A 112,049-nucleotide genomic window follows, 5' to 3' on the forward strand; every position below is an offset into this window, starting at 1 on the left:
AACCCACCCCCCCACCCCCCCCCCCCCCCCCCCCCCCCCCCCCCCCCCCCCCCCCCCCCCCCCCCCCCCCCCCCCCCCCCCCCCCCCCCCCCCCCCCCCCCGGTCGCGCATGGAGAGACGTAAGCGCCGCCTGCTCCGAGCGGAGAAGCGGGCGCCAGTCGCCACAGTCAACCGCGAGGAAGCCCAGACATGACCGTGCACTCCCAGGGAGCGGCGACCCACGCTCCACAGGACGCACCACACGAGTCCGCGGGGCCGGCCAAGACGCCGCCGCCCACCGGAGCCAAGGCAGCGTCCCAGTCTCCTCGCGGGGGCAGAAAGTCGCTCCCCTCAGGGTGGTTGCCGTACCTCCTGATCGGGCCCGCCGTGCTCAGCATGGCGACCCTGCTGCTCTACCCGCTGGTCAAGAACATCATCCTGTCGTTCCAGAAGGTCGACAAGATCGAGTTCATCCAGCGGAAGGCGCCGTTCAACGGCGTGGACAACTACACCGAGCTGCTGGGCGACTCGCAGTTCTGGACCGTGGTCGTCCGCAGCTTCCTCTTCACCGCGGGCAACGTCTTCCTGATCATGGTGCTCGGAAGCCTCATCGGGCTCCTGCTGAACCGGCTCGGCAAGTGGATGCGCCTGGTCCTGTCGATGGCGCTGGTGATGGCCTGGGCCATGCCGATCGTCGCCTCCGTGACCGTCTTCCAGTGGCTGTTCGACGAGCAGTACGGCGTCATGAACTGGCTGATGCGCACCGCCGGCTTCGCCGGCTACGACCAGCACAACTGGTTCGAGACCGGCATGTCCACGATGGTGATCATCACCGTCCTGCTGGCCTGGGGCTCGATCCCCTTCGTCGCCCTCAACATGTACGCCGGCCTGACCACGGTCAGCGGCGAGCTGTACGAGGCCGCGCGCATGGACGGGGCCAACGGCTGGCAGACCTTCTGGCAGGTCGTCTTCCCGAACCTCAAGTCGTTCTTCCTGGTCACGACCTTCCTCGAGGTCATCTGGATCTTCAAGGCCTTCACGCAGATCTACGCGATGAACAAGGGCGGCCCCGACCGCGCCTCGGAGACCCTCACGATCTACGCGTACGTCGAGGGCCAGAGCCAGGGCCACTACGGTCTGGCCGCGGCGATCTCCGTCCTGACGATCGTGATGCTCGTGGTCGTCATGTCCTTCTACTTCCGTCTGATCCTGAAGCAGGAGGAGGAGCAGTGAGCACCACCACCGCCCCGAAGCCCGCGCCGTCCGCGCCGTCCGCGAAGCCCCAGCAACTGCGCAAGCGCCGGCCGGTCCGTCCCGCGGCCGTCGCCAAGAACCTCGGCGCCCTGCTGCTGGCCGTCCTCTTCGTCTTCCCCGTCTACTGGATGTTCTCCTCGGCCCTGAAGCCGTCCAGCGAGATCCTCTCCAAGGACCCCGTCTTCGTCTTCACGCCGACGATGGAGAACTTCACCAAGGCCACCGGTGTCGACCTGTTCTGGACCTACGTCGCGAACAGCTTCATCGTCACCATCGGCGCCGTCACCCTGGCCCTGCTCGTGGCCCTCGCCGCGAGCTTCGCCATCGCCCGCATGAAGTTCAAGGGCCGCAAGGGCCTGGTCCTCGCGGTGATGATGGCCCAGATGGCGCCCTGGGAGGTCATGGTCATCGCGATGTACATGATCGCCCGCGACTCCGAGATGCTGAACAGCCTCCCGCTGCTCACCGCGATCTACTTCGTGATGGTCCTCCCCTTCACCATCTGGACCCTGCGCGGCTTCATCGCCGCCGTCCCGGTGACCCTGGAGGAAGCCGCCCAGATCGACGGCTGCACCCGGGGCCAGGCCTTCCGCAAGGTGATCTTCCCGCTGCTGGCCCCCGGCCTGATGTCCACCTCGCTCTTCGGCTTCATCACGGCCTGGAACGAGTTCGCGATGGTCCTGATCCTGAACAAGGACAAGACCGCGCAGACCCTGCCGCTGTGGCTGACCCAGTTCCAGACCGCCTTCGGCAACGACTGGGGCGCCACCATGGCCGCTTCCTCGCTCTTCGCGGTCCCGGTGCTGCTCATCTTCGTCTTCCTCCAGCGCAAGGCCGTCGGCGGCATGACCGCCGGCGCCGTGAAGGGATAACGGCCCATGACTGTCCTTGCGCACCGCACGGATACGGTGACCCGGGACGCCCTGGCGGTCCTCCAGCCCGGCTTCGAGGGCACCACCGCACCCGCCTGGCTGCTCCGTCAGGTCGCCGAAGGCCTCACCGCCGTCGGCCTCTTCGGCCGCAACATCACCTCGCCCGAGCAGCTCGCCGCGCTGACCGCGCAGCTTCGTACCGAGCGGGACGACGTCCTCGTTGCCATCGACGAGGAGGGCGGCGACGTCACCCGCCTGGAGGTCCGGGGCGGTTCCTCCTTCCCCGGCAACCTGGCCCTCGGCGCCGTGGACGACGTGGACCTGACCCGCGACGTCGCCCGCGAGCTGGGCCGCCGGCTCGCCGAGTGCGGGGTCAACCTCAACTGGGCCCCGTCCGCCGACGTCAACTCCAACCCGGACAACCCGGTCATCGGCGTACGGTCCTTCGGCGCCGACACCCACCTCACCGCCCGGCACACCGCCGCGTACGTCGAAGGCCTCCAGGCCGCCGGCGTCGCCGCCTGCACCAAGCACTTCCCGGGCCACGGCGACACCAACGTGGACTCGCACCACGCGCTGCCGCGCATCGACGTGGACCTCGACACCCTGGCCGCGCGGGAGCTCGTACCGTTCCGCGCCGCCATCGAGGCCGGCACCAAGGCCGTCATGAGCGCCCACATCCTGGTGCCGGCCCTGGACCCGACCCGCCCGGCCACCCTCAGCCCGCAGATCCTGACCGGTCTGCTGCGCAAGGAGCTCGGCTACGAGGGCCTCATCGTCACCGACGGCATGGAGATGAAGGCCATCGCCGGGACGTACGGCATCGAGCGCGGCTCGGTGCTGGCCATCGCGGCCGGCGCCGACGCCATCTGCGTCGGCGGCGGGCTCGCCGACGAGGGCACCGTGCTCGCCCTGCGCGACGCACTGGTCGCGGCCGTGCGCGACGGCTCGCTCCCGGAGGAGCGGCTCGCCGAGGCCGCGGCCCGGGTCCGCTCGCTGGCGGAATGGACCCGGCAGGTCCGGCTGGGCGCGCGGCAGGAGGGGAGCAGCGCGCCCGGCATCGGACTGGCGGCGGCCCGCCGTGCGGTGGTCGTGACGGGTTCGCCCAAGGCGGCGGCCCCGGTGAACGCCCCGTACATCGCCACGCTCAACCCGGTGGCGAACTTCGCGGTCGGCGACGAGACCCCGTGGGGGGTGGCCGCGGAAGTGTCCGCGCTGGTCCCGGGCACCGAATCGGGCGTGTACCCGGAGGGGGCGACGGCTGCCGACGTGCTGGCCGCCGCGGGGAACCGCACCGTCGTCGCGGTGGTCCGCGACGCGCACCGGCACCCGTGGATGACCGATGCCCTGGACGCGCTCGTCGCGGCCCGACCGGAGACGATCGTGGTCGAGATGGGCGTCCCGCAGGCCGAGCCGCGCGGCGCGCTGCACATCGCGACGCACGGCGCGGCCCGGGTCTGCGGGCGCGCCGCCGCGGAGATCATCGCGGGCGTCTGACCGCGGCCGTCCGGCGCAGGACACGGACCGGAGCCGGGCACCCGTCACGGGGGTGCCCGGCTCCGCCGCGTCCGGGGCCGCCTTGTGCGGCCCGCCGGGTGCGCGGATACGGCGAAGGCCGGGCCTTCCCCTGGGGGAGGACCCGGCCTTCGCCGTACCTGCTGCTTACAGACCCTGCCAGGCGGGCTTGTTGGCGTAGGTGTGGCGGAAGTAGTCCGCGAGCTTCAGCTTGGAGGCGGCGGCCTCGTCCACGATCACCGTGGCGTGGCGGTGCAGCTGGAGCGCGGAGGCCGGCACGAGGGCGGACAGCGGGCCCTCGACGGTCTGCGCGACGGCCTCGGCCTTGCCCTCGCCGGTGGCCAGCAGGACCAGGTGGCGGGCGTCGAGGATGGTGCCGATGCCCTGGGTGATGACGTGGTGGGGCACCTGCTCTATGTCGTTGTCGAAGAAGCGCGCGTTGTCCACGCGGGTCTGCTCCGTCAGCGTCTTGATGCGGGTGCGGGAGGCGAGCGAGGAGCAGGGCTCGTTGAAGCCGATGTGCCCGTCCGTGCCGATGCCGAGGAGCTGGAGGTCCACGCCGCCGGCCTCGGCGAGGGCGCGGTCGTAGGCGTCGCAGGCGCCGACGATGTCCTCGGCGGAGCCGTCCGGGCCCATGAAGGAGGCCTCGGACAGGCCCAGGGGCTCCACGACCTCGCGCAGGACGACGGCGCGGTAGGACTCCGGGTGCCCGGCCGGCAGGCCGACGTACTCGTCGAGCTGGCAGACGCGGGCCTTGGAGGCGTCGACCAGTCCGGCCTGGACCTTGGCGGCGAGCGCCTCGTAGATGGGCAGCGGGGTAGAGCCGGTCGCCACGCCGAGCAGGGCGTCGGGCTTGCGACGGACCAGGGCGGCCATGGCCTCCGCGATGAGCTCGCCGCCTGCCTTGGCGTCCGGGACGATGACAACTTCCACGCGGGGCCTGCCGATCTGGAGTGTGACGATTGTGGTATAGACCAATCTAGCAGAGGCGATGCCCCGTTGCCGGGTCTTCGCGCACACTCCATGGTGGGCCGGATCGCCCGCTCCGGCCTCCCGGCCGGGGGCCCGGCAAGATCCGAAGGAGACGGCCTAGGTCAGCGAGAGCTGGAGGCCGCCCGTCACGGCGAGGTGCTGGCCCGTGACCCAGCGGGAGTCCGGGGAGGCGAGGAAGGCGACCGCGTCCGCGACCTCCTGCGGGGTGCCGAGCCGGTCGAAGACGGAGCGGGAGGCGGCGTGTGCGCGGGCCGCCGGGTCCGCCAGCCAGGCGGCGTTCAGGTCGGTCTCCACGATCCCGGGACCGACCGAGTTCACCGTGATGTTCCGCGGGGCGAGTTCGGCGGCCAGTGAGACCGTCAGTGCGTTCACGGCGCCCTTGGCCATGATCGTGGCGAGGATCGCGGGCAGGGCGATGTCCGGGGTGCCGGTCACGTTCACGATCCGGCCGCCGTCCCGCAGCCGCTCCAGGCCGTGCCGGATCACGAAGAACGGCGCCTTCGCGTTGAGCGCGTGCACCCGGTCGTACGTCTCCTCGTCGGTGGAGCCGATGCCGGCGAAGGTGGCGGCGCCCGCGTTGTTCACCAGTACGTCCACCCCCTCGGTCGCCAGCGGATGGGCCGCGTACGCCGCCCAGAGGGCCTCCGCGCCGCCCGGGACGCCGAGCTCGGCCCCGATGGCGAAGGCGCGGCCCCCGGCCGCCCCGATGGCCCCCACGGTCTCCTCGGCCGCCGCCTCGTTGTGTCCGTAGGCCACCGCGACCAGCGCCCCGTCGCGGGCGAGGCGCTCCGCGACGGCCCGTCCGATGCCCCGGCTGCCGCCCGTGACCAGTGCCGTCTTGCCGTCGAGCACGCCCATGACGCGCCCCCCTTTCGATAACGGTCGCTACAGAAAGGACCGTATCAGATTTCGTAGCGACCGCTATAGAATGAGTTCATGGTGACCGGACAGCGCGGCAGGCCCCGCTCCTTCGACCGCGACGCGGCCCTCGACAAGGCGATGTTCGCCTTCTGGGAGCGCGGCTACGAGGCGACGTCGATCTCCGACCTGACCGCCTCGCTCGGGATCGGCGCCCCGAGCCTCTACGCGGCCTTCGGTGACAAGCGCAAGCTCTTCGACGAGGTCGTGGCGGTCTACGGCGGCCGCTACGGGGACTTCGCGGCCGTGGCCCTCGCCGAGGAGCCCACCGCCCGCGCGGCGGTGGCGCGCATCCTGCACGAGGCGGCGGAGGTCTACACCGACCCCGCGCACCCGCCGGGCTGCATGGTGATCAGCGCGGCGGTCAACACCACCTCGGACGAGGTGGCCCGGGCGCTGCGGGAGCGGCGCGAGGCCAATCTGGTGGCGTTCGAGAGCCGCATCCGTGCCGATGTCGCCGCGGGGGTCCTGCCGGCCGGCACGGACGCGCGGGCCCTGGCGCGCTACGCGGGGGCGGTGCTGCAGGGGATGTCCCAGCAGTCGCGCGACGGCGCGGGCCGGGAGGAGCTGGAGGCGGTGGCGGAGCTGGCCATGGGGGCCTGGCCGCAGTAAGGGCCGGTCTTTATCGTCCGGGGATTCGCGGCACCCGGGGATCCGCATCGCGATTCCTCTGGGCCACGGTGCCGAACGGGACCCTCAGCCCGCCCGGCACCGTAGCCCGGAGTACTTACGGCCGACGGGTGTGCGGTGCCCGACAGCCGGTGGGAGGTGACGCGCGGTCAGGGCAGATCGCGCGGCTTACCTCGATCCGTCCTCCTGTGCGGGGAGGGCGGAAGCTTGATGCAATTGTGGACTAGACCAATCTGTTCTGTCCATCCAATGACGGAACCCTGATTACCGTCACTTCCTCCAACCCTACGCGGAAGCGGGGTCTCCTGGATACTCCGGAGTATCCACGCTGAGGAAAGTCATGGCCCGTACCCGGGGTACGCTCGCCAGGTGCCCTCCATGAACGACCTCGTACGCCAGCACACCGCTCTCAGTGAAACCGACCTGGAGTGGCTGCATCTGCTGGTCTCCGAGTGGCAGCTGCTCTCCGACCTCTCCTTCGCCGACCTCGTGCTGTGGGTGCCCACCCTCGACGGCAGCCGGTACGTCTCGGTCGCGCAGATGCGCCCGAACACCGGCCCGACCTCGTACCAGGACGACATGGTCGGCCACCTGGTCCCGCGCGGCCGCCGCCCGCTGCTCGACGCCGCGCTCGACGAGGGCCGCATCGTGCGCGAGGGGGACCCGGAGTGGCGCGAGGAGGTGCCGGTCCGCGTCGAGTCGATCCCCGTGCGCCGCGAAGGCCGGGTGCTCGGCGTGATCGCGCGCAACACCAACCTGCTCACTGTGCGTACACCGAGCCGGCTGGAGCTCACCTACCTCCAGTCCGCCTCCGACCTGGCCCAGATGATCGCGGCGGGCGCCTTCCCGTTCCCCGGCCAGCAGGTCGACATGGACGCCTCCCCGCGCGTCGGCGACGGCCTGATCCGGCTCGACGCCGAGGGCGTGGTGACGTACGCGTCCCCGAACGCGCTCTCCGCCTACCACCGGCTCGGCCTCGCCTCCGACCTGGTCGGCCAGCACCTGGGCACCATCACCTCCGAACTCGCACCCTCCCGCGGCCCGGTGGACGAGGCCCTGGTCAAACTCGCCAGCGGCTGGGCCCCGCGCGAGACCGAGGCCGAGGGCAGCGGCGGGGTCATCCAGCTGCGGGCCATCCCGCTCAAGCCCAAGGGCACCCGGATCGGCTCGCTCGTCCTGTGCCGCGACGTCACGGAACTGCGCCGTCGCGAACGTGAATTGATCACCAAGGACGCGACCATCCGGGAGATCCACCACCGGGTCAAGAACAACCTCCAGACGGTGGCCGCGCTCTTGCGCCTGCAGGCCCGCCGCATGGATTCGCCGCAGGGCCGCGAGGCGCTGAACGAAGCCGTCCGCCGCGTCGGTTCGATCGCGATCGTGCACGAGACGCTCTCTCAGAACCTGGACGAGCGGGTCGAGTTCGACGAGATCGCCGACCGCGTGATCGCGATGGTCTCCGAGATCTCCCCGGGCAAGGTCGCCTGCCGGCGCACCGGCCGCTTCGGAATCCTGGACGCGGAGGTCGCCACCCCGCTGTCGATGGTGCTGACGGAGATCCTCCAGAACGCCCTGGAGCACGCCTTCACCCAGGGGGAGGGCGGCACCGTGGAGGTGTCCGCGGCCCGCTCGGGCAGCGGCCGCGACGACGCGCGGCTGCTGATCTCGGTGGTCGACGACGGCTGCGGTCTGCCCGAAGGGTTCGACCCGCAGCGGGCCGGCAACCTCGGGCTGCAGATCGTACGGACCCTCGTGGAGGGCGAGCTCGGCGGCACCTTCGACATGGTCGCCTCCGAGCCGCGCGGCACCAAGGTCGTCCTCGACATACCGGCCAGCCCGCAGAAGTAGCGCAGTGCGCCGGTCACTCAGGGTGATGCCCTGGGCAGCCGGCGGGCCCCGGACAGCACTGAACCCCGGACCGAATGGTTTTCGGTACGGGGTTCAAGAGCACGTTGCGAAGCGCTTATATGGGTACTACGCGCTGCGGCTCGAGGCTCGAAAGTCGATGTCAGGCGGTTGCGTTGCGCGCCCGATTGCGAGCGGCGCGGCGCTTCATTGCGCGGCGCTCGTCCTCGCTGAGACCGCCCCAGACACCGGAGTCCTGACCGGACTCGAGCGCCCACTGCAGGCACTGCTCCATGACGGGGCAACGGCGGCAGACGGCCTTGGCTTCCTCGATCTGCAGCAGCGCAGGACCGGTGTTGCCGATGGGGAAGAAGAGTTCCGGGTCTTCCTCGCGGCAAACGGCGTTGTGACGCCAGTCCATGGCTGCTCCATCTCCTTGTATTGCGGGCAGGTTGCTTGTGAATGTGAACGCTTTCACGAATCCCTTCGTGAGGGAAGGGAGACCGCCCAGTTTGGGGAAAAACTCGCCCTGGGCTGCCGGAGATTCGTGGAGGGGTTCTGGCGGTCTGTGTGGGTGCCGGGTTCTGCGGGCTGTCCCGATCGCCATGTAGAGATTCGCAAACCTCGGACGGGGATACAACCCCTTCCGGAAAGTTTTTTTTGATTCGTCGGTGTCTACTAGGTCACAGCCCTACTTCCTAGGGGTGGACCAGCGTGTAAACGTTCGAGTGGAAGGACTTTAGGCCCTTCCACTCACACAATCACACGCAGTGCACGGCGTACGCCTGTGAACCGAACGCTGGTGCGCAACCCGAGGTGGTCTCCGTCCATCTGGAACGGAAGCGGCACCTTCGAATGCAAGGTGAAGTCGGTCAGATCGTGCAGAGACACCGCGTGCTTGCCGTGCGGACCACGCTCAGGAGTCGAGGTCAGGAGCTGTGTCGCGTAGCGGGCGACCGCCGGAGTTGACAAACGGTCCAGTGCCAATACGTCAAGCGCAGTATCGAACGACGCCTCCGGGGAGGCGTAGAGCGGCCGGTTGCCCAGGTATGTCCAGGGCGAGGTGTTGCAGACTATCGACAGCACCAGGTCCGTCACGGGATCCGCGCCGGGCCGCTCCAGCGTCACCGTGCCGTGCCGACGGTTGGGCTCTTCCCAGAACTGGCGCATCAGCTGTCGCACGTACAGGGCATGGGTCGAACGTTTGCCCCTTTCCCGCTGCTGCTCGACCCGGCCCACCACGCCCGCGTCGAAGCCGAAGCCCGCGCAGAAGGTGAACCAGCGCGCCGGAACCGACTCGTCCTCCGTGCCCGGGGTGCCGGCGGCGAGCCCCAGACCGACCGTTCGTTCGCGCCGCTCGCGCAGGGCGTCCAGCAGGGCGCCGGTCGCCTCGACCGCGTCGTTGGGCAGACCGAGCGCACGGGCGAAGACGTTGGTGGAGCCGCCGGGGACCACCGCGAGTCCGGGCAGCCGATCCGGATCGGGTCCCTCGTGCAGCAGTCCGTTGACCACTTCGTTGACGGTGCCGTCACCGCCCAGGGCCACCACCAGGTCGATGCCGGTCTCGGCCGCCCTGCGGCCCAGGTCCCGGGCGTGGCCGCGGTACTCGGTGGTGACCGCTTCCAGCTTCATCTCGCTGGCGAGCGCGTGGGTCAGGACGTCGCGCGTGCGCGCACTGGTGGTCGTCGCTGCTGGGTTGGCCACGAGGAGTGCACGCATGAGCGCCAGCCTACCGACCCCTTCCGGCGCCGCCCATACTGGCCGTCCCCTCCGGGGACGGGAGGGGCGCGGCTACCCTGCTGGGGTGAGTACGAAGCCCACCCCCACCGAGTCCGCCGTCCCCGTCCCGCTGCCCCGCAGACTGACCGCGGCCGCCGCGCTGACCGCGCTGGAGGGGCTGGCCCTGGCCGGGCCCGGCGTCGCCGACCTGTACACGGCCGTCTTCGGCAGCGGCGACTCCCTGCAGGCCGCGACCGGCGGGGTCACCCTGCTCGTCCTGGCCGCACTGCCGCTGGTCGCGGCGCGCGGGCTGCTCCGGGGCCGCCGCTGGAGCCGCGGACCGGCGCTGATCACCCAGGTGATGTCGCTGCCGGTGGCGTGGATGCTGTGGACCGCGGGAGGGGCCATGAAGATCGCCGGCGTGGCGCTGGCCCTGGCCGCGGTGGCCGTCGCGGCCCTCCTGGTGAACCAGAAGGCCACGGGTGCGCTGGGCATCGGGCCTGCGGAACAGGCCCGATAGCCCCTACGGCCGGATCTCCCGCTCCTCTACTCCTCGACCAGGAGCTTCTCGCGGAGCTGGGCCAGGGTGCGGGCCAGCAGTCGGGAGACGTGCATCTGGGAGATGCCGACCTCCTGGGCGATCTGCGACTGGGTCATGTTGCCGAAGAACCGCAGGAGGAGGATCCGCTTCTCCCGCGGCGGCAGCCCTTCGAGCAGCGGCTTGAGGGACTCGCGGTACTCGACCCCCTCCAGGGCCTCGTCCTCCGAGCCCAGGGTGTCCGCGACCGCCGGCGACTCGTCGTCGGTGTCCGGGACGTCCAGCGAGAGCGTGCTGTAGGCGTTGGCCGATTCCAGGCCCTCCAGCACCTCCTCCTCGGAGATCCCCAGCCGTTCGGCCAGTTCGTGCACCGTGGGGGAGCGGCCGTGCTGCTGGGACAGTTCCGCCGTCGCCGTGGTCAGCGAGAGCCGCAGCTCCTGCAGGCGCCGGGGGACCCGTACGGCCCAACCCTTGTCACGGAAGTGGCGCTTGATCTCGCCGACCACCGTGGGTGTCGCGTACGTGGAGAACTCGACCCCGCGGTCCGGGTCGAAGCGGTCCACCGACTTGATCAGGCCGATGGTCGCCACCTGGGTCAGGTCGTCCAGCGGCTCGCCGCGGTTGCGGAAGCGCCGGGCCAGGTGCTCGACCAGCGGCAGGTGCATCCGTACGAGCCGGTTGCGCAGCTCCGCCTTCTCCGGCGAGCCGTCGGGCAGCGCCCGGAGCTCGATGAAGAGGGCCCGCGCGCCGCTGCGGTCGCGCGGATCCGGCAGGGGCACCGGCGCCGTGAACACCGGAGGCCGGAGGGCTCCGGCGGCGTCCGCGGCCGGAGCCGTTTCCGCGGCCGGAGCCGCCGGCGGGGCCGTGGCAGCGGCCCCCGGTGGCTGGGCCGGCAGTGTCTGGTCGTGCTGGTTCTCGCTCACAGGGCCCGCCCGTCGCTCCGCCGAGTCCAAAAAGCCGTCATCCGCATCCGTGTCAGCCGGGTGCGGCCGGGCGTGCTGCTGCTCCGGAATGCCGCCGTCGACCTCGTGTCCTACCCGGGGCCGATCCCCGCCCCGCACCGGGACCTCCCCGCCGCTCACGCCGGGCCTGGTCCCGCGCCGCGCTGTTTGTAGAGGCTGATGCTCACCGTCTTGTTCTCCTCGACCGTGGCCTCGACCTTCCCGGCGAGCGCCGAGAGGACCGTCCACGCGAACGTGTCGCGCTCCGGCGCCCGGCCGTCGGTGGTCGGGGCGGAGACGGTCACCTCCAGCGAATCGTCCACCAATCGGAAGACGCAGCTGAGGACGGAGCCGGGCACGGCCTGCTGGAGCAGGATCGCGCAGGCCTCGTCCACCGCGATGCGGAGGTCCTCGATCTCGTCGAGGGTGAAGTCCAAACGCGCCGCGAGGCCGGCCGTGGCCGTTCGCAGCACAGACAGGTAGGCACCCGCAGCGGGCAGCCGGACTTCCACGAAGTCCTGGGTCCCGGGCTCGCCTGCGATCTGGGACACCCTCACCTCCAAGGTGGTACGAGCTCTGTTCGCCGGTGACGCTATCGCGATCCGGGCGATCGTGTCGCGGCACCCCTGTCGGAGGGTGCAGAACCCCTGTGAACCAGAGCGCACACAGCCGGCCGTGAGGCCGCACCTGCGACCAGTGACTGATGGTAAGCCCACGGGGACGCACAGTGGCTAGGGGTCTGCGGGCCCAAATCAGGGGAACCGGCGGAGGGTTGATCTACCCCGGTTCAGACGATCGAACCGTCGACAAAACACCATCGCCAGGTCTCGCCCGGTTCGAAGCTGCGCATCACGGGATGCCCGGTCTCCCGGTGGTGCGCCGTGGCGTGCCGGTGGGGAGAGGAGTCGCAGCAGCCGACGTGCCCGCACCCCAGGCACAGCCGGAGCTGGACGGGATGGCTGCCGAGCGCCAGACATTCGGGGCAGGTCAGTGCAAGCGGGACCGGCTCGGGGCGCGGCAGTTCGGGAACGTGGGTGCACTCGCTCATGATGGCCAGCGTACTGAGGTGCGGGCGCACGGGATGCCATGACTCAAGCGAGGATGATCTTCGATGGAGGTATTGCCGCTGGTGGCTCTGGTCGCCGGCTGTGCGGTCGTCGCGGGCCTGGCCCGCCGCACCCCGGTGCCCGCGCCGCTGCTGCTGGTCGCCGCCGGACTGGCCGCGGCCTACGTGCCGGGCGTGCCCGAGTACGGCCTGGACCCGCACATCGTGCTGCCGCTGCTGCTCCCGCCGCTGCTCTACACGGCCGCGGTGGACAGCTCGTACCTGGACCTGCGGGCGAACATCCGGCCCGTGGCGCTGCTCTCGGTGGGGTACGTGCTCTTCGCGACCGTCGCCGTCGGGTACGTCGCGTACCTGCTGGTGCCGGGGCTCTCGCTGCCGGTGGCGCTGGTGCTGGGGGCGGTCATCGCCCCGCCCGACGCGGTCGCGGCGACGGCCATCGCACGCAAGCTCGGGCTGCCGAACCGGATCACGACCATCCTCCAGGGCGAGTCCCTCGTCAACGACGCCACCGCGATCACCGCGTTCAAGGTCGCGCTGGCGGCGGCGGTCGGGACGAGCGCCGGCTGGACGGACGGGATCCGGGAGTTCCTGCTGGCCTCGGTGGGCGGGGTCGCGGTCGGCCTGCTGCTGATGGTCCCGATCCACGTCCTGCGCAAGAAGATGCGCGAACCGCTCCTGCAGAACACCCTGTCGCTGCTGATCCCCTTCGTGGCCTACGCGGCCGCCGAGCGGGTGCACGCGTCCGGAGTGCTGGCGGTGGTGGTGGTCGCGCTGTACCTCGGGCACCGCAACTGGCAGGTCGACTTCGCGACCCGGCTCCAGGAGGAGGCCGTCTGGAAGATGGTCGCCTTCCTCCTCGAATCGGTGGTCTTCGCGCTGATCGGGCTCCAGCTGCCGGTCGTGCTGAAGGGGCTGGGGGAGTACGAGGGTGCGGCCGCGGCGGGCTACGCGGTGGTGGTGTTCCTCGTCGTGGTGGCGGCCCGCTTCGCCTGGGTCTTCCCGGCGACGTTCCTGCCGAGGCTCTCGCAGCGGATCCGGGCGCGGGAGCCGGAGACGAACTGGAAGGCCCCGGTCATCGTGGGCTGGGCGGGCATGCGGGGCGTGGTCTCGCTGGCGATCGCCTTCTCCGTGCCGATGAGCGTGCCGCACCGGAACCTGATCCTGTTCCTGACCTTCACGACGGTGATCGGCACGCTGGTGGTCCAGGGCCTGACCCTGCCGCCGCTGATCCGGCTGCTGCGGCTGCCCCCCAAGGACACCCACGCCGAGACCCTCGCGGAGGCCCAGGCCCAGAGCGAGGCCTCGCGGGCGGCGGAGGACCGCCTGACGGAGCTCCTGGCCTCCCCGGCGAACGCCCTCCCGGCCCCCCTGGCGGACCGGCTGCGCACGGTGCTGGAGCGGCGCCGCAACGCGGTGTGGGAGCGGCTGGGCGAGGTCAACGCGGTGACGGGCGAGTCCGCGGACGACGTCTACCGCCGCCTGGCGGGGGAGATGATCGAAGCGGAACGCGAGGTCTTCGTCTCCCTGCGCGACGCCCGCCGCATCGACGACGAAATGCTCCGCGCCCTGCTGCGCCGCCTGGACCTGGAGGAAGCGGCGGCCTACCGCGAGGAGTCGGGGTAACGCCCTGTCCGTCCGGGCGCAGCAAATCCAGCCGTCCGGCGTTTGAGGACCGGGGTCTGGGGCGGAGCCCCAGGGGGGTCCGGGCGCAGCCCGGTACCCCCCTCCAGCCCGTCCGGCGCTTGAGGACTGGGGTCCGGGCAGCGCCCGGGGCCGGCCTCATCCAGCCCCGCCGGCGTTTGAGGCGCGGGTCCGGGCGGCGCCCGGGGAACGGTGGAAGGGCGGGTAGGGGACTCCGCCCCGCAGGGCCGGGCCCCCAGGGCCCCACGGCGCGGGCTACGGGCGGCCCGTGATCACCGCCGCCAGGGTGGTGCCCCGGGCGAAGGCCCCGCCCCGGGTCAGCGCGAGCAGCGCCCAGAGCAGCTTCGCCACGTAGATCCGCTCCACCGGCAGCCCGTGCCGGGCCTCGAAGTCCGCCGCGAACTCCTCCAGCTCGGCCGGGACCCGGGCGTAGCCCCCGTGGGCGTACCCCTCGGCCAGCGACCAGTCCCCCGCGGGCCCGCCGAACGCGGCCGCCTGGAGGGAACGCATCTCCGCCTCCAGGAACCCGCCCCCGACCACCGGCACGCCCACCGCCCGCGCCCCCGCGCCGAGCCCCGCCGCCAGCCCGGCCAGGGTGCCCCCGGTCCCGCAGGCCACCGCGGCCACGTCGCAGGCGCCGCTCAGCTCGCGCCCCAGCTCGGCGCAGCCGTGCAGCGCGAGTGCGTTGCTGCCGCCCTCGGGGATCACGTAGGCCCCCTCGGCGCCCGCCAGTGCGGGCAGTCCGGCCTTGTCCCGGTAGGCCGACCGCGTCACGAAGTGCAGCCTCATGCCGTCCGCTGCGCACCGGGCCAGCGAGTCGTTCAGCGGCCGCCCCGCGAGCTCGTCCCCCCGTACGATCCCGACCGTCGCCAGCCCCAGCAGCCGGCCGGCCGCGGCGGTGGCCCGCAGGTGGTTGGAGTAGGCCCCGCCGAAGGTCACGAGCTCCCGGTGGCCGCCCGCGACGGCGGCCCGCAGGTTCGGCGCGAGCTTGCGCCACTTGTTGCCGGGCAGCTCCGGGTGGACCAGGTCGTCCCGCTTGAGCAGCAACCGCACCCCGTGCGCGGCGAACCGCTCGTCACGGACCTCCCGCAGCGGCGAGGCCGGACGGGGGCGCAGGACCGCTTCGGGGTCGACCGGATGTTCCATCCGCCCATTGTGTGCCGCGGCCGCGGCGGGCAGCGCGGGGGTCAGTGCCACCGGGTGACCGCGGCGGCGCCGGAGCGGGTCCGTGCGGCGAAGCGGATGAACTCCGCGAAGCGGTGGGCGGCGGGGGTCGGCTCCGGGCCCTCGAAGAAGGGCTCCCGGTCACCGCCCCCCGTCCACCAGGCCTCCGTATCCCGGCCGTACGCCGGAGGCCTGGACCATTCGTCGGGCCGGATGAGGTGCAGGTGGCGGCCGGGGATGGCCCGGGCCTCCTCGTCGGGGAGGGCGCCGACCACCCACACGGCTGTTGAACTCATCCCACCTGCGCCTTCCGTCCGGTGGACGACCCTATCCGTCCTCCGGCAGGCAAGCCGCGCGGCCGGTTGGAGGGCCACGGCTACTTCAGGCGCTCCTCCACGCGGGTGCGCATCGAGGGCATGGTGAAGCCCTTCGGGTCGATCTTGCCCGGGCGCCACTCCAGGTGGCCGATGACCGAGCGGGCGGTCCAGCCGTGGGCGCGGCACAGGGCGGCCGACGCACGGGCCATCGCATCGAGTTGGGCGGCCGGCCAGGGGTCCTCGCCGTCGCCGAGGTTCTCGCACTCGAACCCGTAGAAGTGGCGGTTGCCGTCGGTGTTCGCGTGCTGGTCGGGCGGGAGGCGCTTCTCCGCGATGACGGCCGCCAGGACGTCGGAGTCGCCCGCGCCGGCGTGGTTGGCGCGGCCGTGGCCGACCAGGTGGACCCGGCCGTCCTTGGTGATCACGCCGTGGCAGAGCGGGCCGGGGAGGTCCGCGTGGCCGTCACGGCAGAGCTGGACGGTGTACGCGGTCCCGCGGGTGACGGTGTGGTGGAGCATCACCCCGTGCACCGGCCCCCAGGGGCCCTTGTGGTTGCGGTTGTGGGTGCGCCAGTCGCCGACTTCGACGACCGTCAGGCCCTCGGCGCGCAGGACGCCGATGAACCGGTCTGCGGACAGGGGTGCGGACATGACCGCCTCCTTGGCTGTGAGTAGCCGTGTGGTTACTCAACGTTTAGTGGAGGCGGTCATTCCGTCACAAGGGCGCGCACCCGGCGCACGGATCACGCCGAGGCGAGCCACAGGTCGGGGCCGAAGACCTCGTAGGCGATGTCCGCGGGGGCCACGCCCTTGGCGATCAGCTGCTCGCGGGCCGCCCGCATGAAGGGGAGCGGGCCGCAGAGGTAGGCCTGGGTGCCCGGGGCGACCGGGACGGCGGTGAGGTCGAGGCGGCCCGCGTGGTCGCCGGGCTCGGCGTCGGCCTCGTACCAGAAGTGCGCTGAGGCGTCGGGAAGCTTGCCGGTGAGCTCCCGGTGGCCGGCGCGCAGGGCGTGGTCGGCGGGGGAGCGGTCGGCGTGCAGGACGGTGACCGGAGCGGAGTGCGCGGTGTCGGCCAGGTGCTCCAGCATCGAGAGCATCGGGGTGCAGCCGATGCCGGCCGAGGCCAGGACCACCGGCGCGGTGGAGTCCCGCAGGACCAGGTCGCCGTAGGGGGCCGAGACGCGCAGGGCGGTGCCGGTGCGGACTTCGGCGTGCAGGTGGTTGGAGACCTCGCCGTCGGGGCCGGAGGCGGCCGGGCCGTGGACCCGCTTGACGGTGATCGAGCGGATCGGGGAGCCGGGGGCGCTGGAGAGGCTGTACTGGCGGATCTGGCGGGCGCCGTCGGGCAGTTCGACCTGTACGGAGACGTACTGGCCGGGCTTGAACGAGGGTGCGGGGGACCCGTCGGCGGGGACCAGGTGGAAGGTGGTGCAGTCCGCGGTCTCCTCGATGCGGGCGGCGACCGTCCAGTCGCGCCAGACGTCGCCGGCGAGGACCTGCTGCTCGGCGTAGAGGCGCTCCTCGATGGTGATGAGGGCGTTCGCCATGAGCCAGTAGACCTCGTCCCAGGCCTCGGCGACCTCGGGGGTGACGGCTTCGCCGAGGATCTCCACGATCGCCTCGAACAGGTATGTGTGGACGATCGGGTACTGCTCGCGGGTGACGCCGAGGGAGGCGTGCTTGTGGGCTATGCGGTTCAGCATCACGTCGGGGCGGACGTCCGGGTGCTCGACCAGGTGGGTCGCGAAGGCGGCGATGGAGCCGGCGAGGGCCTGCTTCTGCAGCCCGGCGTTCTGGTTTCCGCGGTTGAAGAGGTCGCGGATCAGTTCGGGGTGGGCCGCGAAGAGCTTCCCGTAGAAGAGCTCCGTGATGTCGCCGATGGCCGCGCCCACGGCGGGCAGGGTGGCTCGTACGGTCGCGGTCGACTTCTCGGAAAGCATCGGGTGACTCCTCGGGTCGGGGGTGGATCGCAGAAGTGGAATGTGAGATGCGTATTTATGGGCAAGAGGGTGCGGACGTCTGTGGCGATACGGATCTCTGTTCGAAGTGTCTTCGGGCATCAGGCTATGCGGGGTGGGCGTCGGTGCGAATCAGCCATTCGACCCCCGCCGTTAGGGTCTTCCGGCCCCCGTCGATCCGCCCGAAATGCCCAGCAGGAGCGGGCCTGTCGGGGCTGCGACCAGGTCGTTCACCGTCAGCGGGTCCAGGGCGGCGAAAAAGGCCTCCTGGGCCCGGTGCAGGGCCCCGCGCAGGATGCACGCGCTCCGCAGCGGGCACGCGACGGCACCGTCGCAGTCCACGACGTCGCCGGCGCCCTCCAGTTCGCGGACCACCCCGCCCACCGAGGCGGCGCGCCCGGCGGGGGTCAGGGTGAGGCCGCCGCCGCGTCCGCGGCGGGCCTCGATCAGGCCGAGATGCTGCAGCTTGGCGACCACTTTGGCGGTGTGGGTGTACGGCACCTCCATCGTCGCCGCCACGTCGCGGGTGGTGGGCAGGTCCTCCTCCGCGACGGCCAGGCGCATCAGGACGCGCAGGGCGAGGTCGGTGAACCGGGTCAGACGCATGGATCCAGCGTAGAAAACTTGCATCCACCGTGCAAATTAAAGAAGGGTGATCACATGAGATGGCCGAAACGGATGGGGTCGGATGGGGTCCCCGTGGCCCATGGGGCGGGAGTTGAACTCAACAGGGTGCCCAGCCACGAACGGAGTAGTCCCACCCTTTTGTGTAATGGTCCCACCACGCTGCGCACTGACAGGCTCCTCCCGCAGATTCATGGAGTGATCGAAAGGGAAATTCATGTCGGTCCAGGCAGGTTCCGAATCCGAGACCCAGGCACCGCAGCGCAGTCTGGGAACATCGGCCGCACGGAACTTGGCAACCACGACCAAGTCCGCGCCGCAGATGCAGGAGATCACCTCGCGGTGGCTCCTGAAGATGCTCCCCTGGGTGCCCGTCCAGGGCGGCACGTACCGGGTCAACCGGCGGCTGAGCTACTCGGTCGGCAACGGCATCGTGGAGTTCATCAAGACCGGCACCCAGGTGCAGGTGATCCCGGCGGAGCTGGGTGAGCTCCCCGTGCTGCGGGACTACGACGATCCCGACGCCCTGGCCGAACTCGCCGCCCGCTGCCACCAGATCGACTTCGAGCCGGGCCAGGAGCTGACCTCCTTCGGCAGCCCCGCCGACAAGGTGTTCCTGCTCGCCCACGGACGCATCGACCAGATCGGCCCCGGCCCCTACGGTGACGACGCCGTCCTGCAGACCGTCGCCGACGGGGCCTTCTTCGGCGAGGACTCCCTCGTCGACGAGGAGGCCATCTGGGAGTACACGGCCCGCGCCGCCACCGCCGGCACCGTGCTCGCCCTCTCCCGCCAGGACTTCCAGATCCTCGCCGACCGCGTCGACTCGCTGCGGGCCCACCTGGACTCCGTACGGGACCTGCCCGAGCAGCGTACGAACAAGTACGGCGAGGCCGCGATCGACCTCTCCGCCGGCCACCAGGGCGAGGCCGTGCTGCCGGGCACCTTCGTGGACTACGAGGCCCGCCCGCGCGAGTACGAACTCTCCATCGCGCAAACGGTCCTGCGCGTGCACACCCGCGTCGCCGACCTGTACAACCAGCCGATGAACCAGACCGAGCAGCAGTTGCGGCTCACGGTCGAGGCGCTGCGCGAGCGCCAGGAGCACGAGATGCTCAACAACCGCGACTTCGGCCTCCTGCACAACGCCGACTACGACCAGCGCATCCAGCCCCACGACGGAGCGCCCAGCCCCGACGACATGGACCAGCTGCTCAGCATGCGGCGCGGATCCAAGTTCTTCCTGGCCCACCCCAAGGCCATCGCCGCGTTCGGGCGCGAGTGCAACAAGCGCGGGCTGTACCCGGAGTCGGTCGAGATCGGCGGGCACCGGGTGCCGTCCTGGCGCGGGGTCCCGATGTTCCCGTCCAACAAGATCCCGATCAGCGACGCCCGTACGACCTCCATCCTCTGCATGCGCACCGGCGAGGAGGAGTCGGGCGTGATCGGCCTGCACCAGCCCGGGATCCCGGACGAGATCGAGCCGAGCACCTCGGTGAGGTTCATGGGGATCAGCGAGCAGGCGATCATCTCGTACCTGGTCACCACCTACTTCTCCGCCGCGGTCCTGGTGCCGGACGCGCTCGGCGTCCTGGAGAACGTGGAGATCGCCCGCTGGCGCTGACCCGGCCGGTGCGGGAGCGAGGGCCACGAGGCAGGACGGGACCGGACGGGACGGAGCGCACACGCCATGTCGACCACTGAGGCGACGACCACCAGCGAGGGGCAGGAAGCCGCCGTCCTGCTGGAGCGGACGAGGGAGACGGTCAACCCCGAACTGCGGCGGACCCTGGAGAGCCTGCCCGGCCCGATGCGGCGGGTGGCGATGTACCACTTCGGCTGGGAGCACGAGGACGGCACCCCGGCGGCGGGCAGCACCGGCAAGGCCATCAGGCCCGCCCTGGTGCTCGCCGCCGCGCAGGCCCTGCGCGGGGACGGGGCGGCCGCGGAGGGGGCGGCCGCGGACGTCGTACGGGCGGCGGTGGCCGTGGAGCTGGCGCACAACTTCACGCTGCTGCACGACGACGTCATCGACAAGGACGTGCGCAGGCGCGGCCGGCGGACGGCCTGGACGGTCTTCGGCACGCCGGACGCGATCATCACGGGCGACGCCATGATGGCGCTCGCGCTGCGACTGCTCGCCGAGGACCCGCACCCGGCCTCGGCGGCTGCTTCGGCGCGGCTCACCGCCTGCATCGTCGAGCTGTGCGCGGGCCAGCAGGCGGACTGCGCCTTCGAGCAGCGCCCCGGCGTCTCCCTCGACGAGTGTCTGACCATGGCGACGGCCAAGACCGGGGCCCTGCTGGGCTGCGCGTGCGCGCTCGGCGCCCTGTACGCGGGGGCCGGACCGGACGAGGTCGACGCCATGGACGCCTTCGGCCGGGAGGCCGGGCTGGCCTTCCAGCTCATCGACGACCTGATCGGCATCTGGGGGGACCCCGGACACACGGGCAAGCCCGCCGGGGCCGATCTGCTGGCCCGCAAGAAGTCCCTCCCGGTCGTGGCCGCCCTCACCTCGGGCACCGAGGCGGGGGAGGAGCTGGCCGCGCTGTACGCGGGCCCCATGGACGGGGACGACGTGGCCAGGGCCGCCGCGGCGGTGGAGCGGGCCGGCGGGCGGGACTGGGCGCAGGCCCATGCCGCCGACCGGATGGGGCGGGCGGTGCAGCAGCTCTCGCGGGCCGTCCCGGACCTCGGGGCGGCGGGCGGGCTGCTGGCGCTGGCGGAGTTCGTGACGCGGCGTACGAAGTGACCGCGTAGGGGGGGCGAGGAGGACCGCGCGGGACCCGGAAGGGCCCCAGCGGGATCCGGCAGGACCCCCGGAGGCCCGTTCCGGCACCGCATGGTGCCGGAACGGGCCTTTCTGCGCCGGTGGGTCAACTCTAGGATCGCTCACGGTTGTTGACGCGTGAGTGATGCGAAGGGTGTGACCCATGGGGCTGGAGATACGTCAGGCCGGGCCGTCGGACCGGGATGCCGTGGCGCGGCTGCTCGACGAGGCCTTCCGCACGGATCCCGTGAGCAGCTGGGTGTTCCCGGACCCGGAGCACCGGGCCGCGGTGCACGGGAAGTTCCTCGGCGTCTTCGTGGACGTGGCGCTGGCCGAGGGCCGGATCGACTACGCGGTGGACGGGTCGGCGGCTGCGCTGTGGCTGCGGATCCCGGCGGCCGATCCGGAGGCCGACCACGTCGAGGACGAGATCCCGGCGAAGATGCGGGCCGTGGCCGACCCGGACAACGAGCGCTGCGAGCTGGTGGGCCGGCTCACGGGCGCCGTGCACCCGATGGCGGAGGAGCACGAGTACCTGCTGATGATCGCGGTCGCCCCCGGACGGCAGGGCCGGGGTCTGGGGACGGAGCTGATGCGGCCGGTGCTGGAGCGCTGCGACCGCGAGGGCGTGCCCGCGTACCTGGAGGCGAGCAGCGAGCGCAGCAAGGGGCTGTACGAGCGGCTGGGCTGGCAGTTCACGGGCGAGGCGGTGCGGCTGCCGGAGGGTCCGCTGATGTGGCCGATGTGGCGCAAGCCGCAGTGACCGGACCCTTCCCGGGCCCGTCCAGGGCCCTTTCGACGGCAATCCCTTGCCAGACCACTACGACTGAAGTACTTTGACCGACGTGCCTCGATGGGGGTGCACTGTCGAACGGAAGAGAATCGCTTGCGCAAGCTCACGTACTTCATCGCCACGACGGTCGACGGCTTCATCGGAGCCCCGGACGGCGAAGCCGATTTCATCTACAGCTACCTCGACCCGGAGTTCATCGAGCACCTCAAGGCCGAGTACCCGGAGACCGTCTCCACCCCGGGACGCGTCCACCTCGGGATCGAGGACGCCGAACCGAAGCACTTCGACACGGTGATCATGGGCCGCGGCACGTACGAGCCCGGCCTCAAGCAGGGTGTGACCAGCCCGTACGGGCACATGCGCGAGCAGTACGTGGTCTCGCGCTCGCTCGCCGAGGCGCCTGACCCGCAGGTCCGGCTGATCGAGGGCGACCTGGTGGCGAAGGTCCGTGAACTGAAGGCCCGGGACGGGCTCGGCATCTGGCTGTGCGGCGGAGCGGACCTCGCGGGACAGCTGATCGACGAGATCGACGCGTTCGTCGTCAAGACCTACCCGGTCTTCGTCGGCACCGGCATGCCGATGTCGCGCGCCGGGTTCGGGGTGCGCCCCCTGGAGCTGACCGGGGCCACGGTGCTCGGCGGCGGCCAGGTCGTCACCTCGTACGCCGTCAAGCGCTGACCCGCGGAAGCGGCGAAACCGGCCTACCGTGGAGGTATGGCCGGTCAGCAGCGGGAACACCAGGTGCACGGGACGGTCGCCCCGCGGGCCGGGCACGACCAGCAGTCGTGCCCGGCCTGCGGGAGCCCCGTCGACACGATGGTCGGACGGCGCAAATCGCTGGGGATCTTCGTCCCGGAGTGGACCCCCGGTCCCTGTCGGAACCGGGAGTGCACGGCGTACGAGCCGGGGTACGAAGAGCCGGGGGCCGAGGCGCCCGGGCCCGAGCGGCCCGGGGCCGGAGGGGCTTAGCCCTTCGCACCCAGGCCGGACGCGACGAGCCCGTTCGCCCACAGCTGGTTGACGCGCGAACGCTCGGCGGAGTTCGGGTTGGCGTTCGTGCAGGAGGTGCCGGGGCCGCCGCCGGACATCAGCTCGCTGCAGGGACCCGAGTAGTGGTCCGGCAGGCCGAGCACGTGGCCGGTCTCGTGCGCGGTCACGCGGGTGGAGTTGTACTGCTGGTTCTGCCGGTAGTCCAGGAAGATGTAGCCCCGGCCGTGGCCGTCCGTGCTCGCGTAGGAACCGCGCGAGTCGTTGCCCTCGTAGTACGAGAAGTTCCCGCCCGAGGACACCTCCTGCAGTTTGACGTTGGTCACCGAGCTGTTCCAGATCTGCGTGGAGCGGGATATCTGCGTGCGGAAGCTCGGCGCATTGCGGGTGTTGTAGGTGACGGTGACGGCCGCCGCGCCCGGGACCGCGGCGCGCTGCTGCGCCACCGCACGCTGCACGGCCTCGAAGAAGGCGCGGTTGGCGGCCTGGTTCTCCTTCGACTGCTCGTACGCGGCGTACGTGGCCGGGCTGCCGGCGCCCGGGGAGGCCGAGGCGGTGGCGCCCGGGACGACGGCGCCGAGGACGGCGGCGACGCCGAGGCCGACGGCGGACAGAGTGGTCTTGCGGGAGTGACGCATGTGGGGGACTCCTGCTCATCCGGTGCGGTGGGGGGTCGTTCGGTACCGGAGTCTGCGGGAGCGGGAGGGGTCGGCGGATGATGTCAGACCCCGATAGCGCCGAGCTATCGGGAGGGTTTCAGAAGCCCAACTCCCATGAGAATGGCGGGATTCGAGGGGATACCGGTTACTGGTGCGGTCGGCTCGGCCCGGCCTACTCTCGGGGCATGGAGCTTGAGGTCAGGCACCTGCGCGCCCTGTGCGCCATCGCCGACGCCGGCAGCCTGCACAAGGCCGCCCGGCAACTCGGCGTGAGCCAGCCCTCCCTGACGACCCAGTTGCGCCGCATCGAACGCGCCCTGGACGGAGAGCTGTTCCTGCGCGAGCGCACCGGATGCCGGCCGACTCCCTTCGGGCGCACCATCCTCGGGCGGGCGCGACCGCTGCTGGCCGAGATGGCCGCCCTCGTGGCGGAGGCCCGGGCACTGTCGCAGGGGCCCCGGCTGCGGATCGGTTCGACGGCCAGCCGCGCCCTGCCCGGCTGGCTGCGGCGGCTGCACCGGCGGCTGCCCGACACGGAGACCGACCTGATGGTCGACGTGTCCGCCAACGCGCTGCTGCGGATGACGGCTTCGGGCCGGCTCGACGTGGCGTTCGTGCACGAGGTGGAGGGCAGCCCGCTGCGCGTGCCGGCCGGGCTGGAGCTACGGGTGCTGGTGGAGCGGGAACCGCAGTTCGTGTCCATGTCCCGGGACCACCCCGCGGCGGCGCGGGCCGTGGTGGAGCTGGGCGACCTCGCCGCCGACCGGTGGACCGTGGACCCGTCGGTGGACGGCGAATGGGACGGCCTGCGCCGGGTCCTCGCGGGCGCCGGCCTCGACCCGCCCCTGCTGCACGCCGACTATCACACGGCCGCCTCGCTGATCGCCTCCGGCGAGGCCGTCGCCCCCTGCCAGCCCACCTCCGGACTGCGCGAGGACATGGCGATCCGGCCGCTCTCCGGTGATCCGCTCGCCGTACGCCTCCTCCTCGCGATGCGCCCCGGGGTGAACGCCCAGGTGTTCGACGGGGTGTACGAGGACCTCCGCGCGGCCTACCGCGAAGCCGCGCTGGAGACTCCGCCCTACCGGGCCTGGCTGCGCCGCAACGCGAGCCCGCTGCTGGCGGCGTAGGGGGAGGGCTCAGGCGCGGCGGCGTACCCGGTCGTAGGCCAGGGCGGCCGCGCCGTGGGTCACCAGGACGGCGCCCGTAGCCAGCCAGCCCGGGCTGCGGCGGCGGGCCGCCCACATCATCAGGGGCGCCCCCGCGGCCAGTTGGGCCGCACCCGCCAGGCGCGCCTTGGGGCCGCGGAGCCACGGGCCCAGGGGGCTGTCCTCGACCACCGCGAGCTCCGCCCGCACCGTGTCGCGCCAGCCCGCCCACTCCACGCGCTCCGCACCGGGTGCGACCCGGGCCGCCTCCCGCAGCCGGTCGGCCGGTTCGCCCGGGTTCAGGCCCGCGGGCAGCGCCAGCCCCGCGCGGGCCAGCAGCGCGATGACGCCGAGCAGCCGGGACGCGCCGTCCGCCGCCTCGTCGGGGCGGGTCAGGCGTTCCAGTTCCTCCAGGTCCAGCACCGGGTCCAGTCCGAGCCGCGCCGCCAGCACCCGCATGGCGTCCGGGTCCGGAGCGTCCCGCCCGCCGTGCGGACGGCCCGCCGCGTCCCACTCGTAGGCCGCGGACCGGCGGAAGCCGGAGGACAGGACGAAGCCGGTCCGGCCCTCCTCCCACCACAGGCTCAGCACCGGCCAGTTGGAGCTCAGCGCGACCGCGGCACCCCAGCCGGCCAGGACTTCGGCCACGGATTCCGCGCCGCCGAGCCAGGGCTTCGCCTCGGGCACCAGCGCGCTCCACTCGCCGGCGGGGGCGAGGAGCAGCCGTTCGCGCAGGATGTGCGCGGCCGGTCGGGCGTCGAGGGGGTCGGCGCGGCAGAGCAGCAGTCCGCCCGCCGTGGTCTGGGAGATCGACATGCCCACACGCTAAGCCAAAACGGCCCAAAATGATGATTTTGGATCATCCTGACGCGCTTGACTTCCCGCAACCGCGATATATCGTGTTAGCCAGAAGACGCGATATGTTGCGTGCAGGTACGCCGAGGAGGGCCAGCGCCATGGCAGAGGCAGCGCAGAATCCGCAGAGTCCGCAGGGTCCGCCGTCGGTATGGTCGGTCGCCGCACCGCAGAAGCTCGACTTCGAGGAGCCGGTGACCGAGGTCCGCGTCCGGATCGCCGGCGGCACGGTCAACGTCGTCGCCGACGACGCCGACGGGGGCCCGGCCCGTCTCGACGTGTCCGAGGTGGACGGGCCGCCCCTGCACGTGGTGCAGGAGGGCGGGACCCTCACCGTCTCCTACGAGGACCTTCCCTGGAACGGCTCCCAGGGGCTCAAGCAGTGGTTCGAGAGCAAGCCCTGGAAGGCCTGGTCCGCCTCCGACTCCGGCCGCAAGGCCTGGGAGCGCAGCGCGACCGTGACCCTCACGGTCCCGGCCGCCACCCGGGTGCAGCTGGCCACCGTCAGCGCCACCGCCTTCGTCTCCGGCATCGACGGCGGCACCGACGTCCACGGAGTCTCCGGCGACACCACGCTCGTCGGCCTGTCCGGCCGGGTCAAGGCGCACACGGTCTCCGGCGGGGTCGAGGCGCAGTCCGTGACCGGCGAACTCGGATTCCACTCCGTGTCCGGCGGCCTGACGCTGGTCGACGGCGCGGTGGGCAGCGTACGGGCCGACTCGGTCAGCGGCGACATGCTGATCGACCTGGCCCTCGAGGACCGGCCCGCGCCCCGGCCGGTCGACATCTCCCTCAACTCCGTGTCCGGGCAGGTGGCCATCCGCCTCCCGCACCCGGCCGACGCCCGGGTCGAGGCCAACACCGCCACCGGCGGCGTCTCCAACGCCTTCGAGGACCTGCGGGTCTCGGGCCAGATGGGCGCCAAGAGGATCACCGGCACTCTGGGCGCCGGCACCGGAACCCTGCGCGCCACCACCGTCTCCGGCTCCATCGCGCTGCTGCGCCGTCCGCCCGCAGACGCGGCCGGCGCCGCCCCGGCCGCCCCGCTCGCGCTCGACAAGAAGGTGCTCTGACATGCCGCCCGTCTTCGCCCACGGCCGCCTCCGCCTCTACCTCCTCAAGCTGCTCGACGAGGCCCCGCGCCACGGGTACGAGGTGATCCGGCTGCTGGAGGAGCGCTTCCAGGGGCTGTACGCGCCCTCCGCGGGCACGGTGTACCCGCGCCTGGCCAAGCTGGAGACCGAGGGCCTGGTCACGCACGCGACCGAAGGCGGGCGCAAGGTGTACTCGATCACCGACGCGGGCCGCGCCGAACTGGCCGACCGCGGCGGCGAACTGGCCGACCTGGAACTGGAGATCCGTGACTCGGTCTCCGAGCTGGCCGCCGAGATCCGCGCCGACGTGAGCGGAGCCGCGGGCGATCTGCGGCGCGAACTGCGGGCCGCGGCCAGCGCGTCGGCCACGCAGGTGGAGGACGACTCCTGGAAGGCCGCCAAGGAGGAGCTCCGCAAGGCGAAGGCCGAGTGGAAGGAACAGGCGCGCCGCGCGAAGGACGAGAGCCGCCGGGCCCGCGAGGAGGCCCAGCAGGCGCGCCGGCAGGCCAAGGAGGCGCAGGAGCGGGCCCGTGAGGAGGTCCAGCGCATCGCGGGCCAGCTGCAGGAGCAGTTCGCGAAGTCGGGCGGAGTCCTGGGCAGCCTGGCGGGAGCCTGGCTCGGCACCTCCGGCTCCGGCTCGACGACGGCGCCGTCGGCGCCTTCCGAGCCCTCGGAGCCCTACGAGCCGTCCGCCCGTCCGGCCGCCCCGGCACCGGCTCCCGACGCGGACTGGGCACGTGACGTGCCGTCCACGGGGGACCCGGCCCGTGACCTGGACCGGCTGCTGGACCGCTTCCGCGACGACATCCGCGACGCGGCCCGCGACCGCGGGATCAGCGACGACCAGCTCGCGCAGGCCCGTACCCACCTGGCGGCCGCGGCCGCCCGCATCGCCTCGGCCCTGGGTCCGCAGGCCTGAGCCGCTCCGTCCTCGCCGCTGCCGACCCCCGTACGGCTGCGGCGAGGACGTGGATCAGCGCCCGGAGCCGGCGCGGCGCATCCGCGCGGCGAGCAGGAGCCCCGCGCCGGCGACGAGCGCGGTGCCCGCGCCGCCCGCGATCAGGGCGGTGTCCCCGGCGCCGGTGGTGGCGAGGGGGCCGGTGCCGTTAGCGCCCTGCGGAGTGGCCGAGTTGTTCCCGGTGCCCGTGCCCGTGCCGGAGCCGGTGCCGGTGCCGGACCCGGTCCCGCCGGAGGGCGAGGTGGACGGGGCGGGAGTCGGGGTGGGAGTCGGGGTCGGGGTGGGCTTGTTCTTGTCCTTCTCCTTCTCCTCCTCGGCCTTCTTGTCCTTGGCGCGCGCCTCGTGCTGGCCCGTCTTCAGGAACTCCGCGCGGTCGGCGGGCGTGCCGTTGAGCGCTGCGATGCCCGCCTTGACCAGCTCCGGACCCCCACCGTCGATGATCTGTGCGATCTCGATCCGGTTGTCCTGGTCGCGCAGGTGGTGCTGGCCCGTCTTCAGGAACTCGATGCGGTCGGCGGGAGTGCCCTTGAGCGCCTTCTTGGCGCCTTCCTTCAGGTTGGGGCCGGCGTCGTTGATCAGCCTGGAGATCTCGACCTGGTTGTCCTGGTCGCGCAGTTCGTGCTGGGTGACCTCGTAGAAGTGGCGCAGCTCCTCCAGGGTCGCGTCGCTGCGCATGATCTGCTTGATCCCGTCCTTCAGGGCGGGGCCCGCGTCGTTCGCCAGACGGGCGATGAGCACCCGGTAGTCGTCCCGGCGGATCACGTGCTGGTCGGTCTCGATGAACTTGCGCATGGCCGCAGGGCCGTCGGCGATGGCCTTGCGGCCCGCTTCCTTCATGTGCTCGCTGGCCATCGGGTCGGCGATGATCGCGAGGATGGTCTTGCGGTCCTGCTCGGCCTGGTCTTCCTTGCCGGCCTCATCCGCGGCGCCCTGGTCAGGGGCGGTCGGGGCGGTCGGGGTGCCGATGGTGCCGGTGCCGGACTCCTGGCCGGTCGCGAAGGCCGGGGACGCGAGGAGGACGGCCGGAGCCAGAGCGGTGGCGGCGACCGCCGCCGCGATACGGGACAACTTCACTGTCAAAACCCCCAAGGGAACGTTCTTTCGCTCTGCGAGACCCGTGGGAGGTGCCGATGGTTGTACGCGACAGCAAAGAAAGAAAATCGGAGCGTCGCGCTCCGATGCCTCAGCCCGTCAGGGTGGCCTCGGCTCCCGCGTACGTCACCCCGTGGTCCGCGAGGACCTCGGCGGAGGTGCCGGGGCGGGAGAGGAGGGCGAGGAGCAGATGGAGGGTGGAGATGTGGCGGTCCTTGCGGCCCAGGGCGATGCGCAGGGACTGCTCCAGGACCTTCTTGGCGCCGGGGGTGAACCGGGTGCGGCCGGAGCGGCCGCGCGGGGCGGGGTCCGCCAGGGCGCCCTCGCCGTGGGTCTCCTCGATGCGGGAGACGATCTCCGTGAGGTCGATTCCGAGGCCCGCGAGGGCCTCCTCGTCCGCCTTGGACATGCCGCCCCGGCGGCGGGCCGCCGCCAGGTCGGCGCAGACCGCGGCGCGGTCCACGTCCAGGGGGTCGAGGGCGCCCAGGGCGAGCAGGGACAGGAGCAGGTGCTCCTCGCCGACCCGCTGCGCCCCGGTCCGCTCGGCTTCGGCGACCGCGCCCGTCACGGTGGAGCGGGCGTCCCGGGTGAACCGTTCGAACATCAGAGCCTCCCGTGCTTCTTGTGTACGGCCTGCCGGCTGACGCCCAGCTCGGCCGCGATCTCCTGCCAGGACCAGCCCTGTGCGCGGGCCCCGCGCACCTGTACGGCCTCCAGTTGCTCCAGCAGTCGCCGGAGGGCGGCCACGGCGCGCAGGCCCACCCGGGGGTCGCGGTCGCCGGCGCGCTCGGCCAGATCGGTGGCTTCCGTCATGGGTGTCAATGTAGGTTGACGCACGGGAGGGTGTCAACCCACATTGACAACCGGTGGGGGTCGGGTGCGGGGGCTAGACGGTGAGGACGATCTTGCCGAACACGTCGCCCGACTCCAGCTTCCCGAGGGCCTCGCGGGCCCGGTCCAGCGGCATGGCCTCGTCGACGAGCGGGCGGACGCCGGTCGCCGCGCAGAAGGACAGCAGGTCCTCCAGCTCGTCCTTCGAGCCCATCGTCGAGCCGACCACCTTGAGCTCCAGGAAGAAGATCCGGGTCAGCTCGGCGTGCGCCGGGCGGTCCCCGCTCGTGGCGCCCGAGATGACCAGGGTGCCGCCGGGGCGCAGCGATTTCACCGAGTGCGACCAGGTGGCGGCGCCGACCGTTTCGATGACCGCGTCGACCCGCTGGGGGAGCCGCGCGCCGGGCTCGTAGGCCTCGACGGCACCCAGCTCGACCGCGCGCTTGCGCTTGGCCTCGTCGCGGCTGGTCGCGAAGACCCGCAGACCGGCCGCCTTGCCGAGGGCGATGGCGGCGGTGGCGACCCCGCCGCCCGCGCCCTGGACCAGGACCGAGTCGCCCGGGCGGACGCCGGCGTTCGTGAAGAGCATGCGGTACGCGGTCAGCCATGCCGTGGGCAGGCAGGCGGCCTCCTCGAAGGAGAGCTCGGCGGGCTTGCGCAGGACGTTCCAGGCGGGGACGGTGACCTGCTCGGCGAAGGTGCCCTGGTAGCGCTCGGTCAGGATCGAGCGGGGCTCGTCGGGGCCGACCCCGTGGCCGGTCTGGCCGATGACGGAGTGCAGGACGACCTCGTTGCCGTCCTGGTCGATCCCGGCTGCGTCACAGCCGAGGATCATGGGGAGCTTGTCCCCGGACAGGCCGACCCCGCGCAGCGACCAGAGGTCGTGGTGGTTGAGGGAGGCGGCCTTGACGTTCACGGTCACCCAGCCGGGGCGGGCCTGCGGGGCTGGGCGTTCGCCCAGCTCGAGGCCGCTCAGCGGCTGGTCACGGTCGATTCGGGCGGCGTAGGCAGCGAACATGGCCGCGAGGCTACCGGTCGGTAGGCCCGGGATCCAGGGCCGCCCTGCCCGGCGGGCGGTGGAGAACGCGAAGCGGGGCCCGCCGGAAGGTTCCGGCGGGCCCCGCTTCACGTCTCTCGGCGCAGGGGTCAGGCGAGGCGGGCCACGCCGTCGGCCTTGGCCGCCGCGGCGACCGCGGCCGTGACGGCCTCGGCGACGCGCACGTCGAACGGCGAGGGGATCACGTAGTCGGCGGTGAGCTCGCTGTCGGCGACGACACCGGCGATGGCGTCGGCGGCCGCGATCTTCATGTTCTCGGTGATCCGCGAGGCGCGGACCTTGAAGGCACCCGCGAAGATGCCCGGGAACGCCAGCACGTTGTTGATCTGGTTCGGGAAGTCCGAGCGGCCCGTGGCCACGACCGCCGCGTACTTGTGCGCGACGTCGGGGTGGACCTCCGGGTTCGGGTTGGCCATGGCGAAGACGAAGCAGTCCTTCGCCATCGTCGCCACCGCGGCTTCGGGGACCGTACCGCCGGAGACGCCGATGAAGACGTCCGCGCCCGCGAGGGCGTCCTCCAGGGAACCGGTCTGGCCGGTCTTGTTCGTCAGGCCCGCGATCTCCGCCTTGACGTCCGTCAGGTCGGTGCGGTCGGCGGAGACGACGCCCTTGCGGTCGGTGACGCAGACGTCGCCGATGCCCGCGTCCACGAGGATCTTGGCGATGGCGATGCCCGCCGCGCCGGCGCCCGCGATCACGGCGCGCAGGTCGCCGAGGGTGCGACCGGTGAGCTTCGCGGCGTTGCGCATGGCGGCCAGCGTCACGATGGCCGTGCCGTGCTGGTCGTCGTGGAAGATCGGGATGTCCAGCGCCTCCTGGAGGCGGCGCTCGATCTCGAAGCAGCGGGGCGCCGAGATGTCCTCCAGGTTCACGCCGCCGAAGGAGGGCGCGAGGCGGATCACGGTCTCGATGATCTCGTCCGTGTCCTTGGTGGCGAGCGCGATCGGAACCGCGTCCACACCACCGAACTGCTTGAAGAGAATGGCCTTGCCCTCCATGACGGGGAGGGAGGCCTCGGGCCCGATGTCACCGAGTCCGAGCACGGCCGTACCGTCGGTGACGACGGCGACCACGTTGGACTTCCAGGTGTACTCGTTCACGAGCTCGGGCTGCTCGGCAATGGCGCTGCACACCTTCGCAACGCCGGGCGTGTACGCCAGGGACAGGTCGTCCTTGTCGTTGACGGGCACGGTGGCCACGATGGCCATCTTGCCGCCCCGGTGCAGTGCGAACACCGCATCGGGGTTGTTGTCCGTCACGCTGTCGCTGCGAGGATTGACGATCTCCGCTGCCACTGTCTTAACCCCTTAAGTCTTTGAATCGTTGAGGGTGGCCACTCCTGGTTAAGGGGTGGGCGGGCACCGCGTCCGTCTCCGCGTCGACGGGTTTCGGTCCGTCTCCGCGAAGGGGAGGTTCGTACGCGCGGGCGCGCCGCACGCGCGCCCTGAGCCCCGGATGAGGGGTGTAAGGATCTGTTCTACCCGAAGAACACTCACCCAGACGAGTCGATTCCCGCTCGATCGTAGGCTTCTTGCCCTGGTTTTGGCGAAAAGTCCAAACCTTGCCGTCCGATAGGCGAGACGCGCCGTAAAAACTGCGGCCAAAACGCCTGGTCACAGCGTTTAATCCGGCCTCTAGGGCCCCTGCCCGCAGGGCTGTTGGGCGCCGGGGGGTGTCCGTTATCTGATTTTGACCTGACGGGCACCCTGAATGTCTCAGTCCGAATGGCAAGATGCCGTAATCACACAAGGTCGCGACACTCGATGGTGCGTGCCGGACCGTTCTCGGATGCGTTTTTCCCCACCGCCGGAGGAATCAGCTCATGACCGCAAGCACCACCCGTCGTACCACCGCCGCACGGTCCCGGATCGCCGCGGTCGGCGCGATCGCGGTCGCCGGCGCCCTCGTCCTCACCGGCTGTGGAGACCAGACCGAGAAGAAGGGGTCCGGGGACGCCACGAAGTCCAACTCCGCCCCCCTCTTCTCCGCCCTGCCGAAGAAGATCCAGGACGCGGGCGTCATCAAGGTCGGCACGGACGCGGCGTACGCGCCGATGGAGTTCACCGAGGGCGGCAAGATCGTCGGTGTCGACCCCGACATCGCCGAGGCCCTGGGCAAGCAGCTCGGTGTGAAGTTCGAGTTCACCTCGGGCAGCTTCGACGGTCTGATCACCTCGATCTACTCCGGCCGCCAGGACGCGATCATGTCCTCGGTCACGGACAACGAGAAGCGCCAGAAGGGCCTCGACGACGAGGGCAAGCAGATCGGCAAGGGGATCGACTTCGTCGACTACTTCTCCTCCGGCGTCTCGCTCCTCGTCAAGAAGGGCAACCCGCAGAACATCAAGTCCCTGGACGACCTCTGCGGCAAGACCGTCGCCGTCCAGCGCGGCACGATCTACGAGGACACCTTCAAGGCGCAGGCCACGAAGTGCGGTGACAAGAAGCTCACCATCGAGGCCTTCGACACCGACGCCGAGGCCCAGACCCGCGTCAAGGCCGGCGGAGCCGTGGCCGACCTGAACGACTTCCCGGTCGCCGCGTACATCGCGAAGACCTCGGGCGGCGGCAACGACTTCGAGGTCGGCGGCGCCCAGGCCGACGTCGGCCTCTTCGGCATCGGCGTCAGCAAGGACAACACCCAGCTGCGCGACGCCCTGAAGCAGGCCCTCGACGCGATCATCAAGGACGGCTCCTACGCCAAGGTCCTGGAGAAGTGGAACGTCAAGGACAGCGCCGTTCAGTCCGCGACGGTCAACGCAGGCAAGTGACCCGTGCGGTCCGGGGGCGCCCGCGCCCCCGGACCCTGGTTCCTGAGCTCCACTGAAGGGCAGTCATTGTGACTGACAAGATCGACAAGGGTCCGGCGGCGACCCCGCCGGCCGGTCCCGGCGCCTCGGGTACCCCGTACGAGGCAATCAAGGCAATCCCCGTGCGGCACTACGGCCGCTGGGTCAGCGGCGTCGTGGTCGTCGTCCTGCTGGGCTGGCTGGTCTACGCCTTCTCGCAGGGCAACGTGATCTGGAAGACGGTCGGAGACAAGCTCTTCGACCCCTCGATCCTCTCGGGCCTCGGCAACACGGTGATCATCAGCGTGTCCGCGATGGCGCTGGGCCTCGTGCTCGGCATCCTCTTCGCGGTCATGCGGCTCTCGAAGAACCCGGTGACCAACACGGTCGCCTGGCTCTACATCTGGTTCTTCCGCGGGACCCCGGTCTACGTGCAGCTGCTGGTGTGGTTCAACCTGTCGCTGATCTTCCAGTACGTGAACCTCGGCCCGATCTACAAGCAAGAGACCGTCGAGCTGATGACCCCGTTCATGGTCGCCCTCCTGGGCCTGGGCCTGAACGAGGGCGCCTACATGGCGGAGATCGTCCGTGCGGGCATCCAGTCCGTCGACGAGGGCCAGACCGAGGCCTCGCACGCGCTGGGCATGACCCAGGTGCAGACGATGCGCCGCGTGGTCCTGCCGCAGGCGATGCGCGTGATCATCCCGCCGTCGGGCAACGAGTTCATCAACATGCTGAAGACCTCGTCCCTGGTGTCCGCGGTCCAGTACACCGAGCTCCTGCGGGCCTCGTCGAACATCGGGTCCACGGCCGGCGCGATCATGGAGATGCTGTTCGTCGCCTCCATCTGGTACTTGGCCCTGACCAGCGTGTTCAGCGTCGGCCAGTACTACCTGGAGCGTCGTTACGCACGCGGTTCGCTGCGCTCCCTGCCGCCCACGCCGTTCCAGCGGCTGAAGGCCAACCTGAACATGTTCCGCCGTACGGAGGTGGCGAAGTGACCGCCCAGCCGATGGTCAAGGCCGAGGCCGTCCACAAGTCGTACGGCCCCGCCCACATCCTGCGGGGCATCGACCTCGAAGTCGCCCCCCGCGAGGTGTTCTGCCTGGTCGGCCCGTCCGGCTCCGGCAAGTCCACCTTCCTGCGCTGCATCAACCACCTGGAGCGCATCAACTCCGGCCGCCTCTCGGTCGACGGCGAGCTGGTGGGCTACAAGGAGAAGGCCGGAAAGCTCTACGAGCTCAAGGACAGCGAGGTCGCGGCCCAGCGCCGGGACATCGGCATGGTCTTCCAGCGCTTCAACCTCTTCCCGCACATGACGGCCATAGAGAACGTCATGGAAGCCCCCGTCATGGTCAAGGGCGAGAGCAAGGCCGTCGCACGGGCCCGCGCGATCAAGCTCCTGGACCGGGTCGGCCTCGGCGACAAGGGCGGGAACTACCCCACCCAGCTCTCCGGCGGCCAGCAGCAGCGCGTGGCCATCGCCCGCGCGCTGGCCATGGAGCCGAAGCTGATGCTCTTCGACGAGCCCACCTCGGCGCTCGACCCGGAGCTCGTCGGCGACGTCCTCGACGTCATGCGGGACCTGGCCGAGTCGGGCATGACCATGATCGTGGTCACCCACGAGATGGGCTTCGCCCGCGAGGTCGGAGACAACCTCGTCTTCATGGACGGCGGCGTGGTCGTCGAGTCCGGCCACCCCCGCGACGTCCTGGGCAACCCCCAGCACGACCGCACGAAGGCCTTCCTCTCGAAGGTCCTCTAGCAGGCCGGCAGCACGCGTGAGGGGCGGTACGGACACCCGTACCGCCCCTCACGCGCACCCGGCCTACTTCAGGGCCAGCACCAGCCCGTCGGAGGGCGAGCGCCAGACCGTACGGGCCTCCGAGAAGCCGGCGCCGAGCAGCTTGGCGGTGTGCCAGGACTCCGGCGGGGTGTCGCCGTCGGCATGCTCCCCGTAGATCTCGAAGCGGGCCTTGGTGGGCTCGGCGAGCTCCGGGTCGGCGGCCGCGAGCTCCCACCACTCGCGCCAGTCCAGGGCCCCGGCCGCCTTCGCCCGGTCCATGCCGCCGTGCCGGTGGGCGCGCTCGGCGGCGTTGATCCGGGGGGTGGCGGGGTCGGGCATGTGGTCGGCGTTCATGAACACCCCGCCGGTGCGCAGCAGGGGAGCGAGCTGGTCGTAGAGGACGGCGAGGTCCTCGCTGGGCAGCCAGTGCAGGGCGGTGGCGGTCAGAATCGCGTCGTAGGAGCCCTGGGGGAGGGCCGCGCGCCAGTCGGGGTCCTTGAGGTCGGCGGTCACGAAGGTGACGCGGGGGTCGCCGGCGAAGTGGCCGCGGGCGATCGTCAACAGCGCGGGGTCGAGATCGACTCCCGTACTGGTGGATTCCGGGAACCTCTTGAAGACGCGGTCCGTGATACTTCCCGTACCGCACGCGAGATCGAGCACCCGGGGGGCGGTGCCGACCAGCGCCTCCACCATGTCCAGCATCACCCGGAACCGCTCCTCGCGGTCGGGCATGTACCACTCCTGCTGCCGGTCCCAGCTGTCCTGCCAGGCCTGCCAGTCGGACGGTGCTGCCGTATCGAAGCGTCCCGTATCCGCCACGAAATCCTCCACGCGTAATACCCTCGAACATGTCTCAGCCGTTACCGGAGACACTAATCTGCAGCCGTAAGGACTACAAGTGGAACTGGCCCATTACTCGGACTATGCCGTGCGCCTGGTCAACACCGAGGAGCCGGCCCGCAACAAGGACTCGCTGACCTCCGTGGACGCCGTCCGTGCGCTCTTCGGTGCCAGCGTCCAGATGGCCCGCCGGGTCACGGACGGTGACGTCACCCGATTCCGCAACGTCCGCGGCCGGCTGCGCACCGTCTTCGAGGCCGCCGACGGCGGGGACCACGTCCTCGCCGTCGACCTGCTGAACTCCCTGCTCATGGAGTTCCCGGTCAGCCCGCAGGTCTCCGGGCACGAGACGCTCGGGGACGACGGGGGCCCGGACTGGCACATCCACCTGGCCGACCACCCCTCCAACGCCTCCGCCGGCTACGCCGCGATCGCGTGCTTCGGGCTGGCCTTCCACCTCACCGCGCACGGCCCGGACCGGCTCGGCCTCTGCCAGGCCCCGCCCTGCCGCAACGCCTACCTCGACACCTCCACCAACCGCTCCCGGAGGTACTGCTCCGACCGGTGCGCCACCCGCGCCAACGTCGCCGCCTACCGCGCCCGCAAGCGGCTGGAGGCAGAGGAGTCCGCCCACAGCGGGCGCAGCGCCGAGGAAGCCCAGGAGAGCCACGCCCTCAGCGAGCGCTGACCCTCCGCCGCGTGTTCCGGCCGGGGGCGCGGCCGGAACCGGACCACCGCGGTCGCCAGCACCAGCTCGTCGGGGACCACCCCGTAGTCCGTGCTGTCGCCCGTCGCGTTGTACGGGTTGTCGCCCAGCACCCACCAGCCGCCCGGCCGCCGCTCCGCCGCCCGCTTCACGACCAGCAGGTCCTGCTGGAACGGGTGGCGCAGCACCACCACGTGGCCCGGCCGCACGGGGGCCCCGTAGCGGACCAGCACCTGGTCCCCGTTCTCCAGGGTCGGCGCCATCGAGGGGCCGCTCACCTCCACGGTCCCGATCCGTTTCAACGGCGACTCCCACTCCCGCGACCGGCCGCGCGAGCGCGTGCTCCCCGTCATCCGTGACCTCCGTAACCGCTCTGGTCCACTCTCCGTGCCCCCCGCATGCTGCCGCACTCTTCCGTACATTCGGTCACCGGCCCGGGCACACCCCTGGACTTTTGTCCCAACCGCACGGGGGCGGCCGCGAAATCGTCTTTCTCACGGAGTAATCTCCCCCTTGAGAAGACGATCACGAGGAGGACAAACTCCATGCTTTCCCGCCTCTTCGCCCCCAAGGCGAAGGTCTCCGCCCACTGCGATCTTCCGTGCGGCGTGTACGACCCTGCCCAGGCCCGCATCGAGGCCGAGTCCGTCAAGGCCGTGCAGGAGAAGTACCAGGCCAACGACGACGCCGACTTCCGCGCGCGCGCCATCACCATCAAGGAGCAGCGCGCCGAGCTCGCGAAGCACCACGTCTCCGTGCTGTGGAGCGACTACTTCAAGCCGCCGCACTTTGAGAAGTACCCGCAGCTGCACACCCTGGTCAACGACACCCTGAAGGCCCTCTCGGCCGCCAAGGCGTCGAACGACCCGGCGACCGGCGCCAAGGCGCTGGAGCTCATCGCCGAGATCGACCGCATCTTCTGGGAGACCAAGGCCGCCTGATCAGGCACCACGCCTGATCGGCCTTGTCCCGAGGACGATGACGAAGGGGCCCGACCGCACTGCGGCCGGGCCCCTTCGTCATGCCGTCCGCCGTGCCGGCGGCGGCGCGCTCACTCCTCGTCCTCGTCCTCGTCGTCCAGGCGGGCCAGCCAGGTGGCGAGGCGTTCCACCGGGACCTCGAAGTCCGGGTTCAGGTCGACGAAGGTGCGCAGCTGCTCGGCGAGCCACTCGAAGGTGACCTCCTCCTCGCCGCGCCGCTTCTCCAGCTCCTCGATGCCGCGATCGGTGAAGTACAAGTCGGGCTCCGTGCAGTGGTCGGGTGTTCGGGTGTCTCCCGTCAGGATAATCCGCCGCCCCGCCGGGCCCGGACCTGACCGCTTTCCGCCGTTCGCGAAGCCCCTCCCCAGGGCAGGGATGAAGGGTCCGCGGCGGGAGGCATGCATGGATCACCCCGAGCCGAGCGACGACGTACTGCGCGCACTCGGATCCACCGAGCCGTCCACCGACGGGACCGCGCTGGTGCGCGGCGTACGGCGGGCCCGGCGGCTGAGGCTGCTGCGCGAGCTCGGGGAACTCCCCGGAGCCCGCATAGGGGAGGCCGCCGAGCGCTGGGCCCTGCTGGCGGAGGCCGGGCGCCGCGACCCCGGCGCGGTGGCCGACGTGGTGCACTATCCGGCCACCGGGGTCTGGGCCGAGGAGACGCTGCGCCGGCTGCGCACGCGGCACGGGCCGCCCGCCGACCTCGGACACCTCGGGGCACTCGCCGCCGCCGCGGCGCTGCGCGCCGGAATCGGCTTCAAGATCACGCTGCGGCCCGCGCACGGACGCCTCGCCCTGCCCACCCTCGGACTGCTGCGCCCGGACCGGCCCGGCCCGCTCGCCCTCACCGAGGGCTCCTGGGACCCCGGCAACCCGGAGGCGCTGGCCCTGCACGCGCTGCCCGACGGGCGGACCGCCCTCGACGACCTGGACCCCTACCGCGCCCCCGGGACGGTGCCCGCCGCCCGGCGGCTCACCCCCAAGGGGCACAAGCGCTGGGACACCCAGTGGTCGGGGGCCATCAGCCTGCTGCGGCGCTACGACACCGCCCGCGCGGAGGAGGCGGGGACGCTGCTGCGCTGCCTGGTCCCGCTGTCCGGCATCTCCCGGTCCCACGGCGCGAGCCTGCCCGCCGCGGCGGGCTCCGTCCTGGCGCGGGCCCAGCCGCCGCCCGCGCTGGCCGCGACCCTCGTGTTCGAAGTCCAGCACGGGAAGCTGGCGGCCCTCGCGGAGGCGCTTCCGCTGCACACCGCCGACCGCACCGCACGGTACTGGGCCCCCTGGAGGGCCGATCCGCGGCCGCTGGAGGGGCTTCTGCGGGGCGCGTACGCACATCTCGGACTGGCGGGCTACTGGCAGCGCGCGGCGCTCTACGGGGCCAGGGGGGCGTGGGCGCAGCACGCGCGGGTGCGGGCGCAGGTGGCGGCGGTACTGCCTGTCCTGGAGGCCTGCCCGGAACTCACCGCCGGGGGGCGGGTGTTCGTCGGCTCCATGGCAGCGGCCGAGCGGGCCATGGACGGGGTGCCGGCGCCGGGTGCCCGGTACGCGGTGGCCCGCGGGGTGGTCGAGCGGGACCGGGCCGCATGGTGCGCGGCGCACCCGAACCTGGCCCCGTACGCACCCGGCTGACGGCGGGACAGCCGGAAGGCCCGGCTCCCCGAGGGGGGCCGGGCCTTCACTGTTCAGGCAAGCGCGGTGCCTAGGCCTCGAAGACCTCGTTCAGGAGGAGCTGCTGCTCCGCCTGGTGGCGCTTGGCCGAGCCGACCGCGGGGGACGAGCCGTGCGGGCGGGAGATGCGGCGCAGGCGCTCGCCGGCCGGGACGTCCGCGCCGACCGCCAGGTCGAGGTGGTCGATCAGGTTGAGCGCGATGAAGGGCCACGCGCCCTGGTTCGCCGGCTCCTCCTGGGCCCAGATGTACTTCGCCGCGTTCGGGAACTTGGCGATCTCCGCCTGGAGTTCGGCACCCGGGAGCGGGTAGAGGCGCTCGATGCGGATGATCGCCGTGTCGGTGATGCCCCGCTTCTCGCGCTCGGCCTCCAGGTCGTAGTAGACCTTGCCCGCGCAGAAGACGACCTTGCGGACCGCGTTGGGGTCGATCGTGGAGTCGCCGATGACCGGACGGAACGAACCGGTCGTGAACTCCTCCGCCTTCGACGCCGCAGCCTTCAGACGCAGCATCGACTTCGGGGTGAAGACGATGAGCGGCTTGTGGTGCGGGTTGTGGACCTGCCAGCGCAGCAGGTGGAAGTAGTTCGACGGGAGCGTGGGCATGGCCACCGTCATGTTGTCCTGCGCGCACATCTGCAGGAAGCGCTCCGGGCGGGCGGAGGAGTGGTCCGGGCCCTGGCCCTCGTAGCCGTGCGGCAGGAGGAGCGTGACGCCGGACGTCTGGCCCCACTTCTGCTCGGCGGAGGAGATGAACTCGTCGACGACGGTCTGCGCGCCGTTGACGAAGTCGCCGAACTGGGCCTCCCAGAGGACCAGCGCGTCAGGACGGGCCAGCGAGTAGCCGTACTCGAAGCCCATGGCCGCGTACTCGGAGAGCAACGAGTCGTAGACGTTGTAGCGGGCCTGGTCCTCGGACAGGTAGAGCAGCGGGGTGTAGTCCTCGCCCGTCTCCCGGTCGATGAGGACCGCGTGGCGCTGGCCGAAGGTGCCGCGGCGGGAGTCCTGGCCGGACAGCCGGACCGGGGTGCCCTCCATCAGCAGCGAGCCGAAGGCCAGGGTCTCGCCCATGCCCCAGTCGATGGTGCCGTCGTCGATCATCGCCGCGCGGCGCTGCAGCTGCGGCAGCAGGCGCGGGTGGACCGTGTGGCCGTCGGGGATGTTGACCTGGGCCTCGGCGATCCGCTTGACGACCTCCTGGGAGATCGCGGTGTTCACGGCGACCGGGAACTCCTGCGCGACCTGGGCGGGCGCCACCGTGGTGGCCGCGGGCTGCGTGGCGGCCTCGCGGACCTCCGCGAAGACCTTCTCCAGCTGGCCCTGGAAGTCCTGGAGCGCCTGCTCCGCCTCTTCCAGGGTGATGTCGCCGCGACCGATGAGGGACTCGGTGTACAGCTTGCGCACCGAGCGCTTCTTGTCGATCAGGTCGTACATCAGCGGCTGCGTGAACGCCGGGTTGTCCGACTCGTTGTGACCGCGGCGGCGGTAGCAGATGAGGTCGATGACCACGTCCTTGTTGAACGCCTGACGGAACTCGAAGGCGAGCCGCGCGATGCGGACCACGGCCTCCGGGTCGTCGCCGTTCACGTGGAAGATCGGCGCCTCGATCATGCGGGCCACGTCGGTCGCGTACATCGAGGAACGCGAGGACTCCGGGGCGGCGGTGAAGCCGACCTGGTTGTTGATGACCACGTGCACGGTGCCGCCGGTGCGGTAACCGCGCAGCTGCGACATGTTCAGCGTCTCGGCGACGACGCCCTGGCCCGCGAAGGCCGCGTCGCCGTGCAGGGCGACGGGCAGGACCGTGAAGTCCGTGCCGCCCTTGTTGATGATGTCCTGCTTGGCGCGGACCACGCCCTCCAGGACCGGGTCCACCGCCTCCAGGTGCGAGGGGTTGGCGACGAGCGAGACCTTGATCTGCTCCCCGTCCAGGCCCGTGAAGGTGCCGTTGGCACCCAGGTGGTACTTGACGTCGCCGGAGCCGTGCATGGACTTCGGGTCGAGGTTGCCCTCGAACTCGCGGAAGATCTGCGCGTACGACTTGCCGACGATGTTCGCGAGCACGTTCAGGCGGCCGCGGTGGGCCATGCCGATCGCGACCTCTTCGAGGCGGGCCTCGGCGGCCGAGTCGATGACGGCGTCGAGCAGCGGGATGACGGACTCGCCGCCCTCCAGGGAGAAGCGCTTCTGGCCGACGTACTTCGTCTGCAGGAAGGTCTCGAAGGCCTCCGCCGCGTTCAGCCGGCGCAGGATCCGCAGCTGCTCCTCGCGCTCCGGCTTGGAGTGCGGGCGCTCGATGCGGTCCTGGATCCAGCGGCGCTGCTTCGGGTCCTGGATGTGCATGAACTCGACGCCGGTGGTGCGGCAGTACGAGTCGCGCAGCACGCCGAGGATGTCGCGGAGCTTCATCATCGACTTGCCGGAGAAGCCGCCGACCGCGAACTCGCGCTCCAGGTCCCACAGGGTGAGGCCGTGCTCGGTGATGTCGAGGTCGGGGTGCTTGCGCTGCTTGTACTCCAGCGGGTCGGTGTCGGCCATGACGTGGCCGCGGACCCGGTAGGAGTGGATCAGCTCGAAGACGCGGGCGGCCTTCGTGACGTCGTCGTCGTGCGAGGCGTCGATGTCCCGGAGCCAGCGGACCGGCTCGTACGGGATGCGCAGCGCCTCGAAGACGTCGTCGTAGAAGCCGCTCTCGCCGAGCAGCATGTTCGCGACGATGCGCAGGAACTCGCCGGAGGCCGCACCCTGGATGACCCGGTGGTCGTAGGTCGAGGTCAGGGTCATGACCTTGGAGATGCCCAGCTTGTTCAGGGTGTCCTGCGAGGTGCCCTGGAACTCGGCGGGGTAGTCCATGGAGCCGACGCCCATGATGACCGACTGTCCGGGCATCAGGCGGGGCACGGAGTGGACGGTGCCCAGGCCGCCGGGGTTGGTGAGCGAGACGGTGACGCCGGTGAAGTCGTCCATCGTCAGCTTGCCGATGCGGGCCCGGCGGACGATGTCCTCGTAGGCCTGCCAGAACTCGAAGAAGTTGAGGGTCTCGGCCTTCTTGATGCCGGCGACGACGAGCTGGCGGTCGCCGTTGGGCTTCACCAGGTCGATCGCGAGGCCGAAGTTGACGTGCTCCGGCTTGACCAGGGTCGGCTTGCCGTCCTTCTCCGCGAAGGAGTAGTTCATCGACGGCATGGCCTTGATGGCCTGCACCATCGCGTAGCCGATGAGGTGGGTGAAGGAGATCTTCCCGCCCCGGGCGCGCTTCAGGTGGTTGTTGATGACGATGCGGTTGTCGAACAGCAGCTTCACCGGGACGGCGCGGACGGACGTGGCCGTCGGCACTTCCAGGGAGGCGTTCATGTTCTTGACCACGGCAGCCGCCGGGCCGCGGAGCGTCACCAGGTCGGGGCCGGCAGGGGCCTCGGTGGCGGGCGCGGCCTTCTGGGGGGCTACGGCGGGGGCGGCGGCCGGGGCCGGGGCCTGAGGGGCAGCGGCAGCCGGTGCGGCGGCGGCCGGGGCCTGGGAGGTGACAGTCACAGCAGGGGCACCAGAGGGGGTGGCAGGTACAGGGGCAGGTGCTGACACGGGCGTCGTCGGCGCGGCGACGGAGGCGGCGGGCGAGAGGCTCGCCGTCCCCGTGGCGGCGTCGGAAGCCTGCGGAGTCGCGGCGGTGACGGGGGCGGCGGCCTGTGCGGAGGCGCCGTCCGTCGTCGTCGCGACGGGGGGCTTATCCGCCTTCACCGGAGCGACAGCGCCCCCCGGCTTGTAGTCGGCGAAGAAGTCCCACCAGGCCCGGTCGACAGAGTTCGGGTCCTGGAGGTACTGCTGATAGATCTCGTCGACGAGCCACTCATTCGCGCCGAAGCCCGGGGCGGGGTTCTTCCCGCCTTCTCCTGCTTCGGTCGTGGTGCTCGAGTTACTGGGGGACTGTGGCGACACGGCGGCAACCGCCCTCTTCCGCTTCACAAGGTATGGACAGCGGGAATAAAGGCTACGCCTCCCGGGCCGTGAGATGCAGACCGGGCGGTGGATACGTCATGTAGGTCACATCGAACGGCGGGTTTCCCCACCAGGAATGGCGGGAAACAAGCGTGGTTCGGGCAGGAGGCACCGCGGTTGCGGCCCCCTGGCTTCGCACCCCTGACGGACCCCGGCTTGTGTGGCCGAGATCATGTCCTTCCCACTCGAACCCTACGTCAACTCGATGCCTGCGAGCTGCCCGGAAGCGTGACGAGGATCCGGCAGCCCCGTGACGATTCGGCCACTCCGATGTCGCCCCCGTGCAGGCCGACCGCCCAGCGGGCGATGGCCAGGCCCAGGCCCGTGCCGCCGTCGCCGCCCCTCGCGCTGCCCCGGTTGAACCGCTCGAAGACCCGGTGGCGCTCCGCCTCCGGAATGCCGGGCCCCTCGTCCCGGACTTCGAGCACCAGAGCCCCGGGCGCGTCGCCCGCCCGGGCGTGGACCGTGACCCGGCCGTGCGGCGGGCTGTGCTTGACCGCGTTGTCGATCAGGTTCGCCACCACCTGGTGCAGCCGCTCGGCGTCCGCGTACGCCGCCAGGTCCGGCGGGGACACGTCCAGGTGGAGGTGGACGTCGTTGCGGGTGTGCCCGCCCGAGCCGGAGGACAGCCCCGGCCGGCCCGCGGCCGCCAGACCCGACTCCTTCAGCACCCCCGACAGATAGGGCCACACCTCGAAGCGCCGGGCCCGCAGCGGCACCACCCCGTTGTCCACGCGGGAGAGGTCCAGCAGGGTCTCCACCAGCCGGCCGAGCCGTTCGGTCTGCTTCAGGGCCGTGCGCATGGTCTCCGGATCGGCGGCGGAGACACCGTCCACCACGTTCTCCAGGACCGCCCGCAGGGCCGCGATCGGGGTGCGCAGCTCGTGCGAGACGTTGGCGACGAGCTCCTTGCGGTGCCGGTCCACCGCCTCCAGGTCGTCCGCCATCAGATTGATGGTGGAGGCCAGGTCGCCCAGCTCGTCGCGGCGGCCCGCCCCGCGCACCCGGCGCGTGTAGTCCCCGTGGGATATCGCCCGGGCCACGGTGGTCATGTCGTCCAGCGGCGCCGTCAGGCTGTGCGCCACGAACTGGGTGATCAGCATCGAGGCGATCACCGAGAACACCGTGATGAAGCGCACCTCGGTGCTCGTGCGCACCGCCACCATCAGCAGGCCCGTGGTGATGAAGACCGACACCACCACGAGCGTGCCCAGCTTGGTCTTGATCGAGAACGGGGAGAAGGGCCGCAGCACCCCGGGCGGCCGCTGCCCCGGCGAGCGGTAGCCGCTCACGGCTGTGCCGGGGTCTCCAGGGCGTACCCGACGCCGTGGACCGTACGGATCCGCTCGGCGCCGATCTTCCGGCGCAGCGCCTTGATGTGGCTGTCGACCGTACGGGTCCCGGACGCGTCGGCCCAGTCCCACACCTCGGCGAGCAGCTGCTCCCGCGAGAGGACCGCGCGCGGGGTCCCGGCCAGGCACACCAGCAGGTCGAACTCCGTCGGCGTCAGGTGCACGTCCTCGGCGTGCACGCGGACCCGGCGCTGCGCGTGGTCGATCTCCAGATCGCCCAGGCGCAGCGTGGCTCCGCGCGGGGCGTGCGCGGCCACGTTCGCCCGCTCCACCCGCCGCAGCAGTACGTGGACCCGCGCGGCCAGCTCGCGCATGGAGAAGGGTTTCGTCATGTAGTCGTCGGCGCCGACCCCGAGGCCGACGAGCATGTCGGTCTCGTCGTCCCGGGCCGTGAGCATGAGCACCGGAACGGGCCGCTGGGCCTGGACCCGGCGGCAGACCTCCAGGCCGTCGAAGCCCGGCAGCATCACGTCCAGGACCAGCAGGTCGGGCAGCCAGCCCTCGGCGGCGGCCACGGCCGCCGGCCCGTCCGCGGCCGTCTGGACCTGGAAGCCCTCGGCACGGAGCCGGGCCGCGATGGCCTCCGCGATGGTGTGGTCGTCCTCGACGACGAGGACCCGGCGCTGCGCGCCGGGGGTGGCCGCGGCGCCGTTGTGGGTGGTGGTGTGCGTCTGTTCCATGTCCCGCCCCTGAAGATCCCGCGTGGTAGGGGTGCAGCGTAGAGGAGCGGCTGAGCTCCGGCTATGACGGGTTCGCTGCGCGGGTTCGTTCCCGGGCCCTCTGCCCCCGGACCTGCGGTTCAAACGCCCGGCGGGCCGGAAGATCCGGCCTCGCCGGCGTGCGGGGCGCGGGATCCGGGGCGGAGCCCCGGATCCCGGTGGGTCAGGACAGGGCCCCGGGAACGGTGGAAGGGCCGGCCGGGGACCGGCCCCGCGGGGCTACAGGGACAGACCGTGGCCGTGCGGGAACACCGGGTTCCCGGTGTCGTTCGGAACGTCGGGCCGGGAGGCCGCGACGGCCTCCATCGAGCGCGGGAGCTCGAAGGGCAGGCGGCCCTGCGCGGCGGCCCGGCCGAAGGCCACGTCCAGGAGGGCGGCGTCCGAAGCACCGTAGTCCGCGATCAGTGCGGCCGCCCGCTCCGCGATCTCGGGGATCACCGCGGCCCGCTCCAGGTTGATGCAGACCAGGGTGGGGACGGCGTCCAGGAGGGACAGGATCTCGGTGAGCTCCGGCTCGGGGAAGGCCAGCGAACCCGAGTGGAAGAAGGACTCGAAGATGTTCGTGCGGGGCTCGTGCGGGGTGCGCAGCCGCAGCACCGCCAGGTCCGCCTCGGCCGGGTCGGACACGAGTTCGCCGTACGCCGCCGCGACCTCCGCGTCCACGTCCTTGACGTACAGCTTCGGCCGGCCGGAGACCGGCAGGGTCGTCCCGGTGTTGGTGAGCACCGTCAGGGAGCGCCGCTGGGCCGCGGCGCCGGCCGCGGTGAAATCGGCGCGGCCGACGGTCTCGGCCGCCTCGTCCGGGTCCACGTACGGGTTCTCGAAGAGGCCGAGGACGAACTTCTCGCGCAGCAGCCGGCGCACGGACGCGTCGATGCGGGCCTCGGTGACCCGGCCCGAGCGGACCATCTCCACGATGACCGCGGGGCACTGCTCGCCGCCGAACTGGTCCGAGCCCGCCTCCAGCGCGCGGGCCGCCCGCTCGGAGACGCTGAGGTGCTCCAGACCCCAGGCGCGGGCCGGGTGCGGCTCGCCGAAGATCACCGACTCGGTGAGCAGGCCCCAGTCGGTGCAGACGATGCCCTGGAAGCCGAGTTCCTCGCGGAGGAGGCCGGTGACGACGCCCCTGTTGAAGCCGAAGCCGACCTCTTCCCAGTCGGTGCCCATCGGCTGGCCGTAGTACGGCATCATCTGCGAGCAGCCTGCGGCGATGGCCGCCTTGAACGGCTCCAGGTGGTGCTCGCGCATCCCGCCCGGGTAGATCTGCTCCTTGCCGTGCGCGAAGTGCGGGTCCTCGCCGTCCTTCTGCGGGCCGCCACCGGGGAAGTGCTTGACCATCGCGGACACCGAGCTCGCGCCGAGGGTCTCGCCCTGCAGGCCGCGTACGTAGGCCTGGACGAGCTCGCCCGTCAGCTTCGCGTCCGAGCCGAAGGTGCCCGACTGGCGGGCCCAGCGGGGCTCCGTGGCCAGGTCGATCTGCGGGTGCAGCGCGACGCGGAAGCCGACGGAGAGGTACTCGCGCCGCATGATGTCGGCGAACTCGAAGACCAGCTCCGGGTCCCCGATCGCGGCCAGCCCGATCGCCTCCGGCCAGGCGGAGAAGGCGCCGGCGTTGAAGGAGGCGCCGACGTTGTCGGTGAAGGAGTGCCGGGGGTCCGTCGACAGGGTCACCGGGATGCCGAGGCGGGTGCCGGCGGCCATCTCCTGGACGGCGTTCTGCCACATCGCCATCTCGCGGGCGCCGTAGCTGCCGAGGAGGTTGAAGTGGGTGAGGTGGCGGCCCTCGATCAGCTCGGGGGTGGTGAACGGGAGGATCGAGCCGTCGGTCTCGGTGACCGGGGTGCCGTCCGCGTTCATCATCAGCATCGAGTGGAAGAGCTGGCCGGCCTTCTCCTCCAGGGTCATGCGGGAGAGCAGGTCCTCGACGCGCCGGTCCACGGGGAGGGAGGCGTCGCGGTAGGGGAGGGGCGAGGCGGGGGCGGTCGGGGGCGTCGGGGTGGCGTTCATGGCGGGGCTCCTGAGGAGGTCGGTCGCGCGGGAGGTCGCGGGGTGCGGGGCCGGCGGGGCCGGACGGCTGGGCGGGGCCGGTGCCGGGGTCGGGGCGGGGCCGGGGGCGCGGGGGCCCGGGGTCGCCGGGGTCGCCGGGGCCGGTGCGTCGGCGGTGGCGGGTGCGGTCGGGCGGGCCGTCCCCCGAGGGCCGGGTCAGTCGGACGGGGGTGGCGCCGATGCCCGCCGTGATGCCGTCGGCGAGGAAGAGGGCGCGGCGACCGGGCCGGAGATCAGCCTGGTGGGGGCGCCGGCCGGTGCGTCGCGGGCCCGTCGGCCGGGGTGGCCGAAGCGTGGGCCGGGGTGGCCGGATCGGGGCGGTCGGTGGCGGCGCGTGCACGTCCGGGGTTCTGCGTGAGCGGCATGGGGGCTCCAACGTCTCCGCGTCGGGCCTCGTCGCCGACCGGGCGGTTTCACCGTAGGCGCGAAAACCATGCACCCACTAGGTTTTCGTGGAGTGACCTGGATCACCCCTTCGCGGTGGCCGGAAAGGGTCCGGATTAGGGTGGTCCGCATGGCACAGGACAAGGCCCCGAAGGCGGCGACCGCCCGGGGCGGCTACGCGGTGGGCGAGGCCCGGCGCCAGAAGATCCTCGACACCGCCGTCGAGCACTTCGCGCAGTGGGGTTTCAACGCCTCCTCGCTCGCCCGGATCGCCGGCGACTGCGGTATCACCCAGGGCGGCCTGCTCCACCACTTCCGCGGCAAGGAGGACCTGCTGCTGTCGGTGCTGGCGCAGAGCGAGCAGCACGACGCCGAACGGCTCTTCAGCGGGCCCGCGGAGGAGGTCCCCTCGGTCGCCGCGCACTTCGCCGCCGTGGTCGCCCTCGCCGAGGAGAACGCCCGCCGCCCCGGGCTCGTACGGATGTACAACACGCTGGTCGGCGAGTCCGGGAACCCGGGCCACCCCGCGCACGCCTACTTCAGGCAGCGCTACGACCGGGTCCTGGGCTACAGCGTCGACCTGCTCCGGGCGGGCGTCGCGCGCGGCGAGGTGCGGCCGGACACGGACTGCGAGGCCGTCGGCCGCGAGGTCATCGCGGTGATGGACGGGTTCCAGATCCAGTGGGTGCTGGACCCGGAGGGCGTGGACATGGCGGTCCTGCTCCGCGCCTACCTGGACCGGCGGCTCCGGGAGATCACGGTGGAGGGAACGGGCCTGTGACGGGCCGGCCGGCGGCGGCGCCCCGGCTGCCGTTCCCTCAGCGCGGCTCGAAGGGCGGCAGGGCGGCCAGGACCCCTTGCAGAGACCCGGGCAGCGTGGTCTGGGCGGCGGCGACCTCGTAGCCTCCGTGCCGGAAGGCGTACGTGAACGCGTCGGCGACCGGCTCCTTGGGCATCGAGATCCGGGGCAGGCGGGGGAAGTCCGCCTCCTGGAGCGCGGTGCGCAGTTTCGCGAGGGCGGCCGCCGAGAGCTTGTCCTGGTCGACCGTCTCGGCCTTCGCGTCGAGCCGGAGGAACGATCCGTCCCCCTTGATGACCAAGGTGCTGTTCTTTCCGCTGATGCCGCCGCTGCGGGTGACCGCGAGGAGCGTCTCGCCGGCGCCGGGCGGCGAGGCGCTGGGCGCGGGCGCGGAGGTGCTCGGCGCGGGCTGCGGGGAGGGAGCGGTCGTACCGGTGCCCGGGTCCGGGCTCTGGCCGGCGCTCTGACCGGGGGACGGCGTCCCCGGGGCGTCCGTCGCCGCCCCGGACGGGGTGCCGCCGGCGGTGCCCGTGCTCGCGCTCGGCCGTGGTGACGCCCCGTCGTCCGACCCGTCGGAGGAGCACCCGCCCAGGGCCGCCACCACGGCCAGCGCCCCGGCCGCCGTTGCCCAGCCCACTCGTCCACCACGTGCTCGCACGCCCCACCCCCGCAGGTATCCGGCTCGAACCCCGAGTATGGAGTCAGCACCACCCGCACGGAAAGCACTCGGAGGCCGACATCCGCCGCTTCGCCCCTTGGCGCTGGCTGCCGCCGCTCACCGCCGTCGCCCTCGGCCTCTGGGGCCTCCCGCGGGGCGGCTCCCTGTGGCGCGACGAGTCCGTCACGTGGCAGGTCGCCCACCGGCCGCTCGGCGAGCTCTGGGAACTGCTCGGTCAGGTCGACGCCGTCCACGGCCTCTACTACCTCCTGATGCACGCGGTCTTCGCGGTGACGGGCACCACCGCCTCCGACCCCGGCCTCTGGGCCCTGCGCCTCCCCTCGGTCGCCGCCACCGCCCTCGCCGCCTCCGGCGTGGCCGCGGTGGCCCACCGCCTGACGGGCCCCCCGCGCCCTGCGGGGCGGGTCGCGGTGCTGGCCGGGGTCGGGTACGCGCTGCTGCCGCCCGTGCAGATGTACGCCCAGGAAGGGCGCTCGTACGCGTTCGTCGCCGCGGCCGTCGTCTGGGCCACGTACCTGATGCTGCGCGAGCGCTGGGCCGCCTATGCGGTGGTGCTGGTGCTCGGGTGCTGGCTGCACGAGTTCGCCGTACTGGCGCTGCCCGCGCACGCGTTCGCCGCCCGGCGCTCGCGCGGCTGGCGGCTCGCCGCCGGGGCCGTGGTGGTCGCGCTGCTGCCGCTCGCGCTGGTCAGCGTGCGGCAGGCGCAGCAGCAGCTGGGCTGGCTCGGGCGGCCGAGCTGGCAGGACTGGGCGGCCTACGGGGTCCTCGCGGCCGCCTCCCTGCTCCTGGCCCGGGGAGCCGCGCGGGAACTCGTACGGGTCGCCCTGCCGCTGGCGCTGCTGCCGCCCGGAGTGCTGCTCGCGGTCTCGCTGGTGCACCCCTGGTACGTGGACCGGTACGTCCTCTACGCGCTCGCCGGCTTCGCCCTCCTCGCGGGGGCACGGCTCGCCACGGCGCGGGGGTGGTGGGTGTGGCCGCTGGTCGGGGCCCTGCTCGTCCCCGTCGGGCTCTGGTCCGCGTGGCTGCGTACTCCCGAGAGCCGCAAGGACGACGCGCGGGCCGTCGCGGCGGCCGTACGCGGACTCGCCCGCCCGGGCGACGCGGTGCTGTTCCTCCCCGCACGGCGGCGGGAATGGCTGCTGTCCTCGCCGGAGGCCTACGGCTCCCTGCGCGACCTCGCCCTGTCCCGCACCCCGGCGGCTTCGCGGAGCCTCCAGGGCGTGGAGCGGACTCCGGAGGAGATCCGGGCGGCCCTGCTGGACCCGGCGGTCGACCGGGTGGTGGCCCTGCTGGACCCGGTGGGGCAGCCGCTGGACGGCTACCCGGCCGAGGCGGTGAAACGCCAGACGCTCGTCTCCCACTTCGACCTGTGCTCCGTGACGGAGGTGCGCGGCGCCCGCGTGGCCCTCTTCGCCCGTCCGGGCACCTGCCCGTAACTCCCGGCCGCGCGCGGGCCGCCCGGAAGCGGGGGCGTGCGCAGGGGGCCGGAGGGGAGGAGGGAGGATGGGCCGCGGGGCGCCCACCTCGCGGGGGCCCGTCGGATTCTGCCGGAGGTGCCTCATGGACGCGGACGCAGCCCACCCCCTCTCCCTCGTGCCGCCCGGTCCGCTCGTCGGCGGGGACTGGCTCGCGGAGCGGCTCGGCGCGCCCGGACTCGTCGTCTTCGACGCCTCCGTCGGGGCCCACCGCGGCGCGGACCGGCGCATCCCCGGGGCCCGGCCCTTCGACCTCGACGGCGCATTGTCCGACCACACCGCCGCCGCCCCGCACACCATGCCCGGCCCCGCCGCCTTCGCCGAGGCGATGCGCACCCTGGGCGTAGACGACGACAGCACGGTCGTCGTGTACGACGGCGCCGGCGTCTACTCCAGCGCCCGCGCCTGGTGGATGCTGCGCAGCACGGGCTTCGACCGGGTCGCCGTCCTCGACGGCGGGCTGCCCGCGTGGATCGCCGCCGGGCGGCCGGTGGAGGAGCGCCGGCCGGGCTACGAGGGCCCGCGCGGCTCCTTCACCGCCCGGCCCCGTGCCGGACTGCTGGTGGACGCGGCCGCCGTCTCGGCGGCCCTGGCCGATCCGGCCGCCGCCGTGCTCGACGCCCGGACCCGCGAACGCTTCGCCGGGACCGCCCCCGAACCCCGCCCCGGCCTGCGCGGGGGCCACATGCCGGGCGCGGTCAGCCTCCCCTTCGGCGAACTGCAGCGCCCCGACGGCCTGATGCGCCCCGCCGCGGAGCTCCGCGCGGCCTTCGGGGCTGCGGCGGGCGAGCGGGAGCGGCTGTACTTCAGTTGCGGATCGGGGGTCACCGCCTGCGTGCTCGCCCTCGGCGCCGCCCTCGCCGGGTACGAGGACCTCGCGGTGTACGACGGCTCCTGGAGCGAGTGGGGCCTGCCGTCCCCGGACCGGCCCGTCGTGCAGGGGAGTTGAGGCAGCCGAGCCCCGGATCCGGGGGTTAACCCCACCCCGGATCCGGGCACGTGCACCATGCCCCCGCGTCCGCCGCGCGGGCACGATCGACACCATGACCACGAAGACGCGCCCGCGCGCCACCAAGGCCACCGTCACCCTCACCGCCACGGCAGTCGCCGCCGGACTGCTGCTCACCGGCTGCTCCTTCGGCTCGCTCGTCTCCCGAGGCGGACCGGAGAAGTCGGCGAACGCGGACGCCACGGTGGCCGAGGCCGTCACCGCGGTCGAGGTGGAGGACTCCGGGAGCGGATCCATCGAGGTGGTCGTCGGCTCCGGCCCCGGCGTCGTCGTCGGCCGCACCGTCCGCTACCACGGCGACACCGCGCCCGAGCCCGCCCAGCGGCTCTCCGGCGGAGTGCTGACCCTCACCAACGGGGACTGCTCCGGGCGCTGTTCCGTCGACTACCGGCTGGAGGTACCGGCCTCCGCCACGGTCCGGGCCAAGAGCAGCAGCGGCCGCGTCGCCGTGTCGGGGGTGGCCGCAGCCAAGGTCGTGACCTCCTCGGGCGGGGTGCGCGTGGAGCGGATCGGCGGCGCGCTGGAGGTCGGCACCGCCTCCGGCGCGGTCCGGGCGGACCGGATCGCCGGCCCGCTGAAGGTCCGTACGTCCTCGGGCTCGATCACCGCCGGGGAACTGTCCGGAACGGGCGCGGACGCCCGTTCCGACTCCGGCGACGTCCGCCTCGCCTTCACGACGGCCCCGGCTTCGATCGCCGTCCGGACCAGCTCGGGCGACGCCGGGGTGAAGGTCCCCGCGGCCCCGTACGCCCTCGACGTCGCCACCGACTCCGGCGCACGCAGGATCACCCTCCCCGCGGACCCCTCCGCCGCCGCCCGCGTCGCCGTACGGACCTCGTCGGGCGACATCACCGTCTCGGCGGCCTGAGCCGACCTCGCCCCCACCGGTGGTGAGCTGGGTATTCCCGGTGATGCCGCCGCCCGGACGGGGCTGCCCCCGACCCTGTTCGCCCCGGGCGAACGGGCGTTGGGGAACATCGGGACCCTCACGTGCATTGAGTCGGCATAGCTCAACTTCACTGCCGGAGGGAACATCATGGCTTCGACGTCCGTAACGCTCACCCTGCCCGTGCTGCCGCTCGACGACGAGGTCGTGCTGCCCGGGATGGTCGTTCCGCTGGACCTGTCCGACAACGAGGTGCGCGCCGCCGTCGAGGCCGCCCAGGCCGCCGCCGGGAGCGGGAAGCCGAAGGTGCTGCTCGTGCCCCGGGTCGACGGGAAGTACACCGGCACCGGAGTGCTCGGCACCGTGGAGCAGGTGGGACGGCTGTCCGACGGGGATCCCGGGGCGCTGATCCGCGGCCGCGGCCGGGTCCGCATCGGGGCCGGGACGACCGGGCCCGGGGCCGCGCTCTGGGTCGAGGGGGAGACCGTGGACGAGGCCGTCCCCGATCCGCTGCCCGGGGCCGTCGCCGAGCTCGTCAAGGAGTACAAGGCGCTCGCCACGAGCTGGCTCAAGAAGCGCGGGGCCTGGCAGGTCGTGGACCGGGTGCAGCAGATCGAGGGGGTCGGGGCCCTCGCGGACAACTCCGGCTACTCCCCGTTCCTGACCGTCGAGCAGAAGGTGGAGCTGCTGGAGACGGCCGACCCCGTCGCCCGGCTGCGGCTCGCCGTCAAGGCCCTCAGCGACCACCTCGCCGAGCAGGACGTCGCCGAGTCCATCGCCAAGGACGTCCAGGACGGCGTCGACAAGGTCCAGCGCGAGTTCCTGCTCAAGCGGCAGCTCGACGCCGTGCGCAAGGAACTGCGCGAGCTCAGCGGGGAGAAGGAGGGCGAGGAGTCCGACGACTACCGGGCCCGCGTCGAAGCCGCCGACCTGCCCGAGAAGGTACGGGAGGCCGCGCTCAAGGAAGTCGACAAGCTGGAGCGCTCCAGCGACCAGTCCCCGGAAGGGTCCTGGATCCGCACCTGGCTGGACACCGTGCTCGAACTCCCCTGGAACGAGCGGACCGAGGACGCGTACGACATCCGCGGAGCCCGCGCCGTCCTGGACGCGGAGCACGCCGGGCTGAGCGACGTGAAGGACCGGATCACCGAGTACCTGGCGGTGCGCAAGCGCCGCTCCGAGCGCGGGATGGGTGTCGTCGGCGGGCGCAGGGGCGGCGCCGTGCTGGCACTCGTAGGCCCTCCCGGCGTCGGCAAGACCTCCCTCGGCGAGTCCGTGGCCCACGCCATGGGCCGCACGTTCGTCCGCGTCGCCCTCGGCGGAGTCCGCGACGAGGCCGAGATCCGCGGGCACCGGCGTACGTACGTGGGCGCGCTGCCCGGCCGGATCGTACGGGCCATCAAGGAATCCGGTTCCATGAACCCGGTCGTCCTGCTCGACGAGATCGACAAGGTCGGCTCCGACTTCCGCGGAGACCCGGCGGCCGCGCTGCTCGAAGTCCTCGACCCCGCCCAGAACCACACCTTCCGGGACCACTACCTGGAGGTGGAACTGGACCTGAGCGACGTCGTGTTCCTGGCCACCGCCAACGTCCTGGAGGCCATTCCCGAGGCCCTCGCCGACCGCATGGAACTGGTCCGCCTCGACGGCTACACCGAGGACGAGAAGGTCGTCATCGCCCGCGACCACCTGCTGCCCCGGCAGCTGGAGCGGGCCGGCCTGGCCGCGGAGGAAGTGGTCCTGGAGGAGGACGCGCTGCGCAAGCTGGCGGGGGAGTACACCCGCGAGGCGGGCGTGCGCACCCTGGAGCGCTCCCTGGCCCGGCTGCTGCGCAAGGTGGCCTCCCAGCACGAACTGGGGGAGCGGGAACTGCCGCTGCGGATCGGCGCGGACGACCTGCGCGCACTCATCGGACGGCCGCACCACGTACCGGAGTCCGCGCAGGACCCGGCCGAGCGGCGCACCGCGGTACCGGGCGTGGCCACCGGCCTCGCCGTGACCGGGGCGGGCGGCGACGTCCTGTTCGTCGAGGCCTCGCTGGCCGATCCCGAGACGGGCGCGGCCGGGCTCACGCTGACGGGCCAGCTCGGAGACGTGATGAAGGAGTCGGCGCAGATCGCGCTCAGCTTCCTGCGCTCCCACGGCGCCGAGCTGGAACTCCCGGTCGCCGACCTGAAGGACCGGGGCGTGCACATCCACTTCCCGGCGGGCGCGGTGCCCAAGGACGGCCCGAGCGCGGGCATCACGATGACGACGGCGCTGGCCTCGCTGCTGTCGGGCCGCCAGGTCCGCACCGACGTGGCCATGACCGGCGAGGTCTCGCTGACCGGGCGGGTGCTGCCCATCGGCGGGGTCAAGCAGAAGCTGCTGGCCGCGCACCGGGCCGGGCTGACCACCGTCATCATCCCGAAGCGGAACGAGGCCGACCTGGACGACGTGCCCGCCGAGGTGCTGGCAGGGCTGTCGGTGCACCCGGTGACGGACGTGCGCCAGGTCCTGGAGCTGGCCCTGGCCGCGGACGAGGCCGCGGTGGCCGCGGTGGCGTGATCCGGGAGGCAGGCCGGGCCGGGGGCCCGGGGTTCCCCGCTCCGGCGGGGCCCCGGGCCCCCGGCACACCCGCTGCGAAATACTGGTGCCCCACACACCAGCGAAGGAGAGGGCCGTGCACGGGACCGAAGACCAGGAGTTCCTTGCCCTGGAGCGGGAGCTGTCCGTCTTCCTCCGACGGGCCCGCGCCTCCTCCGGGGAGATGGCGCGCGAGCTGCACCCCGAGCTGGAACCGGCCGCGTACGGGCTCCTCGTACGGCTGGAAGCCGCCGGGCGGCAGCGGGCGACCGAGCTCGCCGCCTACTTCGGGGTCGGCAAGGCCACCATGAGCCGGCAGCTGCGGGCCTTGGAGGTGCTGGGCCTGGTCGCCCGCGAGCCGGACCCGGCGGACGGGCGGGCCTTCCTGGTCGGGCTCACCGAGGAGGGCCGGGAGCGCTTCCTGCGGGTCCGGGGCGCCCGGCGCGAGCAGTACATGCGCAAGCTCGCGGACTGGGACCGGGGGGAAGTCGCGGAACTGGCCAGGCTCCTGAACCAGTTGAACGCGGGCGGGGAGTAACACCGGGCACCGGGCGCGGCCGCCCGGGGCACTGGGCGTCCCGGGCCACTGGGCCTCCCGGGCCGCCCGGCCCCCGGGTCTGCGGCCGTCCGTGCTTCCCGGCCCCCGCGCCCCTAAAGCTCCGCGTAAGCCGCCGACGCGTCGTCGTGGCGCTTGCCGCGGCGGTGCGCCCGGTCCGGGTCCGACTCCAGCGCGCGCACCCGGTCGATCAGCGACTGCGCGCCCTCCTTGCGGAGCACCGCCAGGCAATCGGCCCAGTCGCCCTCCCCGAACGTGTCCGTCCACCGGCTGGCCCCGTCCGTGAGCGCCGCCACCGCACATACCTCCGCGCGCGGCGTCCGCCCGGTCACCGCCCGGGCCGCCACCTCCGGGTCGGCGGCGGCGGTGAAGAAGCCGCCCTCCGCGTTGCGCAGCTCGTCGGCCGAGGCCTCCGTACGCAGCCGCTCGCGCGGGATCCGGTCCAGCCGGTCGTCGAGGACCGCGCGCACCTCTCCACCCGGCGCCTGGAGGAGGAGTACGGAATCCGAGAGCACCAGGTGTTCGACGCAGGACGCGTCCCAGCGGACCACGACCACCGTCGCCTGAGGCGTTCGGACGTGAGAAAGGTCACAGGTGTCGCGGTGGGCGTCCGCGGTGACGCGGATGGCCTCCGCCAGGACCTCGTCGAGGGGCATGTCCCGGCGCGATCCGGACAGTTCGGTCAATCGGCCGCCCAGCCTCGCCGCGAACCACGGCACGCCGTGCGCGCATCCGACCTCGCCCGGAGGCGGGGTGACCCCGTCGAGGGCCACCAGAACTCCGCCGCCCGAAGCGGGGATCGCGGCCGACAGCCAGTCCTCGTTGGGGCGTTCCGGGTTGCCGGGGACGGAGGAGAGATCGATGCGCATGGGGACATTCTGCCCGCGCGGGGCTCCGTACGGGCGGGAGGAGCCGGGGAAGGTCCGGACCAGAAGGACTCCCGGGGCCCACGGCGCGGCACGCTGCGATGTGGGCGGGCATCCTGCCAAAAGCCGCATCGATCTTTCAACCACCCGTCCACGGCGGGCCCCTGACAGCCGATCGCCGAGTTGGTCGCCAACTCCTCCGTGCTGTTCACTCCTTCGTGTGGCCGGGCGGGCGATGTGCGGTCCTCTTCCCCACTCACTGCGAGGGTCTGAGGCGGTACGGCGGCAGGCGCGCACAAGCGGCGCGCGCCGAGCAGCACGTACCGGGCACCAGACGACGAGCACGAGCAGTACACGTACACACGTAAACAGGATTGCGAGCACCGGTGCAGAAGAAGCGGCCTCGGAAGAACGGCACCGTCGCGAACGGCACCGCACCCGACGGCACCGCACCCGACCGACGAGCCCCCGGCGGCCCGGTCGCCGCGACCGCACCCGCAGGGCGCCGCGTCCGCGTGCGCAGCAGGCTGGTCATCGGGGTCGCCGTGGCAGGGCTCGCCGTCCTCGCGGCGGGAGCCCCCGCCGTCCTGTCCGCCTCCGCGGACCTGAAGGACTCCCAGGAACTGGTCACCCTCGCCGACCGGAGCCGGCAGACCCTCACCCTCGCCCACCTGCTCGGCGACGAGCGCGACGCCGTCACCGCGTACGTGGCCAAGGGCCGCCCCGGCGGCGCCAAGGGCGCGCAGGCCGCCGCCGTCCAGGAACGCGCCGCGGGCACCGACCGCCAGCTCGCCGAGGTCCAGGCCGACGCGGACGAGGAACTCGCCCAGGCCCTCGGCCGGGTGGGCGCCGTCCGCACCGAGGCCATCGAGGGCAAGGACAGCGCCCTCGCCGCCCACCAGGCCTACTCCGGCGTCATCGCCGAACTCCTCGCACCGAGCGGCCGGCTCAGCGAGTTGACCCCGCCGCGCGCCGCCGACGCCCTCGTCACCGCCCGCCCCCTGGCCGCCCTCGGCCAGGCCGTGGAACAGGCCTCCGCCACCCGCGGACTGCTCCTCGCCGCGCTGTCCGTGCCCGGCGGCGACAAGCAGCCCGGCGCCGCCTTCGTGGACGAACTCACCGGCGCAGCCCAGCGGGCACGCGTACGGGAGCAGGGCGCGCTCGACGACTTCGCACGCGCCGCGCGTCCCGACGTGCGCCAGAGCCTCACCGCCACCGTCACCGGACCCGAGGTCAAGACGGCCGACGACTACCTCAAGCGGCTCACCGACCGGCCCGCCCTGTCGCCCGCCGACCGCAAGCTCGATCCCGGCACCGTCGGACCGGCCCTGACCGCCCGCGTCGACCGGATGCGCTCGGTCGAGGCCACCCTCGCCGCCGAGCGCGCCACCGCGCTCGCCGCGCTGCGCGACGACGACGTGACCGCGCTGGAGGTCATGGTCACCTTCCTCGGCGTCCTCTTCCTCCTCACCCTCGGCATCTCCACCGCCGTCGCGCGCTCCCTGACCCGGCCGCTGTCGGTCCTGCGGCGCGGCGCGGCGCGGCTGGCCACGCCGGAGGGCTCGGTGGAACCGGTCCGCTTCACGGGCCGCAACGACGAGTTCGCCGAGGTGGTGCGCCACCTCAACGCGGTACGCGACCAGACGGTCTCCCTGCACACCCGGATCGCCGGACTCGACGCCGACCGGCGCCGCCTCATCGGCCGCAACGAGGCCCTGTCGGCCGGCCGGGAGACGCTGGAGGAAGAGCTCGCGCAGCTGCGGGCGGGGCTGGAAGAGCACCGCCGCATCATGTCGACCACGTCCGTGTCGCTGTCCCTGCGGACGCTGGGGCTCGTCGAGCGCCAGCTCGCCGTCATCGAGGAGCTGGAGTCCGAGGAACCGGATCCGGACCGCCTCGCCACCCTCTTCAAGCTCGACCATTTGGCGACCGTGATGCGCCGCCACAACGAGAACCTGCTCGTCCTCGCCGGCCAGGAACACGGCCACGGGCAGGGTGTGGCGGTGCCGCTGGTCGACGTCATGCGGGCGGCGGTCAGCGAGATCGAGCGCTACGAGCGCGTCGACCTCGGGGTGCTGCCCTCGTACACGCAGGTCGCCGGGCACGCCGCCGACGACATCTCGCACGTACTGGCCGAGCTGCTGGAGAACGCCACGACCTTCTCGCCGCCCGACGCCAAGGTCAAGGTGTCCGGCTGGCTGCTGGACTCCGGTGACGTGGTGCTCTCCGTCGTCGACGAGGGCATCGGAATCACCGGGGACCGGCTGGCGACCCTGAACGCGCGGCTGGCCACGCCGGACGCGTACGACGAGGAGCCCGAGTCGGAACACGGCCTGGGCCTCGGCCTGTACGTGGCCGGACGCCTCGCGGCCCGGCACGGGGTGAGCGCGGAGCTGCGCACGCAGCAGCACGGCGGTACGGAGGCCCTGGTCGTCGTACCGGCGGCGCTGCTGCCCGCCACCCCGCTCGCCTCGCCGGTCCACACCCTGGGCGCACCGGGCGCACCCGCGCTACACCTGCCCGGGGTGGTCGCGGAGGCCAACGAGAACACCCTCCCGGCACGGGTACGGGGCCTTGCCGCCCTCCCGCCCGAGGCGCCGGCGGAGCCCGCAGAGCCGGCCGAGCCGACCGAGCCCGAGGCCCCGGCGGCGCCGGAGCCCCTGACGGCGGATGCGGCCGTGGACCCGGACCCGGCGTTCTTCCCCGGAGTCGAGCACGGCCCGGAGTCCCTCCCGGCGGCTGAGGCCCAGGCCGACAACGGCCCGGAGTTCTTCCCGGAGGCTGGGCCCGAGGCGGAGTACACCCCGGAGTTCTTCCCGGTGGCTGAGCCCCAGGTGGCGTTCGCCCCGGAGGGCTACCCGGCGATTGAGCCCGAGGCGGAGTACACCCCGGAGGGCTACCCGGCGGTTGAGCCCCAGGCGGAGTTCGCCCCGGAGGGCTACCCCGATCCCGAGGCCGAGTATGCCCCGGAGGGCTACCCCGAGGCCGAGTACGCCCCGGAGTCCCACCCCGAGCCCGAGGCTCAGGCCGAGTACGCCCCCGTGGCCTTCCCCGAGCCGGAGCCCGCGCACGAGACGGCGCAGGCCTCTGTCGTGGAGCCGCCCGCGCGGGTGGCTCCGGAGCCCGCTCCGGCGGGGTTCGCGCCGCCGGCCGGGCAGCTGCCGCCCACGGAGCAGGTGTTCCGGGTCCCGGCGCCGGTCGAGGTGCCCGCCGAGCAGGTGTTCCGCGTACGGCCGCAGGCCCAGGCCGCCGCCGAGGCGCCCGTAGAGCAGCCGGAGGAGGCCCTCGCGGAGGTGCCCGCCGAGCAGGTGTTCCGCGTACCGCCGCAGGCTGAGGCCCCCGGGCCGCAGGAAGTCCTCACCGACAAGGGGCTTCCCAAGCGGAGCCCCCGCGTGGTGAGCACCGTACGCGAGGAGGCGGCGCGTCCGGCTCCGGGCCGGGTGGACGCCGACGAGCTGCGCCGCCGGCTCGGCGGCTTCTACCGGGGAGCCCAGGACGGGCGGCGCGTCGTGGAGGCCGAGCTCGCGCAGGCCCCCGGGCAGGACGCGCCGCAGGACCCCCGACAGGGCCCGCCGCAGGAGCAGGGGCAGACCGACCGGGGGGACACCGCACAGGAGGCACGCACATGAACGCGTCCAGTACGTACGGACTGAGCTCCCAGGCCCGCAACCTTCAGTGGCTGCTGACCGACCTCGTCGAGGAGGTGCCCGGGGTCAACTCGGTGGCCGTCGTGTCCTCGGACGGGCTCCTCCTGCTGTCCTCGGATCCGGTGGCGGCCGACACACCGGCCGCCGCCCCCGCACCCGCCCGCCCCAGCGGCCCCCGCGGTGCCTCCGCCGATCTCGCGACGATCGTCTCCGGCCTCGGCTCGCTCACCACGGGCGCCGCCGCCCTGATGGACGGCGGCTCGGTCAAGCAGACGATGGTGGCCATGGAGCACGGTTCCGTGTTCGTCATGTCCATCAGCGACGGATCGCTCCTCGGCGTGCACGCCACGCCGGACTGCGACATGAGCGTCGTCGCGTACCACATGGCCTTGTTCGTGGGCCGCGCCGGCCACGTCCTGACCCCCGAAGTCCGCAGTGAGCTGCGCCAGTCGATGGAGAACACCCCGTGAGGAGTCCGGCCTCCGACCGGCTGCCGATACGCGGCGCCGACCGCCGCCCCGCCCGTGTACGCCCGTACTCCCTGACGGGCGGCCGCACCCGCTTCACCCAGGTCCTGCACGTCGAGACCTTCGTCGCGGCCCTGGACACCAAGGTGTCCGAGCCGCGCAAGCCCGACCGGATGCCGGAGATGCCGGCGATCGTCGAGGTCTGCCGCCGCATGCGGACGATCGCCGAGATAGCCGCCCTGCTGAAGCTGCCGCTCGGCGTGGTCCGCGTCCTGGTCAGCGACCTCGCCGACCAGGGCCGGATCCGTGTCTACGGGACCGGCCACGGCAGCGGCCGTCCCGACCGCGCTCTGCTCGAAAGGGTGCTCAGTGGGCTCCGCCGTCTCTGAAACCGGCCTCTCCTCCTTCCCCGCGCACCCGGACACCGATCCGGACGAGCCCGTACAGCCCTGGCAGTACGACCGCTCGCGCGCGCCCGTCGCCGTGAAGGTGCTGGTGGCGGGCGGTTTCGGGGTGGGCAAGACCACCTTCGTCGGTTCCGTCTCCGAGATCCGGCCGCTGCGTACCGAAGCGCTGATGACCGAGGCCGCCGCCCCCACCGACGACCTGTCGGGGACCCCGGACAAGCACACCACCACCGTCGCCATGGACTTCGGGCGCGTCACGCTCGACGACGACCTCGTCCTGTACGTGTACGGGACCCCCGGTCAGGAACGCTTCTGGTTCATGTGGGACGACCTGGTGCGCGGCGCCGTCGGCGGGATCGTCCTCGCGGACACGCGGCGGCTGCGCGACTGCTTCCCCGCCCTCGACTACTTCGAGAGCTGCGGGCTGCCGTACGCCGTGGCCGTCAACCACTTCGAGGGCACGCCTTCGTACGAACCGGAGGACGTGCGGGAGGCGCTGACCATACCGGCGCAGGTACCCGTGGTGATCATGGACGCGCGGCGCCGGGCGACGGTCCTGGAATCCCTGATGACCCTCGTGGGCCACGCCCTCGACACGACCCCCGAATAGAGAACGTCCAGATGCGCAAGATACTCGTCGTCGGCGCCGGCCAGTCCGGTCTCCAACTCGCCCTCGGACTGCAGGCGAAGGGGTACGAGGTCACCCTCATGTCCAACCGGACGGCGGACGAGATCCGCACCGGGCGGGTCATGTCCACGCAGGTCATGTTCGACACGGCGCTCCAGCACGAGCGGGACCTGCAGCTGAACTTCTGGGAGCAGCAGGCGCCGAGGATCGAGGGCCTGGGCGTCTCCGTCTCCGCCCCCGACGGCAGCCGCCCCGTCGACTGGCTCGGCAGGCTCAAGGGCTTCGCCCAGTCCGTGGACCAGCGCGTGAAGATGGCCGGCTGGCTCGACACCTTCGCGCAGCGCGGCGGGCAGCTGGTCATCCACGGCGCGACCGTCTCCGACCTGGACTTCTTCTCCCGTACGTACGACCTGGTGCTGGTCGCGGCCGGCAAGGGCGAGCTGGTCTCGCTGTTCGGCCGGGACGCGGCCCGCTCCCCGTACGACGCCCCGCAGCGCGCGCTCGCCGTGTCGTACGTGCACGGGCTGGCTCCGCACCCCGAGCACCCGGAGACGGAGGCCGTGCGCTGCAACCTGGTCCCGGGTGCCGGTGAGCTGTTCGTGATGCCGACGCTGACCACCTCCGGGCGGGCCGACATCCTGTTCTGGGAGGGCATCCCGGGCGGACCGCTGGACGTCTTCGGCGGGGTGAAGGACCCTGCGGAACACCTTGCGCTGACCCTGGAACTGATGGAGAAGTTCACGCCCTGGGAGTACGCGCGGGCGACGGAGGTGGAGCTGACGGACGCGGGCGCCACGCTCGCCGGGCGGTACGCCCCCGTCGTCCGCAACCCGATCGGGCGGCTGCCCGGCGGCGGGCTGGTGCTGGGCGTGGCGGACGTGGTCGTCGCCAACGACCCGATCACCGGGCAGGGTTCGAACTCCGCCGCCAAGTGCGCGGCCTCGTACCTCTCCTCGATCCTCATGCACGGGGACAACCCGTTCGACGAGGCGTGGATGAAGGCGACCTTCGACAAGTACTGGTTCACCTGCGGCAAGCCCGCGACCCAGTGGACGAACGCCATGCTCGGCGTCCCGCCGGAGCACGTGCTCAACCTGATCGGCGCGGCCGGGCAGCTCCAGCCGGTGGCGAATCGATTCGCCAACGGCTTCGACAACCCGGCCGACTTCGACGCGTACTTCTACGACCCCGAGGACGCGGCGGACTACCTGGCGGAGGTCTCGGGCGCCTCGGGCGCCTCGGCCTCCGCGTAGCCCGTGTCGTCCCCCGCCGTCGCGCCCTCGGGCAGCGGCGGCGGGGTGAAGGAGCGCAGTGGCGCCCCGTCGGGGTCCGGCCGTACCGCGCCGAGCAGCGGATTCGCGGCGATCGGCGAGACCTTCACCTTCGCGCCCGGACGGGGTGCCTGGATGACCTTGCCGTCGCCGACGTACAGGGCCACGTGGGTGGCGGTCGGGAAGTACACCACCAGGTCGCCCGGACGCAGTTCGTCGAGCGGCACCCGCGGCAGCCGGGCCCACTGCTCCTGACTGGTCCGGGGGATCTCGCGGCCCGCGTGCGCCCAGGCCTGCGAGGTCAGCCCGGAGCAGTCGAAGGAGGCCGGACCCTCCGCGCCCCAGACGTACGGCTTCCCGATCTGGGCGGCCGCGTACGTGAGGGCCGTGCCGCCGGCCGCGGTGGGGTTGCGGAGCCGGGGGGAGCCGCCGCTGCCCAGCTTCCCCGAACCGATCAACTCCCGCTGCGCGGTGGCGGTGTCCTCGGCCTCCCGCGCGTCGAGCTCGGTGAGCTGGGCGGGGCTGAGCGAGGCCAGCATCCGCTCGACCTCCTTGAGCTGCGTGGCGGCCTCCTCCTTGCGCGCCTTGGTGTCGGCAGCCAGCTTCAGCTCGGAGTCCAGGGCCTTGCGGGCGGCCGTGGCGAGCCGGTCGGCCTGCTGCTCGCCCCGGGTGAGCCGCTGCAGCGCGGCGGCACGCCGGGCCCCCTCGCGCTCCGCGATCCGGCGCTGGTCCAGGGCCCCTTGGGGGTCCCCGGCGAACAGCATCCGGGCGTACGGGGAGAACCCGCGGCCGCCCTTGTACTGCTCGCGCGCCAGCCGGCCCGTGGTGGTCTGGGCGTCGGCGACGGCGGTACGGGCCCTGCCGAGCTCGGTGCTGAGCCGGCTCTCCTCGCGCTGCCGGGCGGTGAGGGCGGTCTCGGCGGCGTTGTAGGCCTCGGCGGCCTGCTCGGCGCGCTGGTAGAGGCCCTGGAGGCGGGTGAGGAGGACGCCGACGGGCTCGGTGGGGGAGGCGGCGGGGGTGTCGGGGGCCGTGGGGGCCGGGGCAGTGGGGGCGTCCGGCGTTTCCGGGGTGGTGGGTGTCTCCGGGGCGGCGGGTGTCTCCGGTGTCGCGGGCGTCTCCGGTGCGGCAGGGGCGGCGGGCTCGGCGTGGGTGACGGGGAGCGGGCCGGCCGTGACGAGGGCTGCGGCGAGGCACGCGGCGCGAAGCAGCCGACGTCTGCGGCGTCGTGACATGGGGTCACCTCCTGGCGGCCGATGCTGTCATGCGTGGTATGACAAATCGCCCACCCGGGGCGGCCGTGCCGCCCCGCTCACCCGGTCGGCGGACAGCTGCCGGCCGGACCCGATGAAACGGTTGGCGCGGCTTTCGCCAAGTACGGGGTGAGGGGCCGACGGGGGCCCGCAGACCAGGGGAGGGGCTGGGGTGAACAGCACACACGAGGGCGGCGCGGGGGCGGGCGGCGCGTCGGCGGGGGGTAGGAGGAAGGACTCCGGATGGGCGGGGGCCGGGCCACCGGACCTCCGGACGCCGGAGGGGTTCGGCGCCTTCTACGAGGAGCACATCGACGCCGTGCTCGGGTTCGTCACCCGACGGGTCACCGACCCGCACCTGGCGGCGGACCTTACGGCCGACATCTTCCTCGCCGCGCTGAAGGACGTGGCCGGCTATCGGCCCGACAGGGGAGTGCCGATCGCCTGGCTCTACGGCATCGCGCGCAATGTCCTGGCGAGCCACGCCCGTGCGGGCGCCCGCGAGCGCGGAGCCCTGCAGAGGCTCAGCGGCCGCCGGCTGCTCGACGACCAGGACGTGGCGGCCCTGGAGGAACGGATAGACGCACAGCGGGCCTTCCGCGACCTGGCCGAGCGGCATGCCGCCCTGTCGGAGCCGCTGAGGGCCGCGCTCGACCTGGTCGTGGTCGACGGCCTCACCCCGGCCGAGGCCGCCCAGGCCCTCGGCGTCACCCAGGCCACCATCCGGGTCCGCCTGCACCGCGCCCGCCGCGCGCTGCGGACTCCCGAGGATCCGTACGTCCCTGCCCCGGCGCAGCAGTTGGAGGTAGCACGATGAGTACCAGGCCCACTGCGTTCGAGGAGCGGCTGAAGACGGAGCTCGTGGCGATAGCCGCCGACCGGGCGGAGCTCGATGGCCGGGCGGACTTCGCCGTCGGCTCGCCTGCCCGGCGGTTCCGGATACCGATCGCCGTCGGGCTGGCGGCGACGGCGGCCGTGGCGTCGATCGCCGTGCCGGTCATGGGAGACCAGGGGGGTGCCTCCGCTGCGTACGCCCTGAGCAGGAGCGATGACGGCACGATCACCGTCAGTCTGTACCACCCCGAAGGGATCTCCGGCGTGGAGCGGGAGCTGCGAGGGCTGGGCATCCCCGTGGCGGTGGTCCCCGAGAAGCCGGTGGAGGAGTGCCCCGCGGTGCCGGGCGGCGGTTTCGACGGACCCGTGGGCCTGATCAGTGACGCACGCGGCCTGATCGTGGGCGCGTCCCAGGAGCAGCTCTTCGGCTTCAAGAAGGGCGGGGGTGGCGAGCTCGTGCTGACGATCAACTCGAGGACGCTCCCCGCAGGACACACCCTGGTGCTCGTGAAACCGGTGAAGCCCCGGCTCACCTATGTGGGTGCCGGCTCGATGCCCACGGAGCGGGTGCCGTCCTGCATACCCGACTTCACCCGTGCCGATGATCCGGAGATGGGGCTTGGCCTCCTCCAGGGCGGGACCGGAGGAGGCGCCCCGAGGTAGCGGATGGGCCGTACGGCCCGGGGTCAGTCGGACAGCAGGCGGGCCTTGGCCGCCGAGAACTCGTCCGGGGTCAGCAGGCCTTCGCGGGCCAGGGCTGCCAGCTGGGTCAGGCGGTCCGTCAGATCGGCCCCGGGGGAGGCCGGACCCGGGCCCGGGTGGGGAGCGGGACGGGCGGCTGCGGGCTCCCGGCGGGCGGAGGGGGCCGCCGGGGGAGAGGATGCCGTGCCGGGGGTCGCGTCGGGGGGCGTGTCGCGGGGCGTGCCCGGGGGTGTGCCGTCCTGGGGCTGGGGGGTCGCAACCGCTGCCGGGTGCTGGGCCGCGTCCCAGACGTAGGCCCCGCGCGCCAGGATTCCGCGCAGGAGGGGGTGGCCCGAGGGGCGCTGGGAGGGGTTCACGACGGAGCCGATGGGGCGGATGAACATCAGGCCACCCCCAGCCGGTCGGCCGGGAGGCGGACCGCTCCCGCGATCCGGCCGCCCGCCGCGCGGACGGCGACGGCGGCGTCCTCGGCCCATACGTGCTCGACGACCAGGAGGAGGGCGCAGCTGCCGCGGTCCATCAGTTCAGCCGATTCCCGCACGTCCTCGGGGCCGATGAGCGGGGCCGCCTCCCGGTGGGCGAGCAGGCCCCGGAGTTCGACGAACTCGTCGAACTCGGCTGAGAGCACCTCACCGCCGGCGGTCTTGGTGGCCACCAGACCGTCGACGAGCCGCACGACCCCGGCCTTGCGCAGTCCCATCACCGCCTCGACCGCCGCGACCCGCAGCTGTTCTTCCGGAAAGGCCAGGACGATGAACTCCGCAGGTCCCATGGAAGGAGACTCCTGATCCGCTACTTCGCTTCCGACCGGTTCTGACGACTCTTCGGCACACTATGACATAAGCGGACATACGGCCCGGCTCCTTGCTACGTTTCCCCGTATGACCGCTCTGACGGCGAAGGTGACGGAACCCGCCCCGCCACCGCCCCCCGACGCCCGTGCGCCCAAGCGTCGTGGAGTCGAGCTGTCGCTGCTCTTCGGCGCCGTCCTGATCGCCGTCCTCGGCCACCTCTACGTGGGGCTCGCCACCACCGGCAGCATCCCCGCACCCGCCGCCCACTACGCCGCCGGCCTCGCCGTGGCCGCACTCGTCGCCCACCTCGCCGTCCGGCTGTTCGCCCCGTACGCCGATCCGCTGCTGCTCCCGATCGCCGTGCTGCTCAACGGCCTCGGCCTCGTCCTCATCCAGCGCCTCGACGCCACCACCCCCGGCAACGCCACCGCCGGTGAGCAACTGCGCTGGTCAGCCCTCGGAGTGGTGCTCTTCGTGCTCGCCGTCGCGCTGCTGCGCGACCACCGGGTGCTGCAGAAGTACGCGTACCTGTCCGTGGCCGTCGCGCTGGCGCTGATGATGGTGCCCGTCTTCTTCCCGGCCGTGAACGGCGCGCACATCTGGATCCGGTTCGCCGGGCTCTCCTTCCAGCCGGGGGAGTTCGCCAAGATCCTGCTCGCCGTCTTCTTCGCCTCCTACCTCGCGGCGAACCGCACCGCCCTGGCCCTCACCGGACGCACCCTCTTCTGGAAGCTGAGGCTGCTGCCCGGCCGGGTCCTCGGCCCGATCCTGGCCATCTGGCTGCTCTCGGTCGGCGTGCTCGTCCTGGAGCGCGACCTCGGGACCTCGCTGCTCTTCTTCGGCCTCTTCGTGATCATGCTGTTCACGGCCACCGGCCGGATCGGCTGGATCGCCATCGGGCTGCTGCTCGCGGCCGTGGGCGCGTACGCCGTCGGGACGTTCGAGCCGCACGTGAACAGCCGCGTGGACGACTGGCTGAATCCTTTCGCCTCCATCGAGCGCGGCGACGGACCCGGCCAGCTCGCCCAGTCGCTCTTCGCCTTCGGGGCCGGTGGACTGCTCGGCGCCGGGCTCGGCCACGGCCAGTCCTTCCTCATCGGCTTCGCCGCCAAATCCGACTTCATCCTCGCCACCGCCGGGGAAGAGCTCGGCCTCGTCGGCCTCACCGCGATCCTGCTCCTCTACGGGCTCCTCGTCGCCCGCGGCTTCCGCGCCGGACTGGCACTGCGCGACCCCTTCGGGCGGCTCCTCGCCACCGGACTCGCCTCGATCGTCGCGCTCCAGGTGTTCGTCATCGCCGGCGGAGTCACCGGCCTGATCCCGCTGACCGGCATGGCCATGCCCTTCCTCGCCCAGGGCGGCTCCTCCGTGGTCACCAACTGGATCATCGTCGCCCTCCTCGTCCGGCTCAGCGACAGCGCCCGCAGGCCCGGACCGGCCGAGGAGGCCGACGCGTGATCCGCTACATCCGCTGGTGCGCGTACTTCTGCGCCCTGCTGCTCGTCGCCCTGCTGGTCAACGTCGGTCGTGTCCAGGTCTGGGAGGCCGCCGGGTACGGCGCGAACCCGGCCAACAAGCGCCCCGCCATCGAGCGGTACGCGGAACCGCGCGGGGACATCACCGTCGACGGCCGTCCCGTCACCGGCTCCCGGGACAGCCGCCAACTGCTGCGCTACGAGCGCACGTACAAGAACGGACCGCTCTACGCGCCCGTCACCGGCTTCGCCTCGCAGACCTACGGGACCAGCTTCCTGGAACGCGCCGAGGACGCGGTCCTCTCCGGCACGGACCCCGGGCTGTCGGCCTTCCCGCTCTGGTACGAGCTCTCGCGCGGCCGCCCCGGCGGCGGCGACGCCGCCACCACCATCAGGGCGAACATGCAGCTGGCCGCGTACACCGGGCTCGCGGGCAAGCGGGGTGCGGTCGCCGCCGTGGAACCGTCCACGGGCAAGATCCTCGCGCTGGTCAGCAGCCCCTCCTACGACCCGGCGGTGCTCTCCGGCACCGGGCCGAAGGTCAAGGAGGCCTGGGAGAAGCTCAACGCGGACCCCGCCAAGCCGATGCTCAACCGCGCCCTGCGCGAGACGTACCCGCCCGGCTCCACGTTCAAGATCGTGACGGCCGCCGCCGCCCTCGACGCGGGCGTGGTCACCGATGTGGACGCGCCGACCGAGACCCCGGACCCGTACCCGCTGCCGGGCACCAGCACCCTGCTGCCGAACGCAGGAACGGGCTGCGCCGACGCCTCGATGGCGGACGCGGTCCAGTGGTCGTGCAACACGGTGATGGCGAAGATCGGCGTACGGGTCGGGCTGCGCGGGATGACGGAGGCGGCGCGGCGTTTCGGCTTCAACGACGCGGGCCTGCGGGTGCCGGCCTGGGTGTCGCGGTCCAACTTCGACACCGACATGAGCCCCGACCAGCTGGCCCTGTCCTCGATCGGCCAGTTCAACACGAAGGCCACCCCGCTGCAGATGGCGATGGTGGCGGCGGCCGTCGCCAACGGAGGGGAGCTCAAGGCCCCCTACCTGGTGGACCGCACGACCCAGGACGACGGGGACCCGGTCCGCCGCGCCGACCAGCGCAGTCTCGGCCGGGCCATGACCCCGCTGACCGCGATGCGGATGCAGGAGCTCATGGTGAAGGTGGTGGAGAGCGGCACCGGCCGCAACGCGGCGATCCCCGGCGCCGTGGTCGGCGGCAAGACCGGTACGGCGCAGCACGGCGTCGGCAACGCGGGCACCCCGTACGCCTGGTTCATCTCCTGGGCGGGGCCCGAGGGCGGCCGGCCGCCGGCCGTGGCGGTCGCGGTGGTCGTCGAGGACGCGTCGGCCGTCCGCGGGGACATCAGCGGCAATGGGGCGGCAGCCCCGATCGCCCGAGCGGTGATGGAAGCGGCCCTGTCACCCCGGTGAAACACCCCGGCAGGGCCGGCGGTTCCCTCCGCGCGGGTTTCCCACCGGAGGGTGCGCGTCGTGGGAGCCGTGCGCCGCCAGGGCCAACGCTCCCGCCCGACCGGGTCCAGCCCACCGCCCTAGGCGTCCGCGCCCTCCGCGACGGTCTCCGCGACCTCCGCCACCCGCTGTTCCTCCTCGGCCGCGAACCGCTCCCGGTCGAGGGCCTCGGCGATCTCCTCGTCCTCGCTCATCAGCAGGTCCAGGTTGGAGTTCCCCATCTCGAAGACGCCCATGTCCAGGTACGCCTTCTGCAGCCGCTCGCCCCACAGCCCGATGTCCTTCACGCAGGGCACGATCCGGCTGAAGAGCAGCTTGCGGAAGAGCGCCAGGAACTCGGAGCGTTCGCTGAACTCCTCCGCCTCGGCGCGCGAGATGCCGAAGTTCTCCAGCACCTCCACCCCGCGCAGCCGGTCCCGCATCAGGTAGCAGCCCTCGATCACGAACTCCTCGCGCTCGCGCAGTTCGGCGTCCGACAGCTGCTTGTAGTAGTCGCGCAGGGCCATCCGCCCGAACGCGACGTGCCGGGCCTCGTCCTGCATCACGTAGGCCAGGATCTGCTTGGGCAGCGGCTTGTTCGTGGTGTCGCGGATCATCCCGAAGGCGGCCAGCGCCAGCCCCTCGATGAGTACCTGCATGCCCAGGTACGGCATGTCCCAGCGGGAGTCGCGCAGGGTGTCGCCGAGCAGTCCCTGAAGGCTGTCGTTGATCGGGTAGAGCATCCCGATCTTCTCGTGCAGGAACCGTCCGAAGATCTCCGCGTGCCGGGCCTCGTCCATGGTCTGCGTGGCGGAGTAGAACTTCGCGTCGAGGTCCGGCACCGATTCGACGATGCGCGCCGCGCACACCATCGCGCCCTGCTCGCCGTGCAGGAACTGGCTGAAGTTCCATGCGCTGTAGTGCCGGCGCAGCTCGCCCCGGTCCCGTTCCGTGAGCTTGGCCCAATGCCGGGTGCCGTGCAGCGGAAGCGCCTCGTCCGGGGTGCCCAGGGGATCGTACGGATCCACCTCGATGCCCCAGTCGATGCGCTTGGCGCCGTCCCACTGTTTGTCCTTGCCCTTCTGGTACAGGGCCAGCAGCCGCTCGCGGCCGCCGTCGTACTCCCAGCTGAAACGGGCATTTCCGGATGCGGGGACCGGCCAGACGGTCTCGCCCGGATCGTTGGTGTAGAGCTCGTGCGTCGACACTGACGCCCCCTCGCCTCACGTAGCCGCGTACTTCCGTACAGGACCGGACAGTTGGCAGCGTCACACGTTGGTAGACGCGCGGTCAACAAGTCGTGCGCGAGGGATTGACGGCCTTGCTGACAAGGAGTCTCATAAGAGGTGACCGCCGGTAACTCGACGCAGAGGTGTCCGAAGCCATGACCACCGTGACCGAACGAGCCGAGCTGCGCGACGCCCTCGGCCTGCTCAAGGACCGAGAGCAGATCGCCGAGCGGCTGCTCGAATCCTCGGCGAAGCACTCCTTCGACCCGGACAAGGAACTCGACTGGGACGCCCCGCCCGTCGACGGCAAGTACTACTGGCCGCCGGAGCTGCTCTCCCTCTACGACACCCCGCTCTGGAAGAAGATGGGCGAGGAGCAGCGCATCGAACTCTCCCGCCACGAGGCGGCGGCGCTCGGCTCGCTCGGCATCTGGTTCGAGATCATCCTCATGCAGCTCCTGGTCCGGCACGTGTACGACAAGTCCCTGACCAGCAATCACGTCCGGTACGCGCTCACCGAGATCGCCGACGAGTGCCGCCACTCGATGATGTTCGCCCGCATGATCACGACGAGTGGCACCCCGGAGTACCCGGTCTCCCGCACCAACCACAACCTCGCCCGCATCCTGAAGACGATCTCCACCACCCCCGGCTCCTTCGCCTGCACCCTCCTCGGCGAGGAGGTCCTCGACTGGATGCAGCGCCTGACCTTCCCGGACGAGCGCATCCAGCCCCTCGTCCGCGGAGTCACCCGCATCCACGTCATCGAAGAGGCGCGCCACGTCCGCTACGCCCGGGAGGAACTGCGCCGCCAGATGCTCACCGCCCCGCGCTGGGAGCAGGAACTCACCCGCGTGAGCTGCGGCCAGGCCGCCCGCGTCTTCTCGGAGGCCTTCGTCAACCCCCAGGTCTACGACAACATCGGCCTCGACCGGCGCGAGGCGCTCGCCCAGGTCAAGGCGAGCGGCCACCGCCGGGAGGTCATGCAGACCGGAGCCAAGCGGCTCACCGACTTCCTGGACGACATAGGCGTGATGCGCGGGGTCGGCCGCAAGCTCTGGAAGAGCTCGGGGCTCCTCGCCTGAACATCCCCCGCCGCAGGGCCCGGGGGTGCGGCTACCCTGCGGACATGACAGCCGTACGGGCGTACCGCAGGATGAGCGTCGAGGAGCGCCGGGCCCAGCTCCTCGACGCGGCCCTGACGTTGTTCGCACACCGGGCGCCGGAGGAGGTCTCGCTGGACGACGTGGCCGAGGCCGCCGGTGTCTCGCGCCCCCTCGTCTACCGCTACTTCCCCGGCGGGAAGCAGCAGCTCTACGAGGCCGCCCTGGGCTCGGCCGCCGACGTCCTGCGGCTCTGCTTCGCCGAACCCCAGGCCGGCCCCCTGACCCAGCGGCTCTCCCGGGCCCTGGACCGGTACCTCGCCTTCGTCGACGAACACGACGCCGGTTTCTCCGCCCTCCTCCAGGGCGGCAGCGTGGTCGAAACCTCCCGCACCACCGCCACCGTCGACGGCATCCGCCGGGCGGCTGCCGAGGCGATCCTCTTCCACCTCGGCGTGCCGGCTCCCGGACCGCGCCTGCGCATGATGGTGCGCACCTGGATCACCGCGGTCGAGGCCGCCTCGCTGATCTGGATCGACGAGGGCAAGGAGCCGGAGACCGACTCGCTCCGGGACTGGCTGGTGGACCAGTTCATCGCGCTCCTCACCGCCACGGCCGCCACCGACCCGGAGACGGCCGAGGCGGCCCGCGCCGCGCTCGCGCTCGAATCGGCGGACGGGCCGGTGGGGGTGCTGGCCCGCCGGGTGATCCCCGTGGTCTCCGAGGCGGCGCACCTGCTGTGACCCCCGAACCGCAGTGACCCCCGAACCGCTGTGACCCCTGAACGGCAGTGATGTCCGGATTGCTGTGAGACTGGAGGGGTGAGAAGCCAACCCACCCCCTTCGAGGGCGGCCCGATGGACGGCCGGACCCTCCCGATCCTCCTCGGACCGACCGGGCACCCGTCGAAGTGGTACGAGATCCCCGTCCCGGCCCCGGACGGCGGCGCCCCCACGGTGCTGCTCTACGAGAGGGTCCCGGCGGGGTACTCCAAGCGCCTGGGCCTCCAGCAGGGCTGGAAGTACGTCTACGCCCCGGGCGGCCAGAAGCCGAAGCTCCGCTGGCCCTGGACGAAGCCGACCCCGCCGGCTCCCCCGGGGGAGTGACGGCAGGGCGTCGCCTACGGCAGGCGGACACCCCCTTGCGGCAGGCGGGCGTCACCTCACGGCAGGCCGCCGTCGCCCGACGGCAGCCGGGCCTCGACCAGGGTCAGTACGGCCTCCGCCCCGCCCGCCCCGCCTCCGGCCGACGGCTCCGCCTGCCGGAACACCAGCCCGGCCCCGATGACCTCCGCCTGCGCCACCGCGATCGTCAGCCCCAGCCCGTGCCCCTTGCTCCCGCCCCCGGTGCGGAACCGCTGGGGCCCGTGAGACACGAGGTACTCGGGATACCCGTCGCCGTGGTCCCGTACGGTCACCACCGGCCCGTCCACCGTCACCACCACCGGCGCCCGCCCGTGCTTGTGGGCATTGGCGACGAGGTTCCCCAGCACCCGCTCCAGCCGCCGCCGGTCGGTCTCCACGTGCGCGTCCCGCACCACGACGACCTCCGTGTCGGTCCCCGACGCCCGCACCACCCGCCGCGCGAGGCGCCCGAGCTGGTGCAGGTCCGTCTCCACCACCTCGCTGCCCGAGTCGAGCCGGGAGATCTCCAGCAGGTCCTCCGTCAGCTGCCGCATCGTCCGCACCCGCTCCTGCACCAGCTCCGTGGCCCGCCCCTCGGGCAGCAGCTCCGACGCCGCCTGCAGACCGGTCAGCGGGGTCCGCAGCTCGTGCGCGACGTCCGCCGTGAACCGCTGCTCCCGCTCGAGCTTCGTCTGCAGGCTGCCCGCCATCGTGTCCAGGGCCGCCGCCACCGTCGCCACCTCGTCCTGGTGCCGCGAGGGGTCCTTCGTCCGCGGGTCCCCGACGCGCGCGTCCAGATCGCCCTGGGTGATCCTGCGGGCCACCGTCGCCGTCTGGTGCAGCCGCCGCGTCACACGGGTCACGGCGAAGGCGCCGAACAGCAGCGTTCCGCCGATGGCCAGCACCGACGAGCCGATGATCGCGTTGTCCAGCCCGGAGATCGTGCGCGCGCTCTGCCCGTAGTCGACGGCCGTGGCCAGCGCCTTGCCGTCCGCCGGGGCCGCCGCCCACATCAGCTGCCGCCCCTCGTACTGCGCCACGAGCGTCCCGCGCTGTCCGGAGAGGGCCAGCGCGCGCAGCCGGTCCGGCAGTCCGACCGGGTCGAGTCCGGTCCCCGGCGGCAGCATCTCGCCGGCCTCGTAGGCGCGCGAGGCGTCGGTCAGCTTGCCGAGGGCCTTCTCGCGGGCCGTCGCGACGGTCTGCCGGGTCACCTCCACGTGCACGAGCACACCCAGGACCGCCGCGAGCGAGCAGCACATCAGCACGATGAAGCACGCCGACTTCCAGGTCAGCGTCGCCGTCCACGAAGGCAGCCGGAGCCTCACCGCGACCCTCCCGCCGAGCCGGGGCTCGCGGACGGGGCCGGGCTCGGGGAGCGGCGCGGGGTCGCGCTGCCGGGGACCCGGACGATCTGCTCCCAGGTCGGCAGCATCGAGCGCTGCGTCTCGTCCCAGGACCAGGTGGTGTTCACCTCGTAGCCGGCGTTGCCGCTGGGGACGCGCAGGATCACGTCCCGTCCGGCGAGTTCGACGCTGATGACGGTGTCGGTGGTGGCCATGATCCGGTTGAGCCGGCCCTGCGCGTCCGCCGTGTACACGCGTACGGACATCTGCTGCTCCGGGTACTCGATGCCGACGATCAGCTCGTCCTTGCCGTTGCCGGTGAGGTCCCGGTAGTACGGCGTCAGCACCGGGCACTTCTTCGGATCGGCCCCGTCCGCCCCGCACTCCTTGATCGCGGCGGCGGTCTCGGGCGGCATCCCGTCGGGGCCCGTCTGCACGTTCGGGTGAGCCCGCAGCTCGGCCTGCACCAGGGTCGCCGGGTCGATCACGTGCACGTTCTGGTCCTGGACGGGCGCGATCCCGGGTACGTACTCGGGCGGCGCGCCCCCGGGATCGGCGGGCGGTACGACGGCCCCCGCGCGCCCCGGCCACAGGTGTACGGGCCCGCTCGCGGTCGGGGTCGCCCCGGCACCGGCCAGCCCGCCGGTGTCACCGCAGGCGCTCGCCAGCGGGAGCAGCAGGGCGGTCAGCAGACCGGCCCGGACGCGCCGGAGCCGACACCGGCCCCGGGGTCCGGGACCGGGAGAGGGGGTGGACCCGGATCCGATCACCCGTCGACCCTCCTCTCCCATGACCATGTGCCTGTCCACAGTAGGCAGAGCCGCATCGTTTCTGCCCGTGAGCCCGGGCCGGGGGAGGGGAAGGGGTGCGTCCTACGCGTCCGTACGCCCGCGGCGCAGCATCGCGAAGCCCAGCCCGGCGGCGCCGATCGCCGCGATCCCGCCGCCCGCGGCGAGCAGTAGCATGCCGTCACCCGGGCCGTCGGCCAGCGTGTTCAGCCCCAGCGCCTCGACGGTCCCCGTACTCGAACGCGAGGGCGCGGAGACGGGGACGACCCGGCCGTCGCGGCTCGCGGTCTTGTGCCCGTCCGTGGATCCGGCGCCGGAAGCGGACTGCGTACCGCTGTCGGGCCCGGCCCAGGAGCTGAGCCGGCCGTCGGACCGCAGCGCGAGGTGCATCTCCCCGGCGGCGCCGTAGCCGGTGCTGCCGTCACGGCTGGTCAGGGTGGCGGCGGTGGAGCCGTCGGGGTTGAGGACATCGGCCTGGTAGGCGCCCTTGGCCACGCGGTACACGTGCGCGGTGGAGACTCCGTCGGCGAGGGACACGGTCTTGACCAGGGTCCGCGGGGCGGTCACGCCCTGTACGGAGGAAGCCGACGGAACCCCGTCGGCGAACGCGGCGGCCGCGGGGAACGCCAGCAGGGTGCCGGCACCCACAGCCACGGCGGCGGCGCTGACGAGAGTGCGGCGGCTGTGGCTCACGGTGTTCACGGGACGTCCTTCGGTGCAGGTCAGACCCTGGTCCGTCCAGGTGGGATAAACGTATGCACCCGCCGTTGCGGTAACCCGTTGCTTCTGTAACAGCCATGCCTCAGCGACCCTGCGGAGTCGTTACACGCCACGGGCCGCACCGCGCACGCCGAAGGCCGGACCCGACCGGGGGATTGCCGCGGGGCGCCGGGGCTGCTCCCATGGACGCCGGGGGTGAGGGCATGTCTTCGATGGGTTCGAGGGGACTGAAGGTACTGCCGAGCGGTCGGCCCGGGCGCGGCCGGCTGTATGTGAACCTGCCCGACGGCAGGGCCGTGGCCTGGTACGACCGCCGGGCCAACCGGATCAGCGTGCTCGCGGACGAGCGCCGCGAGGAGATCCTGTCGGCGTTACGTCCCTACCTCACCGGAACCGTGGCCATCGGCCCGCCACCCGTCCCCACGGCCGGGGACCTGCGCCGCCTGTCCCTCCCGCCCGACGAGGACCTGGCCCCGAACCGCCCGGGGGAGGCCCTGCTCGGAGCCCTCACCTACGGCACCGCGGGCACCCGCGCCCGGCACCGGCTCCGCCAGGAGCTCACGGTGAGGCAGCGGATGGGCGAGGTGCTGGACGCCCTGGCGGAGACGGAGGACTGGCAGGTCCTGCACTCGGTCCACGCCGTCGCCGACCACCTCCTCATCGGGCCGCCCGGCGTCTTCTGCATCCGCACGGTCCAGGGCCGCCGCCAGCGCGTGGCGATCGGCGACCTCCTCCTCACGGTGGGCCGCAGCGACCCCGCCCCGGACCCCCGCGAAGCCCGCCGCGCGGCGGCCCGCGCGACCCGCGCCCTCTCCACCCCGGTCACCCCGGTCCTGGCCGTGGTCGACGCGACCCGCCTGGAAACCGCCCCCACCCTCCGCGACGTCCGCATCCTCACCCCCGCCACCACATCAGCCTTCCTGACCAACACCCCCACCACCCTCAAACCCCCGGACGTAGAAGCCCTCTACACCAAGGCCAGAGACCGCCGAACCTGGCACCCCCACCCGTCCGACGCCTGAGCCGCGGGCCCGGGCGCAGCAAATCCAGCCGTCCGGCGTGAGGACCGGGGTCCGGCGCGGAGCCCCAGGGGGGTCCGGGCGCAGCCCGGTACCCCCCCCAGCCCGTCCGGCGCTTGAGGACCGGGGTCCGGGCGGCGCCCGGGGAACGGTGGAAGGGCGGGTAGGGGACCCCAGCCCCGCAGGGCCGGCTCCGCACCACCCCTCAGGCGGAGCTCCGCTTGCGCGGCGTCACCGCCTTCTTCGCGGCCCCCCGCGCCGGCTTCGCCTCGGCAGCCTTCGCCTGCGCAGCCTTGGCCGAGGCCGTCTTCCTCACGGCCGCCGAAGCCGCCTTCTTCTTCGCCGCAGCGGCAGCAGCAGTCGACTTCTTCGCGGCGGCACCGGCACCCGCACCCGCCCCACCCGCCCCCGACGCAGTCGACTTCTTCCCGCCCACCGCTTTCGGCGCAGCCGCCCCCGCAGCCTTCTTCCGCCGAATCGGCGTAACCTCCGCCTCGGCCCCGGTACCGGCCGCCCCCTCGGCCCCCTCCGCCCCCTCCGCCCCGGACACCCCCGCCCGCGACGCCTTCGCCACCCGCACACTGTTCTCCAGGGCCGCCATCAGGTCGATGACCTGCCCACCCGCCCCCTCCACCGGCGGCCCCGCCGCCACCGCCGGTTCACCCTCGCCCGCCTTCGCCGCGATCATCGCTTCGACCGCCTCCCGGTAGTCGTCGCGCAGCGAGTCCATCTCCACCTCCCCCAGCGTCGCCATCAGCGCATCCGCCAGGTCCAGCTCGGCCTCGCGCACCGACACGGCACCCTCGGGCGCGACCCCCTCGGGGACCCGGATCTCGTCCGGCCACAGCAGCCCGTGCATCGCGATCACGTCGTCGACGACCCGCAGCATGCCCAGCCGCTCCCGCCCCCGCAGCGCGTACTTCGCGATCGCCACCTTCCGGCTCCGCTTCAGCGCCTCCCGCAGCAACGTGTACGGCTTGGCCGCCGTGGCCCCGCTCGCCGCGAGGTAGTAGGCCGCGTCCATCTGCAACGGATCGATCTGATCGGCAGGGACGAACGAAACGATCTCGATCGTCTTCGCGGTGGCGATCGGCAGCTGTGCCAGGTCCTCGTCCGTGATCGGAATGATCGACCCGTCCGCCTCCTCGTACCCCTTGCCGATCTCGGCGGTCGGCACCTCCTCCCCGTCCAGCTCGCAGACCTTGCGGTAGCGGACGCGCCCGCCGTCGCTGACGTGGATCTGGCGGAAGGAGATCGAGTGGCTCTCGGTGGCGTTCACGAGCTTGATCGGGATGCTGACCAAGCCGAAGGAGATCGCCCCGTTCCATATGGATCGCACGGTTCCTCCTGTTTCGTGGCAATCTCATCGTATGACGCCGATCACCCTGGTGGAGGGCCGTCGCATTTCGCTCAGCAACCTCGACAAGGTCCTCTACCCGGAGACCGGTTTCACCAAGGGCGAGGTCCTCCACTACTACGCCACGGTCGCGGGCCCCCTGCTCGCCCACATCCACGACCGCCCGGTGTCCTTCCTGCGCTATCCCGACGGCCCGGACGGACAGCTCTTCTTCACGAAGAACCCGCCGCCCGGTACCCCCGGCTGGGTGAAGACCACCCCGGTCCCGCGGTCCGAGGACCTCCGTGCCGAGCAGGTGGTCATCGCCGACCTGCCCACCCTCATGTGGGCCGCCAACCTCGTCGTCGAGTTCCACACCCCGCAGTGGCCGGCCGGCGCCCCCGCCCTCGCCGACCGCCTGATCCTCGACCTCGACCCCGGTTCCCCGGCCACCGTCGTCGCATGCTCGGCCGCCGCCCTGTGGCTCCGCGAGCGCCTCACGGCCGACGGCCTCCATGCCTGCGTCAAGACCTCCGGCTCCAAGGGGCTCCACCTGGCGGTCCCCCTCGAACCGACCCCCTCCGAGCGCGTGTCGGCGTACGCGAAGACCCTCGCCCAGGAGGCCGAGCGCGAGCTCCCGGACCTCGTCGTGCACCGGATGACCAAGGCGCTGCGCCCGGGGAAGGTCTTCGTCGACCACAGCCAGAACGCCGCCGCCAAGACCACGGCGGCCCCCTACACCCTGCGCGCCCGCACCCTGCCCACGGTCTCCGCACCGCTCTCCTGGGCGGAGGTGGAGGCCTGCCGGACCCCCTCCGACCTGGTCTTCCTCGCCGACGACATCGCCCCGCGGCTGGCCCGCGACGGAGACCTCTTCGCCCCCCTCCTCGACCCCGCCCTGGCCGGACGGCTCCCGTGATCACCGTCGCGCTCGCCGCGGCCGTACGGACCCTGCCCCGCGCGCCCGGTCTCGCGTACGAGCCCAAGTTCGACGGCCACCGCCTCGTGATCATCCGCACCGACGGCCCGGTCGGCGGGGTGGTCCTGCAGGCCCGCTCCGGCCGCAACGTCACCGCGGCCTTCCCCGACCTCGCGGCGGCCGCCCGCCACCTGCCCGCCGGGACCGTCCTCGACGGGGAGGTGGTGGTGTGGCACGCGGGCCGCACCGACTTCGCGCTCGTACAGCGCCGGGCGGCCGCCGCTTCGGCCGCGCGGGCCGCCGTGCTGGCCCAGACGCTGCCGGCCTCGTACGCGGCCTTCGACGTACTGGAACTCGCCGGCCTGGACCTGCGCGCCCGCCCGTACGAACGCCGGCGCACCCTCCTCGTCGACCTGCTCCTGCCCCTGGGCCCGCCGCTCCAGCCGGTGCCCATGACCACGGACCCGGAGCTGGCGGAGACCTGGTACGAGACCCTGCCCGCCAGCGGCATCGAGGGCCTGGTCGTCAAACGGATGGACCAGCCCTACCCCGCCGGCCGGCGCGGCTGGCAAAAGCTCCGGCACACCAACGTCCGCGACGCGGCGGTGGTCGGCTACACGGGCAGCGCCCGCCGTCCGCTCGCCCTCGTCCTGGTCCTCCCGGTCGGCGACGAGACCCCGCTGGTCTCCAGCCCCCTGACGGCGCCGCTCCGCGCGGAGGTGGCGGCCGCGGTGGCCGCCCGCGACCCGGAGGCGGCCGGGGGAGCCCCGCGCATCTCCCGGGGCGCCACCATCACGGCCATCGGCCTCGGCGAGGTCCCCTTCCACCCCCTGGACCCGCCGCTCACGGCCGAGGTCCGCCACACCTCGACCCGCCACCCGCCCCCGGAGATCCTGCGGCTGCGCACGGACCTGTGACCCGGGGCGGGGTCCGCTCCGGGTCACAGGTGCCGGGTCAGTGGGTCGGTGGGCCGGCGGGTCGGTGGGCCGACGGGTCGGTGGATCAGTCGTGCGCGCCCCGCCCGGAGTTGGGCGGAGAGCCGGGCTGCGGGTGCGGGCCCGGTCCTTCGACGCGCTGGTGGGCCGCTTCCCGCCGGGCCCTGACCTCTTCCGGGTTGAGCGAGGTGGTGGAGCCGAAGTTCCCGTACCCCTGCATCTCGTGCGGGCGCAGTCCGTTCTCGGGGAAGTCCACGTAGTCCCGCTCCTCGCGCACCTCGTACACCGCACCGCCGTCGGGCAGGTGCGGCTGGCTCTCGGGAGTGGGGGGTGCGGGTTCCTGTGCCCGGACCCGCTTGCCCAGCAAGAAGCCGCCGAGCAGGAAGCCGACCACGATGAGCCCGACGACCAGGAACCACGCGATGTTGGTCAGTGTCCTGTCCACCGCGAGGAACGTCAGAGTCGTGTCCATACAACCCATTTTCCCGCATTCGTGACGTTTCCACCCGATGGCCCGGTATCACCCGGTACGGACCCGGTAGGACCCGTACGGCCCGGTGCGGTCTTTGGACCGGCTCAGCCCTTGAGCGGCCCGTCCGCGTCCCGCACCCCGCGGACCTCCCGGCCCCCGAGCACCGCCAGGATCTCCGCGCAGATGGCCAGCGCGGTCTCCGCCGGGGTCTGCCCGCCCAGGTCCAGCCCGATCGGGCCGTGCACCGTCCGCAGCCGCTCCTCGCTGACTCCGGCCGCGAGCAGTCCCTCGCGGCGCCGCGCTGTGGTCTTGCGGGAGCCGAGCGCACCGACGTACGGAATCCCGAGCGCGAGCGCGGTCCGCAGCGTCGGCACGTCGAAGTCCGGATCATGGCTCAGCATGGCCAGACAGGCGGCGTCCCGCCGCACGTCGAGCAGCTTCTCGGCCTCACCCGTGGAGACGACGACGCTCACCTCCCAGCCGAGCAGCCGGGCCTGCGCCTCGATGACCTCGGCCAGCTCCCCGGCCCCGCCGATCACCACGTACGGAGCCGACGGGTACGCCTCCACGAGCACCAGCCCGGACCCCGCGTACAGCGCGTCCCGGCCCGGCCGCCGCGTCCTCAGCAGCTCCCCGGCCCGCCGCTCGGCGTCGCCGGACGGCTGGTCGGCCCCCCGTACGACGACACTGACGGCCTGATCCGCCCGCTCGTTCAGCTGGGTCACGAGCGCGACGCCGACCCCCTGCCCGAGCAGCTCCCACCACTCGCCGGGAATCGCGGCCAGCGGCTGCAGCAGCACCTCGGCCTGCCCGCCACACGTCAGCTTCGCCTCGACGGCCTCGCCGCCGCCGACCGAGACCTCGCACACCCGTGCGGTCTCCCCGCTGCCCATGGAAGCGGCCTCCGCCACGAGCTCGGCGTCGAACACCCCCCGGTACAGGGCCCCGACGCACTCGCCCCGCGCATCCACGAGCACGGCCCCGGCCGGATCACGGGGTCCGAACCCCTGCTCGGTCACGGGCCGCGCCAGAAAGCCGGTCCGCCCCTCGGACACCCACTGCCGCGCCGTCTCCACCAAGTCACGCATCTGTGCCGCCCCATCCTCACCGTCAGAGCACGCCACAGAGCACCAGGTCGACGACACAAAGTGGCCTCGCACCCAACCTACGCACGCCCACCCCCGCCCCTCACCCCCCAAAACCCACAGACCCACCCCCACGTCCTTCGTACGGACCACCATCGGCGCCGCTCATCGAGGACCCGGCGACCCCGGATGCCGTACGACGCCGACGAGTTGCCCACCCCTCGCGCACCGCACCCACGGTCCGCGCCCGATGGCCGATCATGTGCGGTGGGGGTGGAGTACAGGTGTGCGGCAACCGGTAGGGGACCGGATCGCCGTCACGTCGAGATGTGAGGGATCGCATGGTGTCGCTGGTTACGTCGGACGCTCTGGAGCGCGAGGACAGATTCGATTGGTTCTGCGAGACGGTGTCCGTCGACGTGATGCCCATTACGCTCAGAACCCGGCAGCGGGCCGACTTCCGGGCGAGCCTCATGTACGCGGACCTCGGCGTCGCGCAGCTGTCCTCCCTGACCTGCTCACCGGTCACCTCACGGCGCACCTCGGCCCACGTCCGGCGCGGCGATCCCGAACACCTCCAGCTGGCGCTCATCACGGAGGGCGCCGTCAGGATCTCGCAGCGGAGCAACGAATCCCTGGTCGCGGGGGCGCTCATGCTCACGGACACCTCACGGCCGAGTGAGGGCGCGTGCATGGGGGAGCAGACCGGGACGGTCGTCCTGCAGATCCCCCGCCAATCCCTGGCCCTGGGACCGGACCGGGTGGACCGCCTCCTGGCGAGACCCCTGGCCGCGGACGCGGGATCGGGGGCGATCCTCGCCGACTTCCTCAAGGTGCTCGTCGCACGCGGCCCGCACTGCCAGCCCGAGGAGCTGCGGGCTATGGGGGCCATCACCCTGGACCTGACCACCGCGTTCCTCGCGCGGCAGCTCGGCGACCTCGGCCAGGCGCCGGCCGAGGCCCGTGCGCAGGAGACCCTGCAGCGGGTTTACCGCTTCATCGAGAACAACCTCGGCGACCCGGAGCTGACGCTCCGGACGGTCGCCGACCGGCACAACCTCTCCCTGCGCCGTCTCCACGCCCTCTTCGGCGACCAGACCCTGACCGTCGCGGCGCACATCCGCCAACGCCGCCTGGAGCGCGCCCGCACCGACCTCGTGTCCCGGGAACTGAGCGGCCGGCCCGTCCAGGAGATCGCCGCTCGCTGGGGCTTCGCCACCGCCACCGCGTTCAGCAGGGCGTTCCGCGAGACCTACGGCATCACCCCCACCGAACACCGGGCGCTCTCCCTGGCCGACCCGCGGCACTGAGCGCACACAAACGCGGCACTCGACGCACACCACCGCACCCCGCTCCGGCCTAGATTCTCCTCCGGCGACAAGGGCCCGGGTGAACACAATTCACGGGCTCCGAGCAGGTGCGACGTCGGCACCTGCCGGGTCTCAGGGAGGGGTCTGTCATGGGCATGACTAGAAACCGGATCGGCTGACTCTCCTGAGCGGCCCGGGAGGCCGCCGGCACGCAACTCGCCCCGGCGCGCGCTGTATGCGCTTCCGCTTCCGTATCCGTAAGTGCACCCGCATCCGTATCCGCATGCACATGTGGAGGGCGCCGTGGCGCCTCCTTTCCCGACGCCTTCCGCCCTTTATCAGCCGCTCGCTCGGCACAGATCCAATTCGAGGAATCCCCTTATGCTTCGACGTACTTCGGCCATGCTGCTCGTCACGGCCTCCCTGGTCGGCGCGGGAATCGCCATGAGCGCCCCCGCGCAGGCCGTCCCGGTCTGCACCGAGGACAACGCCTGTATCTATTCGGACTCGAACTTCTCGGGATTCGAACGGGACGACTTCTCCTCCCGCCCCAACTGGTCCACCATCACCTACGACTACGCCCCGACCAGACTGCTCTACGCGGGCGACGGCACGGTCAACAACGTGACCTCCATCAACAACATGGACCCCGACACGAAGATCTCGGTGTACTACAACTCCGGATACGCCGGGCCCTGCTTCAAGATCGCGGCTTTCGGACTGGTGGACAACTTCGCGAAGATCACCCTCACCAACGGCAAGACCGCCAACGACAACATGAACTCGCACCAGTTCAGCAACAACTGCGTGGGCAACACCTACAACATCTTCTGATCGCGGGCCCCTGACTGCGATGGGGCGGAGGCCAATTCCGCCCCACCGCGCGATGAGGTGCGCCCTTGCCCCACCACGGAACCAGAACGAGGAGGAATCTCATGCTTCGACGCACTTCGGCGATGCTGCTCGCCACGATGTCCCTGATCGCCGCGGGAGTTGCCATGGCCGCGCCCGCGCAGGCGGCGCAGGAATGCACCGAGGACAACGTCTGTCTCTGGTCGGACAGCAACTACTCCGGATACCTGCGGGACGACTTCAATTCTCGCGACAACTGGTCGATCATCTCGTACGAATACGCCGGCTGGCGGCTCTACGCGGGCGACGGCGTCGTCGCCAATGTGAGCTCCATCGACAACTGGGACCCGGACACCAGGATCTCGGTGTATTACAACTCCGGATTCGCCGGACCCTGCTTCAAGGTCGCGGCCTACGGCAGCGTGGGCAACATGGCCAACATCACCCTCAGCTCCGGCAAGACCGCCAACGACAACATGAACTCGCACAACTTCACCAACAACTGTGCGGGGACCACGTACAACTTCTGATCCACGTCCGGTGACCGCGTTGGGGCGGAGGCCAATTCCGCCCCACCGCAGATGAAAAGCGCCGCTCGTGCGGCGCGGAACGAAAAAGAGGAAACAGCTCATGATGCGACGTACTTCGGCCATGCTGCTCGCCACTGCCTCCCTGTTCGGCGCGGCAGTCGTCATGGCGGCGCCCGCGCAGGCCGATGTGTGCACCCCCGACAACGTCTGCCTCTGGTCGGACGGCAACTGGAAGGGCGAGAAGCGGGACGACTTCAACTCCCGCACCAGCTGGGCCAACATCACCTACGACGGCACCACCCTCCCGCTGTACCGGGGCGACAACGTCATCTCGAACGTCAGCACCATCGACAACTGGGACATGGACACCAAGGTCTCGGTGTACTACAACTCCGGATACTCCGGCCCCTGCTTCAGGGTCGCCGCCTACGGGCGGGTGAGCGATATGAGCGGCATCACGCTCAGCAACGGCAAGAACGCCAACGACGTCATGAACTCGCACAGGTTCGGTGACTGGTGCAACGGCGCCACGTACGACTTCTGATCACCGGCTCATGACCACGGTGGGGCGGAGGCCAATTCCGCCCCACCGCGCACATCCACTCTATCCAGGGGTTCCCTTGCGTTACACGCGTCTCGTCATCGCCGCCGGGGTCGGCACGCTGCTGCTCACCGGCTGTTCGGAGGGCGGTCAGGAAGCCGCCCGCGCCGACGGTGGCGGTTCCGCTGTCCGGGATGTCGTCACGGAGGCCGACATCGTCCTCCCGGTCTCCGCCTACCTCTTCACTCCCGAGCAGCAGGCGCAGGTCGACACCGCTCACTCCACCCTGGCTTCCGACTGCATGAAGCGGTTCGGTTTCGACTGGCCCGTCAGAAGGGCCGAGCCGGCCAAGGTCGTGAGCCGTCGGTACGGCGTGGTCGGCGAGAAGACCGCCGCCGAGTACGGCTATCACGTGATCCCGTCGCCGGGTGACAGGGAGCACGGCGAAGGCGCGGTGTCCAGCGGGGCCAAGTTCCCGCCCGAGGCCTACATGGTCTACGGCGCCAAGGGCGCCAAGGCCGGCAAGGACGGCGCGGGCGGTAGTTACGCGGGCAAGGACATCCCCCAGGGCGGCTGCATCGGAGAGGCGGGCCGCAAGCTCGGGCTCGACAAGGTGCAGGACCCCGCGAAGGGCAAGATCGGACTGCTCAGCATCGACTACTCCTCCTTCGGGAAGGCCCAGGCGACACCGGAGTTCAAGAAGGCGCAGGACGAATGGGTGGCCTGCATGAAGAAGTCCGGCTATCAGCACACCGCCTTCCTCCAGCCCGTCGAGAAGTACGCGGCCCAGGGGGACTCCGCATCACCGGAGGAGAAGGTCGTGGCCAAGGCCGATGTGAGGTGCAAGCAGGAAACGAAACTCGCCACCGTCCTGGCCCGCGCCGAAACGAAGATCCAGAACGACTACATCGAGCAGAACGCCGCCGGTTTCGCCGAAATCAAGAGGGACCAGGGCGCGGTCATCAAGTCGGCGAACGAGGCATTGGCGAACTGAATGCAGATCGACGAACAGCCCTTCGTGGACGGGGCCGACGCGGTCGGGGCGGCCCACGGCAACACGGGAAGCTCAGGCAGCACGGGCACCGCGGCCGACGGCGGTGACGGCGTACGGATCAGGCGCCGCTCGCTCGCCCTGATCGCGGTGGGCGCGGTCGCACTCACCGGTGCGGGCTTCGGAGCCTCCCTGCTGGTCAAGTCGCCCGCCCAGGCCGCGGCCGACTCCCGGCCTCCCGCGCCGTCCGTGATCACCGCTCCGGTCGAGTACCGGGCGCTGACCTCCTCGCTGGTCCTCCGCGGCACCGTGGTCGCCGGGCAGAGTACGGAGATCACCCCCGGCGGGGGCTCGGCCGACGGAGGCAGCCCCACGGTCTCCAAGCTGCCGCTGAAGGCAGGGGACGAGGTACGCGCGGGCCGGTTGCTCGTCGAGATCTCCGGCCGCCCCGTGATCGCGCTCCAGGGCGCCGTCCCGCTCTACCGCGACCTCAAGCCCGGCGCCCAGGGCAGTGACGTGGGCCAGCTCCAGGACGCGCTCCAGGGGCTCGGCCACTCCACCGCCCCCGACAACCGGGGGCGGTTCGGCGAGGGCACCAAGGCGGCGGTCACCAGGCTGTACGAGGCGGCCGGGTACGAACCCGTCCCGGTAGGCGGCGCCGAGGGCTCGGCCGCCGTCACCGCGGCCGAGGCACAGGTGACCTCCTCCGAACGGGCCCTGGACGACGCCAAGGACGCGCTGAAGTCCGCAGAGTCCGCCTCCACCTCCGGCTCGGGCTCCTCCTCAGGCTCCGGCTCCGGTACGGGCTCGAACACCGGAGCGTCCGGGAAGGCCGATGGCGGTACGCGCGATCTGGCGCCCCTGCGCAAGTCGGTCGGCCGCGCCCGGGAGGACCTGACCACGGCGCGCGAGGCTCTCGTCGCCGCGAAGGCGGCCTCCGGCCCCATGGTCCCGTCCGGCGAGGTGACGTTCCTGGAGAGCTTCCCCGCGCGGGTGCAGGACCTTCCCGCCCGGCTCGGCGGGAAGGCGCAGGGAGCCGTGATGACCGTTGCCGCAGGTCCGCTGGTGGTGCACGCCTACGTGCCCGACCACCAGAAGGGCCTGATCAGGGCGGACCAGAAGGCGGAGCTCCTCTCGGAGGCCGACGGGGCCACCGCCGACGCCTCCGTACGGTCCGTCGCGACCGCGCGCACGACGCCGCGTACCGATGCCGGCGCCCAGGACGGGCAGCCGGCCGCCGGGCAGGCCGGCGGGCAGGCCGACGCGGACGGCTACCTGATGGTGGTGACACCCGGCCGGCCGCTGGAGGCCCAGTGGACCGGGCAGAACATCCGCCTGACCGTCCTGGCCGCCACGACCGGCGGCAAGGTCCTCGTCGTCCCCGTCTCGGCGGTGTCGGCCGGCGCCGACGGCGCCACCGTGGTGACCGTCCTCGAGGACGACGGCAAGCAGCGCCGGGTCCGGGTGAAGCCCGGCACCACCGGCGACGGCCATGTCGAGGTCACCCCCGTGGACGACGGGGCCCTGCGCGAAGGCGCCCGCGTGGTGACCGGGGCCCGGGCCGACGGCGCCGCGCCGGGAGCCACCGGATGACCGCGCCCCCGGCGTCGGCCCCTGCCGCGCCCACGTCCCCGGCCGCGCCCGCCCCGCCCGTCATCGAGTTCCGGCAGGTCGGCCTCACCTATCCGGGGCCGCCGCCCGTGGAGGCGTTCCGCCCCGGCGACCTCGTGGTCCGCAAGGGCGAGTTCATCACCGTCGTCGGCCCCTCCGGATCGGGCAAGTCCACCTTCCTGAACATCGCCGGACTGCTCGACACCCCCACCACCGGCAGCTTCCTGCTCGACGGCATCGACACCGGCCGGCTCGAGGACACCCAGCGCACCACCCTGCGCGGCCGCCGCATCGGCTTCGTCTTCCAGGCGTTCCACCTGCTGCCGCACCGCAGCGCCCGCGAGAACGTCGAACTCGCCATGGTCTACGGCGATGTCCCGCGCCGCGAGCGTCCCGAGAGGGCCCGCGAAGCCCTGGCCCGGGTCCGCCTCGGCCACCGGACGGACGCACTGCCCACCCGGATGTCCGGCGGCGAACGCCAGCGCGTGGCCATCGCACGGGCCCTGGCCGCCCGGCCCTCGTTGCTCCTGTGCGACGAGCCGACGGGAAACCTCGACTCCGGCAACGCCGAGGCGGTGCTCCAGCTCCTGGAGACCCTCAACGCCGAGGGCATCACGGTCGTCCTCATCACCCACGACCTGGCCGTGGCCGCCCGTGGCCGGCGGACCATCACCATCCGGGACGGCGCAATGAGCGAGAGCGAGCAGGTGGCCGCATGCTGAGCCGGACCGGAAGGACACCGGACGCCTTGCCGCAGCCCGGGATCGGACGTTCCCGGTTCGCGCCACGGGACCTGCTGGCCGAGGCCGTGGCCGGGATGCTGCAGCGCCCCGCCCGCTCCGCGCTCACCATGCTCGGCACCGTCCTGGGCGTCGGCGCCTTCGTCGCGGTGCTCGGCCTGACCGCCACCGCCTCCTCGCAGATCGACGACCGCTTCAACGTGCTCTCCGCGACCGAGGTGACGGTCGAGGACATCGCCCACGAACAGGACAAGTTCGCCGGCGCGGCCTTCCCGGACGACGCCACGGACCGCGTCGAGCGGCTCAACGGGGTGCGGCACGCAGGCGTGCTGTGGACGGTCAGGCCCCGGCGCAGCGCCGCCGAACTCGCCGTCACGGCCGCCCCGGTGGGCGCCGCCGCAGGAGAAGCCCTCAGCGTGGTCGCCGCCGCCCCCGGCGCCCTGCGCGCGGCAGAGCCCCGGCTCGCCCAGGGCAGGCTCTACGACGACTTCCACGCCGGTGCGCGCCAGCGCGTCACCGTGATCAGTTCGGGCATCGCCGCCCGTCTGGGGATCACCACCCTGGAGACCGAACCGGCGATCTTCATCGGGGGACAGCCGTTCACGGTCCTCGGCATCGTCGAGGACGTCCAGCGCCAGCCGGACGTCCTGCTCTCGGTCCTCGTACCGCAGACCACCGCGGTCGAGCTGTGGGGGCGGCCCGCCGAGGGGGCGAGGATGCTCGTCGCCACCGACCTGGGCGCCGCCGGTCAGGTGGCGGCGGAAGCCCCCGTGGCACTGCGCCCCGACCACCCGGAGTACCTCAAGGCGGTTCCGCCGCCGGACCCGAAGAGCCTGCGCACCTCGGTGACCTCCGACCTCGAACAGCTCTTCCTGCTGCTCGCCGGAGTGTGCCTGGTCATCGGAGCGGTCGGCATCGCCAACACCACCCTCGTGGCGGTCCTGGAACGCACCGGGGAGATCGGCCTGCGCCGCGCCCTCGGCGCCCAACGGCGCCACGTCACCGCCCAGTTCCTCGCCGAGTCGGGCACACTGGGCGCGTTCGGCGGACTCGTCGGCACGTCCCTCGGCACACTGGCCATCCTCACGATCGCGCTGATCAGGGACTGGACCCCGGTCATGCACCCGCTGACCCTGGCCACGGCCCCGCTCATCGGCCTGGCGACCGGCGTCGTGGCCGGCCTCTACCCCGCCCGCCGAGCCTCCTCCGTCCAACCAGCCGAAGCCCTCCGCGGCTGACCCACCGCCATCCGGCCGGATCCGCCGGACCAGGCTCACGCCGCCCACGGAGATCAAGTGCGCGGCGCTCCCGCGAGCGCCCGCCTGCCGGCCGCCACCTCACCTCGGGCGGCCAGCAGGCGCGCGGCAGACGTCGGAGACGCCCATGGCTGCGCATACGCGAAGACCCCGTCTCAGCGTTACCGCTGATGGCGGGGTCTTCGGACACTTCTCACGAAGTGCCCCCGGCAGGATTCGAACCTGCGCACACGGCTCCGGAGGCCGTTGCTCTATCCCCTGAGCTACGGGGGCGCTGTCGCTGGTGTTGCGGCGACGGGTTGAACACTACCAGCTTCCGGACGGTGATCAGGAACGGATTCCGGGGGAGTGGGGCGTGCGTCGCCCGGAGGGGGTGGAAGTGGCGAAAACCCGGACGCGGGGCCCGGGGTCGACCTACTCTCGAGTGGTGTCGGGCGCCTCGGGCCGGGTGCTTGTTGTCGACGACAACAAGGTCATCCGGCAGCTGATCAGGGTCAATCTCGAGCTGGAGGGCTTCGAGGTCGTGACCGCGAACGATGGTGCCGAATGCCTGGACGTCGTCCATCACGTGCTGCCCGATGTGATCACCCTTGATGTGGTCATGCCCCGCCTGGACGGGTTCGGGGCCGCCGCGCAGTTGCGGGCCGATCCGAGGACGCGGCATCTGCCCGTCGCGATCGTGAGTGCCTGTACGCAGAGCGAGGTCGAGGCCGGGATCGCCGCCGGCGTGGACGCCTTCCTCGCCAAGCCCTTCGAGCCCGCGGAGCTGGTGCGGGTCGTGCGTCGGCTGATCGACCGGCGTGACCGGAGAGAGCGGAAGGGCGCCCCCGCGGGGAGAGGGAGGGGATGACCCTCAGGGGTCCCGAGGGGGTCCCCCGGAGGTCCTCCGGGCGTCCTCGAAGAGGCCCCGTGGGCTGCCGGTGTTCACATGGCGAAACCCTTCGCGTGACCTCGGGGCTTCTCCCCTAGGCTGGTCACGTGACCCCCGTCGACCTCTCCCGCTCCGTCGTGTGCGCCCTGCGCCGCGCCGTCGAGGACGGGGAGCTGCCCGGCGGTGTGGTCGTGCCCGAGCGGGTCGTCGTCGAGCGGACCCGGCCCGGGGGAGTGGGGGACTACGCCTCGCCCGTCGCGTTCGGGGTGGCGAAGGGTGCCGGAGTCGCGCCCCGTGGTGTGGCCGAGGTGCTGGCCCCGCGGCTGGCCGGGCTGGCCGGCATCGAGCGCGTGGAGATCACCGGCGCCGGGTTCCTGAACTTCGTACTCGCCGAGAGTCCGGTCGGTGAGCTCGTACGGGGCATTCGCGCCCGCGGGGCGTCGTACGGTTTCGCCCCGACCGGAGCGCAGGAAGCGCCCGCGGCCGACGCGCCCCTCGGGGCCCTGCGCGAGCGCGTCGTGCACGCCGCCGTGCGGCGGATCCTGAGCAGCCAGGGGGTGGCGGGAGGAGCGGCAGGAGAAGGAGCCGTCGCCCGCGTCGCCCCCGTGGCCAAGAGGGACGGGGACGTCCGCGCCCGGTTCGGGGCCGACGCCGCCGCCTGGGCGATGCTCGGCGTTCCCGGGCACGAGACCCCGGTGTTCCCCGGGTGGCTCCTCGTCCAGGACGAGTCGAGCGAGTTCTTCCGGGTGCGGTACGCCCACGACCGCGCGCGGGCCCTGACCCGCAACGCCGGGCAGTTGGGGTTCCGGAGCGAGCCCGGGGAGACGGGGGAGGGGGACGGAGCCGGCGCGCTGCTCGGCGCGCTCCGCGACCACCCCCTCGTGCTCGAAGCCGCCGCGCACCACCGTGCGCCCGAGCGGCTCGTACGGCAGCTCGTCGTGCTGGCCGACGCCCTGCTCGACTTCCACTACCACGTCCTGCCCAAGGGGGACGAGAAACCCTCGGCCGCCCACCGCGCCCGGCTGGCCCTTGCCGAAGCCGCCGGGACGGTGCTGGCCGGCGGCCTGGCCCTGCTCGGTATGGACACGTCCGACGACCAGTACCTGTGAAGCCCGCGAACCACGTGTGATCGGATGTGATCCGATGTGATTCGCCCGCGATCCGGATGATTTGCGAAGAGAGAATGCCGAGATGAGCCGTTCCGCACACCCCGCCGGGCCCCGCCACGCCGACGTCCTGCCCGAGGGCCACTACACCCCGCCGCCCGCCGACCTCAACGTGCTCGACGAGAAGGTCTGGGCCCGTACGGTCGGCCGGAACGCCGAGGGCGTCGCCACCGTCGGCGGGATCGAAGTGACCCGTCTCGCCGAGGAGTTCGGGACGCCCGCCTACTTCCTCGACGAGGAGGACTTCCGGGCGCGCTGCCGCGCCTGGGCGCACGCCTTCGGGCCCGACGCCGACGTCTTCTACGCCGGCAAGGCCTTCCTCTCCAAGGCCGTCGTGAAGTGGCTCAAGGAGGAGGGGCTCAACCTCGACGTGTGCTCCGGCGGGGAGCTCGCCACCGCGCTCGCCGCCGAGATGCCGGCCGCCCGGATCGCCTTCCACGGCAACAACAAGTCGACGAGCGAGATCACCCGCGCCATCGAGGCCGGCGTCGGCCGCATCGTGCTCGACTCCTTCCAGGAGATCGCCCGCGTCGCGCACATCGCCCGTGAGCTCGGCGTGCGCCAACCCGTGCAGATCCGCGTCACCGTGGGCGTGGAGGCGCACACCCACGAGTTCATCGCCACCGCGCACGAGGACCAGAAGTTCGGGATCGCCGTCGCCGACGGGTCGGCCGCCGAGGCCGTACGGCGTGCGCTGGGGCACGACAGCCTGGAGCTGCTCGGCGTCCACTCCCACATCGGCTCGCAGATCTTCGACATGGCCGGCTTCGAGGTCTCCGCCAAGCGCGTCGTACGGCTCCTCGCGGCCGTGCGCGACGAGCACGGGGTGGAGCTGCCGGAGATCGACCTCGGCGGCGGACTGGGCATCGCCTACACCTCCGCCGACGACCCGCGCGAGCCGCACGAGATCGCCAAGGCCCTGCACGAGATCGTCGCCCGCGAGTGCGAGGCGGCCGGCCTGCGCGCCCCGCGGATCTCCGTGGAACCCGGACGGGCGATCGTGGGCCCGACCGCCTTCACCCTGTACGAGGTGGGCACGGTCAAGCCGCTGGAGGGCCTGCGGACGTACGTCTCCGTCGACGGCGGGATGTCCGACAACATCCGGACGGCCCTCTACGACGCCGAGTACTCGGTCAGCCTCGTCTCCCGGACCTCCGACGCCGAGCCCATGCTCGTGCGCGTCGTGGGCAAGCACTGCGAGAGCGGCGACATCGTGGTCAAGGACGCGTTCCTGCCCGCCGACATCGCCCCCGGGGACCTCCTCGCGGTCCCGGCCACCGGCGCGTACTGCCGGTCGATGGCGAGCAACTACAACCACGTGCTCCGCCCGCCGGTCGTCGCCGTGCGCGACGGAGAGGCGCGTGTCATCGTCCGCCGGGAGACGGAGGAAGATCTCCTGCGTCTCGACGTCGGCTGATGCGCATTCTTCTGGGGGACACCCCCCAGACCTCGGAATAGGTGTCTCACTCAATGGACCGAGGGTGGAAACTGTTGTCCATTGAGTGAGACTGGTTCACACCTGGGGTGCAAACCGCGCAACAGGTACTGATGTGAAGATCGAAAGGCGTAGGTCGAATGATGCGTACGCGTCCGCTGAAGGTGGCGCTGCTGGGCTGTGGAGTGGTCGGCTCGGAAGTTGCCCGCATCATGACGACGCACGCCGACGACCTGACGGCCAGGATCGGCGCGCCCGTCGAGCTCGCGGGCGTCGCCGTGCGCCGTCCCTCCAAGGTGCGCGAGGGCATCGACCCGGCCCTGGTCACCACCGATGCGACCGCGCTGCTCAAACGCGGTGACATCGACGTCGCGATCGAGGTCATCGGCGGCATCGAGCCTGCCCGCACCCTGATCACCACCGCCTTCGAGCACGGCATCTCCGTCGTCTCGGCGAACAAGGCGCTGCTCGCCCAGGACGGCGCCGCGCTGCACGCCGCGGCCGAGGCGGCCGGGCTGGACCTGTACTACGAGGCCGCCGTCGCCGGCGCCATCCCGCTGGTCCGTCCCATGCGCGAGTCCCTCGCCGGCGACAAGATCAACCGGGTGATGGGCATCGTCAACGGCACGACGAACTTCATCCTCGACAAGATGGACTCCACCGGTGCCGGGTACCAGGAGGCCCTCGACGAGGCCACCGCCCTCGGGTACGCCGAGGCCGACCCCACCGCCGACGTGGAGGGTTACGACGCCGCCGCCAAGGCCGCGATCCTGGCCGGCATCGCCTTCCACACCCGGGTCCGCCTCGACGACGTCTACCGCGAGGGCATGACCGAGGTCAGCGCCGCCGACTTCGCGTCCGCCAAGCGCATGGGCTGCACCATCAAGCTCCTCGCCATCCTGGAGCGCGCCGCCGACGGCGAGTCCGTCACCGCCCGCGTCCACCCGGCGATGATCCCGCTGACCCACCCGCTCGCCTCCGTCCGCGAGGCGTACAACGCCGTCTTCGTCGAGGCGGAGGCCGCCGGGCGGCTCATGTTCTACGGGCCCGGCGCGGGCGGCGCGCCGACCGCGTCCGCGGTCCTCGGCGACCTCGTCGCCGTCTGCCGCAACAAGCTCGCCGAGGCAAAGGGGCCGGGCGAGTCGGCGTACACCCAGCTGCCGGTCAGCCCCATGGGGGATGTCGTCACCCGCTACCACATCAGCCTCGATGTGGCGGACAAGCCGGGCGTCCTCGCCCAGGTGGCGACCTGCTTCGCGGAGCACGGTGTCTCGATCGACACCGTCCGTCAGCAGGGAAAGGACGGCGAGGCCTCCCTCGTCGTCGTCACTCACCGTGCGCCCGACGCCGCCCTCTCCGGGACCGTCGAGGCGCTGCGGAAGCTGGACACCGTCCGCGGTGTCGCCAGCATCATGCGTGTTGAAGGGGAGTAAGGACCCATGAGCAGCAATCGCACCCACCAGTGGCGCGGCATCATCGAGGAGTACCGGGACCGTCTGCCGGTCACGGCGACGACCCCGGTGGTGACGCTCCGCGAGGGCGGTACTCCCCTCGTGCCCGCCCAGGTGCTCTCCGAGCGCACCGGCTGCGAGGTACACCTCAAGGTCGAGGGGGCCAACCCCACCGGGTCCTTCAAGGACCGCGGCATGACCATGGCGATCACCAAGGCCAAGGAGGACGGCGCCAAGGCCGTCATCTGCGCCTCCACGGGCAACACCTCGGCCTCCGCCGCCGCCTACGCGGTGCGCGCCGGCATGGTCTCCGCCGTCCTCGTGCCCCGCGGCAAGATCGCGCTCGGCAAGATGGGCCAGGCCCTGATCCACGGCGCCAAGATCCTCCAGGTCGACGGCAACTTCGACGACTGCCTGGACCTGGCCCGCGCGCTGTCCGACAACTACCCGGTGGCGCTGGTCAATTCGGTCAACCCGGTACGCATCGAGGGCCAGAAGACGGCGGCCTTCGAGATCGTGGACGCGCTCGGTGACGCCCCCGACATCCACGTGCTGCCCGTCGGCAACGCCGGCAACATCACCGCGTACTGGAAGGGCTTCAAGGAGTACAAGGCCGATGGCCTGGCCTCCCGTACGCCCCGCGTGTGGGGTTTCCAGGCCTCCGGTTCCGCGCCGATCGTGCGCGGAGAGGTCGTCAAGGAGCCGCACACCATCGCCACCGCGATCCGCATCGGCAACCCGGCCTCGTGGGACTACGCCCTGCAGGCCCGGGACGAGTCGGGCGGCTTCATCGACGAGGTGACGGACCGCCAGATCCTGTCCGCCTACCGCCTGTTGGCCGCTCAGGAGGGCGTCTTCGTCGAGCCCGCCTCGGCCGCGTCCGTGGCCGGTCTGCTCAAGGCCGTCGACCTCGGCCTGGTCGACCCCGGCCAGAAGATCGTGTGCACCGTCACCGGCAACGGCCTGAAGGACCCCGACTGGGCGGTCGCCGGCGCTCCGCAGCCGATCACCATCCCGGTCGACGCCGAGGCCGCAGCCGTCCGCCTCGGTCTCGTCTGACCCGACCGGGGAGCAGCGGGCCGGCCGTCCGGCAAGGACACGGGCCACAGGCCGCCGCAACCAGCAGTACCGCAGGAACCGAGTTGCCGGATTCCGGAAGTCCTTCGAAGGCTGAGGAATCCGGCAACTCGGCCCGTACAGCACAAAAACCGACGGAAACCCGCCAGATATCGCGGCGGAAATCCGGCCGGACCGGGGGGAGCGGGCGACACGCATCGTGCGCCTGCCGTGCGCCCTATGTCGGAGAAGAACCTTCCTTCGATAGGCTGTACTTACATCCGCCGCCGCGCATATGACCGCGGTGCTGCCCACAGGGCCTTCGGGTGTCGTACGTTCTCCAGTACATTCACAGCGAGCCAGCGAAGATCCCGTCTCGCACAGTCACAAGGAGTGTCATCGGAAGATGGCCGGTCCCGCCTTCCGCGCCGCCGCCGTACGGGTGCGCGTTCCCGCCAGCAGTGCCAACCTCGGCCCGGGCTTCGACGCCTTCGGGCTGGCCTTGGGGCTCTACGACGACGTCGTCGTACGCGTGGCCGATTCCGGCCTGAACATCGACATCGCGGGCGAAGGTGCCGACACCCTTCCCCGGGACGAGAGCCACCTCCTCGTGCGTTCCATGCGCACCGCGTTCGACCTGCTGGGCGGCCAGCCGCGCGGCCTCGAAGTCGTCTGCGCCAACCGCATCCCGCACGGCCGCGGTCTCGGCTCCTCCTCCGCCGCCATCTGCGCGGGCATCGTGGCCGCCCGCGCCGTGACCATAGGCGGAGAGGCCAAGCTCGACGACACGGCGCTGCTGGAGCTCGCCACCGAGATCGAGGGCCACCCCGACAACGTCGCCGCCTGTCTGCTCGGCGGTTTCACCCTCGCGTGGATGGACGGCGGCAGCGCCAAGGCGATCCGCATGGAGCCCGCCGATTCCATCGTTCCGGTGGTCTTCGTCCCCTCCAAGCCGGTCCTGACGGAGACCGCGCGCGGCCTGCTGCCGCGCACCGTCCCGCACGTGGACGCGGCCGTCAACGCAGGCCGCGCGGGTCTGCTCGTAGAGGCCCTGACCAGGCGTCCCGAGTTCCTGCTGCCGGCCACCGAGGACCGTCTCCACCAGGAGTACCGGTCCCCGGCGATGCCCGAGAGCGTGGCGCTCGTGGCCCGACTGCGGGCGGACGGCATCCCCGCGGTGATCTCCGGCGCGGGCCCCACGGTCCTCGCGCTGGTCGACAACGGTGCGGCCGACAAGGTCGCACGGCTCGCGGGCGAGGGGTGGGCGGCCAATCGGCTCGCACTCGACGCAGCGGGCGCGAGCGTACTTCCGCTGGGAACCCAGGGCGGCTGATCCGCGCAGTAGAGGGGACAGCCGGCCAGGGGCGGGCGGCCGGGGCAGGCCGCCCGCGCGGAGCCCGCGCGAAACCCGCGCGGATGGGCTCGACAGCCGGTGATGGAGAGGGGGAATGTCTGTTGGATCCGGTAGTGTTAGTCTCAAGTGCGCATCCGAAGCCGCCATGGCTTGGTGCTCAGTGTCCCTATCAGGGACCACCTTTCTTCCGGGAGCCTCCCCGACTGCTTTGATCGCTGCCAGCAGTTTCGAGCACGCTCCGGAATCGGCGTGACATTCCCACGCTTTCAGCTCGGGGGCTTCTCGCCGGAACCACCCACGCACATGCACGTTTCTCCCCGCCGTATCCCTATCGGCGGACCACCGCCCCGGCAGTAGTTCGCGGCTCATCGAGTCGTGGCTTTCTGTCGGACAGCACAACCGGTCGCCGAGCCAGACAGGCCGACGTCCGCTCCAGGGAAGGACCCTTCGTGAGCGACACCACCGATCTGATGGGCGCTGCCGACACCAACGTCGACACCAGTGCCCCCGCCGAGGGCGCCGCGCCGACCAAGCGCCGCCGCTCCGGCACCGGCCTTGACGGCATGGTCCTGGCCGAGCTCCAGCAGGTCGCGTCGGGCCTCGGCATCAGGGGCACCGCGCGGATGCGCAAGGGCCAGCTGATCGAGGTCATCAAGGAGGCGCAGGCGGGAAGCAGCGCCCCCAAGGCCGCGGCCTCCGCGCCGTCCGCCGCGCCCGCCGACAGCGGCGAGACCAAGCCGAAGCGCCGCGCCACCAGCAAGGCCCGTACGGGCGAGGTCGCCGCCGAGGCGCCCGCCGAGAAGACCGCCACGCAGGCCCAGATCGACATCCCGGGCCAGCCGGCCAGCGAGGACGCCCCGGTCGGCGAGCGCCGCCGTCGGCGTGCCACCGCCCCCTCCGGCAGCCCCGAGGGTTCGGCCCCCGCTGCCGCCGTGCAGGTGGAGAAGACCGAGACCGCCGCTCCGGCCGCCCAGGCCGAGGCGAAGGCCGAGGCCGTCACCGCCCCTGCCGGCCAGGCCGCACAGGGTCAGGAAGGCGAGGGCCGCGGCCGTCGCGACCGCCGCGAGCGGGGCAACGACCGCGCCGACGGCCGCCGCGAGCGCCGTGAGCGCGGCGCCAAGGCCGACGACCAGGGCCAGGGCGGCCAGGGTCAGGGCCAGGGTGGTCAGGGCCAGAACCAGGGCCAGGGCCAGCAGGGCGGCCGCCAGGACCGGACCGACCGTCAGGACCGCCAGCAGGGCGGCCGCGGCCAGGGTCAGGGCCAGCAGGGTGGCCGTCAGGACCGGGACCGTCAGGACAACGGCCCGCAGGACGACTTCGACGAGGACGGCCGTCGCGGCCGCCGCGGCCGCTACCGCGACCGCCGTGGCCGTCGCGGACGCGACGAGTTCGCGCCGGCGGAGACGCCCGTCGCCGACGACGACGTCCTGATCCCCGTCGCGGGCATCCTCGACATCCTCGACAACTACGCGTTCATCCGGACCTCGGGCTACCTGCCCGGCCCGAACGACGTGTACGTCTCCCTCGCCCAGGTCCGCAAGGCCGGTCTGCGCAAGGGCGACCACACCACCGGCGCCGTCCGGCAGCCCAAGGACGGCGAGCGCCGCGAGAAGTTCAACGCGCTCGTGCGCCTGGACTCCGTCAACGGCATGGCGCCCGAATCCGGCCGCGGCCGACCGGAGTTCCAGAAGCTGACCCCGCTGTACCCGCAGGACCGGCTCCGCCTGGAGACCGACCCGGGCGTGCTGACCACCCGCATCATCGACCTCGTGTCGCCGATCGGCAAGGGCCAGCGCGGTCTGATCGTGGCCCCGCCGAAGACCGGTAAGACCATGATCATGCAGGCGATCGCCAACGCGATCACGGTCAACAACCCCGAGTGCCACCTGATGGTCGTCCTGGTCGACGAGCGTCCGGAAGAGGTCACCGACATGCAGCGGTCGGTGAAGGGCGAGGTCATCTCCTCGACCTTCGACCGCCCGGCCGAGGACCACACCACCGTCGCCGAGCTGGCCATCGAGCGCGCCAAGCGTCTCGTCGAGCTCGGCCACGACGTGGTCGTCCTGCTGGACTCCATCACCCGTCTGGGACGCGCGTACAACCTCGCCGCCCCCGCCTCCGGCCGCATCCTGTCCGGTGGTGTCGACTCGACCGCGCTGTACCCGCCGAAGCGCTTCTTCGGTGCCGCGCGCAACATCGAGGACGGCGGCTCGCTGACCATCCTGGCCACCGCGCTGGTCGACACCGGCTCGCGCATGGACGAGGTGATCTTCGAGGAGTTCAAGGGCACCGGCAACATGGAGCTCAAGCTCGACCGGAAGCTCGCCGACAAGCGCATCTTCCCGGCCGTGGACGTGGACCCCTCGGGCACCCGCAAGGAGGAGATCCTCCTCAACAGCGAGGAGCTCGCCATCGTCTGGAAGCTCCGCCGGGTGCTGCACGCACTCGACTCGCAGCAGGCCATCGAGCTGCTCCTCGACAAGATGAAGCAGACGAAGTCGAACGCCGAGTTCCTCATGCAGATCGCGAAGACGACCCCGTCGGGCAAGAACGACGACTGACGTCCCGCCGCAGCACCACCTGCGTGACCGCGACCGCCCCCGCCGCACCTGCGACGGGGGCGGTCGCGTCGTAGTGCGCCCTACGGCCCTTCGTGCCGGGGTGCGACCTTTGCCACACTCCGTACACCGCCCGGCCCGCGGCACTCACCCCGCGCCTACGGGGGAAACCGCAGGTAGGCACCGGGTCACGGGGTGTCCGCAGGGGCCCGTAGCAGGCGCCCAGCGGGCCGGGCCGCACACCGGATGCACACGGGACGCACAGGCGGCCGTGGAACCCTTGAAGCCGTCAGGCCGTCTCCGACAGGGGGAACGGGGAATCCGGGCCGCACACAGACGGGCAGAGCAGAGCATGAGCCAGGACAACAGGGGCCACGGCCACAGGGCCGCCGCGGGCCGGCGCCGACGGAAGCCGGCCGCGCGCCGCAGGGCCGTCGTCATCGCCGCGTGGACCGCCGCCGGCGTGGTCGTCCTCGGCGGGGCGGGGCTCGGCTACTTCTACGTCAAGTTCAACGGCAACCTCAAGACCGTCGACATCGACGCGGCGCTCGGCACGGACCGCCCGCAGAACGTCGACAACGGCTCGATGGACATCCTCGTCCTCGGCTCCGACTCCCGCAGCGGCGCGAACGGGGAGTACGGGCAGGACGACGGCGGCTCCGCACGCTCCGACACGGCGATGGTCGTCCACCTCAACGAGGGCCACACCAAGGCCACCGTCGTGTCGATACCCCGCGACACCCTCGTGACCAGGCCCTCCTGCAAGCTCTCCAACGGCAGGACCGACCTGGGCGGCCCCCGCAAGATGTTCAACGAGTCGTTCACCGTCGGCGGGGCCGCCTGCGCCGTCGCGACCGTCGAGAAGATGTCCGGGATCCGCATGGACCACTACCTCGAAGTCGACTTCACGGGCTTCAAGGAGATCATCGACAAGCTCGGCGGCGTCGAGGTGACGACCACCAAGCCGATCAAGGACGACTACAGCCACCTCGACCTGCCCGCCGGGACGAACAGGCTGAACGGCGAGCAGGCCCTCGGCCTCGTCCGTACCCGCCACGGCGTCGGCGACGGCGGAGACCTGGGCCGAATACAGCTCCAGCAGGCCTTCATCAAGGCGCTGATCAAGCAGGTCAAGAGCATCGGCGTCTTCGAGAACCCGAAGAAGCTGCTCGACGTGGCCGACACCGCCACCAAGGCCATCACCACGGACAAGGCGCTCGGCGACGTGAAGTCCCTCATGGGCTTCGCCCAGGGCCTGGAGGGCATCAGCCCCGAGAACATGCAGATGATCACCCTGCCCGTGACCGGCGACACCCGTGACCCCAACCGGGTCGTCCCACTCACCAAGGAGTCCCAGATGGTCTGGGACGCCCTGCTGGCCGACCGCCAGGTCCCCGCCGAGGCCACCGCGAACTCGGCCGGCGACAAGGGCGCCGCCGGTACGGTGGTCCGGTAGTCCGGTGGCACGAACCACCTGGCCGGACGGGTTCCGGCGGGCGGCGGAATAGATGTGGCCCCCCCTCCGTTGAGGGAGGCGTCCTCAGAATTTTGACAGGCAGCCCGGTCCTGGCAGACTGGTCTGTCGGCCCCGGTTCACGCAGCGCGCAATTCGGCTCCTGCGACCCGGCGCCCTCCCGAATCTAGGAGACACCTTGAAGCGCGATGTTCACCCCCAGTACGTCGAGACCCAGGTCAGCTGCACCTGTGGCGCGTCGTTCACCACCCGTAGCACCCTGACCGAGGGCACCATCCGTGCCGAGGTCTGCTCCGAGTGCCACCCGTTCTACACGGGCAAGCAGAAGATCCTCGACACCGGTGGCCGCGTGGCCCGCTTCGAGGCCCGCTTCGGCAAGGCTGCACAGAAGTAGCGAGCCTCAGGCGCCGGATCCCGGCTGCACCCCGTTCGCACGGGGGCAGCCGGACCGGCGCCTTTCTCGTCCCGCAGCCCCTTTCTCCACATTCACCATCTTCAGGAGCCCCCGATGTTCGAGGCGGTCGAGGAACTGATCGGCGAGCACGCCGATCTTGAGACGAAGCTCGCCGACCCTTCGGTCCACTCGGATCAGGCCAACGCGCGCAAGCTGAACAAGCGCTACGCGGAGCTGACCCCGATCGTCGCGACCTTCCGTGCCTGGAAGCAGTCCGCCGAGGACATCGAGACGGCGAAGGAGTTCGCGGCCGACGACCCGGACTTCGCGGCCGAGGTCAAGGAACTGACCGCACAGCGCGAAGAGCTCACCGAGAAGCTCCGCCTGCTGCTCGTTCCGCGCGACCCCAGCGACGACAAGGACGTGCTCCTGGAGGTCAAGGCGGGTGCGGGCGGCGACGAGTCGGCCCTGTTCGCCGGCGACCTGCTGCGCATGTACCTGCGCTACGCCGAGCGCGTGGGCTGGAAGACCGAGATCATCGACGCCACCGAGTCCGAGCTCGGCGGCTACAAGGACGTCCAGGTCTCCGTCCGCACCAAGGGCGGCAACGGCGCCACCGAGCCCGGCCAGGGCGTCTGGGCCCGCCTGAAGTACGAGGGCGGCGTGCACCGCGTGCAGCGCGTGCCGGCCACCGAGTCCCAGGGCCGCATCCACACCTCCGCCGCCGGCGTGCTCGTCACCCCGGAAGCCGAGGAGGTGGAGGTCGAGATCAACATGAACGACCTCCGCATCGACGTGTACCGCTCCTCGGGCCCCGGCGGCCAGTCCGTCAACACCACCGACTCGGCCGTGCGCATCACGCACATCCCGACCGGTGTGGTCGCCTCCTGCCAGAACGAGAAGAGCCAGCTCCAGAACAAGGAGCAGGCGATGCGCATCCTGCGCTCGCGCCTGCTGGCCGCCGCCCAGGAAGCCGCCGAGCAGGAGGCCTCCGACGTGCGCCGCAGCCAGGTGCGCTCCGTGGACCGCTCCGAGAAGATCCGTACGTACAACTACCCGGAGAACCGGATCTCGGACCACCGGACGGGCTTCAAGGCGTACAACTTGGACCAGGTGCTCGACGGAGACCTCGACCCGGTCATCCAGGCCTGCGTCGACACGGACTCCGCCGCCAAGCTCGCGTCCGCGCACTGAGTCCCCTCGCAGGACCCCCGCACCACCCCGCAGCACCCAGCACCACCCCCCGTACGACAGCAGCCCGGAGGACCAGCGTGAACTTGCTGCTTGCCGAGGTGGCCCAGGCCACCCAGCGGCTGGCCGCCGCCGGCGTGCCCTCACCGCGTTTCGACGCGGAAGAGCTCGCCGCCTTCGTGCACGGCGTCAAGCGGGGGGAACTCCACCACGTCAAGGACGCGGACTTCGACGCCCGCTACTGGGAGGCCGTCGCCCGCCGCGAGGCGCGCGAGCCGCTCCAGCACATCACCGGCCGCGCCTTCTTCCGCTACCTGGAGCTCCAGGTCGGGCCCGGGGTCTTCGTACCCCGGCCCGAGACCGAGTCGGTCGTGGACTGGGCCATACAGGCCGTCCGGGCGATGGACGTCGTCGAACCGCTGATCGTGGACCTCTGCACCGGCTCCGGCGCTATCGCGCTCGCCATGGCGCAGGAGGTCCCGCGCTCGCGCGTCCACGCCGTCGAGCTGTCCGAGGACGCCCTGCGGTGGACCCGCAAGAACGCCGAGGGCTCCCGGGTCACCGTCCACCAGGGCGACGCCCTCAGCGCCCTGCCCGAGCTGGACGGACAGGTCGACCTGGTCATCTCCAACCCGCCGTACATCCCGCTCACCGAGTGGGAGTACGTGGCGCCCGAGGCCCGCGACCACGACCCCGAGATGGCGCTGTTCTCCGGCGAGGACGGCCTGGACACCATCCGCGGCATCGAGCGCACCGCCCACCGGCTGCTGCGCCCCGGCGGCATCGTCGTCATCGAGCACGCCGACACCCAGGGCGGACAGGTCCCGTGGATCTTCGCCGAGGAGCGGGGCTGGGCCGACGCCGCCGACCACCCCGACCTGAACAACCGACCGCGCTTCGCGACCGCCCGCAAGGCCCTGCCGTGAGCGGCGCAGTCACCGCGCGCATTCCCGCCACCCCCCTGCCGCACGAGGAGGCCCGCTGATGGCCCGGCGATACGACTGCAACGACGCGACGGACCGCAAGACGGGCCTGCGCGAAGCGGCCTCCGCCGTACGCCGCGGCGAGCTCGTCGTGCTGCCCACCGACACCCTCTACGGGATCGGCGCGGACGCCTTCAGCGCTGAGGCCGTCGGCGACCTGCTCGCCGCCAAGGGCCGCGGCCGCAGCATGCCCACCCCCGTGCTCATCGGCTCCCCGAACACCCTGCACGGCCTGGTCACCGACTTCTCCGAGCAGGCCTGGGAGCTCGTCGACGCCTTCTGGCCGGGCGGTCTGACGCTCGTGGCCAAGCACCAGCCCTCGCTGGCCTGGGACCTGGGCGAGACCGGCGGCACCGTGGCCGTACGCATGCCCCTGCACCCCGTCGCGATCGAGCTGCTGACCGAGGTCGGCCCGATGGCGGTGTCCTCGGCGAACCTGACCGGCCACCCGGCACCCGAGGACTGCGACGCGGCGCGCGAGATGCTCGGCGACTCCGTGTCCGTGTACCTGGACGGCGGGCCGACCCCGAACACCCTGCCCTCGTCGATCGTCGACGTCACCGGGAAGGTTCCCGTCCTGCTGCGCGCGGGCGCACTGACCGCCGAGCAGCTGCGTGAGGTCGTGCCCGACCTCGAGGTGGCTCCGTGAGCCCTCAGGGGCGTGGCATAGCCGGGGACAGCACCTTCCGCATACTCCACGTCAGCACCGGCAACGTGTGCCGCTCGCCCATCACCGAGCGGCTGACGCGGCACGCGCTGTCCCACCGGCTCGGCGGCCCCGTCACCGGCGACCTGATCGTGGAGAGCGCGGGCACCTGGGGCCACGAGGGCGCACCCATGGAGGCCAACGCGGCCGCGGTGCTGGCCGACTTCGGGGCGGACGCCTCCGGATTCACCGGCCGGGAACTCCTCGACGAGCACGTCATACGCGCGGACCTGGTCCTGACCGCCACCCGCGACCACCGTGCCCAGGTGATCTCGATGGGGCACTCGGCGGGGCTGCGCACCTTCACCCTGAAGGAGTTCACCCGGCTGGTGCGGGCGATAGACCCCGCGACCCTGCCGCCGCTGGAGGACGGGATGGTGGAGCGGGCCCGGGCACTGGTCCGGGCCGCCGCCGCGCTCCGCGGGTGGCTCCTCGCACCGTCCCCGGACGCGGACGAGGTGTACGACCCGTACGGGGCGCCGATCACCTTCTTCCGGTCGATCGGCGACGAGATCAACCAGGCGCTGGACCCCGTGGTCACCGCCCTGACGGGCGTCACGGCTTCCCGCTGACGCGCGGGCGGGCCGGTCCCGCGCCGCAGGGCGGGATCCGCGGCGGCGGCCTACAGTGGCTGGTACCCGGTATGCGGTACCCCCCTGGAGTCGCGCCATGAGCGTCATCACCCAGCCCCTGGACCTGCTGCGGCAGCAGGACCCGCAGATGGCCGACGTCCTCGACGGGGAACGGCAGCGACAGGCGACCGGGCTGCAGCTGATCGCCGCCGAGAACTTCACCTCGGCCGCCGTGCTCACCGCACTGGGATCGCCGCTCGCCGGCAAGTACGCCGAGGGGTATCCCGGCGCCCGCCACCACGGCGGCTGCGAGTACGCCGACCTCGCCGAGCAGATCGCCGTCGAACGGGCCCGCGCCCTCTTCGGCGCCGAGCACGCGAACGTGCAGCCGCACTCCGGATCCGCCGCCGTGCTCGCCGCCTACGCCGCCCTGCTGCGGCCCGGCGACACCGTGCTGGCCATGGCCCTCACCTCCGGGGGCCACCTCACCCACGGGTCGCCAGCCAACTTCTCCGGGCGCTGGTTCGACTTCGTCGGATACGGAGTGGACTCCGAGACCGGGCTCATCGACTACGCCCAGGTGCAGCGGCTCGCGCACGAGCACCGGCCCAAGGCCATCGTGTGCGGTTCCATCTCCTATCCGCGGCACCCCGAGTACTCCGTGTTCCGGGAGATCGCCGACGAGGTCGGGGCCTTCCTGATCGCCGACGCCGCCCACCCCATCGGACTCGTGGCCGGCGGGGCCGCGCCCAGCCCCGTGCCCTATGCCGACGTCGTCGTGGCCACCACGCACAAGGTGCTCCGGGGTCCGCGCGGCGGCATGATCCTGTGCGGGGCCGAGTTCGCCGACCGGATCGACCGGGCGGTGTTCCCCTTCACCCAGGGCGGCCCGCAGATGCACAGCATCGCCGCCAAGGCCGTGGCCTTCGGCGAGGCCGCCGGGCCCGCCTTCACCTCGTACGCGCACCGGGTGGTCGCCAACGGCCGCGCCCTGGCCGACGCGCTCGCCGCCCGCGGGTTCGCGATCACGACCGGGGGGACCGACACCCACCTGATCACCGCCGACCCCGCACTGCTGGGCGTCGACGGCGCGGGTGCCCGGGGCAGGCTGGCCGCCGCCGGCATCGTGCTGGACACCTGCGCCCTCCCGTACGGCGACCGGCGCGGGATCCGCCTCGGCACCGCGGCGGTGACCACGCAGGGCATGGGGGAGGCCGAGATGGGCCGGATCGCCGAGCTGTTCACGGCCGCGCTGACCGGTGGAGAGCCCACGAAGATCCGTAGTGACGTCAACGAGCTGGTGGTCAGTTTTCCGCCGTATGGGGTTTAAGCGGGGCAACAGCGACGTACCGCAACCGGGATACCGCCCCTGCGCGTCTCCGACAGTGAGTACATCGCAGCTAGTGTGTGGGGCTGAGATGGCCGGCGATACATCTGGGGCAGCCCGTGCGTGAATATCTGCTGACGCTTTGCGTCACGGTCGCGGTGACTTATCTACTCACCGGGCCCGTGCGGAAGTTCGCGATCGCCGTGGGCGCGATGCCCGAGATCCGTGCGCGCGACGTGCACCGGGAGCCCACTCCGCGGCTCGGCGGCATCGCGATGTTCGGCGGACTGTGCGCCGGACTGCTCGTCGCGGACCACCTGAAGAACCTCAACGGGGTCTTCGAGCTGTCGAACGAGCCGCGGGCCCTGCTCTCCGGGGCGGCCCTGATCTGGCTGGTCGGCGTGCTCGACGACAAGTTCGAGCTCGACGCCCTGATCAAGCTCGGCGCCCAGATGATCTCCGCCGGCGTGATGTGCATGCAGGGCCTGACCATCCTGTGGATCCCGGTCCCCGGAGTCGGCTCGGTCTCGCTCACCCCCTGGCAGGGCAACCTGCTCACCGTGGCCCTCGTCGTGATCACCATCAACGCGGTGAACTTCGTGGACGGCCTCGACGGCCTGGCCGCCGGCATGGTCTGCATCGCGACCTGTGCGTTCTTCCTCTACGCCTACCGGATCTGGTTCGGCTACGGGATCGAGGCGGCCGCGCCCGCGACCCTCTTCGCCGCCATCCTGATGGGCATGTGCCTCGGCTTCCTGCCGCACAACATGCATCCCGCCCGCATCTTCATGGGCGACTCCGGCTCGATGCTCATCGGCCTGGTGCTGGCCGCCGCCGCCATCTCCGTCACCGGGCAGGTGGACCCGGACGCGATGGCGCTCTTCGTGGGTGGTGAGCGCAACGCGACCCACGCGATGCTGCCGGTCTTCATCCCGCTGATCCTGCCGCTCACGATCATCGCGATCCCGATGACGGACCTGATCCTGGCCATCGTGCGGCGCACCTGGAAGGGCCAGTCGCCCTTCGCGGCAGACCGCGGGCACCTCCACCACCGTCTGCTCGAACTCGGTCATTCGCACAGCCGGGCCGTGCTCATCATGTATTTCTGGTCAGGATTGATCGCCTTCGGCACCGTCGCGTATTCGGTGCATTCCGCCTCGATGTGGATCGTGCTGGTGATCTCCGGACTCAGCGCCGTGGGCCTGCTCCTGCTCCTGCTGCCCCGCTTCACCCCGCGTGCCCCGCGCTGGGCCGAGCGCCTGGTCCCGCCGCGCTACCGGCACGCGGAGCGGGCCGCCGAGGCGGCCCTCCAGGACGATTCCGCGGCGGAGCCGGAGCCGGCCCGGCCGATCGCGGCGGGTGTGGCCGGCGTCAACGGAGCGACCGCCATCGGCCCCCGTTCGCGCTTCCCCGACCGGCGTAAGGCCGGATCGTCACACTGACGCCCGGCGTGCATGTCCGACATGAACGCCCTTTACCAGACAAGCCACTTCGCTGTCGCGCACACACGCGCAGGGTCACTCTCATGTGTGACAGTCGGCACACCCTCCGAGTAAAGCTCTCATCAAATACTTTGTGATACCGTTCACTAAACCCGGCGACAGAGCCGAAGGACCGTAGTGCGACGGTCCATTGGCCCGAGGTCCCCTCTCGGACCGGGCTTACGCTCGTCCTGTACGAGTCCCTGTGCCCCCACCACCACGCGGAGCAAACCGCCATGCGGTCAGATGACGTCCGAACCCTGCTGCAATCCGCCGTACCCACTGCTGTCGCCGGCGCTCTCGCCGCCGTCATCAGTGGGATCGTCGCCGGTGGCAAGGGTGCCGTGGGCGCCGTCGTCGCGACGGTGGTGGTGATGCTGTTCATGGGCATCGGATTCCTCGTACTGCAGCGCACGGCGAAATCACTGCCGCACCTGTTCCAGGCCATGGGGCTGATGCTCTACACGGCCCAGATCCTGCTGCTCTTCGTCTTTCTCGCCGTGTTCAAGAACACGACGCTGTTCAACCCCAAGGCCTTCGCGATCACCCTCGTCGCCACCACCCTGGTGTGGATCGGTGCACAGGCGCGTGCTCACATGAAGGCCAAGATCCTCTACGTCGAACCTGACTCGACGAAGGCCGAAAAGCCCGGAAATTCGGGCCAGAAGCCGTGAGGGGTAGGGGCGGAATAAGTACGCGTTCGGGATGCTGCTATCGTCCGGTTTCAACTGTGGCAATGCTGGCGCGGGCATCTGACGCTGACGCCTGTTCCATCGCGAGGCTCGATGCCTGACCGCCGCCCCCACATCCGTTACACCAGTCCAGTGCCGAACAGCGGCTGTCCGCCGCGCCGACACAACGAGGTTGCCGTACCTATGCGCCACGCTGAAGGAGCCCGCGGTGAGTGCTGACCCGACGACGGTGCTCGCCTTCGAGACCGATTGCCACATCTTCGACGGTTGTGGTTTCCCGGCTCCCGGCCTGCACTCGTTCCTGTTCCAGCCGATCTTCGGGGACGGTGACACCAACTCGTACTTCAACAAGACGATGCTGCTGGCCCTCCTCGGCACGGTCGTCATCGTCGCCTTCTTCTGGGCCGCCTTCCGCAAGCCGAAGGTCGTCCCGGGCAAGCTGCAGATGGTCGCCGAGGCCGGCTACGACTTCGTGCGCCGCGGCATCGTCTACGAGACGCTCGGCAAGAAGGAGGGCGAGAAGTACGTCCCCTTCATGGTCTCGCTGTTCTTCTTCGTCTGGATCCTGAACCTCTGGTCGATCATTCCGGTCGCCCAGTTCCCGGTGACGGCGATCTTCTCGTACCCGGTCGCGCTCGCCGCCATCGTGTACGTGATCTGGATGAGCGTGACCTTCAAGCGTCACGGCTTCGTCGGCGGCTTCAAGAACCTGACCGGCTACGACAAGTCGCTCGGCCCGGTCCTCCCGCTGGTCATGGTCATCGAGTTCTTCTCGAACGTCCTGGTCCGCCCGTTCACGCACGCGGTCCGACTGTTCGCGAACATGTTCGCCGGTCACACCCTGCTGCTGCTGTTCACCATCGCCAGCTGGTACCTGCTGAACGGGATCGGCATCGCCTACGCGGGCGTCTCGTTCATCATGGTCATCGTGATGACCGCGTTCGAGCTGTTCATCCAGGCTGTCCAGGCGTACGTCTTCGTCCTCCTGGCCTGCAGCTTCCTGCAGGGCGCGCTCGCCGAGCACCACTGAGCCAGGCCCGCACCAAAACCCCCTGTCGTCCGGTGGCCAACCCCCACCGGTCCGTGAAAGAGAAGGAAGAACTGGCATGTCCCAGATCCTCGCTGCCACCGAAGGCGTCACCGGCTCCCTCAGCTCTGTCGGCTACGGCCTCGCGGCCATCGGCCCGGGCGTCGGCGTCGGCATCATCTTCGGTAACGGCACCCAGGCTCTCGCCCGTCAGCCCGAGGCTGCCGGTCTGATCCGCGCCAACCAGATCCTCGGCTTCGCGTTCTGTGAGGCGCTCGCCCTCATCGGTCTGGTCATGCCGTTCGTCTACTAAGACGAACCCAACGACTAGTCCGAATCGACGAAAGGCACTGATGTGAACCTCCTGGTTCTCGCGGCTGAGGGCGGGGAAAACCCCCTCATTCCGCCGATCCCCGAGCTCGTCATCGGTCTGATCGCCTTCGTCATCGTCTTCGGTTTCCTCGCGAAGAAGCTCCTCCCGAACATCAACAAGGTTCTGGACGAGCGCCGCGAGGCCATCGAAGGCGGTATCGAAAAGGCTGAGGCCGCTCAGACCGAGGCTCAGAGCGTGCTGGAGCAGTACAAGGCCCAGCTCGCCGAAGCCCGGCACGAGGCCGCTCGCCTGCGCCAGGACGCTCTGGAGCAGGGCACTGCGCTCAAGGAAGAACTGCGCGCAGAGGGCCAGCGGCAGCGTGAGGAGATCATCGCTGCCGGTCACGCCCAGATCGCGGCTGACCGCAAGGCCGCCTCTTCCGCCCTCCGTCAGGACGTCGGCAAGCTGGCGACCGACCTGGCCGGAAAGCTTGTCGGCGAGTCCCTCGAGGACCACGCCCGGCAGAGCCGCACGATCGACCGCTTCCTCAGCGAGCTTGAGGAGAAGGCCGAGGCCGCCCGATGAACGGAGCGAGCCGCGACGCGCTGGCCACCGCCCGCGAGCGTCTCGACGCGCTGACGGACAACACGTCCGTCGACGCGGCGAAGCTCGCCGGCGAGCTGGCGGACGTCACCGCGCTGCTCGACCGTGAGGTCTCGCTGCGTCGGGTCATCACGGACCCGGCGCAGTCCGGCGAGGCCAAGGCCGAGCTGGTCGGCCGCCTTCTCGGCGGCCAGGTGAGCGGGGAGACCCTCGACCTGGTGTCCGGCATGGTCCGGTCCCGCTGGTCGCAGTCCCGTGACCTGGTGGACTCGCTCGAGGTCCTGGCGGCCACCGCCGACCTCACCGCGGCCCAGCAGAGCGGTGGCCTCGACGACGTCGAGGACGAGCTGTTCCGGTTCGGCCGGATCGTCACCTCGAACACCGAGCTGCGCGCCGCACTGACCGACCGGTCGGCGACCTCCGCCGCCAAGAGCCAGCTGCTGCGCAGCCTGCTCGGCGGCAAGGCGAACGCCGTCACCGAGCGGCTGGTCACGCGTCTTGTCACGCACCCGCGTGGACGTAGCCTGGAAGCGGGCCTCGAGTCCCTTTCGAAGGTCGCCGCCGAGCGTCGTGGCCGCATGGTCGCCACCGTGACCACCGCGGTTCCGCTCAGCGATGTCCAGAAGCAGCGTCTCGGCGCGGTGCTGGCCAAGCTGTACGGCCGCCCGATGCACCTGAACCTCGACGTGGACCCCGCGGTCCTCGGCGGGATCTCGGTGCGGGTCGGCGACGAGGTCATCGACGGCACCATCGCGGACCGCATCGCCGAGGCGTCGCGCCGCATGGCCGGCTGACCAGCCACACCTTAGAAAAAAGCATTCCTAGCGGCCCGGTTGGGCCGTGCAGAACTTGCAGAAGATTCCTGGGGGTCGCCCCCAGACCCCTAAGAAGCTTCAGGCCCAACAAGGAGAGCAGGGAACCCAGATGGCGGAGCTCACGATCCGGCCGGAGGAGATCCGGGACGCACTGGAGAACTTTGTCCAGTCGTACCAGCCGGACGCGGCCTCGCGCGAGGAGGTCGGGACGGTCAGCGTTGCCGGCGACGGCATCGCGAAGGTGGAGGGCCTGCCCTCCGCCATGGCGAACGAGCTGCTGAAGTTCGAGGACGGAACCCTTGGTCTCGCCCTGAACCTCGACGAGCGCGAGATCGGCGCCGTCGTCCTCGGCGAGTTCAGCGGTATCGAGGAGGGCCAGCCGGTGCAGCGCACCGGTGAGGTGCTCTCCGTCGGCGTCGGCGAGGGTTACCTCGGCCGCGTCGTCGACCCGCTCGGCAACCCGATCGACGGCCTCGGCGAGATTGCGACCGAGGGCCGCCGCGCCCTCGAGCTGCAGGCGCCCGGCGTCATGGTCCGCAAGTCGGTCCACGAGCCGATGCAGACCGGCTACAAGGCGATCGACGCGATGGTGCCGGTCGGCCGTGGTCAGCGTCAGCTGATCATCGGTGACCGTCAGACCGGCAAGACCGCTCTGGCCGTCGACACGATCATCAACCAGCGCGACAACTGGCGCTCGGGCGACGTGAACAAGCAGGTCCGCTGCATCTACGTCGCCATCGGCCAGAAGGGCTCGACCATCGCGTCGGTCCGCGGTGCGCTGGAAGACGCGGGCGCGCTGGAGTACACGACCATCGTCGCCGCCCCGGCGTCCGACCCGGCCGGCTTCAAGTACCTGGCGCCGTACACCGGCTCGGCCATCGGCCAGCACTGGATGTACGCCGGCAAGCACGTCCTGATCATCTTCGACGACCTGTCGAAGCAGGCCGACGCCTACCGCGCCGTGTCGCTGCTGCTGCGCCGTCCGCCGGGCCGCGAGGCCTACCCGGGCGACGTCTTCTACCTGCACTCCCGTCTGCTGGAGCGTTGCGCCAAGCTCTCCGACGACATGGGTGCCGGTTCGATGACCGGTCTGCCGATCGTCGAGACCAAGGCGAACGACGTGTCGGCGTTCATCCCGACCAACGTCATCTCCATCACCGACGGCCAGTGCTTCCTGGAGTCCGACCTGTTCAACGCGGGCCAGCGCCCGGCGCTGAACGTCGGTATCTCGGTCTCCCGCGTCGGTGGCTCGGCCCAGCACAAGGCCATGAAGCAGGTTTCCGGCCGTCTGCGCCTGGACCTCGCCCAGTACCGCGAGCTGGAGGCGTTCGCCGCCTTCGGTTCCGACCTGGACGCCGCTTCGAAGGCCTCGCTGGAGCGCGGCAAGCGCCTGGTCGAGCTGCTGAAGCAGGGCCAGTACCAGCCGATGCC

At 71.8% G+C, this 112,049-nt stretch carries 109 protein-coding genes and 1 tRNA gene (1 of these 110 running past the window's edge); 71 read left to right on the forward strand and 39 right to left on the reverse strand.

Annotation, left to right across the window (positions count from 1 at the left end; genetic code table 11):
- Nucleotides 1-189: 189 nt before the first annotated feature.
- From ACZ60J_RS32075 to ACZ60J_RS32085, 3 genes are read left to right on the forward strand one after another with little or no spacing between them, the layout of a single operon-like run.
- Entirely contained in the window at nt 190-1,212 is a 1,023-nt protein-coding gene (locus ACZ60J_RS32075) for a carbohydrate ABC transporter permease (RefSeq protein WP_469687296.1), read from the forward strand.
- Nucleotides 1,213-1,268: 56 nt separating this feature from the next.
- Entirely contained in the window at nt 1,269-2,105 is an 837-nt protein-coding gene (locus tag ACZ60J_RS32080) for a carbohydrate ABC transporter permease (RefSeq protein WP_469687654.1), read from the forward strand.
- A 6-nt stretch (nt 2,106-2,111) separates the two neighbouring features.
- Nucleotides 2,112-3,602, forward strand: a complete 1,491-nt coding sequence (locus ACZ60J_RS32085) for a glycoside hydrolase family 3 protein (RefSeq protein ID WP_469687298.1) — start codon at nt 2,112-2,114, stop codon at nt 3,600-3,602.
- 165 nt (nt 3,603-3,767) lie between these two features.
- Here ACZ60J_RS32085 and nagB read toward each other — a convergent pair whose 3' ends face one another.
- Both nagB and ACZ60J_RS32095 read right to left on the reverse strand, forming a co-directional pair.
- Nucleotides 3,768-4,553 (reverse strand): glucosamine-6-phosphate deaminase, encoded by a 786-nt coding sequence (gene nagB / locus ACZ60J_RS32090; RefSeq protein WP_469687300.1) that lies wholly within the window; start codon nt 4,551-4,553, stop codon nt 3,768-3,770.
- Between the two features lie 156 nt (nt 4,554-4,709).
- The gene (locus tag ACZ60J_RS32095) at nt 4,710-5,471 is read right to left on the reverse strand and encodes an SDR family NAD(P)-dependent oxidoreductase (RefSeq protein ID WP_469687301.1); all 762 of its coding nucleotides are present in this window, start codon (nt 5,469-5,471) and stop codon (nt 4,710-4,712) included.
- Between the two features lie 78 nt (nt 5,472-5,549).
- Between ACZ60J_RS32095 and ACZ60J_RS32100 the strand changes: the two genes are divergently transcribed.
- Together ACZ60J_RS32100 and ACZ60J_RS32105 are read left to right on the forward strand one after the other, a co-directional pair.
- A complete protein-coding gene (locus tag ACZ60J_RS32100; RefSeq protein WP_469687303.1) occupies nt 5,550-6,143 on the forward strand; it encodes a TetR/AcrR family transcriptional regulator in 594 nt (197 codons plus the stop codon).
- 396 nt (nt 6,144-6,539) lie between these two features.
- A complete protein-coding gene (locus tag ACZ60J_RS32105) occupies nt 6,540-8,009 on the forward strand; it encodes a sensor histidine kinase (protein WP_382970840.1) in 1,470 nt (489 codons plus the stop codon).
- 160 nt (nt 8,010-8,169) lie between these two features.
- Here the strand turns inward: ACZ60J_RS32105 and ACZ60J_RS32110 are convergent, their stop codons facing one another.
- Nucleotides 8,170-8,427 carry a WhiB family transcriptional regulator gene (locus ACZ60J_RS32110; protein ID WP_004937597.1) on the reverse strand — a complete coding sequence of 86 codons (258 nt, stop codon included), beginning with the start codon at nt 8,425-8,427 and terminating at the stop codon, nt 8,170-8,172.
- A gap of 332 nt (nt 8,428-8,759) precedes the next feature.
- Nucleotides 8,760-9,725: a diacylglycerol/lipid kinase family protein gene (locus tag ACZ60J_RS32115; protein ID WP_274549498.1), complete on the reverse strand. Its 966-nt coding sequence runs from the start codon at nt 9,723-9,725 to the stop codon at nt 8,760-8,762.
- Nucleotides 9,726-9,810: 85 nt separating this feature from the next.
- Between ACZ60J_RS32115 and ACZ60J_RS32120 the strand changes: the two genes are divergently transcribed.
- Nucleotides 9,811-10,245, forward strand: a complete 435-nt coding sequence (locus tag ACZ60J_RS32120; protein WP_469687304.1) for a hypothetical protein — start codon at nt 9,811-9,813, stop codon at nt 10,243-10,245.
- A 26-nt stretch (nt 10,246-10,271) separates the two neighbouring features.
- Here the strand turns inward: ACZ60J_RS32120 and ACZ60J_RS32125 are convergent, their stop codons facing one another.
- The 3 genes from ACZ60J_RS32125 to ACZ60J_RS32135 form a co-directional block, all read right to left on the reverse strand.
- Nucleotides 10,272-11,345, reverse strand: a complete 1,074-nt coding sequence (locus ACZ60J_RS32125) for an RNA polymerase sigma factor SigF (protein ID WP_469687306.1) — start codon at nt 11,343-11,345, stop codon at nt 10,272-10,274.
- Nucleotides 11,342-11,755 carry an ATP-binding protein gene (locus ACZ60J_RS32130; RefSeq protein WP_214949331.1) on the reverse strand — a complete coding sequence of 138 codons (414 nt, stop codon included), beginning with the start codon at nt 11,753-11,755 and terminating at the stop codon, nt 11,342-11,344. The genes ACZ60J_RS32125 and ACZ60J_RS32130 overlap by 4 nt, the downstream gene beginning before the upstream one ends.
- Nucleotides 11,756-11,991: 236 nt before the next feature.
- Nucleotides 11,992-12,252 carry a UBP-type zinc finger domain-containing protein gene (locus tag ACZ60J_RS32135; RefSeq protein WP_469687307.1) on the reverse strand — a complete coding sequence of 87 codons (261 nt, stop codon included), beginning with the start codon at nt 12,250-12,252 and terminating at the stop codon, nt 11,992-11,994.
- 63 nt (nt 12,253-12,315) lie between these two features.
- Here ACZ60J_RS32135 and ACZ60J_RS32140 point away from each other — a divergent pair, with 63 nt between their 5' ends.
- On the forward strand, nt 12,316-13,893 hold the full coding sequence (locus tag ACZ60J_RS32140) for a Na+/H+ antiporter (RefSeq protein ID WP_469687309.1): 1,578 nt from the start codon (nt 12,316-12,318) through the stop codon (nt 13,891-13,893).
- A gap of 273 nt (nt 13,894-14,166) precedes the next feature.
- Here ACZ60J_RS32140 and ACZ60J_RS32145 read toward each other — a convergent pair whose 3' ends face one another.
- From ACZ60J_RS32145 to ACZ60J_RS32165, 5 genes are all read right to left on the reverse strand, one after another.
- A complete protein-coding gene (locus ACZ60J_RS32145; RefSeq protein ID WP_469687310.1) occupies nt 14,167-15,057 on the reverse strand; it encodes a 1-aminocyclopropane-1-carboxylate deaminase/D-cysteine desulfhydrase in 891 nt (296 codons plus the stop codon).
- 41 nt (nt 15,058-15,098) lie between these two features.
- Nucleotides 15,099-15,371 (reverse strand): hypothetical protein, encoded by a 273-nt coding sequence (locus ACZ60J_RS32150; protein WP_469687311.1) that lies wholly within the window; start codon nt 15,369-15,371, stop codon nt 15,099-15,101.
- Nucleotides 15,372-15,451: 80 nt separating this feature from the next.
- Complete coding sequence (locus ACZ60J_RS32155; RefSeq protein ID WP_469687313.1) at nt 15,452-16,042, reverse strand: N-acetylmuramoyl-L-alanine amidase; 591 nt, start codon at nt 16,040-16,042, stop codon at nt 15,452-15,454.
- A gap of 92 nt (nt 16,043-16,134) precedes the next feature.
- Nucleotides 16,135-17,331: a globin domain-containing protein gene (locus tag ACZ60J_RS32160; protein ID WP_469687314.1), complete on the reverse strand. Its 1,197-nt coding sequence runs from the start codon at nt 17,329-17,331 to the stop codon at nt 16,135-16,137.
- A 171-nt stretch (nt 17,332-17,502) separates the two neighbouring features.
- Nucleotides 17,503-17,955, reverse strand: a complete 453-nt coding sequence (locus tag ACZ60J_RS32165) for an RrF2 family transcriptional regulator (RefSeq protein ID WP_469687316.1) — start codon at nt 17,953-17,955, stop codon at nt 17,503-17,505.
- A gap of 235 nt (nt 17,956-18,190) precedes the next feature.
- On the opposite strand from ACZ60J_RS32165, the gene ACZ60J_RS32170 reads away from it, so the two are divergent.
- The 5 genes from ACZ60J_RS32170 to ACZ60J_RS32190 all read left to right on the forward strand — a co-directional run bounded on the left by ACZ60J_RS32170 (nt 18,191) and on the right by ACZ60J_RS32190 (nt 22,505).
- The gene (locus tag ACZ60J_RS32170) at nt 18,191-19,597 is read left to right on the forward strand and encodes a family 2B encapsulin nanocompartment shell protein (protein ID WP_469687318.1); all 1,407 of its coding nucleotides are present in this window, start codon (nt 18,191-18,193) and stop codon (nt 19,595-19,597) included.
- A gap of 66 nt (nt 19,598-19,663) precedes the next feature.
- Complete coding sequence (locus ACZ60J_RS32175; protein ID WP_469687320.1) at nt 19,664-20,725, forward strand: family 2 encapsulin nanocompartment cargo protein polyprenyl transferase; 1,062 nt, start codon at nt 19,664-19,666, stop codon at nt 20,723-20,725.
- Nucleotides 20,726-20,906: 181 nt separating this feature from the next.
- Nucleotides 20,907-21,506 (forward strand): GNAT family N-acetyltransferase, encoded by a 600-nt coding sequence (locus ACZ60J_RS32180; protein WP_469687322.1) that lies wholly within the window; start codon nt 20,907-20,909, stop codon nt 21,504-21,506.
- Nucleotides 21,507-21,629: 123 nt separating this feature from the next.
- Nucleotides 21,630-22,214 (forward strand): dihydrofolate reductase family protein, encoded by a 585-nt coding sequence (locus ACZ60J_RS32185; protein ID WP_469687324.1) that lies wholly within the window; start codon nt 21,630-21,632, stop codon nt 22,212-22,214.
- 36 nt (nt 22,215-22,250) lie between these two features.
- The gene (locus tag ACZ60J_RS32190; protein ID WP_469687325.1) at nt 22,251-22,505 is read left to right on the forward strand and encodes a hypothetical protein; all 255 of its coding nucleotides are present in this window, start codon (nt 22,251-22,253) and stop codon (nt 22,503-22,505) included.
- Here ACZ60J_RS32190 and snpA read toward each other — a convergent pair.
- Nucleotides 22,502-23,161: a snapalysin gene (gene snpA, locus ACZ60J_RS32195; RefSeq protein ID WP_469687327.1), complete on the reverse strand. Its 660-nt coding sequence runs from the start codon at nt 23,159-23,161 to the stop codon at nt 22,502-22,504. The genes ACZ60J_RS32190 and snpA overlap by 4 nt on opposite strands.
- Before the next feature lie 206 nt (nt 23,162-23,367).
- Between snpA and ACZ60J_RS32200 the strand changes: the two genes are divergently transcribed.
- Nucleotides 23,368-24,312, forward strand: coding sequence for a LysR family transcriptional regulator (locus ACZ60J_RS32200; protein ID WP_469687329.1), 945 nt, complete (start codon nt 23,368-23,370; stop codon nt 24,310-24,312).
- Between the two features lie 9 nt (nt 24,313-24,321).
- On the opposite strand, the gene ACZ60J_RS32205 is transcribed toward ACZ60J_RS32200, so the two are convergent.
- Nucleotides 24,322-25,140 (reverse strand): hypothetical protein, encoded by an 819-nt coding sequence (locus tag ACZ60J_RS32205; RefSeq protein WP_469687656.1) that lies wholly within the window; start codon nt 25,138-25,140, stop codon nt 24,322-24,324.
- A 146-nt stretch (nt 25,141-25,286) separates the two neighbouring features.
- Between ACZ60J_RS32205 and ACZ60J_RS32210 the strand changes: the two genes are divergently transcribed.
- Together ACZ60J_RS32210 and ACZ60J_RS32215 are read left to right on the forward strand one after the other, a co-directional pair.
- Nucleotides 25,287-26,258, forward strand: coding sequence for a DUF4097 family beta strand repeat-containing protein (locus ACZ60J_RS32210; RefSeq protein ID WP_469687330.1), 972 nt, complete (start codon nt 25,287-25,289; stop codon nt 26,256-26,258).
- Nucleotide 26,259: 1 nt separating this feature from the next.
- Nucleotides 26,260-27,198 carry a PadR family transcriptional regulator gene (locus tag ACZ60J_RS32215; protein WP_469687332.1) on the forward strand — a complete coding sequence of 313 codons (939 nt, stop codon included), beginning with the start codon at nt 26,260-26,262 and terminating at the stop codon, nt 27,196-27,198.
- A gap of 54 nt (nt 27,199-27,252) precedes the next feature.
- On the opposite strand, the gene ACZ60J_RS32220 is transcribed toward ACZ60J_RS32215, so the two are convergent.
- The 5 genes from ACZ60J_RS32220 to ACZ60J_RS32240 all read right to left on the reverse strand — a co-directional run bounded on the left by ACZ60J_RS32220 (nt 27,253) and on the right by ACZ60J_RS32240 (nt 31,512).
- The gene (locus ACZ60J_RS32220) at nt 27,253-28,311 is read right to left on the reverse strand and encodes an ALF repeat-containing protein (RefSeq protein WP_469687333.1); all 1,059 of its coding nucleotides are present in this window, start codon (nt 28,309-28,311) and stop codon (nt 27,253-27,255) included.
- Nucleotides 28,312-28,420: 109 nt separating this feature from the next.
- Nucleotides 28,421-28,933: a Clp protease N-terminal domain-containing protein gene (locus tag ACZ60J_RS32225; protein WP_469687335.1), complete on the reverse strand. Its 513-nt coding sequence runs from the start codon at nt 28,931-28,933 to the stop codon at nt 28,421-28,423.
- Nucleotides 28,933-29,142 carry a helix-turn-helix domain-containing protein gene (locus ACZ60J_RS32230; protein WP_243336126.1) on the reverse strand — a complete coding sequence of 70 codons (210 nt, stop codon included), beginning with the start codon at nt 29,140-29,142 and terminating at the stop codon, nt 28,933-28,935. The genes ACZ60J_RS32225 and ACZ60J_RS32230 overlap by 1 nt, the downstream gene beginning before the upstream one ends.
- 73 nt (nt 29,143-29,215) lie before the next feature.
- Nucleotides 29,216-30,178, reverse strand: coding sequence for a zinc-binding dehydrogenase (locus ACZ60J_RS32235; RefSeq protein WP_469687337.1), 963 nt, complete (start codon nt 30,176-30,178; stop codon nt 29,216-29,218).
- Nucleotides 30,179-30,306: 128 nt separating this feature from the next.
- A complete protein-coding gene (locus ACZ60J_RS32240; protein WP_469687339.1) occupies nt 30,307-31,512 on the reverse strand; it encodes an NAD(P)-dependent malic enzyme in 1,206 nt (401 codons plus the stop codon).
- A 527-nt stretch (nt 31,513-32,039) separates the two neighbouring features.
- Between ACZ60J_RS32240 and ACZ60J_RS32245 the strand changes: the two genes are divergently transcribed.
- The 3 genes from ACZ60J_RS32245 to ACZ60J_RS32255 all read left to right on the forward strand — a co-directional run bounded on the left by ACZ60J_RS32245 (nt 32,040) and on the right by ACZ60J_RS32255 (nt 34,770).
- Nucleotides 32,040-32,987 carry an ABC transporter substrate-binding protein gene (locus ACZ60J_RS32245; protein ID WP_469687340.1) on the forward strand — a complete coding sequence of 316 codons (948 nt, stop codon included), beginning with the start codon at nt 32,040-32,042 and terminating at the stop codon, nt 32,985-32,987.
- 68 nt (nt 32,988-33,055) lie between these two features.
- Entirely contained in the window at nt 33,056-34,006 is a 951-nt protein-coding gene (locus tag ACZ60J_RS32250; protein WP_469687341.1) for an amino acid ABC transporter permease, read from the forward strand.
- A gap of 11 nt (nt 34,007-34,017) precedes the next feature.
- Nucleotides 34,018-34,770: an amino acid ABC transporter ATP-binding protein gene (locus ACZ60J_RS32255; protein ID WP_469687657.1), complete on the forward strand. Its 753-nt coding sequence runs from the start codon at nt 34,018-34,020 to the stop codon at nt 34,768-34,770.
- Nucleotides 34,771-34,833: 63 nt separating this feature from the next.
- Here the strand turns inward: ACZ60J_RS32255 and ACZ60J_RS32260 are convergent, their stop codons facing one another.
- Nucleotides 34,834-35,610, reverse strand: coding sequence for a class I SAM-dependent methyltransferase (locus ACZ60J_RS32260; protein ID WP_469687343.1), 777 nt, complete (start codon nt 35,608-35,610; stop codon nt 34,834-34,836).
- A 79-nt stretch (nt 35,611-35,689) separates the two neighbouring features.
- Here ACZ60J_RS32260 and ACZ60J_RS32265 point away from each other — a divergent pair, with 79 nt between their 5' ends.
- Nucleotides 35,690-36,319: a CGNR zinc finger domain-containing protein gene (locus ACZ60J_RS32265; protein ID WP_469687345.1), complete on the forward strand. Its 630-nt coding sequence runs from the start codon at nt 35,690-35,692 to the stop codon at nt 36,317-36,319.
- On the opposite strand, the gene sodX is transcribed toward ACZ60J_RS32265, so the two are convergent.
- Nucleotides 36,223-36,690: a nickel-type superoxide dismutase maturation protease gene (gene sodX / locus ACZ60J_RS32270; RefSeq protein WP_469687346.1), complete on the reverse strand. Its 468-nt coding sequence runs from the start codon at nt 36,688-36,690 to the stop codon at nt 36,223-36,225. The two genes, ACZ60J_RS32265 and sodX, sit on opposite strands and share 97 nt — an antisense overlap.
- 192 nt (nt 36,691-36,882) lie before the next feature.
- Here sodX and sodN point away from each other — a divergent pair, with 192 nt between their 5' ends.
- The gene (sodN, locus tag ACZ60J_RS32275) at nt 36,883-37,278 is read left to right on the forward strand and encodes a superoxide dismutase, Ni (RefSeq protein ID WP_030709803.1); all 396 of its coding nucleotides are present in this window, start codon (nt 36,883-36,885) and stop codon (nt 37,276-37,278) included.
- A gap of 110 nt (nt 37,279-37,388) precedes the next feature.
- Here sodN and ACZ60J_RS32280 read toward each other — a convergent pair whose 3' ends face one another.
- Nucleotides 37,389-37,574, reverse strand: coding sequence for a DUF6104 family protein (locus tag ACZ60J_RS32280; RefSeq protein ID WP_030190019.1), 186 nt, complete (start codon nt 37,572-37,574; stop codon nt 37,389-37,391).
- A gap of 145 nt (nt 37,575-37,719) precedes the next feature.
- Here ACZ60J_RS32280 and ACZ60J_RS32285 point away from each other — a divergent pair, with 145 nt between their 5' ends.
- Nucleotides 37,720-38,946, forward strand: coding sequence for an aKG-HExxH-type peptide beta-hydroxylase (locus ACZ60J_RS32285; protein WP_469687348.1), 1,227 nt, complete (start codon nt 37,720-37,722; stop codon nt 38,944-38,946).
- Between the two features lie 70 nt (nt 38,947-39,016).
- On the opposite strand, the gene ACZ60J_RS32290 is transcribed toward ACZ60J_RS32285, so the two are convergent.
- The 4 genes from ACZ60J_RS32290 to ACZ60J_RS32305 all read right to left on the reverse strand — a co-directional run bounded on the left by ACZ60J_RS32290 (nt 39,017) and on the right by ACZ60J_RS32305 (nt 47,054).
- On the reverse strand, nt 39,017-42,916 hold the full coding sequence (locus tag ACZ60J_RS32290; protein WP_469687350.1) for a multifunctional oxoglutarate decarboxylase/oxoglutarate dehydrogenase thiamine pyrophosphate-binding subunit/dihydrolipoyllysine-residue succinyltransferase subunit: 3,900 nt from the start codon (nt 42,914-42,916) through the stop codon (nt 39,017-39,019).
- 257 nt (nt 42,917-43,173) lie between these two features.
- On the reverse strand, nt 43,174-44,229 hold the full coding sequence (locus ACZ60J_RS32295; RefSeq protein WP_469687659.1) for a HAMP domain-containing sensor histidine kinase: 1,056 nt from the start codon (nt 44,227-44,229) through the stop codon (nt 43,174-43,176).
- 35 nt (nt 44,230-44,264) lie between these two features.
- Entirely contained in the window at nt 44,265-45,008 is a 744-nt protein-coding gene (locus ACZ60J_RS32300) for a response regulator transcription factor (protein ID WP_469687352.1), read from the reverse strand.
- Nucleotides 45,009-45,266: 258 nt separating this feature from the next.
- The gene (locus tag ACZ60J_RS32305) at nt 45,267-47,054 is read right to left on the reverse strand and encodes a glycoside hydrolase family 3 protein (RefSeq protein ID WP_469687354.1); all 1,788 of its coding nucleotides are present in this window, start codon (nt 47,052-47,054) and stop codon (nt 45,267-45,269) included.
- A gap of 553 nt (nt 47,055-47,607) precedes the next feature.
- On the opposite strand from ACZ60J_RS32305, the gene ACZ60J_RS32310 reads away from it, so the two are divergent.
- A complete protein-coding gene (locus tag ACZ60J_RS32310) occupies nt 47,608-48,258 on the forward strand; it encodes a TetR/AcrR family transcriptional regulator (protein ID WP_469687355.1) in 651 nt (216 codons plus the stop codon).
- Between the two features lie 37 nt (nt 48,259-48,295).
- Here ACZ60J_RS32310 and ACZ60J_RS32315 read toward each other — a convergent pair whose 3' ends face one another.
- Nucleotides 48,296-48,913: a hypothetical protein gene (locus ACZ60J_RS32315; RefSeq protein WP_469687356.1), complete on the reverse strand. Its 618-nt coding sequence runs from the start codon at nt 48,911-48,913 to the stop codon at nt 48,296-48,298.
- Nucleotides 48,914-48,924: 11 nt separating this feature from the next.
- Between ACZ60J_RS32315 and ACZ60J_RS32320 the strand changes: the two genes are divergently transcribed.
- From ACZ60J_RS32320 to ACZ60J_RS32340, 5 genes are all read left to right on the forward strand, one after another.
- Nucleotides 48,925-50,391: a glycosyltransferase family 39 protein gene (locus ACZ60J_RS32320; protein ID WP_469687357.1), complete on the forward strand. Its 1,467-nt coding sequence runs from the start codon at nt 48,925-48,927 to the stop codon at nt 50,389-50,391.
- Nucleotides 50,392-50,515: 124 nt separating this feature from the next.
- On the forward strand, nt 50,516-51,379 hold the full coding sequence (locus ACZ60J_RS32325) for a sulfurtransferase (protein WP_469687359.1): 864 nt from the start codon (nt 50,516-50,518) through the stop codon (nt 51,377-51,379).
- Between the two features lie 94 nt (nt 51,380-51,473).
- The gene (locus ACZ60J_RS32330) at nt 51,474-52,307 is read left to right on the forward strand and encodes a DUF4097 family beta strand repeat-containing protein (RefSeq protein ID WP_469687361.1); all 834 of its coding nucleotides are present in this window, start codon (nt 51,474-51,476) and stop codon (nt 52,305-52,307) included.
- Between the two features lie 168 nt (nt 52,308-52,475).
- On the forward strand, nt 52,476-54,872 hold the full coding sequence (gene lon / locus ACZ60J_RS32335) for an endopeptidase La (RefSeq protein WP_469687362.1): 2,397 nt from the start codon (nt 52,476-52,478) through the stop codon (nt 54,870-54,872).
- Nucleotides 54,873-54,987: 115 nt separating this feature from the next.
- Nucleotides 54,988-55,428, forward strand: coding sequence for a MarR family winged helix-turn-helix transcriptional regulator (locus ACZ60J_RS32340; protein WP_469687364.1), 441 nt, complete (start codon nt 54,988-54,990; stop codon nt 55,426-55,428).
- A gap of 113 nt (nt 55,429-55,541) precedes the next feature.
- Here the strand turns inward: ACZ60J_RS32340 and ACZ60J_RS32345 are convergent, their stop codons facing one another.
- Nucleotides 55,542-56,315: a protein phosphatase 2C domain-containing protein gene (locus tag ACZ60J_RS32345; protein WP_469687365.1), complete on the reverse strand. Its 774-nt coding sequence runs from the start codon at nt 56,313-56,315 to the stop codon at nt 55,542-55,544.
- Between the two features lie 383 nt (nt 56,316-56,698).
- On the opposite strand from ACZ60J_RS32345, the gene ACZ60J_RS32350 reads away from it, so the two are divergent.
- From ACZ60J_RS32350 to ACZ60J_RS32370, 5 genes are read left to right on the forward strand one after another with little or no spacing between them, the layout of a single operon-like run.
- On the forward strand, nt 56,699-59,941 hold the full coding sequence (locus ACZ60J_RS32350; RefSeq protein ID WP_469687367.1) for a nitrate- and nitrite sensing domain-containing protein: 3,243 nt from the start codon (nt 56,699-56,701) through the stop codon (nt 59,939-59,941).
- A complete protein-coding gene (locus tag ACZ60J_RS32355; RefSeq protein WP_469687368.1) occupies nt 59,938-60,429 on the forward strand; it encodes a roadblock/LC7 domain-containing protein in 492 nt (163 codons plus the stop codon). The genes ACZ60J_RS32350 and ACZ60J_RS32355 overlap by 4 nt, the downstream gene beginning before the upstream one ends.
- Nucleotides 60,426-60,815 (forward strand): DUF742 domain-containing protein, encoded by a 390-nt coding sequence (locus tag ACZ60J_RS32360; RefSeq protein WP_382970494.1) that lies wholly within the window; start codon nt 60,426-60,428, stop codon nt 60,813-60,815. The genes ACZ60J_RS32355 and ACZ60J_RS32360 overlap by 4 nt, the downstream gene beginning before the upstream one ends.
- Nucleotides 60,796-61,443, forward strand: coding sequence for a GTP-binding protein (locus ACZ60J_RS32365; RefSeq protein ID WP_469687370.1), 648 nt, complete (start codon nt 60,796-60,798; stop codon nt 61,441-61,443). The genes ACZ60J_RS32360 and ACZ60J_RS32365 overlap by 20 nt, the downstream gene beginning before the upstream one ends.
- 11 nt (nt 61,444-61,454) lie before the next feature.
- Nucleotides 61,455-62,714: a styrene monooxygenase/indole monooxygenase family protein gene (locus tag ACZ60J_RS32370; protein ID WP_469687372.1), complete on the forward strand. Its 1,260-nt coding sequence runs from the start codon at nt 61,455-61,457 to the stop codon at nt 62,712-62,714.
- Here the strand turns inward: ACZ60J_RS32370 and ACZ60J_RS32375 are convergent.
- Nucleotides 62,666-63,964: a C40 family peptidase gene (locus tag ACZ60J_RS32375; RefSeq protein WP_469687373.1), complete on the reverse strand. Its 1,299-nt coding sequence runs from the start codon at nt 63,962-63,964 to the stop codon at nt 62,666-62,668. The genes ACZ60J_RS32370 and ACZ60J_RS32375 overlap by 49 nt on opposite strands.
- 190 nt (nt 63,965-64,154) lie before the next feature.
- Here ACZ60J_RS32375 and ACZ60J_RS32380 point away from each other — a divergent pair, with 190 nt between their 5' ends.
- Nucleotides 64,155-64,799: an RNA polymerase sigma factor gene (locus tag ACZ60J_RS32380; protein WP_469687375.1), complete on the forward strand. Its 645-nt coding sequence runs from the start codon at nt 64,155-64,157 to the stop codon at nt 64,797-64,799.
- On the forward strand, nt 64,796-65,479 hold the full coding sequence (locus ACZ60J_RS32385; protein WP_469687377.1) for a hypothetical protein: 684 nt from the start codon (nt 64,796-64,798) through the stop codon (nt 65,477-65,479). The genes ACZ60J_RS32380 and ACZ60J_RS32385 overlap by 4 nt, the downstream gene beginning before the upstream one ends.
- 23 nt (nt 65,480-65,502) lie before the next feature.
- Here the strand turns inward: ACZ60J_RS32385 and ACZ60J_RS32390 are convergent, their stop codons facing one another.
- Both ACZ60J_RS32390 and ACZ60J_RS32395 read right to left on the reverse strand, forming a co-directional pair.
- Nucleotides 65,503-65,901 carry an SHOCT domain-containing protein gene (locus tag ACZ60J_RS32390; protein WP_469687379.1) on the reverse strand — a complete coding sequence of 133 codons (399 nt, stop codon included), beginning with the start codon at nt 65,899-65,901 and terminating at the stop codon, nt 65,503-65,505.
- Nucleotides 65,901-66,290 (reverse strand): DUF6325 family protein, encoded by a 390-nt coding sequence (locus ACZ60J_RS32395; protein WP_469687380.1) that lies wholly within the window; start codon nt 66,288-66,290, stop codon nt 65,901-65,903. The genes ACZ60J_RS32390 and ACZ60J_RS32395 overlap by 1 nt, the downstream gene beginning before the upstream one ends.
- A 109-nt stretch (nt 66,291-66,399) precedes the next feature.
- On the opposite strand from ACZ60J_RS32395, the gene ACZ60J_RS32400 reads away from it, so the two are divergent.
- Entirely contained in the window at nt 66,400-67,770 is a 1,371-nt protein-coding gene (locus ACZ60J_RS32400; RefSeq protein ID WP_469687381.1) for an FtsW/RodA/SpoVE family cell cycle protein, read from the forward strand.
- Nucleotides 67,767-69,227 carry a penicillin-binding transpeptidase domain-containing protein gene (locus ACZ60J_RS32405; protein ID WP_469687383.1) on the forward strand — a complete coding sequence of 487 codons (1,461 nt, stop codon included), beginning with the start codon at nt 67,767-67,769 and terminating at the stop codon, nt 69,225-69,227. Before ACZ60J_RS32400 ends, ACZ60J_RS32405 begins: the two co-directional genes overlap by 4 nt.
- A 119-nt stretch (nt 69,228-69,346) precedes the next feature.
- Here ACZ60J_RS32405 and ACZ60J_RS32410 read toward each other — a convergent pair whose 3' ends face one another.
- Nucleotides 69,347-70,453, reverse strand: a complete 1,107-nt coding sequence (locus ACZ60J_RS32410) for a ferritin-like domain-containing protein (protein WP_469687385.1) — start codon at nt 70,451-70,453, stop codon at nt 69,347-69,349.
- 176 nt (nt 70,454-70,629) lie between these two features.
- On the opposite strand from ACZ60J_RS32410, the gene ACZ60J_RS32415 reads away from it, so the two are divergent.
- The 3 genes from ACZ60J_RS32415 to ACZ60J_RS32425 all read left to right on the forward strand — a co-directional run bounded on the left by ACZ60J_RS32415 (nt 70,630) and on the right by ACZ60J_RS32425 (nt 72,683).
- Nucleotides 70,630-71,559 (forward strand): AurF N-oxygenase family protein, encoded by a 930-nt coding sequence (locus tag ACZ60J_RS32415; protein ID WP_469687386.1) that lies wholly within the window; start codon nt 70,630-70,632, stop codon nt 71,557-71,559.
- Nucleotides 71,560-71,603: 44 nt separating this feature from the next.
- Nucleotides 71,604-72,320 (forward strand): TetR/AcrR family transcriptional regulator, encoded by a 717-nt coding sequence (locus ACZ60J_RS32420; RefSeq protein WP_469687388.1) that lies wholly within the window; start codon nt 71,604-71,606, stop codon nt 72,318-72,320.
- A 78-nt stretch (nt 72,321-72,398) separates the two neighbouring features.
- Complete coding sequence (locus ACZ60J_RS32425) at nt 72,399-72,683, forward strand: hypothetical protein (RefSeq protein WP_469687390.1); 285 nt, start codon at nt 72,399-72,401, stop codon at nt 72,681-72,683.
- A gap of 56 nt (nt 72,684-72,739) precedes the next feature.
- Here the strand turns inward: ACZ60J_RS32425 and ACZ60J_RS32430 are convergent, their stop codons facing one another.
- From ACZ60J_RS32430 to ACZ60J_RS32440, 3 genes are all read right to left on the reverse strand, one after another.
- Nucleotides 72,740-74,026 carry a histidine kinase dimerization/phospho-acceptor domain-containing protein gene (locus tag ACZ60J_RS32430; RefSeq protein ID WP_469687392.1) on the reverse strand — a complete coding sequence of 429 codons (1,287 nt, stop codon included), beginning with the start codon at nt 74,024-74,026 and terminating at the stop codon, nt 72,740-72,742.
- The gene (locus ACZ60J_RS32435; RefSeq protein WP_469687394.1) at nt 74,023-74,814 is read right to left on the reverse strand and encodes a hypothetical protein; all 792 of its coding nucleotides are present in this window, start codon (nt 74,812-74,814) and stop codon (nt 74,023-74,025) included. The genes ACZ60J_RS32430 and ACZ60J_RS32435 overlap by 4 nt, the downstream gene beginning before the upstream one ends.
- Before the next feature lie 102 nt (nt 74,815-74,916).
- Nucleotides 74,917-75,534 (reverse strand): hypothetical protein, encoded by a 618-nt coding sequence (locus ACZ60J_RS32440; protein WP_469687396.1) that lies wholly within the window; start codon nt 75,532-75,534, stop codon nt 74,917-74,919.
- Nucleotides 75,535-75,755: 221 nt separating this feature from the next.
- On the opposite strand from ACZ60J_RS32440, the gene ACZ60J_RS32445 reads away from it, so the two are divergent.
- Nucleotides 75,756-76,574 carry a nuclease-related domain-containing protein gene (locus ACZ60J_RS32445; protein WP_469687398.1) on the forward strand — a complete coding sequence of 273 codons (819 nt, stop codon included), beginning with the start codon at nt 75,756-75,758 and terminating at the stop codon, nt 76,572-76,574.
- Nucleotides 76,575-76,776: 202 nt separating this feature from the next.
- Here ACZ60J_RS32445 and ku read toward each other — a convergent pair whose 3' ends face one another.
- Nucleotides 76,777-77,910, reverse strand: coding sequence for a non-homologous end joining protein Ku (gene ku / locus ACZ60J_RS32450; RefSeq protein WP_469687400.1), 1,134 nt, complete (start codon nt 77,908-77,910; stop codon nt 76,777-76,779).
- A gap of 31 nt (nt 77,911-77,941) precedes the next feature.
- On the opposite strand from ku, the gene ligD reads away from it, so the two are divergent.
- Nucleotides 77,942-78,826, forward strand: coding sequence for a non-homologous end-joining DNA ligase (gene ligD, locus ACZ60J_RS32455; protein WP_469687402.1), 885 nt, complete (start codon nt 77,942-77,944; stop codon nt 78,824-78,826).
- Nucleotides 78,826-79,743, forward strand: coding sequence for an ATP-dependent DNA ligase (locus ACZ60J_RS32460; RefSeq protein ID WP_469687660.1), 918 nt, complete (start codon nt 78,826-78,828; stop codon nt 79,741-79,743). Before ligD ends, ACZ60J_RS32460 begins: the two co-directional genes overlap by 1 nt.
- Before the next feature lie 85 nt (nt 79,744-79,828).
- Here ACZ60J_RS32460 and ACZ60J_RS32465 read toward each other — a convergent pair whose 3' ends face one another.
- The gene (locus ACZ60J_RS32465; protein WP_469687404.1) at nt 79,829-80,233 is read right to left on the reverse strand and encodes a DUF6479 family protein; all 405 of its coding nucleotides are present in this window, start codon (nt 80,231-80,233) and stop codon (nt 79,829-79,831) included.
- A gap of 104 nt (nt 80,234-80,337) precedes the next feature.
- The gene (locus ACZ60J_RS32470) at nt 80,338-81,321 is read right to left on the reverse strand and encodes an XdhC family protein (protein ID WP_469687406.1); all 984 of its coding nucleotides are present in this window, start codon (nt 81,319-81,321) and stop codon (nt 80,338-80,340) included.
- A 338-nt stretch (nt 81,322-81,659) separates the two neighbouring features.
- On the opposite strand from ACZ60J_RS32470, the gene ACZ60J_RS32475 reads away from it, so the two are divergent.
- The 8 genes from ACZ60J_RS32475 to ACZ60J_RS32510 all read left to right on the forward strand — a co-directional run bounded on the left by ACZ60J_RS32475 (nt 81,660) and on the right by ACZ60J_RS32510 (nt 89,131).
- A complete protein-coding gene (locus ACZ60J_RS32475; RefSeq protein ID WP_469687408.1) occupies nt 81,660-82,628 on the forward strand; it encodes an AraC-like ligand-binding domain-containing protein in 969 nt (322 codons plus the stop codon).
- Between the two features lie 381 nt (nt 82,629-83,009).
- On the forward strand, nt 83,010-83,462 hold the full coding sequence (locus ACZ60J_RS32480) for a peptidase inhibitor family I36 protein (protein WP_469687410.1): 453 nt from the start codon (nt 83,010-83,012) through the stop codon (nt 83,460-83,462).
- Between the two features lie 101 nt (nt 83,463-83,563).
- Nucleotides 83,564-84,010, forward strand: coding sequence for a peptidase inhibitor family I36 protein (locus tag ACZ60J_RS32485; protein WP_469687412.1), 447 nt, complete (start codon nt 83,564-83,566; stop codon nt 84,008-84,010).
- A gap of 100 nt (nt 84,011-84,110) precedes the next feature.
- Entirely contained in the window at nt 84,111-84,554 is a 444-nt protein-coding gene (locus tag ACZ60J_RS32490; protein WP_469687414.1) for a hypothetical protein, read from the forward strand.
- A 76-nt stretch (nt 84,555-84,630) separates the two neighbouring features.
- Entirely contained in the window at nt 84,631-85,545 is a 915-nt protein-coding gene (locus tag ACZ60J_RS32495) for a hypothetical protein (RefSeq protein ID WP_469687416.1), read from the forward strand.
- Entirely contained in the window at nt 85,546-87,135 is a 1,590-nt protein-coding gene (locus tag ACZ60J_RS32500) for a hypothetical protein (protein WP_469687418.1), read from the forward strand.
- Complete coding sequence (locus ACZ60J_RS32505; RefSeq protein ID WP_469687420.1) at nt 87,132-87,875, forward strand: ABC transporter ATP-binding protein; 744 nt, start codon at nt 87,132-87,134, stop codon at nt 87,873-87,875. Before ACZ60J_RS32500 ends, ACZ60J_RS32505 begins: the two co-directional genes overlap by 4 nt.
- Entirely contained in the window at nt 87,869-89,131 is a 1,263-nt protein-coding gene (locus ACZ60J_RS32510; protein WP_469687422.1) for an ABC transporter permease, read from the forward strand. Before ACZ60J_RS32505 ends, ACZ60J_RS32510 begins: the two co-directional genes overlap by 7 nt.
- Nucleotides 89,132-89,350: 219 nt before the next feature.
- Here ACZ60J_RS32510 and ACZ60J_RS32515 read toward each other — a convergent pair.
- Nucleotides 89,351-89,422: transfer RNA gene (locus ACZ60J_RS32515), tRNA-Arg, on the reverse strand.
- 100 nt (nt 89,423-89,522) lie between these two features.
- Here ACZ60J_RS32515 and ACZ60J_RS32520 point away from each other — a divergent pair.
- The 21 genes from ACZ60J_RS32520 to atpA all read left to right on the forward strand — a co-directional run.
- On the forward strand, nt 89,523-89,999 hold the full coding sequence (locus ACZ60J_RS32520) for a response regulator (RefSeq protein WP_469687662.1): 477 nt from the start codon (nt 89,523-89,525) through the stop codon (nt 89,997-89,999).
- 128 nt (nt 90,000-90,127) lie between these two features.
- Nucleotides 90,128-91,129: an ArgS-related anticodon-binding protein NrtL gene (gene nrtL / locus ACZ60J_RS32525; RefSeq protein WP_469687424.1), complete on the forward strand. Its 1,002-nt coding sequence runs from the start codon at nt 90,128-90,130 to the stop codon at nt 91,127-91,129.
- A gap of 82 nt (nt 91,130-91,211) precedes the next feature.
- Nucleotides 91,212-92,603, forward strand: a complete 1,392-nt coding sequence (lysA, locus tag ACZ60J_RS32530) for a diaminopimelate decarboxylase (protein WP_469687426.1) — start codon at nt 91,212-91,214, stop codon at nt 92,601-92,603.
- Between the two features lie 161 nt (nt 92,604-92,764).
- Nucleotides 92,765-94,054, forward strand: a complete 1,290-nt coding sequence (locus ACZ60J_RS32535; protein WP_469687663.1) for a homoserine dehydrogenase — start codon at nt 92,765-92,767, stop codon at nt 94,052-94,054.
- 6 nt (nt 94,055-94,060) lie between these two features.
- Nucleotides 94,061-95,131 carry a threonine synthase gene (thrC, locus tag ACZ60J_RS32540; protein WP_274549583.1) on the forward strand — a complete coding sequence of 357 codons (1,071 nt, stop codon included), beginning with the start codon at nt 94,061-94,063 and terminating at the stop codon, nt 95,129-95,131.
- Nucleotides 95,132-95,534: 403 nt separating this feature from the next.
- On the forward strand, nt 95,535-96,461 hold the full coding sequence (gene thrB, locus ACZ60J_RS32545; RefSeq protein WP_243336217.1) for a homoserine kinase: 927 nt from the start codon (nt 95,535-95,537) through the stop codon (nt 96,459-96,461).
- Between the two features lie 470 nt (nt 96,462-96,931).
- Nucleotides 96,932-99,043: a transcription termination factor Rho gene (gene rho / locus ACZ60J_RS32550; protein ID WP_469687428.1), complete on the forward strand. Its 2,112-nt coding sequence runs from the start codon at nt 96,932-96,934 to the stop codon at nt 99,041-99,043.
- A gap of 349 nt (nt 99,044-99,392) precedes the next feature.
- Nucleotides 99,393-100,496 carry an LCP family protein gene (locus ACZ60J_RS32555; protein ID WP_469687430.1) on the forward strand — a complete coding sequence of 368 codons (1,104 nt, stop codon included), beginning with the start codon at nt 99,393-99,395 and terminating at the stop codon, nt 100,494-100,496.
- A 196-nt stretch (nt 100,497-100,692) separates the two neighbouring features.
- Complete coding sequence (gene rpmE, locus ACZ60J_RS32560) at nt 100,693-100,908, forward strand: 50S ribosomal protein L31 (RefSeq protein WP_254384240.1); 216 nt, start codon at nt 100,693-100,695, stop codon at nt 100,906-100,908.
- Nucleotides 100,909-101,022: 114 nt separating this feature from the next.
- Nucleotides 101,023-102,102, forward strand: a complete 1,080-nt coding sequence (gene prfA / locus ACZ60J_RS32565) for a peptide chain release factor 1 (protein ID WP_469687432.1) — start codon at nt 101,023-101,025, stop codon at nt 102,100-102,102.
- A gap of 77 nt (nt 102,103-102,179) precedes the next feature.
- Nucleotides 102,180-103,025, forward strand: coding sequence for a peptide chain release factor N(5)-glutamine methyltransferase (gene prmC / locus ACZ60J_RS32570; protein WP_254384242.1), 846 nt, complete (start codon nt 102,180-102,182; stop codon nt 103,023-103,025).
- A gap of 58 nt (nt 103,026-103,083) precedes the next feature.
- Nucleotides 103,084-103,731 (forward strand): L-threonylcarbamoyladenylate synthase, encoded by a 648-nt coding sequence (locus ACZ60J_RS32575; protein ID WP_469687434.1) that lies wholly within the window; start codon nt 103,084-103,086, stop codon nt 103,729-103,731.
- Nucleotides 103,728-104,360 (forward strand): arsenate reductase/protein-tyrosine-phosphatase family protein, encoded by a 633-nt coding sequence (locus ACZ60J_RS32580; RefSeq protein WP_388506936.1) that lies wholly within the window; start codon nt 103,728-103,730, stop codon nt 104,358-104,360. The genes ACZ60J_RS32575 and ACZ60J_RS32580 overlap by 4 nt, the downstream gene beginning before the upstream one ends.
- Nucleotides 104,361-104,457: 97 nt before the next feature.
- A complete protein-coding gene (locus ACZ60J_RS32585) occupies nt 104,458-105,690 on the forward strand; it encodes a serine hydroxymethyltransferase (RefSeq protein ID WP_469687436.1) in 1,233 nt (410 codons plus the stop codon).
- 104 nt (nt 105,691-105,794) lie between these two features.
- Complete coding sequence (locus ACZ60J_RS32590; protein ID WP_469687665.1) at nt 105,795-107,129, forward strand: MraY family glycosyltransferase; 1,335 nt, start codon at nt 105,795-105,797, stop codon at nt 107,127-107,129.
- A gap of 275 nt (nt 107,130-107,404) precedes the next feature.
- The gene (locus tag ACZ60J_RS32595) at nt 107,405-107,842 is read left to right on the forward strand and encodes a hypothetical protein (RefSeq protein ID WP_469687438.1); all 438 of its coding nucleotides are present in this window, start codon (nt 107,405-107,407) and stop codon (nt 107,840-107,842) included.
- 211 nt (nt 107,843-108,053) lie between these two features.
- Complete coding sequence (gene atpB, locus ACZ60J_RS32600) at nt 108,054-108,890, forward strand: F0F1 ATP synthase subunit A (RefSeq protein ID WP_469687667.1); 837 nt, start codon at nt 108,054-108,056, stop codon at nt 108,888-108,890.
- Nucleotides 108,891-108,966: 76 nt separating this feature from the next.
- Nucleotides 108,967-109,200, forward strand: coding sequence for an ATP synthase F0 subunit C (gene atpE, locus ACZ60J_RS32605; RefSeq protein ID WP_073773063.1), 234 nt, complete (start codon nt 108,967-108,969; stop codon nt 109,198-109,200).
- 42 nt (nt 109,201-109,242) lie between these two features.
- Nucleotides 109,243-109,785 (forward strand): F0F1 ATP synthase subunit B, encoded by a 543-nt coding sequence (locus ACZ60J_RS32610; protein WP_254384247.1) that lies wholly within the window; start codon nt 109,243-109,245, stop codon nt 109,783-109,785.
- Nucleotides 109,782-110,597, forward strand: coding sequence for a F0F1 ATP synthase subunit delta (locus tag ACZ60J_RS32615; RefSeq protein WP_469687440.1), 816 nt, complete (start codon nt 109,782-109,784; stop codon nt 110,595-110,597). Before ACZ60J_RS32610 ends, ACZ60J_RS32615 begins: the two co-directional genes overlap by 4 nt.
- A gap of 130 nt (nt 110,598-110,727) precedes the next feature.
- On the forward strand, nt 110,728-112,049 hold the 5' portion of the coding sequence (gene atpA, locus ACZ60J_RS32620) for a F0F1 ATP synthase subunit alpha (RefSeq protein ID WP_469687441.1). Its footprint extends 274 nt past the window's final position; only the first 1,322 of its 1,596 coding nucleotides appear in the window; the start codon lies at nt 110,728-110,730; its stop codon lies beyond the right edge, outside the window.

The sequence above is a fragment of the Streptomyces sp. NPDC104226 genome (assembly GCF_055584085.1).

Bases quoted from the DNA above. Each gene is read 5' to 3' on its own strand.
- ACZ60J_RS32075 (WP_469687296.1), top strand. From the start codon at position 190: ATGACCGTGCACTCCCAGGGAGCGGCGACCCACGCTCCACAGGACGCA.
- ACZ60J_RS32085 (WP_469687298.1), top strand. From the start codon at position 2,112: ATGACTGTCCTTGCGCACCGCACGGATACGGTGACCCGGGACGCCCTG.
- ACZ60J_RS32095 (WP_469687301.1), bottom strand. From the start codon at position 5,471: ATGGGCGTGCTCGACGGCAAGACGGCACTGGTCACGGGCGGCAGCCGG.
- ACZ60J_RS32100 (WP_469687303.1), top strand. From the start codon at position 5,550: ATGGTGACCGGACAGCGCGGCAGGCCCCGCTCCTTCGACCGCGACGCG.
- ACZ60J_RS32105 (WP_382970840.1), top strand. From the start codon at position 6,540: ATGAACGACCTCGTACGCCAGCACACCGCTCTCAGTGAAACCGACCTG.
- ACZ60J_RS32110 (WP_004937597.1), bottom strand. From the start codon at position 8,427: ATGGACTGGCGTCACAACGCCGTTTGCCGCGAGGAAGACCCGGAACTC.
- ACZ60J_RS32115 (WP_274549498.1), bottom strand. From the start codon at position 9,725: ATGCGTGCACTCCTCGTGGCCAACCCAGCAGCGACGACCACCAGTGCG.
- ACZ60J_RS32135 (WP_469687307.1), bottom strand. From the start codon at position 12,252: ATGAGCGAGTGCACCCACGTTCCCGAACTGCCGCGCCCCGAGCCGGTC.
- ACZ60J_RS32140 (WP_469687309.1), top strand. From the start codon at position 12,316: ATGGAGGTATTGCCGCTGGTGGCTCTGGTCGCCGGCTGTGCGGTCGTC.
- ACZ60J_RS32145 (WP_469687310.1), bottom strand. From the start codon at position 15,057: ATGGAACATCCGGTCGACCCCGAAGCGGTCCTGCGCCCCCGTCCGGCC.
- ACZ60J_RS32150 (WP_469687311.1), bottom strand. From the start codon at position 15,371: ATGAGTTCAACAGCCGTGTGGGTGGTCGGCGCCCTCCCCGACGAGGAG.
- ACZ60J_RS32155 (WP_469687313.1), bottom strand. From the start codon at position 16,042: ATGTCCGCACCCCTGTCCGCAGACCGGTTCATCGGCGTCCTGCGCGCC.
- ACZ60J_RS32160 (WP_469687314.1), bottom strand. From the start codon at position 17,331: ATGCTTTCCGAGAAGTCGACCGCGACCGTACGAGCCACCCTGCCCGCC.
- ACZ60J_RS32165 (WP_469687316.1), bottom strand. From the start codon at position 17,955: ATGCGTCTGACCCGGTTCACCGACCTCGCCCTGCGCGTCCTGATGCGC.
- ACZ60J_RS32170 (WP_469687318.1), top strand. From the start codon at position 18,191: ATGTCGGTCCAGGCAGGTTCCGAATCCGAGACCCAGGCACCGCAGCGC.
- ACZ60J_RS32175 (WP_469687320.1), top strand. From the start codon at position 19,664: ATGTCGACCACTGAGGCGACGACCACCAGCGAGGGGCAGGAAGCCGCC.
- ACZ60J_RS32180 (WP_469687322.1), top strand. From the start codon at position 20,907: ATGGGGCTGGAGATACGTCAGGCCGGGCCGTCGGACCGGGATGCCGTG.
- ACZ60J_RS32190 (WP_469687325.1), top strand. From the start codon at position 22,251: ATGGCCGGTCAGCAGCGGGAACACCAGGTGCACGGGACGGTCGCCCCG.
- snpA (WP_469687327.1), bottom strand. From the start codon at position 23,161: ATGCGTCACTCCCGCAAGACCACTCTGTCCGCCGTCGGCCTCGGCGTC.
- ACZ60J_RS32200 (WP_469687329.1), top strand. From the start codon at position 23,368: ATGGAGCTTGAGGTCAGGCACCTGCGCGCCCTGTGCGCCATCGCCGAC.
- ACZ60J_RS32210 (WP_469687330.1), top strand. From the start codon at position 25,287: ATGGCAGAGGCAGCGCAGAATCCGCAGAGTCCGCAGGGTCCGCCGTCG.
- ACZ60J_RS32215 (WP_469687332.1), top strand. From the start codon at position 26,260: ATGCCGCCCGTCTTCGCCCACGGCCGCCTCCGCCTCTACCTCCTCAAG.
- ACZ60J_RS32225 (WP_469687335.1), bottom strand. From the start codon at position 28,933: ATGTTCGAACGGTTCACCCGGGACGCCCGCTCCACCGTGACGGGCGCG.
- ACZ60J_RS32230 (WP_243336126.1), bottom strand. From the start codon at position 29,142: ATGACGGAAGCCACCGATCTGGCCGAGCGCGCCGGCGACCGCGACCCC.
- ACZ60J_RS32235 (WP_469687337.1), bottom strand. From the start codon at position 30,178: ATGTTCGCTGCCTACGCCGCCCGAATCGACCGTGACCAGCCGCTGAGC.
- ACZ60J_RS32245 (WP_469687340.1), top strand. From the start codon at position 32,040: ATGACCGCAAGCACCACCCGTCGTACCACCGCCGCACGGTCCCGGATC.
- ACZ60J_RS32255 (WP_469687657.1), top strand. From the start codon at position 34,018: ATGGTCAAGGCCGAGGCCGTCCACAAGTCGTACGGCCCCGCCCACATC.
- sodX (WP_469687346.1), bottom strand. From the start codon at position 36,690: ATGACGGGGAGCACGCGCTCGCGCGGCCGGTCGCGGGAGTGGGAGTCG.
- sodN (WP_030709803.1), top strand. From the start codon at position 36,883: ATGCTTTCCCGCCTCTTCGCCCCCAAGGCGAAGGTCTCCGCCCACTGC.
- ACZ60J_RS32285 (WP_469687348.1), top strand. From the start codon at position 37,720: ATGGATCACCCCGAGCCGAGCGACGACGTACTGCGCGCACTCGGATCC.
- ACZ60J_RS32300 (WP_469687352.1), bottom strand. From the start codon at position 45,008: ATGGAACAGACGCACACCACCACCCACAACGGCGCCGCGGCCACCCCC.
- ACZ60J_RS32305 (WP_469687354.1), bottom strand. From the start codon at position 47,054: ATGAACGCCACCCCGACGCCCCCGACCGCCCCCGCCTCGCCCCTCCCC.
- ACZ60J_RS32310 (WP_469687355.1), top strand. From the start codon at position 47,608: ATGGCACAGGACAAGGCCCCGAAGGCGGCGACCGCCCGGGGCGGCTAC.
- ACZ60J_RS32325 (WP_469687359.1), top strand. From the start codon at position 50,516: ATGGACGCGGACGCAGCCCACCCCCTCTCCCTCGTGCCGCCCGGTCCG.
- ACZ60J_RS32330 (WP_469687361.1), top strand. From the start codon at position 51,474: ATGACCACGAAGACGCGCCCGCGCGCCACCAAGGCCACCGTCACCCTC.
- lon (WP_469687362.1), top strand. From the start codon at position 52,476: ATGGCTTCGACGTCCGTAACGCTCACCCTGCCCGTGCTGCCGCTCGAC.
- ACZ60J_RS32345 (WP_469687365.1), bottom strand. From the start codon at position 56,315: ATGCGCATCGATCTCTCCTCCGTCCCCGGCAACCCGGAACGCCCCAAC.
- ACZ60J_RS32355 (WP_469687368.1), top strand. From the start codon at position 59,938: ATGAACGCGTCCAGTACGTACGGACTGAGCTCCCAGGCCCGCAACCTT.
- ACZ60J_RS32370 (WP_469687372.1), top strand. From the start codon at position 61,455: ATGCGCAAGATACTCGTCGTCGGCGCCGGCCAGTCCGGTCTCCAACTC.
- ACZ60J_RS32375 (WP_469687373.1), bottom strand. From the start codon at position 63,964: ATGTCACGACGCCGCAGACGTCGGCTGCTTCGCGCCGCGTGCCTCGCC.
- ACZ60J_RS32385 (WP_469687377.1), top strand. From the start codon at position 64,796: ATGAGTACCAGGCCCACTGCGTTCGAGGAGCGGCTGAAGACGGAGCTC.
- ACZ60J_RS32390 (WP_469687379.1), bottom strand. From the start codon at position 65,901: ATGTTCATCCGCCCCATCGGCTCCGTCGTGAACCCCTCCCAGCGCCCC.
- ACZ60J_RS32395 (WP_469687380.1), bottom strand. From the start codon at position 66,290: ATGGGACCTGCGGAGTTCATCGTCCTGGCCTTTCCGGAAGAACAGCTG.
- ACZ60J_RS32400 (WP_469687381.1), top strand. From the start codon at position 66,400: ATGACCGCTCTGACGGCGAAGGTGACGGAACCCGCCCCGCCACCGCCC.
- ACZ60J_RS32415 (WP_469687386.1), top strand. From the start codon at position 70,630: ATGACCACCGTGACCGAACGAGCCGAGCTGCGCGACGCCCTCGGCCTG.
- ACZ60J_RS32420 (WP_469687388.1), top strand. From the start codon at position 71,604: ATGACAGCCGTACGGGCGTACCGCAGGATGAGCGTCGAGGAGCGCCGG.
- ACZ60J_RS32445 (WP_469687398.1), top strand. From the start codon at position 75,756: ATGTCTTCGATGGGTTCGAGGGGACTGAAGGTACTGCCGAGCGGTCGG.
- ligD (WP_469687402.1), top strand. From the start codon at position 77,942: ATGACGCCGATCACCCTGGTGGAGGGCCGTCGCATTTCGCTCAGCAAC.
- ACZ60J_RS32465 (WP_469687404.1), bottom strand. From the start codon at position 80,233: ATGGACACGACTCTGACGTTCCTCGCGGTGGACAGGACACTGACCAAC.
- ACZ60J_RS32470 (WP_469687406.1), bottom strand. From the start codon at position 81,321: ATGCGTGACTTGGTGGAGACGGCGCGGCAGTGGGTGTCCGAGGGGCGG.
- ACZ60J_RS32475 (WP_469687408.1), top strand. From the start codon at position 81,660: ATGGTGTCGCTGGTTACGTCGGACGCTCTGGAGCGCGAGGACAGATTC.
- ACZ60J_RS32480 (WP_469687410.1), top strand. From the start codon at position 83,010: ATGCTTCGACGTACTTCGGCCATGCTGCTCGTCACGGCCTCCCTGGTC.
- ACZ60J_RS32485 (WP_469687412.1), top strand. From the start codon at position 83,564: ATGCTTCGACGCACTTCGGCGATGCTGCTCGCCACGATGTCCCTGATC.
- ACZ60J_RS32490 (WP_469687414.1), top strand. From the start codon at position 84,111: ATGATGCGACGTACTTCGGCCATGCTGCTCGCCACTGCCTCCCTGTTC.
- ACZ60J_RS32500 (WP_469687418.1), top strand. From the start codon at position 85,546: ATGCAGATCGACGAACAGCCCTTCGTGGACGGGGCCGACGCGGTCGGG.
- ACZ60J_RS32505 (WP_469687420.1), top strand. From the start codon at position 87,132: ATGACCGCGCCCCCGGCGTCGGCCCCTGCCGCGCCCACGTCCCCGGCC.
- ACZ60J_RS32510 (WP_469687422.1), top strand. From the start codon at position 87,869: ATGCTGAGCCGGACCGGAAGGACACCGGACGCCTTGCCGCAGCCCGGG.
- lysA (WP_469687426.1), top strand. From the start codon at position 91,212: ATGAGCCGTTCCGCACACCCCGCCGGGCCCCGCCACGCCGACGTCCTG.
- ACZ60J_RS32535 (WP_469687663.1), top strand. From the start codon at position 92,765: ATGCGTACGCGTCCGCTGAAGGTGGCGCTGCTGGGCTGTGGAGTGGTC.
- thrC (WP_274549583.1), top strand. From the start codon at position 94,061: ATGAGCAGCAATCGCACCCACCAGTGGCGCGGCATCATCGAGGAGTAC.
- thrB (WP_243336217.1), top strand. From the start codon at position 95,535: ATGGCCGGTCCCGCCTTCCGCGCCGCCGCCGTACGGGTGCGCGTTCCC.
- ACZ60J_RS32555 (WP_469687430.1), top strand. From the start codon at position 99,393: ATGAGCCAGGACAACAGGGGCCACGGCCACAGGGCCGCCGCGGGCCGG.
- prfA (WP_469687432.1), top strand. From the start codon at position 101,023: ATGTTCGAGGCGGTCGAGGAACTGATCGGCGAGCACGCCGATCTTGAG.
- ACZ60J_RS32575 (WP_469687434.1), top strand. From the start codon at position 103,084: ATGGCCCGGCGATACGACTGCAACGACGCGACGGACCGCAAGACGGGC.
- ACZ60J_RS32585 (WP_469687436.1), top strand. From the start codon at position 104,458: ATGAGCGTCATCACCCAGCCCCTGGACCTGCTGCGGCAGCAGGACCCG.
- ACZ60J_RS32595 (WP_469687438.1), top strand. From the start codon at position 107,405: ATGCGGTCAGATGACGTCCGAACCCTGCTGCAATCCGCCGTACCCACT.
- atpE (WP_073773063.1), top strand. From the start codon at position 108,967: ATGTCCCAGATCCTCGCTGCCACCGAAGGCGTCACCGGCTCCCTCAGC.
- ACZ60J_RS32615 (WP_469687440.1), top strand. From the start codon at position 109,782: ATGAACGGAGCGAGCCGCGACGCGCTGGCCACCGCCCGCGAGCGTCTC.